The 115,343-nt window shown below is 58.6% G+C and carries 106 protein-coding genes, 2 tRNA genes, 1 other RNA gene and 1 pseudogene; 60 read left to right on the forward strand and 50 right to left on the reverse strand.

Features of this window, described 5'->3' with window-relative positions:
- Positions 1-714: 714 nt before the first annotated feature.
- Positions 715-812, reverse strand: an RNA gene (gene ffs, locus H585_RS22375) — signal recognition particle sRNA small type.
- 942 nt (positions 813-1,754) lie between these two features.
- Here ffs and yedE point away from each other — a divergent pair.
- From yedE to H585_RS0106505, 4 genes are read left to right on the forward strand one after another with little or no spacing between them, the layout of a single operon-like run.
- On the forward strand, positions 1,755-2,864 hold the full coding sequence (gene yedE / locus H585_RS0106490) for a YedE family putative selenium transporter (protein WP_027367227.1): 1,110 nt from the start codon (positions 1,755-1,757) through the stop codon (positions 2,862-2,864).
- Positions 2,865-2,876: 12 nt separating this feature from the next.
- Positions 2,877-3,092, forward strand: coding sequence for a sulfurtransferase TusA family protein (locus H585_RS0106495; RefSeq protein WP_027367228.1), 216 nt, complete (start codon positions 2,877-2,879; stop codon positions 3,090-3,092).
- The gene (locus H585_RS0106500) at positions 3,092-3,655 is read left to right on the forward strand and encodes a putative Se/S carrier protein (RefSeq protein ID WP_027367229.1); all 564 of its coding nucleotides are present in this window, start codon (positions 3,092-3,094) and stop codon (positions 3,653-3,655) included. Before H585_RS0106495 ends, H585_RS0106500 begins: the two co-directional genes overlap by 1 nt.
- Positions 3,643-4,500, forward strand: a complete 858-nt coding sequence (locus H585_RS0106505; protein ID WP_027367230.1) for an NAD(P)H-hydrate dehydratase — start codon at positions 3,643-3,645, stop codon at positions 4,498-4,500. Before H585_RS0106500 ends, H585_RS0106505 begins: the two co-directional genes overlap by 13 nt.
- Before the next feature lie 280 nt (positions 4,501-4,780).
- Here H585_RS0106505 and H585_RS0106515 read toward each other — a convergent pair whose 3' ends face one another.
- The gene (locus tag H585_RS0106515; RefSeq protein WP_027367231.1) at positions 4,781-6,334 is read right to left on the reverse strand and encodes a DUF4139 domain-containing protein; all 1,554 of its coding nucleotides are present in this window, start codon (positions 6,332-6,334) and stop codon (positions 4,781-4,783) included.
- Positions 6,335-6,464: 130 nt separating this feature from the next.
- Between H585_RS0106515 and H585_RS0106520 the strand changes: the two genes are divergently transcribed.
- Positions 6,465-7,010: a methyltransferase domain-containing protein gene (locus tag H585_RS0106520; RefSeq protein WP_027367232.1), complete on the forward strand. Its 546-nt coding sequence runs from the start codon at positions 6,465-6,467 to the stop codon at positions 7,008-7,010.
- Positions 7,007-7,882, forward strand: a complete 876-nt coding sequence (locus H585_RS0106525; protein ID WP_027367233.1) for an NAD(P)-dependent oxidoreductase — start codon at positions 7,007-7,009, stop codon at positions 7,880-7,882. The genes H585_RS0106520 and H585_RS0106525 overlap by 4 nt, the downstream gene beginning before the upstream one ends.
- 32 nt (positions 7,883-7,914) lie before the next feature.
- Here the strand turns inward: H585_RS0106525 and H585_RS0106530 are convergent, their stop codons facing one another.
- From H585_RS0106530 to H585_RS0106555, 6 genes are all read right to left on the reverse strand, one after another.
- Positions 7,915-8,301 carry a rhodanese-like domain-containing protein gene (locus tag H585_RS0106530; RefSeq protein WP_027367234.1) on the reverse strand — a complete coding sequence of 129 codons (387 nt, stop codon included), beginning with the start codon at positions 8,299-8,301 and terminating at the stop codon, positions 7,915-7,917.
- Between the two features lie 122 nt (positions 8,302-8,423).
- Complete coding sequence (locus tag H585_RS0106535) at positions 8,424-8,786, reverse strand: DVU0772 family protein (RefSeq protein ID WP_027367235.1); 363 nt, start codon at positions 8,784-8,786, stop codon at positions 8,424-8,426.
- A 427-nt stretch (positions 8,787-9,213) separates the two neighbouring features.
- Complete coding sequence (locus tag H585_RS0106540) at positions 9,214-10,509, reverse strand: HlyD family type I secretion periplasmic adaptor subunit (RefSeq protein WP_027367236.1); 1,296 nt, start codon at positions 10,507-10,509, stop codon at positions 9,214-9,216.
- Between the two features lie 4 nt (positions 10,510-10,513).
- On the reverse strand, positions 10,514-12,145 hold the full coding sequence (locus H585_RS20885; protein WP_051182973.1) for an ATP-binding cassette domain-containing protein: 1,632 nt from the start codon (positions 12,143-12,145) through the stop codon (positions 10,514-10,516).
- 67 nt (positions 12,146-12,212) lie between these two features.
- Complete coding sequence (locus H585_RS0106550; RefSeq protein WP_027367237.1) at positions 12,213-14,423, reverse strand: FecR domain-containing protein; 2,211 nt, start codon at positions 14,421-14,423, stop codon at positions 12,213-12,215.
- A complete protein-coding gene (locus tag H585_RS0106555; protein WP_027367238.1) occupies positions 14,420-15,784 on the reverse strand; it encodes a TolC family outer membrane protein in 1,365 nt (454 codons plus the stop codon). Before H585_RS0106555 ends, H585_RS0106550 begins: the two co-directional genes overlap by 4 nt.
- Positions 15,785-16,454: 670 nt before the next feature.
- On the opposite strand from H585_RS0106555, the gene H585_RS20890 reads away from it, so the two are divergent.
- From H585_RS20890 to H585_RS0106590, 7 genes are all read left to right on the forward strand, one after another.
- The gene (locus H585_RS20890; RefSeq protein WP_051182975.1) at positions 16,455-18,677 is read left to right on the forward strand and encodes a CHASE2 domain-containing protein; all 2,223 of its coding nucleotides are present in this window, start codon (positions 16,455-16,457) and stop codon (positions 18,675-18,677) included.
- A 15-nt stretch (positions 18,678-18,692) separates the two neighbouring features.
- On the forward strand, positions 18,693-19,973 hold the full coding sequence (locus tag H585_RS0106565; protein ID WP_027367239.1) for a glycosyltransferase: 1,281 nt from the start codon (positions 18,693-18,695) through the stop codon (positions 19,971-19,973).
- A 219-nt stretch (positions 19,974-20,192) separates the two neighbouring features.
- Complete coding sequence (locus H585_RS0106570) at positions 20,193-21,011, forward strand: MBL fold metallo-hydrolase (RefSeq protein ID WP_027367240.1); 819 nt, start codon at positions 20,193-20,195, stop codon at positions 21,009-21,011.
- A gap of 150 nt (positions 21,012-21,161) precedes the next feature.
- Entirely contained in the window at positions 21,162-22,184 is a 1,023-nt protein-coding gene (gene tilS / locus H585_RS0106575) for a tRNA lysidine(34) synthetase TilS (protein ID WP_027367241.1), read from the forward strand.
- A gap of 470 nt (positions 22,185-22,654) precedes the next feature.
- Complete coding sequence (locus tag H585_RS0106580; RefSeq protein WP_027367242.1) at positions 22,655-23,326, forward strand: adenylate kinase; 672 nt, start codon at positions 22,655-22,657, stop codon at positions 23,324-23,326.
- A 140-nt stretch (positions 23,327-23,466) separates the two neighbouring features.
- Positions 23,467-23,976: a DUF2867 domain-containing protein gene (locus tag H585_RS0106585; RefSeq protein ID WP_027367243.1), complete on the forward strand. Its 510-nt coding sequence runs from the start codon at positions 23,467-23,469 to the stop codon at positions 23,974-23,976.
- Positions 23,977-23,990: 14 nt separating this feature from the next.
- Complete coding sequence (locus H585_RS0106590) at positions 23,991-24,809, forward strand: nitroreductase family protein (protein WP_027367244.1); 819 nt, start codon at positions 23,991-23,993, stop codon at positions 24,807-24,809.
- Between the two features lie 330 nt (positions 24,810-25,139).
- Here the strand turns inward: H585_RS0106590 and metG are convergent, their stop codons facing one another.
- From metG to lysS, 11 genes are all read right to left on the reverse strand, one after another.
- Positions 25,140-27,122, reverse strand: a complete 1,983-nt coding sequence (metG, locus tag H585_RS0106595; protein ID WP_027367245.1) for a methionine--tRNA ligase — start codon at positions 27,120-27,122, stop codon at positions 25,140-25,142.
- Positions 27,123-27,348: 226 nt separating this feature from the next.
- Positions 27,349-28,464, reverse strand: coding sequence for a PSP1 domain-containing protein (locus H585_RS0106600; protein ID WP_027367246.1), 1,116 nt, complete (start codon positions 28,462-28,464; stop codon positions 27,349-27,351).
- Positions 28,465-28,602: 138 nt separating this feature from the next.
- A complete protein-coding gene (locus H585_RS0106605) occupies positions 28,603-29,445 on the reverse strand; it encodes an LpxI family protein (protein ID WP_027367247.1) in 843 nt (280 codons plus the stop codon).
- Between the two features lie 6 nt (positions 29,446-29,451).
- Positions 29,452-30,267, reverse strand: coding sequence for an acyl-ACP--UDP-N-acetylglucosamine O-acyltransferase (lpxA, locus tag H585_RS0106610; protein ID WP_014260754.1), 816 nt, complete (start codon positions 30,265-30,267; stop codon positions 29,452-29,454).
- Complete coding sequence (gene fabZ, locus H585_RS0106615; RefSeq protein ID WP_005983338.1) at positions 30,268-30,741, reverse strand: 3-hydroxyacyl-ACP dehydratase FabZ; 474 nt, start codon at positions 30,739-30,741, stop codon at positions 30,268-30,270.
- Positions 30,731-31,777 carry a UDP-3-O-(3-hydroxymyristoyl)glucosamine N-acyltransferase gene (lpxD, locus tag H585_RS0106620; RefSeq protein WP_027367248.1) on the reverse strand — a complete coding sequence of 349 codons (1,047 nt, stop codon included), beginning with the start codon at positions 31,775-31,777 and terminating at the stop codon, positions 30,731-30,733. Before lpxD ends, fabZ begins: the two co-directional genes overlap by 11 nt.
- Positions 31,778-31,786: 9 nt before the next feature.
- A complete protein-coding gene (locus H585_RS0106625) occupies positions 31,787-32,320 on the reverse strand; it encodes an OmpH/Skp family outer membrane protein (RefSeq protein WP_027367249.1) in 534 nt (177 codons plus the stop codon).
- Between the two features lie 45 nt (positions 32,321-32,365).
- A complete protein-coding gene (gene bamA / locus H585_RS0106630; RefSeq protein ID WP_027367250.1) occupies positions 32,366-35,080 on the reverse strand; it encodes an outer membrane protein assembly factor BamA in 2,715 nt (904 codons plus the stop codon).
- Positions 35,067-35,753 (reverse strand): ABC transporter ATP-binding protein, encoded by a 687-nt coding sequence (locus H585_RS0106635; RefSeq protein ID WP_027367251.1) that lies wholly within the window; start codon positions 35,751-35,753, stop codon positions 35,067-35,069. The genes bamA and H585_RS0106635 overlap by 14 nt, the downstream gene beginning before the upstream one ends.
- A gap of 3 nt (positions 35,754-35,756) precedes the next feature.
- On the reverse strand, positions 35,757-36,986 hold the full coding sequence (locus H585_RS0106640; protein ID WP_014260749.1) for a lipoprotein-releasing ABC transporter permease subunit: 1,230 nt from the start codon (positions 36,984-36,986) through the stop codon (positions 35,757-35,759).
- Positions 36,987-36,989: 3 nt separating this feature from the next.
- Positions 36,990-38,561, reverse strand: a complete 1,572-nt coding sequence (gene lysS, locus H585_RS0106645) for a lysine--tRNA ligase (protein WP_027367252.1) — start codon at positions 38,559-38,561, stop codon at positions 36,990-36,992.
- Between the two features lie 322 nt (positions 38,562-38,883).
- Between lysS and H585_RS23635 the strand changes: the two are divergent.
- Positions 38,884-39,226, forward strand: a pseudogene (locus H585_RS23635) (transposase family protein); the annotation flags it as partial.
- Here H585_RS23635 and H585_RS0106650 read toward each other — a convergent pair.
- Entirely contained in the window at positions 39,210-39,974 is a 765-nt protein-coding gene (locus H585_RS0106650) for a purine nucleoside phosphorylase YfiH/LACC1 family protein (RefSeq protein WP_027367253.1), read from the reverse strand. The pseudogene H585_RS23635 and the gene H585_RS0106650 overlap by 17 nt on opposite strands.
- Positions 39,971-40,555: a 5-formyltetrahydrofolate cyclo-ligase gene (locus H585_RS0106655; RefSeq protein ID WP_027367254.1), complete on the reverse strand. Its 585-nt coding sequence runs from the start codon at positions 40,553-40,555 to the stop codon at positions 39,971-39,973. The genes H585_RS0106650 and H585_RS0106655 overlap by 4 nt, the downstream gene beginning before the upstream one ends.
- Before the next feature lie 96 nt (positions 40,556-40,651).
- Between H585_RS0106655 and H585_RS0106660 the strand changes: the two genes are divergently transcribed.
- On the forward strand, positions 40,652-41,317 hold the full coding sequence (locus H585_RS0106660) for a metallophosphoesterase (protein ID WP_027367255.1): 666 nt from the start codon (positions 40,652-40,654) through the stop codon (positions 41,315-41,317).
- A gap of 13 nt (positions 41,318-41,330) precedes the next feature.
- The gene (locus H585_RS0106665; RefSeq protein WP_014260743.1) at positions 41,331-42,095 is read left to right on the forward strand and encodes an exodeoxyribonuclease III; all 765 of its coding nucleotides are present in this window, start codon (positions 41,331-41,333) and stop codon (positions 42,093-42,095) included.
- Between the two features lie 44 nt (positions 42,096-42,139).
- On the opposite strand, the gene H585_RS0106670 is transcribed toward H585_RS0106665, so the two are convergent.
- From H585_RS0106670 to H585_RS0106695, 6 genes are all read right to left on the reverse strand, one after another.
- Positions 42,140-42,358 carry a hypothetical protein gene (locus H585_RS0106670; RefSeq protein WP_027367256.1) on the reverse strand — a complete coding sequence of 73 codons (219 nt, stop codon included), beginning with the start codon at positions 42,356-42,358 and terminating at the stop codon, positions 42,140-42,142.
- A 135-nt stretch (positions 42,359-42,493) separates the two neighbouring features.
- On the reverse strand, positions 42,494-43,873 hold the full coding sequence (locus H585_RS0106675; protein ID WP_014260742.1) for a sigma-54-dependent transcriptional regulator: 1,380 nt from the start codon (positions 43,871-43,873) through the stop codon (positions 42,494-42,496).
- An 88-nt stretch (positions 43,874-43,961) separates the two neighbouring features.
- A complete protein-coding gene (locus H585_RS0106680; RefSeq protein ID WP_014260741.1) occupies positions 43,962-45,332 on the reverse strand; it encodes an HD domain-containing phosphohydrolase in 1,371 nt (456 codons plus the stop codon).
- Positions 45,333-45,445: 113 nt separating this feature from the next.
- Positions 45,446-46,369, reverse strand: coding sequence for a TIGR01777 family oxidoreductase (locus tag H585_RS0106685; RefSeq protein ID WP_027367257.1), 924 nt, complete (start codon positions 46,367-46,369; stop codon positions 45,446-45,448).
- Between the two features lie 153 nt (positions 46,370-46,522).
- Complete coding sequence (locus tag H585_RS0106690) at positions 46,523-48,721, reverse strand: sensor histidine kinase NtrY-like (protein ID WP_014260739.1); 2,199 nt, start codon at positions 48,719-48,721, stop codon at positions 46,523-46,525.
- A 6-nt stretch (positions 48,722-48,727) separates the two neighbouring features.
- Positions 48,728-49,318 (reverse strand): DUF4390 domain-containing protein, encoded by a 591-nt coding sequence (locus H585_RS0106695; protein WP_027367258.1) that lies wholly within the window; start codon positions 49,316-49,318, stop codon positions 48,728-48,730.
- A gap of 162 nt (positions 49,319-49,480) precedes the next feature.
- On the opposite strand from H585_RS0106695, the gene H585_RS0106700 reads away from it, so the two are divergent.
- Entirely contained in the window at positions 49,481-49,951 is a 471-nt protein-coding gene (locus tag H585_RS0106700; protein WP_027367259.1) for a 23S rRNA (pseudouridine(1915)-N(3))-methyltransferase RlmH, read from the forward strand.
- A 105-nt stretch (positions 49,952-50,056) separates the two neighbouring features.
- Complete coding sequence (locus H585_RS0106705) at positions 50,057-50,275, forward strand: hypothetical protein (protein ID WP_014260736.1); 219 nt, start codon at positions 50,057-50,059, stop codon at positions 50,273-50,275.
- Here the strand turns inward: H585_RS0106705 and H585_RS0106710 are convergent.
- Entirely contained in the window at positions 50,236-50,937 is a 702-nt protein-coding gene (locus tag H585_RS0106710) for a 16S rRNA (guanine(527)-N(7))-methyltransferase RsmG (RefSeq protein ID WP_027367260.1), read from the reverse strand. The two genes, H585_RS0106705 and H585_RS0106710, sit on opposite strands and share 40 nt — an antisense overlap.
- A 91-nt stretch (positions 50,938-51,028) precedes the next feature.
- Here H585_RS0106710 and H585_RS0106715 point away from each other — a divergent pair, with 91 nt between their 5' ends.
- The 4 genes from H585_RS0106715 to H585_RS0106730 all read left to right on the forward strand — a co-directional run bounded on the left by H585_RS0106715 (position 51,029) and on the right by H585_RS0106730 (position 55,382).
- Entirely contained in the window at positions 51,029-51,961 is a 933-nt protein-coding gene (locus H585_RS0106715) for an ACP S-malonyltransferase (RefSeq protein WP_014260734.1), read from the forward strand.
- Positions 51,962-52,002: 41 nt separating this feature from the next.
- Positions 52,003-53,664: an arginine--tRNA ligase gene (argS, locus tag H585_RS0106720; RefSeq protein ID WP_027367262.1), complete on the forward strand. Its 1,662-nt coding sequence runs from the start codon at positions 52,003-52,005 to the stop codon at positions 53,662-53,664.
- A 30-nt stretch (positions 53,665-53,694) separates the two neighbouring features.
- Positions 53,695-54,369, forward strand: coding sequence for an SPOR domain-containing protein (locus H585_RS0106725; RefSeq protein WP_027367263.1), 675 nt, complete (start codon positions 53,695-53,697; stop codon positions 54,367-54,369).
- A gap of 473 nt (positions 54,370-54,842) precedes the next feature.
- Positions 54,843-55,382 (forward strand): hypothetical protein, encoded by a 540-nt coding sequence (locus H585_RS0106730; protein ID WP_244432492.1) that lies wholly within the window; start codon positions 54,843-54,845, stop codon positions 55,380-55,382.
- 396 nt (positions 55,383-55,778) lie between these two features.
- Here the strand turns inward: H585_RS0106730 and H585_RS0106735 are convergent, their stop codons facing one another.
- The 10 genes from H585_RS0106735 to H585_RS0106780 all read right to left on the reverse strand — a co-directional run bounded on the left by H585_RS0106735 (position 55,779) and on the right by H585_RS0106780 (position 67,988).
- Positions 55,779-56,162 carry a hypothetical protein gene (locus H585_RS0106735; protein WP_027367264.1) on the reverse strand — a complete coding sequence of 128 codons (384 nt, stop codon included), beginning with the start codon at positions 56,160-56,162 and terminating at the stop codon, positions 55,779-55,781.
- Positions 56,163-56,411: 249 nt separating this feature from the next.
- Positions 56,412-56,681 (reverse strand): 30S ribosomal protein S20, encoded by a 270-nt coding sequence (rpsT, locus tag H585_RS0106740; protein ID WP_005983294.1) that lies wholly within the window; start codon positions 56,679-56,681, stop codon positions 56,412-56,414.
- Between the two features lie 139 nt (positions 56,682-56,820).
- Positions 56,821-58,911: a glycine--tRNA ligase subunit beta gene (gene glyS / locus H585_RS0106745; protein ID WP_027367265.1), complete on the reverse strand. Its 2,091-nt coding sequence runs from the start codon at positions 58,909-58,911 to the stop codon at positions 56,821-56,823.
- Between the two features lie 5 nt (positions 58,912-58,916).
- Complete coding sequence (glyQ, locus tag H585_RS0106750; protein WP_027367266.1) at positions 58,917-59,801, reverse strand: glycine--tRNA ligase subunit alpha; 885 nt, start codon at positions 59,799-59,801, stop codon at positions 58,917-58,919.
- Between the two features lie 40 nt (positions 59,802-59,841).
- The gene (gene recO / locus H585_RS0106755; protein WP_027367267.1) at positions 59,842-60,588 is read right to left on the reverse strand and encodes a DNA repair protein RecO; all 747 of its coding nucleotides are present in this window, start codon (positions 60,586-60,588) and stop codon (positions 59,842-59,844) included.
- A gap of 35 nt (positions 60,589-60,623) precedes the next feature.
- Entirely contained in the window at positions 60,624-61,577 is a 954-nt protein-coding gene (locus H585_RS0106760; RefSeq protein ID WP_027367268.1) for a helix-turn-helix domain-containing protein, read from the reverse strand.
- 42 nt (positions 61,578-61,619) lie between these two features.
- On the reverse strand, positions 61,620-62,633 hold the full coding sequence (locus tag H585_RS0106765) for a SurA N-terminal domain-containing protein (RefSeq protein ID WP_338042132.1): 1,014 nt from the start codon (positions 62,631-62,633) through the stop codon (positions 61,620-61,622).
- Positions 62,581-63,705: a peptidylprolyl isomerase gene (locus H585_RS0106770; RefSeq protein WP_014260725.1), complete on the reverse strand. Its 1,125-nt coding sequence runs from the start codon at positions 63,703-63,705 to the stop codon at positions 62,581-62,583. Before H585_RS0106770 ends, H585_RS0106765 begins: the two co-directional genes overlap by 53 nt.
- Positions 63,706-63,763: 58 nt before the next feature.
- Positions 63,764-67,240, reverse strand: coding sequence for a transcription-repair coupling factor (gene mfd / locus H585_RS0106775; RefSeq protein WP_027367269.1), 3,477 nt, complete (start codon positions 67,238-67,240; stop codon positions 63,764-63,766).
- A gap of 271 nt (positions 67,241-67,511) precedes the next feature.
- Complete coding sequence (locus tag H585_RS0106780; RefSeq protein ID WP_014260723.1) at positions 67,512-67,988, reverse strand: chemotaxis protein CheW; 477 nt, start codon at positions 67,986-67,988, stop codon at positions 67,512-67,514.
- Positions 67,989-68,290: 302 nt separating this feature from the next.
- Here H585_RS0106780 and H585_RS0106785 point away from each other — a divergent pair, with 302 nt between their 5' ends.
- A complete protein-coding gene (locus tag H585_RS0106785) occupies positions 68,291-68,512 on the forward strand; it encodes a hypothetical protein (RefSeq protein WP_005983275.1) in 222 nt (73 codons plus the stop codon).
- Between the two features lie 368 nt (positions 68,513-68,880).
- Here the strand turns inward: H585_RS0106785 and H585_RS0106790 are convergent, their stop codons facing one another.
- Complete coding sequence (locus H585_RS0106790) at positions 68,881-70,224, reverse strand: UDP-glucose dehydrogenase family protein (RefSeq protein ID WP_027367270.1); 1,344 nt, start codon at positions 70,222-70,224, stop codon at positions 68,881-68,883.
- A gap of 256 nt (positions 70,225-70,480) precedes the next feature.
- Between H585_RS0106790 and H585_RS0106795 the strand changes: the two genes are divergently transcribed.
- The 8 genes from H585_RS0106795 (at position 70,481) to H585_RS0106830 (ending at position 77,844) form a co-directional block, all read left to right on the forward strand.
- Positions 70,481-71,203 carry a pyridoxine 5'-phosphate synthase gene (locus tag H585_RS0106795; protein WP_027367271.1) on the forward strand — a complete coding sequence of 241 codons (723 nt, stop codon included), beginning with the start codon at positions 70,481-70,483 and terminating at the stop codon, positions 71,201-71,203.
- A 16-nt stretch (positions 71,204-71,219) separates the two neighbouring features.
- Entirely contained in the window at positions 71,220-71,591 is a 372-nt protein-coding gene (locus H585_RS0106800) for a holo-[acyl-carrier-protein] synthase (RefSeq protein ID WP_014260720.1), read from the forward strand.
- 15 nt (positions 71,592-71,606) lie between these two features.
- Complete coding sequence (locus H585_RS0106805; protein ID WP_027367272.1) at positions 71,607-73,169, forward strand: bifunctional ADP-dependent NAD(P)H-hydrate dehydratase/NAD(P)H-hydrate epimerase; 1,563 nt, start codon at positions 71,607-71,609, stop codon at positions 73,167-73,169.
- Entirely contained in the window at positions 73,156-73,614 is a 459-nt protein-coding gene (locus H585_RS0106810) for a CBS domain-containing protein (RefSeq protein ID WP_027367273.1), read from the forward strand. Before H585_RS0106805 ends, H585_RS0106810 begins: the two co-directional genes overlap by 14 nt.
- Before the next feature lie 11 nt (positions 73,615-73,625).
- Complete coding sequence (gene tsaE / locus H585_RS0106815; RefSeq protein ID WP_027367274.1) at positions 73,626-74,111, forward strand: tRNA (adenosine(37)-N6)-threonylcarbamoyltransferase complex ATPase subunit type 1 TsaE; 486 nt, start codon at positions 73,626-73,628, stop codon at positions 74,109-74,111.
- A 61-nt stretch (positions 74,112-74,172) separates the two neighbouring features.
- On the forward strand, positions 74,173-75,405 hold the full coding sequence (locus H585_RS0106820) for an aspartate kinase (protein WP_027367275.1): 1,233 nt from the start codon (positions 74,173-74,175) through the stop codon (positions 75,403-75,405).
- A gap of 1 nt (position 75,406) precedes the next feature.
- Positions 75,407-77,014, forward strand: coding sequence for a citramalate synthase (gene cimA / locus H585_RS0106825; RefSeq protein WP_027367276.1), 1,608 nt, complete (start codon positions 75,407-75,409; stop codon positions 77,012-77,014).
- A gap of 5 nt (positions 77,015-77,019) precedes the next feature.
- Positions 77,020-77,844, forward strand: coding sequence for an MBL fold metallo-hydrolase (locus H585_RS0106830; RefSeq protein WP_027367277.1), 825 nt, complete (start codon positions 77,020-77,022; stop codon positions 77,842-77,844).
- 5 nt (positions 77,845-77,849) lie between these two features.
- Here the strand turns inward: H585_RS0106830 and H585_RS0106835 are convergent, their stop codons facing one another.
- Genes H585_RS0106835 through H585_RS0106845 form a run of 3 tightly spaced genes read right to left on the reverse strand, consistent with a single transcriptional unit; the run spans position 77,850 to position 80,705 of the window.
- Positions 77,850-78,506, reverse strand: a complete 657-nt coding sequence (locus tag H585_RS0106835) for a potassium channel family protein (protein ID WP_027367278.1) — start codon at positions 78,504-78,506, stop codon at positions 77,850-77,852.
- 21 nt (positions 78,507-78,527) lie between these two features.
- A complete protein-coding gene (locus H585_RS0106840; RefSeq protein ID WP_027367279.1) occupies positions 78,528-79,883 on the reverse strand; it encodes a TrkH family potassium uptake protein in 1,356 nt (451 codons plus the stop codon).
- A gap of 18 nt (positions 79,884-79,901) precedes the next feature.
- Complete coding sequence (locus H585_RS0106845) at positions 79,902-80,705, reverse strand: alpha/beta hydrolase (RefSeq protein ID WP_027367280.1); 804 nt, start codon at positions 80,703-80,705, stop codon at positions 79,902-79,904.
- 104 nt (positions 80,706-80,809) lie between these two features.
- Between H585_RS0106845 and H585_RS0106850 the strand changes: the two genes are divergently transcribed.
- From H585_RS0106850 to dapA, 12 genes are all read left to right on the forward strand, one after another.
- Complete coding sequence (locus tag H585_RS0106850; protein ID WP_027367281.1) at positions 80,810-82,141, forward strand: amidohydrolase family protein; 1,332 nt, start codon at positions 80,810-80,812, stop codon at positions 82,139-82,141.
- A 355-nt stretch (positions 82,142-82,496) separates the two neighbouring features.
- Positions 82,497-82,787 carry a PxxKW family cysteine-rich protein gene (locus H585_RS0106855; protein ID WP_005983248.1) on the forward strand — a complete coding sequence of 97 codons (291 nt, stop codon included), beginning with the start codon at positions 82,497-82,499 and terminating at the stop codon, positions 82,785-82,787.
- Between the two features lie 130 nt (positions 82,788-82,917).
- Positions 82,918-84,147, forward strand: coding sequence for a M20 family metallo-hydrolase (locus H585_RS0106860; protein WP_027367282.1), 1,230 nt, complete (start codon positions 82,918-82,920; stop codon positions 84,145-84,147).
- Between the two features lie 13 nt (positions 84,148-84,160).
- Positions 84,161-86,053, forward strand: a complete 1,893-nt coding sequence (mnmG, locus tag H585_RS0106865) for a tRNA uridine-5-carboxymethylaminomethyl(34) synthesis enzyme MnmG (protein ID WP_027367283.1) — start codon at positions 84,161-84,163, stop codon at positions 86,051-86,053.
- A gap of 313 nt (positions 86,054-86,366) precedes the next feature.
- On the forward strand, positions 86,367-87,218 hold the full coding sequence (locus H585_RS0106870) for a hemolysin family protein (protein ID WP_027367284.1): 852 nt from the start codon (positions 86,367-86,369) through the stop codon (positions 87,216-87,218).
- Entirely contained in the window at positions 87,161-88,756 is a 1,596-nt protein-coding gene (gene lnt, locus H585_RS0106875; protein WP_027367285.1) for an apolipoprotein N-acyltransferase, read from the forward strand. Before H585_RS0106870 ends, lnt begins: the two co-directional genes overlap by 58 nt.
- A 1-nt stretch (position 88,757) precedes the next feature.
- Positions 88,758-89,865 (forward strand): peptide chain release factor 2 gene (gene prfB, locus H585_RS0106880; protein WP_102046945.1). Its coding sequence is split into 2 segments (ribosomal slippage): positions 88,758-88,832 and positions 88,834-89,865, totalling 1,107 coding nucleotides; the frame shifts between segments, so codons are not numbered across the junction.
- Entirely contained in the window at positions 89,855-90,676 is an 822-nt protein-coding gene (locus tag H585_RS0106885) for a GGDEF domain-containing protein (protein ID WP_027367287.1), read from the forward strand. The genes prfB and H585_RS0106885 overlap by 11 nt, the downstream gene beginning before the upstream one ends.
- 13 nt (positions 90,677-90,689) lie before the next feature.
- Positions 90,690-91,511: a MinD/ParA family protein gene (locus H585_RS0106890; RefSeq protein WP_027367288.1), complete on the forward strand. Its 822-nt coding sequence runs from the start codon at positions 90,690-90,692 to the stop codon at positions 91,509-91,511.
- Between the two features lie 127 nt (positions 91,512-91,638).
- Positions 91,639-91,914, forward strand: coding sequence for an HU family DNA-binding protein (locus H585_RS0106895; RefSeq protein ID WP_005983232.1), 276 nt, complete (start codon positions 91,639-91,641; stop codon positions 91,912-91,914).
- 55 nt (positions 91,915-91,969) lie between these two features.
- The gene (locus tag H585_RS0106900; RefSeq protein ID WP_244432494.1) at positions 91,970-92,809 is read left to right on the forward strand and encodes a UshA-like (seleno)protein family 2; all 840 of its coding nucleotides are present in this window, start codon (positions 91,970-91,972) and stop codon (positions 92,807-92,809) included.
- Between the two features lie 39 nt (positions 92,810-92,848).
- Positions 92,849-93,724, forward strand: a complete 876-nt coding sequence (dapA, locus tag H585_RS0106905; RefSeq protein ID WP_005983227.1) for a 4-hydroxy-tetrahydrodipicolinate synthase — start codon at positions 92,849-92,851, stop codon at positions 93,722-93,724.
- Positions 93,725-94,240: 516 nt separating this feature from the next.
- Here the strand turns inward: dapA and H585_RS22870 are convergent.
- Together H585_RS22870 and H585_RS0106915 are read right to left on the reverse strand one after the other, a co-directional pair.
- Positions 94,241-94,495 carry an Arm DNA-binding domain-containing protein gene (locus tag H585_RS22870; protein ID WP_338042133.1) on the reverse strand — a complete coding sequence of 85 codons (255 nt, stop codon included), beginning with the start codon at positions 94,493-94,495 and terminating at the stop codon, positions 94,241-94,243.
- 109 nt (positions 94,496-94,604) lie between these two features.
- Positions 94,605-94,681, reverse strand: a tRNA-Arg gene (locus H585_RS0106915).
- A gap of 198 nt (positions 94,682-94,879) precedes the next feature.
- Between H585_RS0106915 and H585_RS0106920 the strand changes: the two genes are divergently transcribed.
- The 14 genes from H585_RS0106920 to argB all read left to right on the forward strand — a co-directional run bounded on the left by H585_RS0106920 (position 94,880) and on the right by argB (position 108,645).
- The gene (locus H585_RS0106920) at positions 94,880-95,494 is read left to right on the forward strand and encodes a TetR/AcrR family transcriptional regulator (protein WP_005983142.1); all 615 of its coding nucleotides are present in this window, start codon (positions 94,880-94,882) and stop codon (positions 95,492-95,494) included.
- A 292-nt stretch (positions 95,495-95,786) separates the two neighbouring features.
- Positions 95,787-97,196, forward strand: coding sequence for a Do family serine endopeptidase (locus tag H585_RS0106925; RefSeq protein ID WP_027367290.1), 1,410 nt, complete (start codon positions 95,787-95,789; stop codon positions 97,194-97,196).
- 28 nt (positions 97,197-97,224) lie between these two features.
- On the forward strand, positions 97,225-98,151 hold the full coding sequence (gene ispE, locus H585_RS22035) for a 4-(cytidine 5'-diphospho)-2-C-methyl-D-erythritol kinase (protein ID WP_051183001.1): 927 nt from the start codon (positions 97,225-97,227) through the stop codon (positions 98,149-98,151).
- Positions 98,131-98,205: transfer RNA gene (locus H585_RS0106935), tRNA-Gln, on the forward strand. Before ispE ends, H585_RS0106935 begins: the two co-directional genes overlap by 21 nt.
- A 26-nt stretch (positions 98,206-98,231) precedes the next feature.
- Positions 98,232-99,182, forward strand: a complete 951-nt coding sequence (locus H585_RS0106940) for a ribose-phosphate diphosphokinase (RefSeq protein WP_005983138.1) — start codon at positions 98,232-98,234, stop codon at positions 99,180-99,182.
- Positions 99,183-99,247: 65 nt separating this feature from the next.
- A complete protein-coding gene (locus H585_RS0106945; protein WP_027367292.1) occupies positions 99,248-99,871 on the forward strand; it encodes a 50S ribosomal protein L25/general stress protein Ctc in 624 nt (207 codons plus the stop codon).
- Between the two features lie 137 nt (positions 99,872-100,008).
- Positions 100,009-100,632 (forward strand): aminoacyl-tRNA hydrolase, encoded by a 624-nt coding sequence (pth, locus tag H585_RS0106950; RefSeq protein ID WP_027367293.1) that lies wholly within the window; start codon positions 100,009-100,011, stop codon positions 100,630-100,632.
- Positions 100,633-100,783: 151 nt separating this feature from the next.
- The gene (locus H585_RS0106955; protein WP_027367294.1) at positions 100,784-101,296 is read left to right on the forward strand and encodes a CarD family transcriptional regulator; all 513 of its coding nucleotides are present in this window, start codon (positions 100,784-100,786) and stop codon (positions 101,294-101,296) included.
- 311 nt (positions 101,297-101,607) lie between these two features.
- Positions 101,608-102,855, forward strand: coding sequence for a transcription termination factor Rho (gene rho / locus H585_RS0106960; RefSeq protein ID WP_005983131.1), 1,248 nt, complete (start codon positions 101,608-101,610; stop codon positions 102,853-102,855).
- Between the two features lie 108 nt (positions 102,856-102,963).
- Entirely contained in the window at positions 102,964-104,385 is a 1,422-nt protein-coding gene (locus H585_RS0106965) for a beta-barrel assembly-enhancing protease (RefSeq protein WP_027367295.1), read from the forward strand.
- Positions 104,386-104,442: 57 nt separating this feature from the next.
- Positions 104,443-105,717, forward strand: a complete 1,275-nt coding sequence (locus H585_RS0106970; protein ID WP_027367296.1) for a M16 family metallopeptidase — start codon at positions 104,443-104,445, stop codon at positions 105,715-105,717.
- A 35-nt stretch (positions 105,718-105,752) separates the two neighbouring features.
- Positions 105,753-106,289 (forward strand): ATP-dependent protease subunit HslV, encoded by a 537-nt coding sequence (gene hslV / locus H585_RS0106975; RefSeq protein WP_014260694.1) that lies wholly within the window; start codon positions 105,753-105,755, stop codon positions 106,287-106,289.
- A 5-nt stretch (positions 106,290-106,294) separates the two neighbouring features.
- Complete coding sequence (gene hslU / locus H585_RS0106980) at positions 106,295-107,689, forward strand: ATP-dependent protease ATPase subunit HslU (RefSeq protein WP_051182979.1); 1,395 nt, start codon at positions 106,295-106,297, stop codon at positions 107,687-107,689.
- A 74-nt stretch (positions 107,690-107,763) separates the two neighbouring features.
- Positions 107,764-108,645: an acetylglutamate kinase gene (gene argB / locus H585_RS0106985; protein WP_027367298.1), complete on the forward strand. Its 882-nt coding sequence runs from the start codon at positions 107,764-107,766 to the stop codon at positions 108,643-108,645.
- Between the two features lie 22 nt (positions 108,646-108,667).
- Here argB and H585_RS0106990 read toward each other — a convergent pair whose 3' ends face one another.
- Together H585_RS0106990 and pyrR are read right to left on the reverse strand one after the other, a co-directional pair.
- Positions 108,668-109,588 (reverse strand): DMT family transporter, encoded by a 921-nt coding sequence (locus H585_RS0106990; RefSeq protein WP_027367299.1) that lies wholly within the window; start codon positions 109,586-109,588, stop codon positions 108,668-108,670.
- A 3-nt stretch (positions 109,589-109,591) separates the two neighbouring features.
- Entirely contained in the window at positions 109,592-110,143 is a 552-nt protein-coding gene (gene pyrR, locus H585_RS0106995) for a bifunctional pyr operon transcriptional regulator/uracil phosphoribosyltransferase PyrR (protein WP_027367300.1), read from the reverse strand.
- 363 nt (positions 110,144-110,506) lie between these two features.
- Here pyrR and H585_RS23640 point away from each other — a divergent pair, with 363 nt between their 5' ends.
- Entirely contained in the window at positions 110,507-110,812 is a 306-nt protein-coding gene (locus H585_RS23640; RefSeq protein ID WP_081678599.1) for an IscA/HesB family protein, read from the forward strand.
- Between the two features lie 126 nt (positions 110,813-110,938).
- Here H585_RS23640 and moaC read toward each other — a convergent pair whose 3' ends face one another.
- From moaC to H585_RS0107025, 4 genes are all read right to left on the reverse strand, one after another.
- Positions 110,939-111,424: a cyclic pyranopterin monophosphate synthase MoaC gene (gene moaC, locus H585_RS0107010; RefSeq protein WP_027367303.1), complete on the reverse strand. Its 486-nt coding sequence runs from the start codon at positions 111,422-111,424 to the stop codon at positions 110,939-110,941.
- Positions 111,425-111,501: 77 nt separating this feature from the next.
- A complete protein-coding gene (gene dnaJ, locus H585_RS0107015) occupies positions 111,502-112,620 on the reverse strand; it encodes a molecular chaperone DnaJ (RefSeq protein WP_014260687.1) in 1,119 nt (372 codons plus the stop codon).
- Between the two features lie 6 nt (positions 112,621-112,626).
- Positions 112,627-112,848, reverse strand: coding sequence for a DNA-directed RNA polymerase subunit omega (rpoZ, locus tag H585_RS0107020; RefSeq protein ID WP_005983104.1), 222 nt, complete (start codon positions 112,846-112,848; stop codon positions 112,627-112,629).
- Positions 112,849-113,017: 169 nt separating this feature from the next.
- The gene (locus tag H585_RS0107025) at positions 113,018-113,341 is read right to left on the reverse strand and encodes a 4Fe-4S dicluster domain-containing protein (RefSeq protein ID WP_027367304.1); all 324 of its coding nucleotides are present in this window, start codon (positions 113,339-113,341) and stop codon (positions 113,018-113,020) included.
- Between the two features lie 109 nt (positions 113,342-113,450).
- Here H585_RS0107025 and H585_RS0107030 point away from each other — a divergent pair, with 109 nt between their 5' ends.
- Both H585_RS0107030 and H585_RS0107035 read left to right on the forward strand, forming a co-directional pair.
- Positions 113,451-114,200 carry a tRNA lysidine(34) synthetase gene (locus H585_RS0107030; RefSeq protein ID WP_027367305.1) on the forward strand — a complete coding sequence of 250 codons (750 nt, stop codon included), beginning with the start codon at positions 113,451-113,453 and terminating at the stop codon, positions 114,198-114,200.
- A gap of 67 nt (positions 114,201-114,267) precedes the next feature.
- Positions 114,268-115,173, forward strand: a complete 906-nt coding sequence (locus tag H585_RS0107035) for a M23 family metallopeptidase (RefSeq protein ID WP_014260685.1) — start codon at positions 114,268-114,270, stop codon at positions 115,171-115,173.
- The last annotated feature ends 170 nt before the right edge of the window (positions 115,174-115,343 follow it).

Consider the following 115,343-nt stretch of genomic DNA (forward strand, 5'->3'; position numbering starts at 1 on the left):
ACTCGCGACATCTCGCGGGCGGACGGGCTATCTAGGCTGTTTGCCTTGCGCCGTCAACCCCCCATTCAATCTTTTTTTGCGACCACCCCACTGGGTAGCCCCTATTCAAATATGGTCGGGGAATCTTCGTCCAAACGGAAAAATTCAGCTTTCACAGAACCGCCGCCTCTCCTTACGGAGACTTGGCCCACCTCGTGGCGGACGAGCTATCTATGCCCTCTTGCCCTCACCGTCAAGCCCGCATGGAATCTTTTTTCCACCAGACCGACGGGCGTGATCGCCAACCCACCGGAAGCTTTGCTTCCCTGACGCGGGTCGACCGCGGGGTCATTTGAACAAGTCGCCTCCGGTGGCTATCCCCGAAGAGCTATAGCTCATTCGCCTTGCTCGGGTATGCTTCTCGGGAAGCCTTCCCATGCAGCGGATGTGGCTTCTATCCAGACGGGTAGCAAAGGTCAAGCAGATAATCTCAAAGATCCCAACCTCTGTTATCTTGCTATGATTCCATAGCTTCTAGAGCGATTTGCACAAAAACCGGGCAGGACATCGCCCTCCCTAAACCTCAACTGAGGCCACCATCAAGAGTTGAGTGGTCCGAAGAAATCAGGCAGGTCACTTCGCCGCTCCGCTGCCTTCAGATTCCAGAGAGGACTTGCTCTTCTTGGGCAATCAGCATGACGAATCAAGAACAAGAGGGCGCGATCTTTCGATCGCGCCCTCGAGGGAAACCAGGCACCCAGAAACGACTGTTACCGTTGCTTCCTTTCGGACCTGGCGGAGTTGGCAGCGCCCCTGCCGCCTGGCTCCCCTGGCCGGGCTGTAGGCCCGGAAAAATCAAATAGCGGATTTGTAATGACTTGCAACCTCAGGATAATAAGTTCCCGAAAGTCCTGCCAATTCTCAAATCCCCTTTTTATGCCGCGTGAACATGTATGTCCTGTGCAACCGCATGTCAAGGCAGAAAGAGCCCCGGAGTGAGGTAGTCCGCCTGGTTGGACACTTTCGCAGTATATCTAAGCTGGAGCCCATGGATTTCACGCCGCTCTCGTTTCCAAGAACTATGCGTCGATGAGCCGCATCAGCCAGCAAGTTACCCCGTCTTCGCCCCTGGGCTTGTAGTGGCATATCGACCTTGCCAGCCTGAGCACCCGATACTGTACGTCGACCTTGGCCGCCAATCGTTTTCCTCACTTGAGAACTCCAGCTTGCCCAACTGTCCAGAAACAGCACCACCCTACTTACACCTGGTTCAAGCGAATTGTATACTCCACGCCTTTACCCCTTCATGTCTGGTTCGCTATCCTTTTCGCTATTGCCGACGATCTGAATAGACTTCCATCAAGAAATCCGATGAATTACTTGCAGTTCAATGAAGACTATGAATTAGACATCGCCTTCGACTTTGGCGTACTCATCGCCAGCTTACTCCATATCTATCTGGCTTGAACGCAATGCAGCTACACTTTCGCTGTCGCTTTTGCGATGTGCAATTCAAAACGTCTCTTTGGCATTTGAAGGGCTGTACAAACGTTGTCCAGGATGTTGACGGAAATAAGATGCTCGAGGGGATGGTGCTCGTGGTCTGCCCGCAATGTGGTCAGCAAAGCGCCTTTCGACCGGACGAGCTCTCCTGCCCGCTTCGTAATCCTGAAGCACGTGAATAGGAGTAAGGCTTGGCACGTTGAGACACCGCAAGAACGCGCTGCATACTGGCATTTTTGTTCCTGATGCACATACGAGTCGGAGGTTTGCTCATGTCCCCATCTAGTGGCGGTCTCCAGCGAAATTTCTTCGCCAGTCTTCCAGGCATTGTATTCGTGGGCGCAGTCATCGGCGTCCTTGCTTCATTTCTTCAGTATTTCGGCAATCCGGCCAATATGGGTGTTTGCGTTGCTTGCATGGAGCGTGACATAGCCGGCGCCATAGGGCTGCATCGCGCAGCCGTGGTCCAGTACCTGCGCCCAGAGATTATTGCTTTTGTACTTGGCTCGTTCGCGGCGGCACTGTTCTCCCGCGAATTCAAGTCACGCGGTGGAGCGGCGCCCATGACCCGCTTCATCCTGGGCATGGCAGCCATGATCGGTGCGCTCGTCTTCCTGGGTTGCCCCTGGCGCGCCATCCTGCGCCTGGCTGGTGGCGACGGCAACGCCCTGCTCGGTATCGCTGGGCTCGTGGCTGGGGTAGGGGTCGGAACCTTGTTCTTCAAACAGGGCTACTCCCTTGGCCGCAGCACTCGTCAGAGCATTGCTACCGGACTCATGCTGCCTTTGATCATGCTTGGGCTGCTCGGACTTCGCCTGCTCTACCCGCCTGTTGCCGGCGCGGACCAGAGCGGCGTGCTCTTCTACTCTGCCAAGGGCCCTGGCGCGGCATATGCTCCACTCCTCATTTCTTTGGGAGCCGGCCTGCTTATCGGCTACCTGGCCCAGCGCAGCCGCTTCTGCACAATGGGCGCCATCCGCGATACGCTCCTATTCCGGCATACCCATCTGCTGACGGGCGTTTTGGCCCTACTAGTTGTGGCCTTCGGCGCCAATCTGCTGCTGGGCCAATTCAAGCCTGGGTTCGAAGGCCAACCCATCGCCCACACTCAAGGTCTATGGAATTTTGCTGGCATGCTCGTGGCTGGCTTGGCTTTTGCCTTGGCCGGTGGCTGTCCCGGTCGACAGCTGTTCATGGCGGGCGAAGGTGACAGCGATGCAGGCGTTTTCGTACTCGGAATGTTCGCCGGCGCGGCCGTAGCCCATAACTTTGGGTTGGCAAGCGGCCCTGCAGGCATTGGCCCACATGGTATCGCTGCTGTGGCCGTATCCCTGGCCGTGTGCTTGTATATCGGATTTGCCAACCGCCAGCGCATGGCATAAGGAGGTTCGCTCATGGTCACAATAATCGATGCTCGTGGACTGTCTTGCCCGCAACCGGTGCTGCTAACCATGAGCAGGATCAAGGAGTTGAGTTCAGGCGAACTTGACGTCCTGGTGGATAACGAAGCCAGTCGAGAAAACGTGATTCGTGCCGCATCGAGCCAAGGCTGGCGCGTGCTCAAGTCGGAAGCTCAAGGTGAAGATTTCATCGTCTCCATCAAGAAATAATGAAGTTCAGACTCATTGACCGCCTATTGGGACGATCCCGCAAGCATCCCCGCGTGGAAAAAGGTATTTCCGCGCGGGGCATTCTTGTTTTCAATGATACTAGTGAAGTGATCCGCGCCGAAGCCGTGCTCAAGTCCTCGGGGTTGGACGTGCAAGTCAAGGGTCCGCCACCTGCCCTGCGCACCGGCTGCGATCTCGTTATCGAATTTCCTCTCATTATGGAGCCCGCAGCACGGCAGGCGCTTGCTGCTGCACGCCTCAAGCCTATCCAAACCGTGCCGGTGCATGATGTGCTGCTTGAACCCGTATCCCTTTTTCATATCAAGGACTTCGGGGACTGGCTCATGGTTCGGGCGGCAAACATGAAGATCACCGTAGAAAAGAGTTCGCGCATCATCGTTAACGTCTCAGGTGGCGGCTGTCCCGACGTGCCTTATCTGGCCGAGTGTCTTGTGGGACGTAACTTGAGCGAGGCGCCGGAGCCGCTCTCGTTAGGACACACTCTCTGCGGCTATGCCTTGCAACTTGCTTTTGATGAAGTGCGGTCGCGATGTCCTGGCTAATCGTCGGCACTATTCCGCGCGAAGAATTCCCATTGGTGAATGGGCCCTGTGTTTATGACGGGGGAAGCCTCCAGGTGAACGGACATGACATTCCAGTCGCGCGCGGTACACCTGCGCTTTTAGCCACGGCTTGCATCGCATCCAGAATACTGGGCATTGCAGCCCCCTTGGCTTTGCTGGCGGGAGACACCGGACGCGGCCAGGGCAGCCGCCAAGTCTATGCCAAGCTTATGGAACCCATCCCTGAATTGGACTTGCAGGGAGTGACGTTCCATTATCTGCAGCCAGATGTTGAATGGCACAATAAAGTTTTGTGGAAGCTGGAAGAGCGCAATCCTCGCCCCTTGCTCGTCGCCGACGCCGGGTTCATGTACGTAGCTAAAATGAGCGGTTTTGCAGCAAGCTACGATCTGTTTACGCCAGATGCAGGGGAGATGGCCTTTCTTGCTGATGAGAAAGCTCCGCACCCCTTCTATACTCGCGGTTTTCTTCTGCAGGAGGAGGAGCGTGTACCTGAGCTTATCGAGCGGGCCTATGCTGCAGAGAATGCCGCAAAGCATCTATTGGTCAAGGGCTGCATAGACTATGTAGTAGCGGCAGGACAGCTGGTGACGGCTATTTCCGAGCCCAGCATACCTGCCATGGAGCCCATTGGCGGCACGGGCGATACGGTAACAGGCTTGGTTACTGCCCTGCTCTCCGCTGATTACTCGATTCCCCAAGCATGCACCATCGCCGCAAAGACAAACCGGCAACTAGGCCTCCTGGCCGCGCCTACTCCCGCTTTTTCCGTAGCTAATCTGATGCCATTCCTACCTCAAGCTCTTGCCGTCTCTCTTGAATAGCAAGTTGTCTCTGCTCACGGCTCATCTTTGGATGAGTTGGTGTTAGCCCTGCAATGGGGTTGATACGGTTGCGTGGAGAAGATTCCACTTAAGGATGTTGATTCACACCTCATCCCTTACTCCGTTTAGAGCATTTTGCTTTTGAAAATGCTCTGCAAGCCATGCGTCGGCATGGCTTGCCGCCGCGTAGGCGTAGGCGCAATTCACTTGCGCCGTCAACACCGGAGCGGGCGTCTTAAATGCGATCTGCTCTAGGAGGGGCGGGACCACCCCCATCACTCTAGCGCCAGCCCACGTCCAGCTCCAAGTCGGCCGGAGCCTCCAGACGCACACCCCAAGTCACGGACTTCTCGGATTTCGCCGGCACGGCCAAAGGCCAGACGAGCAGCCAAGGATCATCGGGATCAACCACGGGCTTGGGTTCGAACTGTAGGTTCAGTTTGATACGCTCGTCACGCGGCTGCGGCTTGGGTTCCTCCATGCGCACGTCGACCGCGTAGCTTTTGGCGTTCTTCACGACCACCTGCCATCTCCAGACATACGTGCGGCTCTTGCCGATGAAGCCTTTCTCTCCGCCCTGGCGCTCTAGAAGCCGGACCTCGGCCGTGACCAGTGGATCGCCGCCGAAGAAGATGGTCTGCTCGGTGCCGGCGTAGGAAAAACCGGTCTTGGCCAGTATGCCGCCGTCCACCATGAGCAAGGCCTCGCCGGGCGGCAGGTCCAGAGCTTCCTTGGACTGGGCATGCGCGCGCAGATAGGCGTTCTCGCCCTGGGAGGGCCTTACTAGATAGGTAAAAGCCGCTTGCAGAGCGTAATCGCGGATGCGCAGGCGTTGCTCCGGGCCGGTCTGCAGGGACAGTTTGCCCATGTCCCACACGCGGTAGGTGGCGCGTTCGGTCATGACTGGAGCGAACTCGGCCATGTCCGCGGTTTGCATCTCCCGGGTCATGGCCTTGCCCATGAGCGGAGCCGGAATGGGCCGCGCGGGAGGCATGGGTTGAATGACCCACGGCGGCAGGTCGGGAGGGGCGATGGGGCCCTGGGGCCGTGTGGTGGCCAACTGGACCTGCACATTGCGCCAATCCTGGCCCGAACGCTGCCAGATGCGGGCGTCCATGGCTACTTCCACGCGCTTGGAGTCCGGCAGCGCATTGACCCGGTAGACTGGGCTCCAGCCACTTCCGGCCAAGGTGTAAGCGTATTCGATAGGCAGATTGGGGCCGACGGCACCGGCAATCAGCAGCGAGATTTCCCAGATCTCGCGCGAGCCGCCGCGAGCCTGCTCCAGCTGAGCCTTAAGCTGGGCCAGTTGCCTGTCCAGCTCCTCGATCTGCCTGGCCAGGGAAAAGATGTCCTTGTAGAGCCGCTCCGAATTGGCAGCCACGGACGAGGCCATGTCCGTGGCTGCCTTGGGTGTGGGCGACTCGTCCATGCTGAGCCCCCTCCAGAACCCCACGGCGGCATCCAGGCTGAGCCGGCGGGACTCCACACCGTTGCGCTGCGCGGTCGCCGATTCGATACGCTCCTGTAAAGCCTTGACGCGCTCCTTATCCTCACGCAGTACCCGACGCCAGCTCATGTCCCTGATCTGGCCTTTGCCCTGCAGCACCTGCACGGAAACGGTCTGCGGGTCGGCTTGCGGCGGCAGCACGATGGTGATCCGGCTCTGGTTTCCGGCCTCTCCGCTCAGCGACGGTGAAGCGCGCTCCACGACCTGGGCCGCATCGGGGTAGAAGGTGACCGAGACTACCTCGGCCAAGGCTGTCGGGATCCAGGCCAGGTAGAGGGTGGCGAGAACTGCGGCAAAGACAACGGCGCTGAATAGTCTATTCATGGGCTCTCCGGTTGAACTGCGGAAGACTTCACTTCAAATTCTGGCGCAATTTGCGAGGCATGGCAAGACAGTCCCCTTGCCCCTATTCCGGCCTCCTGTATAAGGATCGGTAGCATACAGGGGAAGAAGCATGGGCAAGATCGATCTGGAGCCTGCCGCACTCCTGCGGGAATTCGGCGGGCTATTCTCAAGCCTGAATGGCCCGGTACTCGACATGGCCTGCGGCAGCGGCCGCAACGGACTGTATCTGGCCAGCCTGGGTGCGCAGGTGCTGCTTTGCGACCGTGACGCGCATGCGCTGGAGCGTGCGCAGCGGCAAGCGCGGGATCTTGGCCTGCACATCACTACGTGGCAGGTAGATTTGGAAGCTGTTGGCGACCCCTTGCCCGCAGAGGCCTATGGAGGGATCATTGTCTTCCGCTACCTGCATCGACCCTTGTTTCCCTCCATTCGACGCGCCCTGAAGCCGGGCGGGCTGCTGGCTTACGAAACCTATACGCTGGATCAGCCGCGTTTCGGCAAGCCGACTAACCCCGACTTCCTGCTGCGGCCGGGAGAACTCAGGGAAGCCTTCTCCGGTTTCGAGATCATCCACGCATTCGAGGGCATTCTTGAAAATCCCACACGCGCTACGGCGCAGATTGTCTGCCGCAAGCCGCGAACGGAGGCGTCATGAAAAAACGTATTGGATTTATGGGTCTTGGCATCATGGGCAGAGCCATGGCCGCAAATCTACTCAAGGCCGGCTTTCCGGTCACTGTCTATAACCGCGACAAGCAGAAGACACTGCCTTTGGCGGATATGGGCGCGCTTGCTGCCGATTCGCCCCGGCAGCTTGCCGACAACTGCGACGTGGCGATCCTCATGGTCACCGGACCGGAGGCCATCGACGAGCTGCTCTTCGGAATCGACGGCGCTGCCGAAGGCTTGGCCGGCAAGCTGTGTGTGAACATGAGCAGTGTGTCCCCCGCATACAGCCGGGAGTTGGCGGCTTCATTGGAAGCCGAAGGCGCGGTCCTGATCGATGCGCCCGTTTCGGGCACCAAGAAACCGGCCGAGGATGGTCTGCTCGTCATCCTGGCTTCGGGCCCTGAACAGACAGTGCGCGACCTGGACGACATATTCAGAGCCATGGGCCGCAAGGTGGTCTATTGCGGTCCGGCAGGACAAGGCTCCATGATGAAAATGACCGTGAACCATCTGCTGGGCGTGATGATGCACGCCTTTGCCGAGGCCCTGCTCTTCGGCGAGCGTGGGGGATTATCCATGGACGCCATGGTGGAAACGATCCAGAGCGGAGCAATGGCCTGTCCGATGTATCAAGCCAAGGCTCCCTTGCTCGCCAGCGGGAACTATCCCGCGAGCTTCCCGCTCAAGCACATGGCCAAGGACCTCAAGTACGTGCTTGATACGGCATATGAAACGGGCGCGCATATACCTGCGGCACAGGCGGCGTTGGGCATGTATTTGCTGGCCCGTGAGCGTGATTTGGGGGACATGGATTTCGCCGCCGTGGACAAGGCCATGCGCGATATGCTTAAGGGTTAGGCGTAAAGGGGAGGGACCCCCCTCCCCTTTGTCTATTGTTCGGATGACAAAGGATGACCCGCCTTGGCCCAGGCGTCGATGCCCCCGCGCAGGATCTGTACGTTATTGAATCCACGCGCGCGCATCTGTCCGGCGATGCGCCGGCTGGTATCACAGTTCGGATGCTTGCAGTAGAGCACATACAAGGTGTTCTTGCTGTACCCGTCCAACCAGCTCAGATTGTCGGGATCGACCCGTATCGCTCCCTCGATCATACTGGGCTCTGCTGCATAATCGCCCTTTTCCCGAACATCGAGGATAGTCACTTCACCAACCCTGTTGAACAGGACGCCCGCATCCATTTCCTGGATGTTCCGGGGATCGGTCATGGGCCGATTGATGGTTTCCCCGAATTCGCCTTCGTATTCCGTCTTGACCATGGCATCCTCCTGGCTTTGAGTGACTCGAATCACTCTCATTATATCAGCCAAGGAGGTCCAAAAGTCAAAAAAGAAACGGCCGGACTGCTCCGCCCGGCCGGTCCGCACAGGATGGCAGCAAACTACTTGCAATCGTAGGCGGTCTTAAGCCAATCTTTGATTTCCGCGCTGGGTTCATGAATGCCGCGCAGACCGCCTATGGAGCGCATGAACGGCTCTGCCAGCTCGGGCGGCAGCCGCTTCTCGCACAGGGCCGAGGAACCGTAATTATTCATTTTGGTCAGCACCACCTTGGGCTCCTCCCAAGTGTCCACCACAAAATAGATGGAATACTCGCCACTCATGGTCACCGGCCGGCGCAGGACGTCCATGAAATTGTTGTTGCCCCACTCGAGGTACATGGTCACCGCGTCTTCATGGATGAGGTCCCAGTCCACTTCGTTTATCCACGGCTTGCAATCGCTTGTTATCGGCTCTTTGGACATTTGTAGCTCCTTGCCGCCGGAGGCGGCGCTCCGGCTTGGCTGAGCCGGGGTTGGAGAGTAGTTCGTTGGTCATGTACCACTGATAATACTTCAAGACATGGATGCAATACAAGAGCTTATGCTTTGGAAGTGAGGCCCTGAGCGGACCTGTCTGTCCGCATGCCCCGCACATGACACTCTCGCCTGCGGCCCGGCCTTCGCAAAAAATAATGCTCGCCGTGGAAAAGGCAAAAGCCGCCCCAGGCTGGAGAAAAAAACGATTTTAGCAGTTTAGAGCAATTTGCGTTTGAACTGAGAGAGGGCGCTGCCCTCTCTCAGACTCTCTCCCGGCAGGGAGCGGCGCTCCCTGCACCCCCATTTTTCATTTTATTTGCAAGGTGCTGTAAAGACTTTTGTGATGCAGTAAGGCTAGACACGTCGCCCAAAATCATCGTTCCTGCAACGCGCTGCCCAGAGAGTCGAGAAAAGGGTCGAACAGATATTGCAGCACTGTGCGCTGGCCCGTGTGGATGTAGGCTACCACACGCATGCCCGGATAGAGAGCGTAGCGGCCGCCGCTGCCCTCGAAGCTATCCCGTTCCGTCACGATGTGCACGTTGTAGAAGGCCTGTCCGTCCTGGCTGACGAAGCTGTCCGGGCTGACCGTGGCCACGCGACCCCGTATACTGCCGAAGCGGCGCGCATCCATGGATGCGAGCTTGATGACCGCTGTCTGGCCTTCGTGCACATAGCCGACATCACTCACGGGCAGCTTGGCCTCCACGAGCAGTTGGCCGCCGACCGGAACGATATCCGCAACAGCCATGCCCGGCGTGACCACACCGCCCACGGTGGTCACGTGCAGCGCCTTGACCGTACCGCGCACGGGCGAGCGGAGCGTCGTGCGCTCCAGGCTGTCGGCCACGCGGCGCATGCGCTGGTTCAGTTCGTCGAGTTCGCCACTGGCGTCCTTGAGCTTGCCCTGAGCCTCCTCCTGGAATGCATGCCGCAGGCGGCGGGCATCCTCGCGGGCCTGGCTCAAGGCTGACTCGGCGCGCGACAAGGCCGCTTGCTCTTCCTCGACCGCACTCGCCAGCTTGTTCTGTTCCTTGAGGTAGGACAGGTGTTCGTAGCGGGTGGTGAGATTATCCTTGAGCAGCTCCTCGCTCAGGGATACCTGCTCGTTGGACAGTTCCAGGTTCTGGCGCAGGCTGCGCAACTTGGCCTGGCTCTCGGCCACATCCTGCACACGCTGCTTGATCCGGTCATCCAGGGATGCCGCCTCGCTCGCCAGGCGGGTCATACGTGTCGCGAACATGTCACGGGCCTGGGCTACCAGGTCGGGACACAGCGTGCTGAGTCCTTGGTCGAACTGCGGCGCAGCCAAGCCCTGGACCTCGGCCTCCAGTCGGGCCATGTCCACGCGCAAGGCGTTCATGCGCACCTGGAGCTCTTCGACTCCCGAGTCGCTGGTCGTGGATTCGAGGACCACGATAGGCTGACCTTGTTCCACCGTGGCACCTTCGGCCACCAGGATTTCGCGCACAATGCCGCCTTCAAGGTGCTGCACGGCCTTGACCTTGCCGCGCGGTACGATCTCGCCGCCGGCCGTGCTGACGATGTCGAGCTGGGCCACGGCGGCCCAGACGAGCAGCACCAGGAGCAATACCCCGAGCAGCCGGGACAGCCTCCGCGCGCCCTGGGATTCTGCCAGACGTTCGATGGCGGTTTCGCGCGTATCCATATGTTCAGGCCCCGGCCAAGGCGGTTCTGGCGCTTGTCGCATCGAGGACTTTCATGGAGGGTGTGGGCTTCACGCCCAGGTCCACATGGATATGCGCGCCATGGACCATGGTCGAGTCGTGGGCCAGGATGACCACCGTCACACCGCGCTGGGAAAAGTCCATAAGCGCCCTGGCCACGGCCGTCCTGCCCTCGGCATCCAGGCCGTCGCCCGGCTCGTCGAACACGGCCAGTTTGCCGTCCACGGCCAGTGCCCGGGCCAGGGCGATACGCCGGCGGATGCCCTCGGAGAGCTGCCTGCCGCCAGCCGTTACCCGTGTGTCCAGCCCTTCGGGCTGACTGTCCAGCCAGCGCTTGAGATCGGCCAGCTCCAGGATGGAAGCCAGACGCTCCTCGTCGAGCCCGGGATTGGGCATGAGGATGTTCTGGCGGATGGTCGCGTTGAGGAGTTGCGGGTCCTGCGGGAAGTAGATGATCTGCGAGCGCCACCAGGCCGGCGCGATCTGGCGCATGTCCACGCCGTCAACGAAGACCTGCCCGCGCGACGGCTCCAACAAGCCGCACAGGATGCGGGCGAGCGTGGTCTTGCCCGCGCCGTTGTGACCAGAGACGAGCAGCGCCCTGCCCGCCGGTACGCGCAGGGATAGGGATTCGAAGAGCGGGCCCGGATCGCCCGGGTACATGAAGGCCAAATCCTTGAACTCGATGGCCCCGCGGTACTCCCTGATGGCTGTTCCAGCGTCAGCCTCGCGGGGCAGGCGCGTCAGGTCCGTCAGATCGCGCAGGGCTTCATCCGCCCTGGCGAGCTGCGCCCTAGCCCCAAGGAATCCTGAAACGGACTGGAAGGCGCTCGCGCCAAGCATGGATGCGCCGAACAGCCCGCCAATGCTCAGCTTGCCCATGACCACCAGCTTGGCGCCGACCGCGAAGAGCAGAACCCGCAGCAGGATGGAGATGACCTGCTGGAGGTTCTGGTACTGTCCTCTGCTCCCGCCGAGCTTGAGGCGCAAGGCTAGCATGCGCTCCAGCTGCTCGTGCCAGACCTGGCGCAGGAACGGCAGCGCCCGGAAGGCGCGCACTGTCTCTGCGCTGTCCACTGCCGACAGAGCCAGGCCGCGATGCGCGGCGGATATTTCGGCCAGCTCCCGGCCGGCAGACCCGGCCGACTGCATGGAGGAGAAGCTAATGCCAAATGCCGCAGCCAGAGCCAGCAGCACGATCATGGCCAGGGCCGGATGGAGAAGCCAGGTGGCCAGGATGAACAGGAGACAGAACGGGACATCGAGCACGGCCGCGATGCTCGTGGGCGCCATGGCCGCCTCCACGGTCTGCAGGTTGTTCAGAATTTCCTGCCTCTTGACCGGCGGAATGCGGGAAAGCGGCAGGCTGCGGGCCGTGGCGAGTATGTCGAGGGTGCGGGAGGCCAACCGGTAGTCGGGCACCGCGCTCACGGCAACAGCCAGCTTTTCCCTCGCCTGGCGGAAGAAGAACATGAGCGCCAGGGCCAGAAGCATGCCGGCCGTGAGGGTGTACAGGGTGCCGTCGAAGCCGAAGGTAACGTAACGGTTGAGGATCTGGATGGTGAAAAGGGGGGAGGCGAAGGCAAGAATGTTGATGAACAGCGAGGCTGCTAGCAACTCTGCCGCCAGCTTCGGTCTCGCCGCACAACGATTTAAAAGTTCCTTCACGGCTAATATCGCAACGCTAGGTCATAGGAGTCACGGCGAAATCCTGATCCGTCAAAACCGTATCACTGCCTTCAATGGTTGCCAGAATGTAGTATCCAGGATCATCTCCATTCTCATCGTAGATCAGACGACAACAGTCATTAACATCATCGCGATCAACAATCAGGCAAGCTTCGCCATCGGACCAGGATGAGTATGCGCCTTGGACGTCCGTAGCGTTATTGCCATTGTACAAGCCATCGATGTTAATAAAGTTTGTATTGTATGAAACCACCATCCCAAGCTGAGAGTACTGACTTGAATCAAGGAGAATCTTGTCTTCAATTGGCGTAAAGTCTTTTATGATATCCCCATGCTCTCCAGAAACGGAAACATTTGTTCCAACGCTGAAGCCGTCTTCCATATTGTCGAAATAAAAAGTATCCGCTCCAGCATTGCCATAAAGGGTATCAACACTTTCACCGCCGTTTATAAAGTCGTTTCCTGCCCCTCCCGATATGGTATCAGACCCGCCCAAGCCATACAGGGTGTTGCCTAACGAATCACCACATATTTCGTCGCCATATTCTGAGCCTTCAACGTTCTCAACACCCAAGAACTGGTCTGTATCCTCAGATGAGGTATCGAGTGAGCAAGCTCCATTAACCAAGTCAATGGACATTCCCTGAAAAGAACAACTATAGTACGATTGATAACTAACCCAATCGTTGCCACTGCCTCCGAGAATAACATCACTCCCAAAGCCGCCATCTATAGTATCGTTCCCTTGACCGCCATCGAGTATGTCATCTCCTGCATTCCCGATTATACTGTCATCACCAGCAAGGCCTTTCAAATGATTGTTGTGATCGTTACCATAAATAGCATCAGAGAATATTGAGCCTTCTACATTTGCGATGCTGGCAAGATCATCATATTCGCTATGAGGTTCATTAAGCAGATTTCCATTGCTTTCGTAAACAGGATACTCTCTAACTCCATAGCTGTCATCCCCTTCGTCGTCCAAATATACAACTACACCTTTATTTTGGAATGTATCTCGTACCGAAGCGTAACTTACCCAGTTATTACCAGCGCCACCGTCTATGGAATTGTCTCCACGGCCACCATCAAGAACGTCATCACCCGCACCGCCATAGAGAACATCGTTACCCTCGCCTCCCTGCAGAGTATCGTTACTCCCCAGCCCCCACAGACTATCATCTCCGGCCAGACCCTGGATGAAGTCAGGATATTCGGTGCCCTCAATTGAATTGTTACCGCCGTCGCCTATCAAAATTATCGGAAAAGTGATGCGTGGAATTATCTCTATGACATCTCGTACAGGAGGATCCTCCTGCGGGGGATTCCAACCCCCGCCGTTACCACCTCCACCCTGAATGACCGGCTCCGGGAGAGGGTCGGAGATAATCCGCTGGATGTCCGGCGGAACTTCATCCTGTGCCTGCTGATCCTCGCCGTCACTGTCCTGGGTTCCATCGTCGGTCAGATCAGGGGAAAGATTGTCCCCGGAAGACGACTGATGTTCACTCTGCGGCTCGGGCGGCACCTGTTCCCGGAACTCGTGCAGGAGCGTGTCGACCAGACTCTCGCGCTCTTCAGGGCTGTGGGCCGATAGGTCGATAAAATCCAGCAACTCGTTCAGGCTGAAGGTGCGGATCATGCCTATGCCCGCGGAGGTCAGGTCGACCATCTGGTAGGAGTCCGCGATGACGCGCGTCTCTCCGTTGCTGAAGGTCACGAGCATGGTGTGGTAGCCCGAGGGCATGCCGTGCAGCGGAGAGTCCAGACCGCCGAGCGACGGGTTGGCGATGTTCTGCACGCCGTGCCTCTCGCCATCGGGACCGATCTGGTGGAAGGTCGTGGTGCCGCGGATGCCGATGGTGGCCAGGGGCGAGGAGAGATTGAAGCCTTCGGGGTTCTGCTCGACGATCTTGCCCGTGACGGTCCTGAAGGAACCCTGGACCATGTTGAAGAGCAGCCCGGCCGCGCCTTTGTCGCCCTCGTAGACGTATTCGTCCAGTTCGATGCGGGAATTCTCGCCCTGGGAGAGGACCGTATTGTCCGTGAAGCGGATCTCGACCTTGCTCCCGTCAGCAGTGACCACGGTTTCGTCTTCGCGGACCGTGCTGCCCTCGGCGAGCGGATGGCGGTGTCCGTCTGCTTCGGCAAAGACCTGACCGCTGATCTTGACGACAGTTCCTATGGCGCTCTTGGCATCGCTCATGACATTCCTCCGCTGTGGAGGTTAAGGGCCTCGGGGGTCAGCCGCCCCATGGCGTACAGAAGCTCAAAGGCTGCCTTGACCGTTTCGGCGCGCGCTGCGGCCAAGCTGCTCTGGGCAATGATGTAGTCGACCTCGCCGCTGAGCACGTCCAGCAGAGAGCGTTTGCCCAAGCGACGTTCCTTGCGGGCGAGTTCAAGGAACTCAAAGAGGATGTCCACCTGGGTGGATAAGGATTCCACCCGTTTCTGGGCGGTCTCGAGGTTGCTCCAGGCTGTGCGGGCCTGCTGTTCCACCTGCCGGCGCAGGTCATCGAGCTCCCGTCGGGCTCGCACCCGCTCGGCCTCGGCAGCTTTCAGGGCCGCGCTGTCGGCTCCGCCGGAATAAAGTTCATAGCGCAGCTCGACCAGAGCCCGGGCCTCGGTCCTGACGCCGCTCACACTGTAGTCGTTCTCCTTGCGTGTCCCGTCGGAGACGAAAAAGAACGACGGGTAGTACCTGGAACGGGCCACTTCCACTCCGCCCTCGAAGGCCTGCACATTCTTCAGGGCTGCCAGGAGCCGGGGATTGTGCTCAAAGGCAAGTGCCACGGCATTGTCGACGCCGGTCGGCAGCAGGGCCTGGGGGATATCGGGCATGCTGAACTGCTGGAGCGTCCCGCTATCGGGCTCCTGCTGGAACACGGCCTTGAAGTAGCTCAGGGCATTGCTGAGCTCGCCCTCTCCACCGATGCGCCTGGATATGGCCGCGGCAAGCTGGGACTTGGCTTGCAACACATCCGAGGACAGCCCGGCGCCACGCTGGACCAGAGCCTCCTCAATGCCGGTCTGCTGCTTGATGTTCTGCTCGCTGCGTCGGGCATACCCGAGCACGCTCAATGCGCGCAAGGTATCGACATAGGCTCGCACGCCGGCCAGCAGTACTTCCTGGCGCACCGCATCGAAGGCATGGCCGGCCTGGGAGTACCTGGCGTCGGCTTCATCAATGGCCCCGCCAGTGTAGCCGAAATCATAGATGAGCTGCTGCAGGCGAAGGCTTTCCGTGTTCTTCAGCTCCGAGCTCTCGTTAACGTCGACGTCGCGAGCGCCCTCATCGGGCCTGTCGATGTACTCGTAGCCGCCGTCGGCGAGCAAGGCCAAGTGCGGATACCAGCCGGCCCAAGTCTGTCTGTACAGATGCCTGGAAGCTTCGACGCGCGCGGCTGCGGCAAGAATGCGATCGTGAGATGTGACGAGGGCAGGCAGATAGGACTGCAGGCTATAATCGTTACCAGCCTGGTCTTGTTGAGCCTGGATAGGTGCTGGTGTAGCGAAACCAAGCAGCAGCAAGAGCGGTATTACCCTGGACAAGGCTATGTGAATCATGGCCCTAGACTCCGGCTTTACGTGGTGCGGGGCTCTGCCGCACTGCCGCGACCGGTGGGGCGTCATACACGAGCTGCGTATGAGCGCACCCCTCCCCTCGTCGTCAGATGTGCCAACGTCTTCCTGGCTGCTCCCACACGGGTGCCCCCTATCAGCAGGATGGCGAACTGAAATTATTCACAAAGATATATCCGAGCGTCTCCGCAGTGTAAAGGACTATCGATACTGCAAAAATTTTTTTGCGTTGCGATGTTGAAAGCCAGACATGTCTCAAAAACATATCTATTGCTGCATACGCTGTTCACGTTTCCTTGAAAGATTTTCCAAGGCCCTTGTGCACGACCAAAAACGGTCCACAGCGATCGATATCCAAAGCCGCTCCCAGATCTGCATGCCAGACGCTGCCAAATGCAGCGCATGCACGCGGCCATTCGATGCAACTGCGGGTGGTTGTTGTCCGAGGGGAAAAAATATACATACAAGTCACCCTTAAAGCAGATTGCTTTTAAGACGCCCGCTCCGGCGTTGACGGCGCAAGTGAATTGCGCCTACGCCTACGCGGCGGCAAGCCATGCCGACGCATGGCTTGCAGAGCATTTTCAAAAGCAAAATGCTCTAAACGCGCCCGTGGCGCACCCTATATTACCCACAGGATGCGGGAGTCTTTGTCATGCGCAGCCTATTTTCCTGGTTTCGCTCCGGCTCCCGGCCGATTCATCTGCTGGCGGGCACCCTGCTCGTGCTCAGTTTGGGCGGACTCTACATCGCCCATCCACCATTCCTTCAGTTCCTCGACTTCAAGCTCTATGACCTGCTGCTCCGTGGGCAGCCAGCGAAGCCTACGGCGGAACGCGTGGCCATCGTGGATCTGGATGAGCGCAGCCTGGCCGAGTACGGCCAATGGCCCTGGCCGCGCTACCGCCTGGCTCTGCTCATGGAGCGCATCCGCCAGCAAGGCGCTCTGAGCATCGGCCTGGACATCCTGTTGGCCGAACCCGACAGGACCTCGCCGGCGGTGCTCAGGCGGGAATTCAAGCGCGACCTGGGCTTGGACGTGGTATTCTCGGGCTTGCCCGAAGCCCTGGAGGACAACGATGCGCTGCTGGCCAGGATTCTCGGCTCTGGCCCCTATGTGCTCAGTTTCTATTTCGACTTTTCCGATTATGGCCAAAGCGAGCCAGTTACAGCCTCGTCCCTGGGCCTGCCAACTCTGGGGCTGTCCATCGCCAAGGCTGACGGCGCTTCCGAGCCTGAGGCAACCATGCTCAGGCCTTCGAAGATCATTGCGCCGCTGCCGAAGTTGGCTCAAGCGACAAGACATTGCGGCTTCTACAACACGTTGACCGATCTCGATGGAACGATCCGCCGCACGCCGCTGCTCATCGCTCACCAGGGAAAATACTATCCCAGCCTGGCTCTGGCCGTGATCCTGGAAGCGCTCAACGGAGGCACTCCTCTGCTGAAGGTCGGGCAGCTCGGCCCCGAAGGGCTGCGGGTAGCCAAGGGCCTTAACGTGCCATTGGACCCGCAGGGCAGCTTGCTGGTGAATTACCGGGGACCTGCGCACAGCTTTCCCCATGTCAGCGCCGCGGACGTGCTCGCCGGCACTGCCTCTGCCGAGGCATTTTCCGGCAAGATCGTGCTCGTGGGCACATCGGCCGCCGGATTGCAGGACTTAAGGACCACGCCTTTCGGACCGGGTTATCCGGGCGTGGAAGTCCACGCCAATGTGGTGGACAGCATCCTGCAGCAGGACTTTATCCTGCGGCCGGACTGGGCGCCGGGCGTGGAGCTGGCGATCCTGCTGTTCACTGGCCTGGGCACAGTGCTGCTCATGACCTGCATCGCCTCCAAGTACATGATACTGCCCCTGGGGCTGCTGGGCTGGGCCATCTGGCTCGGCTCCGAGCGGTTGCTGGCAATCAAGGGCATGTACATTTCCCCGCTCTATTCCTACCTGTCATTTGGATCGAGCTTCGTGCTGCTGACCTTCCTCAAATTCATGCACGAGGAGCGACAGCGCCGTTTCCTGCACACGGCCTTCTCACGCTATGTCGCGCCTGCGGTGGTCTCGCGCATCGTCAGCTCGCCGCATTCCTTGTCGCTGCAGGGCGAGGAGAAGGAAGTCACCATCCTCTTCTCGGACATCCGCTCCTTCACGAGCCTCTCGGAAAAGCTCTCACCGACCCAGGTCAGCGAGTTGCTGCGGGCCTATCTAACGCCCATGACGCGCATCATCACCAACGAGCTGGGCACCCTCGACAAGTTTATCGGTGACGCCATCATGGCTTTCTGGAATGCGCCTTTGGACGTGCAGGACCATCCGGCCCGTGCTGTGCGCGCCGCGCAGCGCATGCTCGCGGAGCTCGACACCCTCAACAGGGATTTCGAGCAACGTTTCGGGCTGCGCCTTAGCATCGGCATCGGTGTGCACACGGCCACGGTACGCGTGGGCAACATGGGCTCCGACGATCTCTTCGACTACACGGTCATCGGGGATGGCGTGAACTACGCTTCCAGGCTGGAAGGGCTGACCAAGTTCTACGGCGCGCCCCTGGTCTGCTCCGAAGAGGTCGCCCTGCGTTGCCAGGACAGCTTCGCTTTCCAGGAACTGGACAAAGTCAGGGTCAAGGGCAAGCAGAACGCCACGACTATATTCACGGCCATGTCAGGCGACAACGGCGGCCAGGCCCAGGAGAGAGCGCTGCATGCGCGGGGAATCGGACTGTACCAGGCCCGGGATTTCACTGCGGCGGCGGAGAGCTTCACGACCCTGGCCCTCCTGCAGCCCGAAAAGCGCATCTACCAGATCTACCTGGAACGCTGTTGCAGCCTGGTCCGGCAGGACGTGCCCGAGGATTGGGACTGTGTATTCATTCATACGGAAAAATAGACTGCGAAGTGCGCCATGCGTGTCCTGTTCATACACCCGAACTTTCCGGCCCAATTCAGGTATCTGGCCGCAGCCTTTGGCAGCAATCCGGCCAATCGGGTGGTCTTCGCCACGCGCAACGCACGCCCCGAATGGGTCATTCCGGGCGTGCGGAAACTGCTCATCCCGGCAACCGCAGGCGTGGGCAAGGACTTCCCCCAAGTGCATCCCTTCGCCCGCGGCTTCGAGAATGCCGTGCGCAACGGCGAAGATACGGCGCGCGCCCTAAGCGGACTCAAGGCTGAAGGATTCGTTCCGGATATCATCTACGGCCACTCGGGTTGGGGCATGACCCTGTTCCTCAAGGACATCTTTCCAAGCTCGGCGTTCCTGGCCTATTGCGAGTGGTTCTACCGAGCCCACGGCTCGGACGTGGACTTCGATCCCGCGCAGCCGCCAAACTGGAGCACCACGGCCGCGGTGCGCGCCAAAAACGCCTCCATCCTGCTGGACCTTGAGAGCTGCGACATGGGCTGCTCGCCCACGGCTTGGCAGCGCGCACAGTTCCCGCGCGAATTCCAGCCCAAGCTCGCGTGCATCCACGACGGCATCGACACGGATTATTTCTGCCCGGCGGTTGAAAACGAAGGTCCGCTGGAGCTTCCGGGCCTGGATTTGTCCGCTGCCCGAGAGATCGTGACCTACGCCACCAGGGGCATGGAACCCTATCGTGGATTTCCGCAATTCATGGAGGCTGCCGCCCTGCTGCTCAAGGAGCGGCCAGGCTGCCACATCGTGGTCGCGGGCGAAGACCGGGTCTGTTACAGCAAACCCCTGCCCGCCGGCCAGAGCTACAAGCAGCAGGCCCTGGATCGGCTGGATCTGGACACATCCAGGCTGCACTTTCCCGGAGCATTGCCCTATGGCCGGTACAGGCGTCTCCTGCAGGCCTCGGATGTCCACGTCTACCTGACGCGGCCCTTCGTGCTGTCCTGGTCGCTGCTGGAGGCCATGTCCTGCGGCTGCCTGGTAGTGGCCTCGGACACACAGCCCGTGCGCGAGGTACTGCGCCATGACGTAAACGGTCTGCTGACGCCCTTCTTCTCGCCCGAACAGCTGGCTGCGACCGTGAGCCAGGCCCTGGAGCGCAAGGCAGAGCTGCGGCCGCTACGCGAAAGTGCCAGAGAGACCATTGAACAACGCTTCGCCCTTAAGCGGCTCATGCCCGCGCACCTGGACCTCATGCGGGTCGTGCTCGGAAACCGCAAGCCTGAGGCCAAAGCTAGCGTATCTGTTCGCCCCCCCTCGCCAGCCTGATGGCCTAACCAGAAATATCCGGCTTGTTCTTGTCGCACAGGTACGGTCTTGCTGACGATATGCGGCCGAAAGGTTGACCGTATCAGGCTTTGTGTTTACCTGAGTACAGGTAAGTCCAACAATCTCAACTGGTCCAAGCGGTCGCAGGTTGCATGGCGGGCTACCTCCTCGACGAGGAATGTACTGTCGATAATCGAGGAACTTTGTAGGGGTATCCGCATGCATGTGCGTTTCTGGGGTGTCCGCGGCTCCATACCGGTCTCAGGTAAAGCCTACACCCGTTTCGGAGGAGACAGCGCTTGCCTGGAAGTCCGCGGCAGCCGAGGGAGCGTCATCATCGACGCCGGCACAGGCCTGCGCGGACTGGGTAATGCCCTGTCCGCCGGCGAGCCCCAGCCCATTCATCTACTGCTGACCCACTTCCATTGGGACCACATCCTGGGGCTGCTCTTCTTCAAGCCGCTCTACGATGACCGCTTCCGCATAACCATCCACGGGCCGCTGCCAGCTGAAGAAACGCAAGCGACACTTGCCGCGCTCATGCGCCAGCCGTATTTTCCCGTTCCGTTCGCCTCTGTGCAGGCGAGACTGTCCTTCGCACACTTGCGCGAAGCCGAGACCGTGGCCGGCTTCAATGTCGAAGCCATTCCCTTGAGCCATCCCTCGCCCGGACAGGGATACGCTCTCGAGGACGAAAGCGGCCGGCTGGTATTTCTGACGGACAATGAACTCGATGGGGAGCCCGCTTTGGATCGTTACGCGGCCTTTGCCCAAAACGCGTCGCTGCTGGTGCACGATGCCGAGTACGCCGAGTCCGAATACGCCCTGCGCAAGGGCTGGGGTCATTCAAGCCAGGAGCGCGCCTTGGAGCTGGCACTCAGGGCCGGAGCAAGGCGCTTGGCCCTGTATCACCACAATCAGGATCGAACGGATGCCGAGGTCCTGGCCATGGAACGACAATGCCGCGAAAAGGCCGCACTCGCCGCGCCCGACCTGGATTGCTTTGCTGCGGCCCAGGACATGGAAGTAGAGTTTTAGCTAACTTCGGACAGATGAACGCAGGCTATCCAAAGTTTGAAAGCTGGAGTGGTTTGCGCGTCCCAATCGAGCCCTGCATAATCACAGGCTGACGAGACATTTGGCCAAGCGCAGCCTGTCTTGCCCAGCCTTTTGCTTCGGAGGAACCCGATGCCCCCGCCGTCACGGCTCCAGGACCTACCGCCCAAGGCCGCCCGTTTCTGCCTGCGCGTGGAGCGCTTCATACGCAAGGACCTGGACCTTGACCTGAAAGGCAAGCGCTTGTTGGTTGCTCTGTCTGGAGGCGCGGACTCTACGGCCCTGCTCTATTGCCTGCGGTACCTCGCCCCGCGCATGTGCATAAGCCTTTTGGCCGCGCACGTGGACCACGGTTTGCGGCCCGAGTCGGGCCAGGATGCGGCCTTCTGCCGCGAACTGTGCGCTGCCCAGGATGTGCCGCTGCATGAAGCAAAACTGGACGTGTCCGGGCTCGCCAGGCAAAACGGCACGGGCATCGAGGAAGCCGGCCGCCAGGCGCGCTATGGCTTCTTCCAAAAAGCTTTGGCCGAACAGAACGCCGACCTGCTGCTCACGGCGCACCATCTTAATGATCTGGCCGAAGACGCGCTCATGCGGCTCATCCGCGGCACAGGCTGGCCAGAGTTGGCCGGCATGCCGGCATATGATCCGCAGCGCAATCTGCTGCGTCCCTTGCTGCTCACGCCCGGCACGAATCTGCGCGAATTCTTGAGCAATATCGGCGCGTCCTGGCGCGAAGACCCGAGCAACACCGACCCGGCTTTCCTGCGCAACCGGGTCCGGCTGGATATTCTGCCGCTCTTCCTGCGTGAGAACCCGAATTTTCTGGAGTCCATGGCTCGCCTGTGGCGCATCGCCGAACTCGACCGCCAGTTCTTGCTTGAATTCAAGACAAAACTGGACATCCATTACGAAGCGGGAAGGAACCAATTCAGCGTGCCCTTGGACGCGCTTCTTGCGCTGCACCCGGCCATGCGACTGCGGATCTACAAAGCTCTGCTTGATGGGCTGGCTTCCGGTCAGGTGCTCTGGAAAAATCTGTTGCGGCTGGACGAGGCGGTTCTCGCCCGGCGGTCAGGTTCACGCGTACAGTTTCCCGGCGGCAAGCAAGCATGCCTGGAGCGAAGTGTCCTGCGCTTCTGCGCCGCGCCTTGATGGAATCAGTTCGAGAGAATTTCTGCTAAACAACATGCTCTGTCCGTATCCTTGGCCTAGCATCGAAGCATCTCGCTACTGCGGAACATCACAGCACTTCGCGGCAAACCGCACGAGCAGAACTCATGAATTATCTGGCCTCTGCCAGTGTGAAGCAACCTGGCTTGAAAGTTATGGAACTCTAACTTGTCTCGACTTCGACGCATACTCCATTCAATGCTGCACCGGACAATATGGAATTGCCCGCCAACCTCACGAACGACCGTGCCAGCGCGACGGTCGCCGCCCTTTCTTATGCAGACCACTGACCTTCGTAACGCTTCTCTGCCCCTGCCGCTTTCGCTCTGCCGAGGCTAAGGGCCTTATTATGATTGATACTGTCGAATCATGCTAACAACAAGTTCCTACATTGACAGGTCTGGACCGAGAGGATAAAAGCTTGTGAAATTTGAAACAATAGGAGGCCTTTCGTGAATATCCTTATTTTTGGACCTAATGGAAGCGGTAAGGGCACTCAGGGCTCTCTTGTGAAGCAAAAGTACGATCTCGATCACATTGAGTCCGGCGCCATTTTCCGCAAGCACATCGGAGGCGGAACCGAGCTTGGCAAGAAGGCCAAGGCCTTCATCGACCGCGGCGAGCTGGTTCCCGACGACATCACGATCCCCATGGTTCTCGATGTGCTCAAGAGCTCCAGCAAGAACGGCTGGCTGCTCGACGGCTTCCCCCGCTCTATCGTCCAGGCCGAAAAGCTTTTTGAAGCCCTCAAGAAGGACAACGTCAAGCTCGACTACGTCATTGAGATCCTTCTGCCGCGCGAAGTGGCCAAGAACCGCATCATGGGCCGCCGTCTGTGCGAGAACGATCCCAACCACCCGAACAACATCTTTATCGACGCCATCAAGCCCAACGGCGACAAGTGCCGTGTCTGCGGCGGCGCCCTCAAGTCCCGTTCCGACGACCAGGACGAGGAAGCCATCGGCAAGCGCCACGACATCTACTACGACACCAAGACCGGCACCCTGGCTGCAGCATATTTCTTCAAGGACAAGTGCGCCACGAGCGGCTGCAAGTACATTGAACTCCAGGGCGAAGGCAGCATCGACTCCATTAAAAAGACGCTGCTTTCCCAGTTGGATTAAGCACACCATCCTCCATATACGAAGGGAGAGCCGCAAGGCTCTCCCTTCTCGCTTTTCCACAACACCTCCTTAACACTTCCTTTTTTCTCCCGGCAAGGATATGTCCCGCCTTGCATCGAACCCACGCAAGGAGTAAGAGCATGGCTGCGTATCCCCACTGGCCTATCCTGGTTCGTTATCCGCAGATCCTGGAACTCATCCATCCAGTGGACCACGCCGACATCAAGATCGTCGAGTCGACCAAGCCTCTCAGACCTTTCGTGGCTGCCATGTTCTCCTACTCGCCGGCTTGGGTACGCATGCTCTTTGCGGTAAGAATTGTGCTGGCCTGGCTAATGAGGCTTGAAAATCCGTCGGGTGACCGCCGTGCGTTGACTGCCGAGGACGTGCCCATGCAGGTTAATGGCCGGCTGCGGTTCTTCAGCGTAGTCCTGGCCAAGGCGAACGAGTACTGGCTGGCCGAAGCCGCCGACGGACATCTGCGCGGCATTCTGGGGGTCGCTTCGGAGCCGCTGCCCCAAGGGCGCTGGCGCCATCACGTTATGACCTTGGTCAGCTACCGGGACCAGCGCGGGCCCATCTACTTTAACCTCATCCGCCCCTTCCACCATCTTCTCGTGTGGGCCATGGCCAGGGCTGGGGCGCGCTGAATACGGATAAAAACATGCCAAGCATCCACATCGACTACAGCCGCTGCGTGGGCGACGGCATTTGCGCCGAAATCTGTCCACTTAAGCTGTACAGAATGGAAGACAACAAGCCCCAGCTTCTTAAGGGCGCAGGCGCATTCTGCATCGCCTGCGGTCACTGCGTGGCCGCCTGCCCCAAGGGCGCCATTGCCCTGGAAGGCATGACCCCCGACGACTGCACTCCTGTTGAGCCGGGTCTACGCATCAGTGCGGATGCTGCCGAACACTTTCTCATGCGTCGGCGATCGACCCGCGCCTACAAGCCCGCGCCCGTTGCGCGCCATGTGCTGGAAGAAGTTCTGGACCTCTCCCGCTGGGCCCCATCGGCCAGCAATCGGCAGCCCGTGAAATGGATCATGTTCGAGAAGCCGGAGGAGGTCAGGAAGGTCGCCGAGCTGGTCATCCACTGGATGAAGGACATGATGGCCCAGGATATGGAAGCTGCCAAGAAACAGCGCCTGCCGGGCCTGGTGTCCTTATTCATGGCTGGACAAGATATGATCTGCCGCGGAGCGCCGCACCTGCTCCTGGCTCATGCCCCGGCCGACGTGCCCTTCATGGCTCAGGACTGTACCGCTGCCATCACATATGTCGAGCTGGCAGCTTTGGCGCACGATCTGGGCACCTGTTGGGCCGGTTATGTCACCTGGGCTGCCAACAACTCTGCCGAGTTGCGCACGCTCCTGGAGTTGCCTGAAGAGGATCAGGTCTACGGCGCCATCCTGCTGGGTTACCCCAAATATCGTTATAGCCGCATACCGGAACGCTTTGCGCCCAGTGTGCGCTGGCGCTAAAGTACTCTGCCAAGACAATGAATTGCAGTGAACGGTGCGTTGCTCTCTGCATAAAGCCCTCATAGTTTTAAAGCAGATTGCATTTGAAATGGGGGTCCAGGGGAATCATTTCCCTGGTGGGAGGGTCTGGGAGGGCAAAGCCCTGCCCAGTTTCTGCCAGCTCTTGTGCAAAATGCTCTAAGCAAACGGCCATAGACTGTTCAAAATGAAGCGGCTGCGGGTTTGATAACCCGCAGCCGCTTCCTGCTTCTCGTATTTCTGCAGGAGTGTCGCACTTCAGCCTGAAAGGCCAGGCTTGATCAAGTTCGGTTTTGGTTTGACTCTACGTGCTCAGGAAACCTTGCTGCCTGTCTTGACCTCGCCGGAGGGCGTAAGCAGCTCCATACCGCTATCCGTACGCACCGCCAGCACCATGCCCTGGGATTCCAGGCCGCGGAGCTTGCGCGGCTTGAGGTTGGCAAGTACGGTCACCAGGCGCCCCTTGATCTGCTCCGGAGTGAAGAACTCAGCCAGGCCGGCGACAATCTGGCGCGGAGCAGGCTCGCCAATATCCACCGTGAGCTTGAGCAGACGGTCGGCATCAGGATGCGGCATGGCATCCAGGACCATGCCGACGCGCAGGTCGAGTTTCTGGAAATCCTGGAACTCGACCTCTGCCAACTCCTCGGAAGCCGGAACGGCCTTGGCGGCCTGCTCCTTCTTGGCTTCACCCTTGACTTGGGGCTTGGCTTTGGGCTTGGGCGCAGCCTCGGACTTGGCCGGAGTGGCAGCCATCTCGGCTGCAAGGTCCACGCGAGGGAAGATATTGGATTTGGCGGCAATCTCCGTGCCCGGCTCAATCCTGGTCCAGGAGCACAGCTCGTCCTTGAGAGTTCCCCGCCCTGCGTTGGCCTGTCCAAGCTGAACGAGCATCTCATCGGCAGCATCGGGCATGACCGGCACAAGATGCAAGGCTATTTTACGTAGAAGCATGAGCAGCGTGGCCATGACTGTGGCCAGTTCTTCGGTCCGCCCCTCCTTAGCCAGAGTCCATGGCGCGCGGGAGTCCACGTACTTGTTCAGGCCGCGCACAAGCTCCCATAAGGATTCCAAGGCTCGCGAGAAAACGCATTCCGCGAACTGAGCCTGGTAATTCTCCATGGCCGTGCGGGCCAGCTCCAGGATTTCGGAGTTATCCCGCGTTTCCACCTGGCCATCCGGGGCTTGGCCTTGGAAGTACTTGCTGGTCATGGTCAAAGTGCGGCTGAACAGATTGCCCAGGTCATTTGCCAAGTCGGCGTTGAGCCGGCCCACCAGGGCCTCCTCGGAGAAGCTCGCATCACTGCCGAACTGCATCTCGCGCAACAGGAAATAACGGAAGGCGGACAGGCCGTATTTGTCCGCCATGGTCAGGGGGTCGACCACGTTGCCCAGGGACTTGGACATCTTGGTATCGCGCACGAGCCAATATCCATGCACATTGAGATGCCTATAGGGCGTGAGTCCGGCGGACTTTAGCATCGTGGGCCAGAACACGGCGTGCGGCTTGAGGATATCCTTGGCCACCAGGTGTTCGACCGCGGGCCAGAAGGCGCGATAATCCTCACCTTCGGGCCAGCCCAGGGCCGAGACATAGTTGAGCAGCGCGTCGAACCAGACGTAACACACATAATCCGTATCAAAAGGCAGCTCGATGCCCCAGGTCAGCCGCGATTTAGGACGCGAGATGCACAGGTCCTCCAAGACTCCGCCCTCAAGCATGCTGAGCACTTCGGCCTCGTAGCGTTGCGGCCGGATGAAGCCGGGATTGGCCTTGATGTGCTCAGCCAGCCAGCCTTGATACTTAGACATACGGAAGAAGTAATTCTTCTCGCTGATAAGTTCGGGAGCGATCTGGTGATCCGGGCACTTGCCGTCCACCAACTCCTTGTCGGTCAGGAAGCGCTCGCAGCCGAAGCAGTAGTGGCCGCTGTACTCACCATGGTAGATGTCGCCGGCATCGAAAACCTTCTGCAAGATGGCCTGCACGCAACGCTTGTGCCGCTCTTCCGTGGTGCGCACGAAGCCGGTGTTGGTGATGCCGAAGCGCTTCCACAGCTCGCGGAACGCGGCGCTGTTAGCGTCCACCAGAGCTTGTGGAGTGGTCCCAGCCTTGTCCGCAGCCTGCACGATCTTGTCGCCATGTTCGTCCGTGCCGGTAAGAAAAAAAGTTTCCTGACCCATGGCCCGATGAAACCTGGCCAAGGAATCAGCGACCAGCGTTGTGTAGGCATGACCCAGGTGAGGACTGCCGTTCACGTAGTAGATTGGCGTGGTGATGTAAAAACGGTCCAACGTGCTCCTCCGTACGACTTGCAGGGCTTCGTATCAAACTGCTGAAAAGGTCATCCTGTATCTGTTCAATTTCACAGCAGGCAAGCAGATTTCAGCATGGCTCCTGGCTGCTTCGCGGCTTTCATACCTGACAGGCGTCCTGGCCCACGCAGCTCGTTTACTGAAGGCGTCCATGCCTTTGGCAACAAACACGGAAAGCGCCCGCTTTTGCGGGCGCCGGTGGATGCTACTCAGCTTGATCCGAGCCCTTGCCTTTGGGCTTGCGCCTGCGCCGCCGTCGCGACTTGCCTTTGCGCTCCTGCCCCTGGGCTTGGGTCTGCTGCGGCTGGCCTTGAGCCTTACCCTGGCGAGATACACCTGGCTTGGCCTCAGCTGTCTGCTCTCCGTCGGCATCCGAGGCGTCCTCGGGAATATCCAAGAGCGCTTCTGCATCATCTCCCGCCAAATCCTCTTGCGCTACGCTCTCGGTATCGACCTGTGCGCCCTGGGATGGGCTAATGGCTTGGCTTGTGGCCTGTTCCAGCTCCTTATCTTGTGCCTTGACGATGATGCGTGTCCATTCTTCCACGCTCAATTCCTGTTCATCTCCGCTTTCAGGCAGGATGGACACGGTTTGACGGAAAAAGTTGGTACGCAGCACCTTGACAGTACCAAAAGTCGTCTGGAACTTCTTACCAGTTTTGGGGCACTGCTTCTGGAAGTGTTCGTAGTTCTGTTGCTCGTAGGCAAGGCAACACAGCAGTCTGCCGCAGATGCCGGATATCTTCGCCGGATTTAGGAAAAGATTCTGCTCCTTGGCCATTTTGATAGTCACGGGTTCGAACTTGCGCAGAAACCGCCGGCAGCAACAAACTTGACCACAGTTGCCCACGGCGCCGATCATTTGCGTCTCGTGTCGCACGCCGATCTGACGCAATTCGATACGCGTGCGGTACTCCCGCACAAGATCCTTGACCAGCTCGCGAAAATCGATACGTCCTGGCGCGGTGAAGTAGAAGATCAACTTGCTTCGGTCGAAGAAGACTTCCACATCCACGAGCTTCATTTCCAGCGCGCGCTCGCGAATGCGCCCTCGGCAATAACGAAAGCTATCCTTCGCCAGGGCCTCGTTCTCCATCGCGGTCTTTACGTCTTCTTCCCCCGCAACCTTGAAGATGGTCTTGACGCTCTCGGAGTCCAAGCCTTCAGGCAAAGCTTCCGATACATCCACGACCGTGCCCAATCCCAGGCCCTGCTCGGTTTCCACGAGCACCGCATCGCCCGGTGAAACAACGAATGCCCCTGAAAAGAAATGATATGTCTGACCGTAGTCCTTGAACTTCACGCCAAGTATGTGGCTCATTGCTGCCTCTGTGTAGCGGAGCCCGTGGCCTCCGCGTTCTCTCGTAAAAAGAAAAACAACTTAGATGAAAGTGGTGTGAAGTTCAAATGCGCCCCGCAAAGGGTATTGGCAAGGGCAAGGAGGGAAAAAACAGGAATCTCAGTCGCCGGCCAGCAGGCTGTCGCTGACGCCGACAACAGCGATGCCGGCCCGGTTGGCGGCCGAAAGGGCCTGTTCGCGGTCGAAGAACAAACTCCGGCCGGCTTCCACGGCCAGACAGGCTGCGCCTGCATCGCGCATGGTTTCAATGGTGGTCAGCCCCACCGAGGGGAGGTCCAGGCGCTCATCCTGCCCTGGTTTGAAAACCTTTACTACCACCGCCCCTTGTCCAGCGAGGGAACAGCCCCGACGGATAGCATTGTCCGTGCCTTCCAGAGCCTCCACCGCAGCCACGACTTGGCGGCGCACTACAACGGTTTGCCCGATATCTAGGCGGCCGAGTTCCTTGGCCACAGACCAGCCGAAACGAATATCCGCCATGATTTCGGTGCTTGGCCGACGACCTGCGAGGAAGCCTTCGGGCATGAGCAGTTCCGGGATAAGTTCATGGGCGCGTCGCACGGGCATACCCTCGGAGGCCAACTCGTCGCTGATGACACGCAAAAGCGCGTCGTCTCCCTTGCCCCCGAGTTTGAGTAGCAACCTGGCGCCACGGAAGTCCGGGATGATGTCCATGGCTCTGGCTTTGTTGATGGTCCCGCCCATGAGCACCCTGTCCACGCCACGTGACTTGAAGAAGTCGATGAGCTTGCCGAGCTGCCCAAGACGCAACTCCTGGTACTCATCTACGCAGGCAGGCAGCCCAGGGTCGGTATTGCTCCGAAAACCAACGGCAACCACGCGCAGACCGCTCTTGCGCGCCCCGTCGGCGATGAGGAATGGAAAACGGCCGCCACCGGCGATGAGGCCGAGGGTGCCTTTGCCGCTGTAGGCGTCGGCCATGGTCATTTACTCATCATTATTATTAGCGGATTTGCCTATAGCGTGCGGAGTCACACCGCGTTGGCTTGCCTTGATGAAATCCACCAGGCGCATGACTTCAGGATAGTCTCCCATAACGCTGACCACCTCTTCTAGCGCCTCCTGTCGGATCATGTCCGAACGCCAGATCATCTTATAGGCGCTCTTGAGCGCCACGACGGTCTGACTGCTGAATCCATTGCGCTTGAGGCCGATGAGGTTGAGGCCGTGCAGCTTGGCTCTTACACCTGTGGCCAGAGTATACGGAGGCACATCCAGGTTGAAGCCGCCCATGGCGCCAAGGAAGGCAAATTCACCGATGCGCACGAACTGATGCACGCCGCTCATACCGCTTATGATAGCCTTGCGTCCAACGGTCACGTGGCCAGCCAGACTGGCGGCATTGGCCATGAGCACGCCGTCCGCGATTTCGCAATCGTGGGCGATATGTACATAGGCCATAAGCATGCAGTTGGAACCCACTTTGCTGTAGCCCAGCCCGTGCACAGTGCCGCGGTGAATGGTCACGTACTCGCGGATGACGTTATTGTCCCCAACCTCGACGTATGTGTCCTCGCCCTTCCAACCCAGATGCTGGGGCTCGCCGCCCAAGCAGGCAAAGGAGTGAATTCGGTTGTTCTTGCCGATGCGAGTGTGAGCCTTGACATGAGCGTATGCGTCCAGGCGAGTGCCCGCGCCGATGACGACATGATCTTCGATCACACAATAGGGACCGACGACCACGTCATCGGCCAATTCCGCGCCGGAGTGAACGAGCGCTGTGGAATGAATAGTGGCAGACACTTATAGATCCTCCCGAGCAATCAGCGCCGCGGTCATTTCACCCTCGACAGTAATCTTGCCGTCGACGGTGCCATTGCCGCTCATCTTGAATAGGTTGAGTTTCTGACGGAAGTTCTCGCACCGAAGGATAAGCTGATCCCCAGGCACCACCGGCTTACGAAACTTGATCTTCTCCATCCCGGTAAAGACAAAGACTTTCCCCTCGAACTTTCCTTCGAAGGTGTTCATGATATACATGCCGGCTGATTGCGCCAGGGCTTCCAATTGCAGGACGCCCGGCATGACCGGCAATCCGGGGAAATGCCCCTGAAAATAAGGTTCATTGATAGTCACGTTCTTGAGCGCCGTCACGTAATTGCCCTTGACCAGCTCCAGCACACGATCAATGAGCAGGAAAGGATACCTGTGCGGCAAAAATTCCATGATCTTGCGGACATCCAGGAAGGGGACGCCGCCGGCAACCTCATTCACCATGGCTTGCTCCTTGCTCCAACATGCGTCTGAGCTGCTCTATCTCACTCTCGAGTGCCTTGAGCCGCTTGCTCATATCGGACAGCTTTGTCTGCTGCACAGCGATACGAAAGAACTTCTTGGCTTCCACGGCGGGACTGCCAAGCACCTCGCTGCCAGCCTCTATGTTCTGCATGACACCGGACTGGGCGCCGATACGCGCGCCATCACCCACGGTAAGATGCCCGGCCAAGCCAGCCTGACCGCCGATTTGCACGCAGCTACCTATCTTGGTGCTGCCGGATATGCCCACTTGGCCCACGAGGATGGAATGCTCACCAATGCGCACATTGTGGGCAATCTGCACAAGGTTGTCGATCTTGGTGCCATGTCCCACGCTCGTCTGCCCCAGTGATCCCCGGTCAATAGCTGTATTACAGCCGATCTCCACATCATTCCCGATACTGACAGTGCCGATCTGCGGAACCTTCATCAGGCCCGTGGGTCCGGGAAGAAAACCGAACCCGTCACTGCCAAGCGCCGCGCCAGGATGGATCAGGCATCCGTCGCCCACTTGCGTCCGGGCCATGAGTGTCACGCCCGGATACAGTGTCACGCACTTGCCCAGCGTCACATCCTCACCCACATAGCAAAAGGGATAGACCTTGGACTCAGGTCCGATCTTGGCTCCCCTGGCTACATACGCGAAGGGGTAAATCGTGGCCGTGGCGTCCACCTCGGATTGGGGATGCACGAAGGCCAACTCGCTATGCCCCAGAAATTCACCTTGGGGCTTGTCGAAAAGCTTGGCCACCTGGGCTACGGACAAGTAGGGGTTTGTACTGATGAGCGCACTCTGTACCCGATCCGCATGCGCCTCTTCGAGAATGACTGCGGCGGCCTTGGTATTCTCCAAAGCGTCAAGATACTTGTTGCTGGCTAGGAAGCTCAACTCCGTGGACCCAGCGGCTTCCAGCGTGTTGATACCCGAGATTTCCCGGTCGGCGCCCTTCAGGCGCAAGCCGAACTGCTCGGCCATCTGCGACAGCTTCACCTTCATAACTGGCCCTTACTTCTTTTTATGCTCTCGCCAGGCCTTATTCAGCTCGAGAATGACCTGCTTGGTGACATCATTAGCTTCGTCCGTGTAGACGACGCCGGGCGTCTTCACGTCGACGATCATGGTGAACTTGTTCTTTTTGCCAAAGTCCTTGAGCACCTCTCCAAGCGTTTCCATGATAGGCTTGCTCAGCTTATCGTTTTCAACTTGCAGATTGCGCTGAGTGACCTGCACGTAGTCCTGGTAGTCGCGAACTTTGCGCTTAAACTCAAGCTCCTTGTCCTGCTTCGCATCTTGAGACAAGACTAGGCTCTGCTTCTCCATTTCACCCCGAAGCTTCTCGAGTTCGTTCTTGCGTTTTTCCAGTTCCTTCTTGACCTCGTCGGCCTTGCCCTTGAACTCGGCCATGACTGATTGGCCTGGCTCGGACTTCTCCAAGACATCCTGGATATTAACGATACCTATCTTGACCTCGGCCTGGGCTGGGGCAACGCCCGATCCCAGGAGACAGGCGCACATGGTCAACGCGATGATCCATTTCATCAAACATCTCCTTGCCTGTTGCTGATCCCTGCGCCGGGACAACGCTTAAAAGGTAGTACCTAGGGCGAATTCGAAACGACCATTTTCGGAACTGTCCTTGAGCTTGTCCAACGGGTAACCGTATTCAAGGCGCAACGGTCCGATTGGTGACAGCCAGCGGATGCCGAGACCCACACTTTTGTACAGCCCCAGCGTCAAATGCTCTTCACTGGAGTCCGCCTGCTCGAAAAAGAACTCATCGTCATTCCAGGCGTTGCCTGCATCGAAGAAGAGCACGCCGAGCAAGCCGAAATCTTCCTTGACAGGGAAGACATACTCCAGGTTGGCAATGAACTCTTTATCACCACCGATGAAGTCGTCAGTTTCGGTATCCCGGGGCGAAACATGCCGCCCCTCATAGCCTCGCAATGAATTGATGCCGCCCAAATAGAAGCGCTCGAAGGCCGGCACTCTCTCATCATTCAGGTTCTGGTAAACCATGCCGACGGCGGTGCGAAGATGAAAAACCGTATCCCACCAAAGACCATAGTAATAATTGTAGTCTGCGACCCACTTGATAAAATGGTCATCTCCTCCTATCAAGCCGCCGCCGTACTCCAGATAGAGTGCCGAATCCGTGCCCCTGTTCGGATTGAACGGCCGGTTAGTCGTGTCCCGGCGCAGTGTGAGCCCGGCCACGCTCGACCAGTTCTCGCCCTCGAGTTCCTTGATCTGGTTGGCGGCATCGTCCTCAATCTCATCAATGATATACTTGTCCAGGCGATACGAAACCGTGGAACGGGTGTATTCCCCCAGCGGCCAACCGAACCTCAACCGCCCGCCCGTGGTTTCCTTATCATAACTCAGGTATTCCACGTCCGTCTTGTACAAGTCAAAGCCGGCGCTCAGGGTGGTATCGTATACGTGGGGATTTGTAAAAGACAAGGTATAGGACGTATCCTTCGAGCTGAAGCTGCTCGTCAGACCGAGATTGTACCCCTTGCCGAACAGGTTGCGCTCTTGGATGGAGGCAGACACGAAGACTTTCGAATAAGTCGAGTAGCCGGTGCCGGCGGAAAGCATCCCCGTAGGCTTTTCCTTTACCTTGACCTTCAGGTCAAGCTCGCTGTCGCGGCCCGTGGGTACGGTTTCTACGTCGGCCAACTCGAAAAAGTCCAGCTTTACCAGACGCTCATTGGATCGAGCGATTTGACTGCCACTGAAGAGGTCGCCGTCACCCAAGCGCATCTCACGCAGAATTACGTTAGTGCGAGTCTTGGTGTTGCCTTCCACGAGCACACGACGGATGTACACCTTCTGATTCTTGTCCAGGATATACGTCACTGCCACGGTCTTCGCCGCCGGATCCGGTATAACGTCCACGTTCGTATCCGCGAAGGCATACCCGTAGTCCATGTAGAACTCGTTGAGCCGCTGCATGTCCTCACGCATGACCGAGCGGTCGAGATAGCCGCCCTTCTCGGCAATATCATCCAAATTGGTGCGCGCGCGCAATACATCCTCCGGCACCAACATATCGCCACTGAAGCTCACGTGGGAGACGGTGTAGCGAGGACCTTCGGAAACTTGATAGATAATGTAGATGCCATCATCGCGGAATTCGACTTGAGGCTTGCCCACCGTAGCTTGCAAAAAGCCTCGGTTGGCATAGTAAGCCTCGATAACTGCGGTATCCCGCTCCAAAAGCTCTTCCTTGAGCACGCCCGACCCGGTGATCCAGGAAAACAGGCCACGCTCCGTGAGCGCAAGATCGCTTTTAATATCGTCGGGGTCCAGTTCCTTGGCTCCCTCAATGGCGATTTGGCGGATGTACAGCTTGCGGCCTTCATTAACGGAAATCACGAGCCGAGCCTGTTGGCCAGCAGGAGCCTCCACCTCGTAACGCACGTCGGCCTTATAATAGCCATCTTTGCGATAGAGTTCGCGAATCTTGTTCAGGTCCTCGGCTAAGATGGATGGATTAAGCACCGAGCCGGTCTTGGTGGTCATGACCTCCGTGATATCGTCGTCATCGAGTTCATCGTTGCCTTCCACGTCGATTGTCCCGATGCGCGGCTTTTCGGTAACGATGTAGACGATGCGCTTGCCGCCCGGCACATCCTCGAGGGCTACCTGCACGTCCTCATAATAACCCAGGTCGAATATCCGCCGCAGATCCTTATCCGCCTTGGCAGGATCATAGATATCGCCCTTCTGCACCGTCAGGCGCATGAGGACGACTTCTTTGTCGATGAACTTGTCCCCTCGGACCGCGACTTCCGCGATGACATCCTTGCTGAGCAGCTCCAGCCTGATCTTCTCGGCCAATTCATCCACCGCCGGGAGCACGTTGATGAGTCCCTGCTTGGCCACATAGATGGGCTTAACCGGCTTGAGGCCGAAAGCGTCCACCAGGCGAGCGTCCACGCTGATGGCTTCGCCTGCCTGACTGAAACTGCCATAGACCGCGAACTCGGCTCCGGTCTGCAGGGCCAGGTCCTGAGCGGTCTGAATATCCAGATACTCCGAGCTTAGGGTCCGGATAGCCTCATCCATCTTCGCAAAGGAGATCAACTCAAATCCCATGGCCTGCAGGCGATCCCGCAAAAGCTGAGGGAGCCCGGCCTTGAGATACCCAAGCTCGCTGCTCGCGTTGATCTCGAAAGGCAGCACGAGGATCTTGGCCCCGCGCGGCGCCTGAGCCCAGAACGGACGCGGAGCCAGCACCAGAAGCAAAAAGGCCGCCAAGGCGCACAGGATACGAATGCTACGCTTGGGCATGCAACTCCCCTGCGTGCAATTCCAGGCGCCTATCCATACGTTGCGCAAGGCCTTGGTTATGTGTGACCACAACCAGCGTCATGCCGAGTTCCCGATTGAGACGCAGCAGCAATTCGGCAATCTTCTCGCCATTGGCTTCATCCAGGCTGCCGCTAGGTTCGTCGCCCAGCAGGACTTGAGGCTTCATGAGAATGGCGCGGGCAATGGCTGCCCGCTGTCGTTCGCCGCCCGAGAGGGTCGTCACCAGATGGTTCGTGCGCTCGGACAGGCCGACATGCACCAAAGCTTCCCTGGCCAAGTCAAAGGCCTTGGGCCTGGGCATGCCGCCGATAATGCCGGGCATGGCCACGTTCTCCAGAGTATTGAACTCCGGGAGCAGATGATGAAATTGAAAGATGAGCCCGATCTCGCGGTTGCGGAGCCGAGCCCTGGCCTCGCCACTTAGAGCCGCCAGGTTGCGACCACGCATGGTGATCTCTCCCCAGGATGGAGTATCAAGGGTGGACAGGAGGTGCAGGAGCGTGGTCTTCCCCGACCCCGAAGCGCCGAGGATGGCCACGGATTCGCCTTCCTTCACGCTCAGGTCGATGCGGCGCAGGATGACCAACCGTTCGGCCGGACCCGCGACCTCCTTGCCCACCTCACGAAGCTGGTAGAGCGGAGTATCAGGCATGTCTTATTCGTAGCGCAGGGCATCCGCGGGATTGAGCCGCGAGGCCTTTCGCGCCGGGTAAAGCGTTGCGACGAAACAAAGCCCCATGGCCGCCAACCCGATGAGTGTCATATCCAACAGCTCAAGCCGCACAGGCAGGTAGTCCACAGGGTATACGTCCCGGGGAAGTTCGATGAATTGATACTTCTTGAGCAGCAGGCTTACGGGCACACCCAGAAGATAGCCCAGGAGCGTACCTAGAACGCCAATAGTCGTGCCTTGGAGCATAAAAATATGCTGTATCTCCCGGGGTTTTGCGCCCATGGACATGAGCACCGCGATATCCCGCGTCTTCTGAATTACAAGCATCACCAGCGTCGTGATGATGGAAAACGAGCCCACGAGCACAATGAGCACCAGGAAGATGAACATAGCCGTCTTCTCCAGCTTGAGTGCTGCGAAAAGATTCGCGTTCATCTCCATCCAGTTGCGCACCAGAAACGGGTATCCTCCAAGTGAGCTCTCGACCTGCCGTGAAACGTGCTCCGCGGCGTATACATCGGCCAGGCGCAACTCAATGCCCGAGACGACATCCCCACTGAAACCCAGCAAGTCGCGTGCCGCAGTCAGGCTTACATAAGCCATGCTCGAATCATATTCGAACATGCCGGTCTTAAAAATGCCCGTCACGGTGAAGAACTTGACCTTGGGCATGAAGCCCGCAGCCGACTTGCTGCCCGTGGGCGAGAGGAGGTTGACCATGCTGCCCACACTCAAGCCCAGACGCGCGGCCAGCTCCTGGCCTACGATTATGCCGGGATGTGTATCCTCCCGATCCAGATCCTCAACTTTGCCGGCGAGCATGTCCTTGGAAAGGGAGAGCACTTTACTCGAACTCTCGGGCTCGATGCCGCGCAGGACAACGCCCTTAACGCCGCGGGGAGTGGAAACCATGACTTCGGAATAGATAAAAGGAGTGGCCCCGGTCACGCCCGTAACGTCCGCAGCCTGCCGCGCGATTTCGTCGGCTCCGGTCATGGCACCATGGGCATTCATGACGATGACGTGCGCGTTGACTCCGAGGATCTTGTCCCGCAAGTCCGTGGAAAAGCCGTTCATGACTCCCATGACCACAATGAGCGAAGCCACTCCCAGGCACACGCCAAACACCGCGAACAAGGAAATCACGGAAATAAAGGCTTGCTTGCGCAGAGCCAGCAGGTAACGCAGGGCGATAAATAGCTCGAAATTCATGAATTATGCTTCCGGGCGCAGGAGCGGGAACAGGATGACCTCGCGAATGGATGGCGAATCGGTAAGCAGCATAACCAGGCGGTCAATGCCGATGCCCTGCCCTGCAGCCGGCGGCATGCCGTACTCCAAGGCTCGAACGTAATCTTCGTCCATGTAGTGGGCCTCCTCGTCGCCGGCTTCCTTTTCCTGTACCTGCTCCATGAAGCGCAGGCGCTGATCCACGGGGTCATTGAGTTCCGAGAAGGCGTTGGCCATCTCCCGTCCGGACATGAACAGCTCGAAACGGTCGGTGATGGTCGGGTCCTGGTCGTTGCGCCGCGACAGGGGCGAAATATCCGTGGGATAATGGTATATGAAATGCGGCTGCACGAGCTTCGGCTCCACGAACATGTCGAAAAGCATGGCCTGCACCTTGCCAAGCTTGTCGCTCTCCAAGACCTTCTCCCCGCGCTCGCGTACCAGGGCCTTGGCCTTGGCCATATCCATGTACACTTCGGGCGACAACCCGCCTATGGTGCGCAAGGACTCCAGAAAGGGTACTCGGGCCCACTTGCCGGGCGTCAGGTCGATCTGCTGCCCCTGGTACTCCACTACGGTGTTTCCGGTCACCTGCCGGGCGATGTGGGCAAACATGCGCTCCGTGAGATCCATGAGATCCTCGAAGGTCGCGTATGCCCAGTAGAACTCGCACATGGTGAATTCAGGATTGTGCTGGGTGGAGATGCCTTCGTTGCGAAAATTGCGATTGACCTCGTAAACCTTCTCGAAGCCGCCCACCAGCAAGCGCTTGAGATAAAGCTCGGGCGCGATGCGCATGTAGAGCTTCATGTCCAGCGCATTATGATGCGTTTCAAAGGGCTTGGCCGTCGCTCCGCCGGGGATGGGCTGCATCATGGGTGTTTCCACCTCCATGAAGCCCTCCCGGTCCAGGAAATTGCGCATCTCACGCACGACCTGGGTACGCTTGAGGAATATCTCCCGCGTTCTGGGCGTGACAATGAGATCAACATAGCGCTGGCGGTAGCGCATCTCCACGTCCTTGAGTCCGTGCCACTTATCGGGCAGCGGGCGCAGGGACTTGGTCAGAAGGGTGATCTGCGAGGACTTAAGGGTTAGCTCGCCAGTCTTGGTGTGGAAAAGCGTTCCACGGACACCGACGAGATCGCCCATGTCCAGCTTCTTGAATACGCGATAGGCATCCTCCCCCAGGTCATCGCGCGAGGCAAAAACCTGCAAGCGGCCCGTGGGATCCTGGAGGTGAAAAAAGGCGGCTTTGCCGAAGGAGCGCATGGCCACGATGCGACCGGCCACGGTGAACTCGCGCTCCAGACTCTCCATGGCCTCGGGCGGCGTGTCTGCAAATTCCGTGGAGATAGCCTCAAGGTCGTCGGTCTTGATAAAGCCGTTGGGATAGAGTTGCGTGCCTTCATCCATGAGCAGCACGGCTTTCTCGACACGGCTCTTGAGAACCTCGTTGAGTTCACCCTTGGCGGCCATGGCCTGCAGGAACGGCTGAAACTTGTCAACGTTCCCCGACTTGATCTTCAACTTAATTGGTTGGTTCTTATTGCTCAACGCAACGACTCCGTGCGAGTGGCTTTATCGATGTATGACTTGCCGCTCGGCGAGCGGGCAAGTTGCGAAAAATTTCTGACGAAAGGAAGCCTTCATTTTGTCCATGTGCACGGCGCGAAGGCCTGAGCTGCCGCGCTTTCAGGAACCCGATGTGGTTAAGCCAATTATTTTGGAGCGTCAAGAAACAGAAATTGCGCACCGCTTTGTCACTTTTCATTTTTTGGTCCCCCGACGCGGACAGAAAAAGGGGTCTCACCACTCCCGTGCAGATAAAGCGTGTTAACACTGTTCTAGAACCTCTCGCTCGGCAACGCGGTGACGCCCTGAGGGCAGACATCTGTTGATGAAGTTGGGCGGTTCACCTTCTGATTCATGTCGCTTGATCATGGATAGAGCATATGAAGGCAATGAAAGAAGGCAGTTGAGCCGAAATTTGGGCTGTATTCCCTGGTTGCTCCACATCCCAACCGACTGAAACCATGGGAATATGACAGAGAGAGCTGTACAAGAAGCGCAATGAAGTAGCGCGTCTATTCAGGAGACTTAAAGGATACCGGCGAGTTTGCATCCGGCGCGATAAGCTGGATGTGATGTGCCTCGGCTTTCTCGTGTTTGCGCTAATTGAGGACTTGGATAGCGTTAACAATCCTAGGGCTTCCACTTGATCCAGATGAGGCTCGCCTGGCGGCCCGTGGGTCGCTCGCGACGGTAGGAAAAGAAAAAGTCCGTTAAGGCGCAGGTGCACATATCCAGGGAAAAGATATTTCGGGCCGAAATTCCGGCGGCCACAAGTTGGTCGCGCGTGAGCTGCCAGAGATTCATCTTTTGAGATTGCGGATTGTAATAGTCCCTGAACTCCTCACCAAACTCCTGCTCGAAGTTCACGAACTGGCTGGAGCCAGGCCCGAGACTGGGGCCGCGCACGGCTAACACATCGGCCGGATCCAGGCCGTAGTGTGCGCAGAAGCGCCGCACGCCAGTAGTAGGAAAGCCCGCGACATTGCCCCGCCAGCCTACGTGCAGAGCGGCCACAAACGCGCCGCTACGATGTGCCAGGAGCACCGGCTGGCAATCCGCAGTTTTGATGACCAGTGCCTGACCGGGGATGGAAGTGGCCAGGCCGTCGCCCTCCAAGGCCGGCATATCGCGAATATCCGCTGGGTCCGGGTCGAAGATCATCTCGTCGCCATGCACTTGCCTGAGTTCCTGCCAATGGACGAACCCAAGGCCGAGCTGCATGGATTTGCGATTAGCCAATACACGTTCGGGCCTGTCGCCCACCTCCAGGGAGATGTTGGCGCGGTCGAAGGGCGCGGCGCTGCCGCCCCCCATGCGCGTGCCGAAGACGCAGCCAATCTGCGGCAGATCGGGAAACGCGAAGGAAAGATGCCGGACCGAGGGGAAGGTCCTCATGACACCACCTCGATGACGTCGTTTTCAGTGACCAAGCAGTGCACGGCACGATCCCATGGGTCGACCGGCAGTTCATCCACGACCTGAAATGAGTAGGCCGGAGCCACAAGCAGACACTGCGCCAGGGCCGGGCTGGCCAGCAGACGGTCGTAATAGCCGCCGCCATAACCGAGTCTGCGCCCGCGACGGTCGAAAGCCAAGCCGGGAATGATAGCTAAATCCGGCGCGAAATCATCGACTGTGGCGCACACGCCCGGGTCCGGTTCCGGAATGCCGTAGGCTCCAGGAAGCAGCTCCTCACGACAGCCCAGGCAGGCCAAATGCATGACTCCCGGTTTATCCGACTCGCAGCGTGGCAGGAGCACTCTGATCTTGCGCCGCAGGAGATCGTCCAGCAATTGCCCGGTGCCAACCTCGTTGCGCACGGCCATGTACAAAAGCACCTCTCGCGCCCGGCCAAAGGCCGGCATGGCGGTGATAGCCGTCTGGATGGCCGCCGAAGCCCGATCAACCCAGTCAAGCGCCAAGGCGCTTCGCCTTGCGAGCATGTCCCTGCGCAAGTACGCTTTGCTTGTGGTCATGGCTGAGTGACCCTAGCATGGTGTGCGAGCGTAACGCAATATGGCTAATCCAATGGCTTTTTGCTAAAATGGGATCAGTAGAACAAGGAGGCGAGTGTGAAAGGGCTGTATTGGATCGTCTTTGGCGACATGCATGGGCAGACCGGCAACGTGGCCCGCATTCCAGGCATCCGGGAAGCCGAAGGCATCATCATCAGCGGCGACCTGACCAACCATGGCGGCCCGAACGAGGTCATGGCGGTGGTCGAAGCCGTAAGGAGAGTGAATTCGCGAGTGCTTGCCCAGATTGGCAACATGGACAAGCCGGCTGCGGACAAGGCGCTGTTCGATGCCGGGTTGAATCTGCACCGCGCAGGCCTGGAACTGGCTCCCGGGCTCGGCATCATGGGCGTTGGCTACTCCACGCCCACGCCCTTCAACACTCCGAGCGAGGCCAAGGAAGACGTCATCGCTGAGTGGCTGCGCGAAACGCACAAACTCATCAACGACTGCGAGCGGCTCGTTCTCGTGTCGCATACGCCGCCGCACGGCACGGCCACCGACGTCATCGGCACCGGCGCCCACGTGGGCAGCACCTCCGTGCGTCAGTTCATCGAACGGGTTCAGCCGGAGTTGTGCATCACCGGACACATCCATGAATCCAGGGCCGAAGACGTCATCGGCAGGACACGGATTCTCAATCCCGGCGCCCTGGCGGAAGGCGGATATGTACGTCTTATCTGGGACGGCGGCGACGTCTCGGCAACGCTGGAAAGCATGTGAGGGCGTGCGGGACATGAAGCTTCTGAGTTGGAATGTTAACGGTTTCCGGGCCGTGGCCGGCAAAAACTTTTTGGATTGGCTGCGCGCGTCCGCTGCGGATGTGGTCTGCTTGCAGGAAACCAAGCTGTGGCCCGAGCAGATCACCGAGCAGGAGCTGCACCCGGACGGCTATACCGGAGTCTGGAACTCGCACGCCACGCGCAAGGGCTATTCCGGCGTGGCATCGCTCTTCACGCGCAAGCCTCTGTCCACTTCCTTCGGCCTGCCGGATGCGCGCTTCCGCGGCGAAGGGCGGCTGATTTGTCTTGAGTATGAACGTTTCTACTTGTGCAACGTCTATTTCCCAAACGGCCAGAAAGGCGGCGAGCGGCTGCGCTTCAAGCTTGGCTATTACGACGCTTTTCTGGATTATGCCTTGGAACTGCGCAAGCACAAGCCCGTTGTGGTCTGCGGCGACTTCAACACCGCGCACAAGGAAATCGACTTGGCCCATCCGGCAGCCAACGCGCACACCTCTGGCTTCCTGCCCGAGGAACGCCAGTGGCTGGACCGTTTTGTCGCCGCTGGCTTTGTGGATACCTTTCGCCTGTTCGAGCCGGGCGGCGGCCATTACACTTGGTGGAGCTACTTCACCAAAGCGCGCGAGCGCAACGTGGGTTGGCGCATCGACTATTTCTTCGTATCAGAGGAGTTGCGAGGAGCGGTGAAACGGGCTTGGATCGAACCCGGTGTGCCCGGATCGGACCACTGCCCCGTGGGGCTGGAGTTGGACGGTTAAGAATGCAGCGAATACGGGCGGGGTAATAGTTTCACGAGTGCCGGTCAGCCCTGCCCGCCCCTTAGGGACAGAAGCAGATCGCAGGTCTTTGTCAGCAGTTCATCATCCTCTCCGAAGCGGGCCTGTAAAAGGGTCAGAGCGTCCTTAAAGTCGGCCTTGTCCGGCATTGCCACGCAGGCCGTTTCCGCAATCCGGCGCAATATGTCCTGATCCTGCGCCTCGCTCATACTTGAAAGCCCGGAAGCCGATTCCGACCTGTGCATATCCCCTGCTCCATTGCGGCAAACCATCAATATGCGCGGAATGCCCTTGTCTGTGATGGCCTCGACCCGTTTTTCAACGAGCTGTCATGCTTCAGCCAGTTCAGCGGAAATGGATGATGCCGGACAATGGCGCGGTTATTCCTGGACCTGGATGTTGTACGCCTTGAGCTTGCGGTAGAGCGAGGAGCGCTCCATGCCCACGGCGTCGGCCAGCTTGCTCACGCTGCCGCTGCACTCCCGGAGCTTGGCCTCCAGGAAACGGGTTTCGAACACCATACGCGCAGTCTTGAGGTCCAGGTCGGGCTGGCATGCCAAATCCGAGCCCAGGACATGGTCTTCATCAATGCCGCCGGTTATTTCGGGAGGCAGCTCCCGCGGGCCGACCATCTGGCCGGCGTACATGATGAGCATGCGCTCCACGAAATTCTTGAGTTCACGCACATTGCCCGGCCAAGGATAACGTTGAAGGATTTCCAGGGCCTCCGGTGTGAAGGTCAGAGGCTTGAAATTGTGCGCCCGGACGAGCAGGTCAAGGAATTCCTCGATGAGCAAGGGGATATCCTCCGCTCGCTTGCGCAAGGGAGGAACTTCCAGCGGGAAAACCTTGAGCCGGTAGTATAGGTCCTCGCGGAAGTTGCCGGCCTTAATCTCGGTCGGCAGATCCTTGTTGGTGGCCGCGATGACCCGCACGTCCACGGTAATGGTCTTGCGCCCTCCGATGCGCTCGAAGGATTGCTCCTGAAGGATGCGCAAGATTTTCGCCTGGGTCTTGAGGCTCATATCGCCGATTTCGTCCAGGAACAGTGTACCGTGGTTAGCCAACTCGAACTTTCCAGCCTGGGCCTTGTCCGCGCCAGTGAAGGAGCCTTTCTCGTGACCGAAAAGCTCGCTCTCGATAAGTTCTTCGGGAATGGCCGCGCAATTGACGGCGATCATGGGCCGCTTGGCACGCCGGCTGCCGGCGTGGACCTGCCGGGCAACGATCTCCTTACCCGTGCCGTTCTCGCCGGTGATGAGTACCCACGCGTCAGTTGGAGCTACACGCGCGACCTGCTCACGCAGCCGCACAATGGATGGCGCGTTGCCAGTAAGACTCTCCGCTCTGTCGGTATTCACCTGGGCCCGCAGTTCCAGGTTCTCGCGCAGCAGTTTGCCGAATTCCAAGGCCTTATTGACGGTGATGACGACCTTTTCCAGGGACAAGGGCTTTTCGATGAAGTCGAAAGCGCCTTTCTTGATGGCTGAAACGGCTGTTTCGACGTTGCCATGGCCCGAGATCATTATCACCGGAACATCGACCTGACCCTCGCGTACCTTTTCCAATACGTGCAGGCCGTCCATGCCAGGCAACCAAATGTCCAGGAAGACCAGGTCCGGCCCCTGGTTTTCCACCATTTCCAGCCCCTGCTCGCCGCTGCCTGCCTCGATGACCTCGTGGCCTTCGTCTTCAAGCACGCCGCGCAAGGAAAAACGGATGCTTTCTTCGTCGTCGATGATAAGTATGCGCGCGCTCATGCCTTTCTCCTGAAGGAGTGGTCATTTGCAGCCGTGACATGCCGTGCAGGCAGGGAGGCAGCCAAATCTTCTGGCTGTCCTTACGGCATCAAAGCAGGTCAGACGTGAATTGAAAGCCTTTGTCCCGGAAAAGGCTCAGGCAGATATCCACACATTCTGCATCGTACAATCGCTCTCTGTTCCTGGCAATCTCCTCCAAGGCCCTTTCGATGCCCAAGGCGGCCCGGTAAGGCCTGTGGGAGGACATGGCTTCCACCACGTCGGCCACGGAAATGATGCGCGCCTCACAGCAGATGTCCTTGTCGGACAAACCATTGGGATAACCAGAGCCATCCATGCGTTCGTGGTGCTGCAGAACCGCAGCGGCCACCGGCCAGGGAAATGGAATATTCTTGAGGATGTCGAAACCGACTTCGGCATGGGTCTTCATTATGCCCATTTCCATCTGGGTCAGCCGAGTAGGCTTGGCCAGGATTTCGGCTGGAACGTAAATCTTGCCCAGATCGTGCAGGATGGCCGCCACGCGAATGCCCTCGATACGCTCCTTGGGCAGGCCCTGTTCCCGGGCCATGGCGCAAGCCAATTGTGAAACACGCTGCTGGTGTCCGGCAGTATAGGGGTCGCGCTTCTCCGAGGTCACGGCCAAGGCGTTGACCGTTTCTTCCAGGCTCGTTTTAAGCTGGCTGACGCTCTTTTGCAGGGCATATTCGGCTTCGCGCCGCTCGGTGATGTCATGGAGCACGAGCACAGTGCCCCGCACAGACCTGCCTTCGGAAATGATGGGCGAATGCGACATATTCACAGGGACTTCGCGCTGCGGCCCTGTAACCAAGGTGTGCATATCCGTTGATGCCACGGTATGGGCCTGATCCAGGACGTTGCTCACCAGATCTGGCGCGATATTCACACCTTTTGGATCGTATAGCGCAAAAATCGTGGACAGGTCCTTGCCCAGGGCCAGAGATTCCTCGCAGCCAAGAATCCTGAGCGCAGCCGGATTCAGATACTTGACCCTGCCCCGTTCATCGGTGGTGAGTACCGCATCGCCGATGCTGTTAAGCGTGGTGGCCAGCCAACGTTCGCTTTCCACGAGCTTACGCTCGATGGTATGCTTATAAAGGGCCATCTCGATGGTGATGCCCAGTTCTCGATCTTCGAAGGGCTTGATTATATAGCCAAAGGGCTCGGTAATTTTCGCCCGCTGAAGAGTCTTTTCATCAGCATAGGCGGTCAGGTAGACTAAAGGAATGCGATGCCGTTCGCGAATGATCGCCGCGGCCTCGATGCCGTCGATGTCTCCATCGAGCATGATGTCCATCAAGATGAGTTCGGGGGAATACCGGGCCGCTGCTTCCAGCGCCTCCTCACCAGAGGAGACCACGGTGACAATCTCATAGCCTAAAAGGCGTAGGCGGTTCTGAATATCGAGAGCGACAATGGCCTCGTCTTCAACGATCATAAGGCGGGCTCGTGGCACTACTTCACCCCCCAAAGCGAGATTGCATACGGCCCCGCTCGATCCCGGGCCTGGAACAGTTTTATGCAGGGACCGAGGATGGGCATGGCTCTCGCCTACCGCTGGCCAAGTATTTCGGTCAGGGCCGCAGTAACATCCGGGAAATGGAAATTGAAGCCGAGTTCGGTCAGCTTGCGGGGTACCACGTTCTGGCTGACAAGAACCAACTCGTCAGCCATTTCCCCAAGAGCAGCACGAAGCAGGCCTTTGGGCACATTCAGCCATGAGGGCTTGCCCAGCATGCGGCCCAACTCCGCATAAAAGGTCTTCATCTTTACGGCATTGGGAGCGGTGAGGTTGAAGGCGCCAACAGCCTGCTCGTTCTCCAACAGGAACAATATGGCCCGTATCTCGTCCTCCAGATGCACCCAGGAAACCATCTGCTCTCCCCCGCCGGGCGCTCCCCCGAGGTAGTAGAGGAAAGGCTTGGCCATCTTGGGCAGAATGCCACCCTGTCCCAATACCAAGCCCGAGCGGATGATGATCCTGCGTACTCCGAGATCTTCCACCGATTGAGATGAATGCTCCCATTGACGGCATACCTTGGCCAGGAAACCCTCGCCCGATGGTTCTGACTCATCCACGGGGCGCGCTCCGGTATTACCGTAATAGCCCACGGCCGAAGCCTGTATGACCACCTTGGGCTTGCGCGCAACCTTGGCCACGGCTTCAGCCACCGTTTGACCGGCTAAGACGCGGCTGTCCAGGATGCGCTGCTTGCGAGTGGAGGTCCAGCGCCCTCCTCCGATATTTTCTCCGGCCAAGTTGATCACCGCCAGGGCACCGTCAATGAAGTGCTCCCAGTTGGTGAAACCCATGCCGTTCCAGGAAGCGGCCGAAACTTTGCCTTCGAACATGTCGATGACTTTGGCCGCATTGCGGGCCACAACGACGACGTCGTACCCAGCAGCATACAGGTGCCGAGTCAACGCTGAGCCGACAAAACCCGTTCCGCCGGTTATAATGATGCGTTCACGCATTGCGCATCTCTCGAATGTATCTCTTATAAAAGGATATTACATGCATACTCAATGCCCTGCAATTAAGAATTATGGCGTAGATTATCGTGCGTGTCATGTCTTTTTTCTGCCATTCAGATCAACAGACGGGTTATGAATACCTTGGAAAGCGGTTCATTGGGTCAGAAGCTCAATGACCATAACCGTGCCTTCAGGCTTATTGGGGCGCACGCGCACGAAGCCTTTGTGATCCGTGATGATGGAACGCACAATGGTCAGGCCTAGGCCGGTGCCGCCTTTCTTGCGTGAGAAATACGGCTCGAAGAGCCTGGACCGTTCCTCCTCGGTCAGTCCTGGGCCATTATCGCCGATCTCGATGATGGCCAACTTAAGGATCTTGTCATGCGAAACCCGAATCTCGACTTTAGGCTCAGGCCGACCTTCGAGCACCTCGGCGCAATTGCTTAGAATGTTCATGAGCACGCGACGCATGCCCTCGGGATCGTAGCGCAGTTCGGGAAGCTCATCATCGACATGCACCTCCCAGGTGATCCCCCGGTGGCTGTTGCGGAACATGGCGGCCAATTCGTTCACCAACGGCTGCAAACGCCCTTTCTTCAATGCCACTTCCGGCAGCTTGGCAAAAGAAGAGAACTCAGTGACCATTTGTTGCAAATGCTCGACCTGACGAACGATCATTCCAGTGGACTCACGGAAGACCGGATCCTCTATCTGAGCTGCGTACTTGCGCTCCAGGCGCTGCGCTGAAAGTTTGATCGGTGTAAGTGGATTCTTGATTTCATGGGCGATGCGCCTGGCTACCTCGCGCCAAGCCGCCATGCGCTGCATCTTCTCCATTTCGGCCACATCCTCGAACACCGCAACAAGGCCGGCTTCCCCACCTTCGTCCGTGCGCAGCAGCACCACATTGACAAGATATTTCAGATCACGTCCGGCAAGGCGGATGCTAATCTGACGCTGCCACTGTGCAGTGGGCCCGCCGGTCTGCAACTGAGTGAGAACCTCGCGCACGAGTTCGGCGTACTCGCCTTTGAGCAGCTCCAGGGGACTCTTGCCCGCGACCTCGCCTCGATCCAGGCCGAGCATGGCCTGGGCAGCCTTGTTCACAGTGCTGATATGGCCTTCGCGGTCCAGCGAGATGACCCCGGCCGTAATGTTGTTGAGCACGGCTTCCATGTACCGTCCACGGTCCTCCAACTCGCGGTTTTGTTGGCCCAGACGGATGTTGGCTTTTTTTAGCCTGTCCTGGCTCTGCTCCAGGTCCATGGCCATGCGGTTGAAAGACTGCACGAGAAAACCCAGCTCGTCGTCGGATTGATCCTCCAGTCGCACGCCCAGATCGCCGCGGGCGATGCGCTGGGTGCCCACGGCCAGAGCCTGCACCGGAGCCGACAGTTCCTTGGCCATACGAAAACCGAAATAAATGGACGCAAGGATAATAAGCGCGGTCATGACGCCCAGGCTCATGTACAGGGCAACCTTGAGCGGGTATTTGAGGGTGCGCAACTTTTTGAACTCGTCCACACCGCGCACGATCTGATCCAGCTTGAACATGAGCCCCTGGCCGATGGTCTCGCCAAGCACCAGCCAGCCGGTTTTGCCGCCGTCCACCGGCATGATGCCCACGACCATGTCGGCACCGCGACTGGTGAGCATTGAGGACCAGTATACAGGGTCCTCGGAGAGGCGCTTGAGATTGAAGGTGGCACGGGCATCAGGCCAAGCGTCCTTCCAGACCTTATCGAAAATCCAGTTTTGCTCCTTGCCCTCCGGCGTGAGTACACCCACCAGGCTCAGATTGTACTCCTTGGCCTTCTCGCGCATGAAAGTTTCCATGGCCTTGCCGCCCCAGGCGTACTCCCTCGACCTGATCTCGCTCAGCACGTGTCCGGCCCGACTGGCCAAGCGTTCCCGACTCGATGAATAGAAGGCCTGCCCTACTTCCAGGGCCTGCTCCATGGAGTTCTCCACTTGGGCCTTGAACCAGAAGTCCACCGAGGTCTGCACGAATTTGACCGAAACCAGGAACATAAGCAGCGTCGGCACCAGGGACAGGGAGACAAAAGACAAAACCATGCGCGTGCGTAGTCTGGAGCCGAGTACCTTGCGTCGGCGCTCCAGGACCAGCTTGACCACATTCCTGAGCACAATACCCAGAATTATGAGCAGAAGAATGAAATTGAAATTGAAGAGGACGAGAAAGAGATAAGAGTTAACCCCGATGAACCGAAGCTCGACCCAACTCAGAACCGCGATGAACAGCACGGCACCCATTGCCAGCCACAGCTCGCGTTGTCGCTTTCTGCGCTCCCGCATGTCAACGTTGCTGACGAGAATTGGGTCGGTGGCCATCAGCGATCAGTATGTGAATTCAAGCTGGTAGTGTGTGGTCGGCGCGGCTTCCCAATCCCAAAAGAACAGCGGCTTCTTGAGCCAGATAGGCACGTCCAGCCTGTTCAGACTGATCTCGAGCATGAGCCTGTAGTCCTTGCCGCGTGACAGGTCTTTCCATGGCCCGAGATCAAGAGTGATTTCCGACCAGGCTTTGGACAGGAGCACGGCCAGATCTGCATGGGCCATCGGCGACTCGCTGCCCGGCAGTTCCGCCGTGAATTGCTTGCTTAGAGGATCATAACGCAGAAAAAGGTCCAGGTCGGCCGAATATACGGTTTGATCAATCCAGAGTGAACGTTCGCGCAGAAGCGACACCGAACAGGAGAGCCCAAGGGACTCGCCTTCCTTAAGGATGCCGGCGACACGATCCGAGCCCTCGACTTCCACGCCGAAACGGACCAGAATCTCGCCGGCTTGATTATCGACCACAAGGTTGCTCAGCACTAGTTCCTGGGCAAGACTGCGATCGGGACAAGCGAGCGTCAGCGCAAAGGCCAAGCCTAAAACCAAGGTTTGCCAGAATACTGCACGCGCGTGTCCCCTGGGCGGGAACATTAATGTCATCCTCACCTTGTTTTTGCCTGCCCTGCTCCGGTTGCCAAGCGGCGGATGATCATGCCGAGCGGAATTAATAAACTCTCCCCGCTGGAGAGACTAAATCATGGGGTGTGCTTTGACAATACATGGAAAATCGCCACGGCTCGATGGAGCTGACTGGTGAGACGCGTTCGTTGCATCGTCGTGGGCAAGCTGAAAGCCCCTCACTTCAGGGAAGCCGTTGAATTTTATAATACGCGCGTTTCGCGCTATTATCCATTGGAAATAGTTGTGCTCAAGGATGCTCCGAAAGCGTTGGCCCCCATGGCAAAGGCCAGTCACGAGGGCCAGGCCATCTTGGGCAAGCTGACTTCCCAGGACAGGCCCATTTGCCTGGACGAACGCGGCAAGGCCCTGACCTCACGCCAATTTGCCGCGACCGTGGGCCATTGGATCGAGGACCCCGGTAGTCAGCCTTGTTTCATCATTGGCGGAGCTTTCGGCCTGTCCGACGCGGTCCGCGGCAGCTGCGCCGCGAGCCTGGCTCTTGGACCCATGACCATGTCCCACGAACTGGCGCGCGTCGTACTTCTGGAGCAGCTATACCGGGCCGCGGCGATACTGCACGGTCACCCCTATCACCATGATTAGGCGCGTCGCCCCGCACTCATCGGTCGCCGTCCCCTGGACCATGCTCCGCGACTAAGGTAATCTCCCCAAGCTTCTCGCCGCATGCAACCAATGGAGATATCCGGCATGTACGAACTGCAGCGCCTCCTGGAGATTGAGGAGCATATCAAGTCTGGCCGGCTGGCCGAAGACTTTGAGGACGGCTCCAAGTCTCGCAAGGAAGAAATCCTCGAATTCCTTGAAAAGCTCATGGAACTGGGCGAACTAGCCGATGAGACGGCAACCAAACTAATTTTCAAGGACAGCTACCTGGAAGCACTATCCGGCGTGAAGGTCCAGAAGTAACGCTGTCCGCCACCTGTCGTGTACGGCGTCACTCTGTCCAACCTGAAGCCCTGGTCCTTGCCCGCGCCTTCGGGTGGAGCCTCGTTGGCGAAGACCACGACAAAGCCGCCCGGCGCTAGCATGGGCCGCACCAGCTCCAGGTATTCCGGCCAGGGCTTGAAAGCCCGCCCCAGGACCAGATCCGCTGGCAGAGCGTCCGCGCCAAGATTCTCGACCCTGGAACGCAGGACAAACGTTCGCGGCAAGTCCAGCTTGGCTACGGCCACACGCAAAAAGATGGTGCGCTTTTCACGAATCTCCACCAGGCGGTACTCGCCCGAATTCCAGAAAATGCGTAGCGGGATGCCAGGCAGCCCGGCCCCTGCCCCCAAGTCCAGACTGCGAGGCTCGGCGGGCAAAGGCAACTCCGCGAGATGGTCGGCCAGATGCCAACTGTCCATCACCAGGCGGGAAAGCACTTCCCGCCAACTTGAAGCGCCCACGAGATTCATGCGCTTGTTCCATTCAACCAGCAGGCCCAGATAGAGCGCAAGCTTCCCGGCCTGGTCAGCATCGAGCGAGCGACCCAAGGCCGCAGCCGCTTCGGTCAGTTGCCGCGAGTCCGGCTCTGAATGTGAGGCTGATTGCGGCGGATTACCCGCCTGATGATGCGAACGTTGCATATGCAAGCCCTTGCAAGTATTTCTCTGGTGGAATAATTCCGGCTATTCACAGCGGCGCCGAGATGCGGCGCAGGACAAGGAGATTACTACAGTGCAATTCATTGGCAAACAAGCCGTGCTCTTTCCGGGTCAAGGATCACAGGAAAAAGGCATGGGCCGCGCCCTGGCCGAATCCGGCAAGGAATTCATGGACGTCTGGAAGATCGCCGAGCGGATCTCCGGCCACGCCCTGCGCGAGATATTTTGGGATGGCGAAGAAAAGGACATGGCCGATACGCGAATACTCCAGCCAGGTCTGACAGCCGTGAACCTGACCTTCTGGCTCAAGGCCCGACCAAAGCTGGACCCGCTTTGCGTTGCCGGCCACAGTCTGGGCGAATTCGCGGCACTTTTCGCGGCCCAGGCGCTCTCGCTGGAAGACACCCTGGAGCTTGTGTCCATCCGTGGACGGCTTATGAGCGAAGCAGGTGACGGCAAAGGAGCCATGGCAGCCATTCTCAAGCTGGACGAGCAGGCCGTGGAAACCGTCGTGGCCCAGGCAGCGCAACAAACTGGCAAGGAACTGCGTATCGCCAACTACAATACGCCCCTGCAGTTTGTCATCAGCGGCAACAAGGACGCCGTGGCCGTGGCGAATGAACTGGTCAAGGAGGCCAAGGGCCGGGCCGTCCCCCTGGCCGTGAGCGGCGCCTTCCATAGCCCGCTCATGGCTCCCGCTGCGGCCGAACTGGCCAAGGCCTTGCGCAAGGCGGACATCCGCAGCCCCAAGATCCCCGTGATCTTCAACGTCACTGCAGGCGACGAGACCGATCCCGAAGCTGTCCGCGGCCTCATGGGCCAGCAGATGACCTCCAGCGTCCTGTGGATCAAAACCATCCGGCACCAGTATGATATGGGTGCGCGGACCTTCGTGGAGTTGGGTCCCAAGGGCGTGCTCACACGCATGCTCAAGCCGATCCTGGATGACCGCGACGGGTTCGAGGGCCTAAGCGTGGCCAACCTGGAGCAAGTCGAGGCCCTCTAGGAGCCCCTTCCACCCGTTCGACGCACACACGAGGAAAGCCAATGCAATCCATGCTGCACCTGAAGAAGTTGCTCGAAGAAGCCGTTACGGCCATGGGGCTCAGCCTGCCCCAAGGCGTCAGCCTTGAACCACCCAAGGACATCAAGTTCGGAGATCTGGCCACTAACGCGGCCATGATACTCGCCAAGCAAGCCGGCAAGCCTCCCCGGGAGGTGGCCGCCGAGTTGCGTGAGCGCCTTCTCGGCAGCCATCCCGAAATCGAGCGAATCGAGGTGGCCGGGCCCGGCTTCCTCAACTTTTCGTTTGCACCCTCCTTTTGGCAGTCGATCCTGCAGGATGTCCTGGGACAAGGCGACCGTTTCGGGGCACTGGACGTGGGCCAGAAAAAGAAAGTTCTAGTGGAGTATGTCTCGGCAAATCCGACAGGTCCCTTGCATCTCGGCCATGGCCGAGGAGCGGCCCTGGGCGACAGCCTGGTCCGGGTGCTGCGCTTTGCCGGCTTTGATGTGACCACCGAGTTCTACATCAACGACGCAGGCCGCCAAATGCGCCTGCTGGGCATGTCCATCTGGGTGCGCTATCAGCAGGCCTTTAACCGGGACGTCGAACTCCCGGAAGACAGCTATCGGGGCGAGTACATCAAGGACATCGCCGCCGAGATCGCGGCGAGCCACGGCAGCGAGCTCCTGCAGGTGCCCGAAGCCCAGGCCATGGATGTCTGCCGCGAGCACGGCATGCTGTCCATCCTCAAATGGATCAAGCGGGATCTCAATGAATTCCGGGTCAGCCATGACATCTGGTTCTCCGAAAGACGACTTGTGGACACCGGACAGGTGGAGTCCACGATCAAATGGCTCCAGGACAAGGGGTTGGCCTACGAGCAGGAAGGCGCCCTGTGGTTCAACTCCACGCGCTTCGGTGACGACAAGGACCGTGTACTGCGCCGGTCTTCTGGCGAGCTGACCTATTTCGCCTCGGATATCGCCTACCACGCCGATAAGTATTCTCGCGGCTACGACCTGTTGGTGGATATCTGGGGCGCGGACCATCATGGCTACGTGCCGCGCATGAAGGCCGCGGCGCAGGCCTTGGGCAAGGATGCCGATCAGTTGCAGGTAGTGCTCGTGCAGATGGTCAATATCCTGCGCGGCGGCGAGCAGATCTCCATGTCCAAGCGCGCCGGCACCTTCGAGACCCTGGCCGACGTGGTCAAGGAAGTCGGCGTGGACAGTGCGCGTTTCATGTTCATGACGCGCAAGAGCGACAGCCATCTGGACTTCGACCTGGAGCTGGTCAAGCAGCAGTCAATGGACAACCCGGTCTACTACGTACAATACGCCCATGCACGCATACGCTCGGTGTTCCGAAAGGCTCGCGAACAGGGTCTCGCTCTTCAGCCGACCGTCGATCGGAGCAAGCTGATGGCACTGCTCGACACTCCTGAAGACATCCAGCTCCTCAAGCTGATGGATCACTTCCCCGACGCAGTGGACGCCGCAGCCAAGTCGCTCAGCCCGCACCACATCAGCTTCTTCCTGCGAGAGTTGGCCGCGCTCTTGCACAGGTATTATTCAGTGCATAAGGTTCTCGGTGCGGAATCGTCGCAACTCACCCTGGCGAGATTACTGCTGCTCGACGCAGTGGCGCAAGTACTCAGAAACGGGTTGCAGCTGCTTGGCGTGAACGCTCCGGAACAGATGTAGATCGCGCGGGTTGCGCACAGGAGTATAGTCATGGCCACACAAGAAGAAGGTAGATTCACACTCAAGGCCTTGCGACGCGATGGACCACCCAAAAAGTTCACCCTCGAGTTATCGCTTGGTGGGCTCGTCACATTGGGCGTGGCCGTAATCATCGGGCTAGTCTGGGTCTTCATCTTCGGCATCATTGTAGGCCGCGGCTACAGGCCGGAACAAGCCGTGCCCGAGATCGCCAAAATCATGCCCGACTCTGGACGCGCCCCTATCGCCGCCGAACCGCCCAAGGTGCTCCAGCCGGAGGAGCTTAATTTTCATGAGGCCCTGCGCCGAGACCCGCCTGTCCTTCCAAGCGAGATTGCGCCCATGGAGCGCGCGCCCGAACGGCAGGCAACCCGGGAGGCTCCGATAGCAATAGCCCCCGTGCCTCAAACGCCGGCCCAGGATGCTTCGGCCGTCAAAGCCCCACAAAGCCAATGGGTCTACCAGGCCGCATCCTTCAAGGATAAAGGCCAAGCCGAAAGCCTGCTGCGCAAAATCATGGCGCAGGGCGTTGCCACGAGTCTGGAGAAGGCTCCTGTCAACGGGGTTACCTGGTACCGTGTGCTCGTCACCATCAAGGGAACAGAGCGGGACAACGAAGCAGCCCTGGCCGAGCTGTCCAAGATCGGCTTGCCTAAGCCGCTGCTGCGCAAACGTAACGCTCTCTAACAATCTATCGCAAAGGCCGCTCTGGACCTTTCAAGCCTGTAATGGTTGAGGCAACCTCAACCATTACAGGGCTTTATTTATATTTTTCTCATCCGGAGAATCGTCTCTGCCCGCTAGCCCATTTTTGCATGGGCGAGATGGGCGTTACCTTCCCAAGCTTCAAGGAATGAGTAACGACGCCCCAGGCCTCGTCTGCCCTATAGGGGATTGTTCTAGAGCAGATTGCTTTTAAGACGCCCGCTCCGGCGTTGACGGCGCAAGTGAATTGCGCCTACGCCTGCGCGGCGGCAAGCCATGCCGACGCATGGCTTGCAGAGCATTTTCAAAAGCAAAATGCTCTAATATATCGAGAATGAAGAGCTTTTCAGGCAGAGAATTATACTATGCGCACCCCTCGCCTGCCATCTGTCAGTTTTTTTTCAACAGCCCGCCTACTTTTTTTGCGCCTGAATTCCCCAAGCAATGGACGGAATGTGGACACCAATCAAAGTGCGCACAGGTCCGCAGAGCAGGCCTTCCGGGTCCTGCGCTTCAAATTGCAAAAGCCTCGGCAGGTTATCAGCATAGGCCGTTCGGGCCAGTTCCTTGGCATGGATTATGTAAAGCTGCGGCCAATTCCATCATTGGCGGACGTTTCACAGCCTGGAGGGGCCATGGCAAGCCTAATGCTGCTCGACGACTTATTAAAACTTCTCGGCTTTTTTGATCTTCGACCTGTTCTGCAAGACACAGGTAATTCCGGCGGTGAGGAGCGTTGCTTGCTCGTGTGCTGTCCGGCCTGCGGTCGCCAGTTCAACGTGGAGATTCTCCAATTTCCTAATGAAATCGTTTTCAACCACGAGGATTTGCTCTGCCCTAGCGAATGCAATGCTTCCAAGGTCAGGATAGCGGACTACCACGAGCAAAAAGAGTTTGAGAGACTGGAAGAATTCTTCGCTTCCGAGGCTCGGGCTGCAGGCGCGGCGCGCTGTGACGATCTTCTGCCCTTACGTAAGCGACTCATGGAAAACTGATCTGCCAGTTATCCACTGCTGCCGGTGATACTGGGCTTGGTACAGCCCGGCATCCGGCCTTGAAACAGGCGCCTGTTGTGAGCCCATGCCGCGTGTAGATGCATGACTTGCATGCTGCCGCCCATGGGCTTGCGGGCTTCAGTCAGTCAGCCGCTTTATCTAGAGCAGATTGCTTTTAAGACGCCCGCTCCGGCGTTGACGGCGCAAGTGAATTGCGCCTACGCCTACGCGGCGGCAAGCCATGCCGACGCATGGCTTGCAGAGCATTTTCAAAAGCAAAATGCTCTAATTAGGCTTCCCAAGCTTTGCAGCCGAATCCACCAGCATTGACAACAGGAAGGCGCGTCTTGAGATCACCATCTGCGGGTGTGGGTAACCGCTTGTTTGGTCTCCACACTATCTGCTTGAAAGATCCTGATCAAACTGCTCGCTCATGATGAGCTCTCTGAACTCGGGAACAAGCTGGCTCGATTCGAGAAACTCATACATGCGGTTGAACAGCTTGCGATTGACGAATAGTTTGCCCTGATCGTCGTAAGAGAAAAATATGAAAGAGGCGACCTTGGGCCGCAAAAAAGTGAATGTCGCGAACTTGGGGACGCCGTTTACCTCCTTGAACATGATCTCAACTTCGAGGTCTTTTCTGCTCAGGCGCTTGCGCAGACTGGAAATGATATGCTTGTGGTCCTTGGTCGCAAGCATGGCCTTGGCCATGCCCCGCCGCTCGAACTCCTTGACCGTCGCGAGCAACTCATTCTTTGCGTTCGCTGGCTTCTCCATGATCCCCCTCCCTGCGCTGACCCGGCGCGAGTCGCTGGCATCTGCTGCTGTTCCACTTGACGGCTCCAAGGCGGGCCGGTGCAACTGTTAGCCTGAAAAGCCTGCCGTGGGCGGCACACGCGGAGATATGCCGGTTGGACATCTGCATACATGAAAAAACCCAGCTGGGCCAGCCGGGTTTGGTAAGCAAGCGCAAAAAGCCCGCCACGGTAAAGCGGCGGGCTTGGCGGCTATTGAAAGAGTAGAGGCCTACGCGGAGCGGAGCTGGTTGACGGCCTGGGACAGGCGGGAAACCTTCCGGCCGGCATTGCGCCAGTGGATGACTTTCTTCTGGGCTGCCGTGTCCAGAATGGATGTCGCCTGGGTCAGGGCCACGGAAGCCTGGTCGGCGTTGCCCTCGGAAACGGCCGTGCGTACGGCCTTGACGGCGTTCCTGACGCGGGTCTTCATAGCCTTGTTCCGGGCATTGGCCTTGAGGCTCTGGCGATGCCTCTTCTCGGCGGACTTGTGGTTTGCCATGTGCTTTTCTCCTCGGTTGTTCCGCGCTGCTCAAATATGGCTACCGCTATCGGTTTTATTCGCGGCAATTAGCGAAAAAGGGCTCTTACACATTATAGTTTGTCCTGTCAAGCGCACACGCGCTGGACAGAGTGCACCATTACACTTGAAGCGCGTTGAAGTCGGCCAACCTGCCTAGCATGGACACTAGACGCTGGAGCAGATTAAGGCGGTTTAGGCGCAAAGCGGGATCCTCGGCCATGACCATGACGTTATCGAAGAAACGATCCACATAAGGTCGTAGCTCGGCCAGCAGGCTCATGAGAGAAGCGTAGTCGTCCTGAGCCCATAAGGCATCGAAGCGAGGGCTCACGGCCTCGATAGCCTGAGCCAACTCCCGTTCGTGCTCGCTCTCCAGCAGCCTCTTTTCGTAGGCTCCGTCCAAGGCCACACCAGCCTCGGAACCCTGCTTTCGGATGATGTTCGCTGCGCGCTTGAAGGTCAGCACAGCCTGCTCGAAACCTTCTCCACGGCTGAACTCGCTTAATGCTTCCAGGCGGCGGCTAAAGGCCCAGATGTCGTCTATGCCGGCCCCCAGACAGGCCTCCACGACCAGAGTTTCGTGCCCTTTGGCCGTAAAGTACGCCTTAATGCGCTGGGCGAAGAAATCTAACAGCTTGCGCAAGGACTCGTCAGGCGCAAGCTTCCATTGCACATCGCCGTAAACGCCGTGGGCCGTGCGCAGAAGGTCCGTAAGGCTCAAGCGCAGCCCATGATCGATTACGATACGACAGATGCCCAGGGCCTGACGCCGCAGGGCATAGGGATCGGCCGCGCCCGTGGGAACCATGTCTAAGCCGAAGGTGCCGGCCAGGGTATCGGCCTTGTCGGCCATAGCCAGCAGCGCGCCGGCCAAACTCTGCGGCGTCGGGCTGTCCGGCCCGGTGGGCAGATACTGCTCGGCTATGGCTTGGGCCACGGTTTCGCCTTTGCCCTTCTTGCGCGCGTAAATGCCGCCCATGATGCCCTGGAGCGTATCGAACTCGCCCACCATGTCCGTGACCAGATCGCACTTGGCAAGCAGGCCTGCCGCGGACAAATCCAGCAGCAACTCGGGGCTGGTCTGCTGGGCAAGGTATCCACACAACCGTTCCAGGCGGCGCGACTTGTCACCCATGCTGCCCAGGGGGCCAAGGAAGGTCACGCTGTCGAGCTTACGGCACCAGTAATCAAAATCCCTGGACAGGTCACCCTTCCAGAAGAAGCGGGCATCCTCCAGACGAGCCTTGAGCACGCGCTCCCAGCCCTTGCGCACCAAGTCTTCATCCTTGGGCTCCAGGTTGATGACCGTAAGGAAGAACGGCAACAACTTGCCATCTTTGCCCTGCACGCCAAAGCTCTTCTGGTGGCTCTCCATGCTCGTCAGCAGCACCTCGCGCGGCAACTCCAGATAGGCCTTGTCAAAGGAGGCCAGCACAGGAATGGGGTGCTCCACGAGGTTGACCACCTCCTCCAGCAGACTCTGCTTCCAGACCACGCTGCCGCCCTCGGCCTCGGCCGAGGCATTACCAAGCTTGCGAATGATATCCAGGCGTCTGGTCGGATCCAGGACCACCTTGCCCTGTTCCCTGATGACCAACTGATAGTCTTCAGCGCGGGCGATGGCGAAGGGACCCGCGCCCATGACACGATGGCCCCAGGTCAAATTGCTTGATTCAACACCTGCCAGGGAGAAACGGATGATCTCCGAGCCGAGCATGGCCACGATCCAGCGGATGGGCCTACCGAACGTGAAATCGCCGCTACCCCAATGCATTTTCTTGGGGAAGTTCAGAGCGGAGACTGCCGCCTGGCATAATGCGGGCAGGATGTCGATGCTGCGAGCACCGCCAGTGGCCTTCTTAGTCGCCAGATATGCGCCTTTGGCCGTCTCCACTGTATATAGGGATTCGGGCGGCACACCTTGGCTGCCGGCAAAACCAAGGCCGGCCTTGGTCAGCTTGCCTTCGGCATCGAAGGCGATGCGCGCCGGAGGTCCGGTGACCTCCTCCACCTCGCTGCGCTGGCTCTCGGCCAAATCGGCCACCATAGCCACCAGGCGACGGGGCGTGCCATATGTGTGGATTTCGCCGCAATCGATCTTGGCCTCGGCCAAGCGGGAGAACAAGCTGGCGGCAAGCTCGCTGGACAGCGCGGGAACGAAACGCGCCGGCATTTCCTCGGTCCCGATCTCGAAAACGAACTGGGGCATGGCGATCAATCCTTGGTCGGCATCGTGTTCAACAGCGGATAGCCCATTTCCTTGCGCTGGGTGGCGTACAAGCGCGCGACCCGGGACGCCAGATTGCGCACCCGGCCGATGTAGCCCGTGCGCTCGGTGATGGATATGGCTCCACGGGCGTCAAGCAGGTTGAAGGCGTGTGAGCACTTGAGGCAGTAGTCGTAAGCCGGCCAAGGCAGGCCCACTTCACACAGGCGCAGACACTCGCCCTCATAAGAACTGAATAATCCGAACAGCATGCCGGCATCCGAGAACTCGAAATTGTACTTGGACTGCTCCACCTCGTTCTGGTGGTGGACTTGGCCGTACTTTACGGTCTTGTTCCAATCCAGGTCGTAGACCGACTCCTTGCCCTGGAGATACATGCTGAGGCGCTCCAGGCCGTAGGTGATCTCTACGCTCACAGGGTGCAGATCAATTCCGCCGGTCTGTTGGAAATAGGTGAACTGCGTCACCTCCATGCCGTTGAGCCAGACTTCCCAGCCAAGACCCCAGGCTCCCAATGTCGGTGACTCCCAGTTGTCTTCGACGAAGCGGATGTCGTGCGCGGCCGTGTCGATGCCCAGGGCGGCCAGACTCGCCAGGTAGATATCCTGCACATCATCGGGCGAGGGCTTCAGGATGACCTGAAATTGATAGTAATGCTGCAGCCGGTTGGGATTCTCGCCGTAACGACCGTCAGTGGGCCGCCTGGAGGGCTCGACATAGGCCACTTTCCATGGCTCGGGACCGATGACCCGGAAGAACGTGTGCGGGTTGAATGTTCCAGCCCCCACCTCGACATCGAACGGCTGCCCGATGACACAGCCGTAATCCGACCAAAACTGCTGCAGACGCAGGATTACTTCCTGAAAGGTCATGCTTCTACCCCGATACTGCCGTGCTTAGGGCCGCGGAGCGTCACTCCCGATGGAATCCACGCTCGTTCTGACGCAGGCCCAAATGGTACTGCACATACTTGTCCACTATCTCGTAGCACTCTGAGCGGATTTCGGAAACCACCCGCAGGCTTCTCCACTCCCGCGGACCCGTGGCTTGGAGATGAGAGAGAAGGCGCATGGTGCCCCTACTCGCCGGCAAGGCAAGCCCCGTGGACGGCCTGCACACTTGGCAGGATACACTACCCCTCTCCACGCAGAAGACGGGCGAAGGGATTTGCTCTATATTCTTGCCGCAAAGATGGCAAGACTTGAAATCAGGAGCAAATCCGCTCTCAAAGGCCACGGCGGCGCGGAAGAAAAGCGGCCAAAAATCTTGATCCTCCCCGCCATCATCCAGTGCCTCGAGCGTCGCCAAGGTGAGATCGTAGACGGCCCTGCTGGTGTCGACTCCAAGCTGGAAGGCCTGCAGGAACTTGATGCAGTTGGCAGCCATGCCCAGCGTTGGCAAATTCGCCTTGAGCCGAGGATAACCGCTCAAAAGCGTGCTTTCCTCAAGCTGGAGATATGCCATGTTGCGGCTTGAGCGGGCCTTGAAAAGCACGAGGTTGAGCGCATCAAGGCAACCGCAAAAACGCCGCCGACTGCGGCTTCCGCCAAAGGCAAAGGCCGTCAGAATGCCTCTGGTGGGTGTCAGCAGGCGCACCCACTGGTCGTATTCCCGGAAGCGACCGACTTTGAGAATAAGTCCATGCTCGGTGAATTCCATCTCTGCCTGGCGCCACCCCTGGCGCAATGCTGCAGCTAAGGCAGCGTCAGCCGCCGCACCTGGCCTGGTTGAGCATTCAGAGCGTAGGGCTGGCCATTGAGAACAAGATCCACGCCACCGGCGTTTCCAAGCATGAGGCTAAGCGACCCGTTAAAGTTCAGACGTGCACGTCCGCCGGGCTGCAGCATATACTCGCGCACGGTTCCGTCAGCGTGCGTCGCCTGCAGCCAGCACGTTTCGCGGGCCTGCACCACGAGGATGCTGCTTGCGGCAGGCTGATCCTCGGCCGCCCGAGCCTGGGGAGCTGGGCTGGCAAGCGGGGCCTGAGCCGGTTGGGACGGAGTCGCCGGCTTCGGCGTCTCGACCGGAGCAGGTTGAACCGGCTCCGGTTGGACGATAGCTGCAACGCTTGGCTCAACGGCTGCGGCCGGAGCGGCTTCAACAAGTTGGGCTGCCGTGGATTCGGACCCGACGCTTACCACGGCTTCCGGTTCGAATGCGGATTCGTCGGGTGCATCCACTGGTGCAGTCGGAACCAGCTGCGTTTCCAGCTCCTGAGACTCGGCCGGCCGTGTCGCCGGTGCGCTTCCCGCTGTGTGGGAAAAGTACCAATAGGTAGCGCCAGCGGCGACCACAAGCAGGGCGAATGCGGCCACACTCATGCGATTGCCCGTACGCAGGGAGCGCACCTCGGGATGGTCCTCCTCCCTATCAGGCACAGCCTGGCGATACACTGGTCGATACTGGCCGCTGGTTGTGCCGGTTGCAAAATCACTCAAGGCTTCGCTCAGGTCCATTCCCAAATATTGGCCGTAAACTTTTATAAATCCCTTGGCATAGACCGGATGCGGAAGCAGCTCGCTCAAGCCGCTCTCAATTCCTTGCAGGCTGGAGAGGCTGATCCTCGTCTGCTGAGCGATATCTTCCAGCACCAAGCCGCGTCTCTCGCGTTCCTCGCGCAACATGGTTCCAATCTCGCGCAGCTCCATTGAAAACTCCCCCAACTTGAAGACTCGGTTAACAGTGGTTAATCAAAAACGTATATCGACGATTGCTTTTGTCTTGAGATCCTGCATGTACTCAGCATATTGGACGGCATACTTGGGATCGTAAAGCTTCTGGCGAATCTCTTCCCTGACCTCATCCAAGGAGCGTTCCTTGCCCGGAATGATAGCCTTGAGCTTAAGAATGGCCTTATTGCCGTCAATGCTGAAAGGCTCGCTTATTTCGCCCGGGTGGATCTGGGCCAGCGCCTCGCGCCATTGGGAAGCCAACTCCGACCACTTGAGTCTGCCGATACTTCCGCCGCTCTGGGCACCAGGACCCTTTGAATATTTCCTGGCTGCCTCCTCGAAGCTGATTTCAGCCTTACCGAGCCGCTGCACTAGTCCATCCGAGTCCTCGTTTGGCGGAAGCAGAATCAGACCGAGCTCGACTTCCTTAGCCTGGGTGTAATCGCTTTTATGCTCATCATAATAGCGCAGAATCTCCTCGTCCGTCACAAGAACTTTCCGGCGAACCATAAACGAGAGAACCCTGTGGCGCAGCATGCTCTCCCTGATGTTACGTTTGTACTCTTCGCGCGTCATGTTCTCGCGCTGCAGCTGCCGGCCCAAATCCTCTTCCGTCATGCTGTTGGACTGCCTGAACTGGCGGATGTGATTCTCCACTTCCGTGTCGTTCACCTCTAAGTTCAGTCGTTTCGCTTCCATGAGCAGGAGGATGTCGTCCACGAGCCTGTCCAAAAGCTTCTTGCGTACTACGGTAAGCTGTTGCTCGTCCTGTGCGTTGAGCTTTCGGCCACTTAGCTGCATGAGGTAGGGTGCGAGTTCCCGGTCGAGATCATATGAAGTGATGACTTGGCCATTGACCACGGCGACGATCCTGTCCACGATCTCGGTCGCGCGCGCGGGAAGGCAAGCCAGCATAAGGGCACAGGTGACAAGCAACACCTGGGCGGGAATCCCTCTCCAATAAAATGATGAGTTCAAGTCAACTGCCGTTTTTTGCAGGTACAGGTATGGATTCAAGATCATCGTCCTCATCCGCTGGTATCTGGTCCGGCACCATCTGATCTGGATACTCCTGCTCCTCGCCTACTATGGGCGCCTCCGCAGGCATCTCGGCATCAGCCTCGAGGGGCTCACCCATGAATTCTCCCTCATCCTGGGAAGGCTGGTCGTCCTGCTCGTCCTCGACCTGCTCCAGCAAGTGCTTGCTGATTGTGATGGTCGCGACCTCAAGCTTGCGCGCCAACCAAGCATTGAAGGCATCGCGCATCTTCTGGTCCAGCAGGACCTGCTCCACTAAGGGATAGGCCTGCGTGGGATCCAGAACCTTGGCAGGGCTGCGCTCCACAAGAATGAGACGATGGAATTTGGATTCTTCGGTAAGCACGCTGGAAGCTTCGCCCGGCTCCAGGTTGGCCAGGGCGTTAAGCCAGCTGGCAGGCAGCCTGTCTTCGCGCATCCGTAGTTGGCGGACCTCAACTTCCTTGAGCTTGGCGGCAATGTCGGCCGCAGCCTCGCCCTTAGAGAAGAGTTGCGTGGCCTTGAGCACGAGTTCCCTGCTCGGCCCGGTGATGATCAGGAACTTGAGCCGCGAAGGCAGATAGAAGTCCGACAAGTGACTCCTGTAATAGGAGTCCGCCTCGGTATAATCAATTTTGATGGAGGGCCGGAGCACCTGCTGCAAGAATTTCTCGATGGAGATTCGTGCCTTGAATTCCTTACGCCAGAAGGAAATATCAATGTACTCCTCCACCAGGATCTCCTCGAAAGCACCCTCGGGATAATCCTTGCGCACCGAATCTTCGGCCTTGTTCAGCTCTTCATCGGTCACTTCCAGGCCCCGGTCGGCCAACTCCTGAATGATCAGCTCCTGAATAATCAGATCACTCAGGATGGTACCGTAATCAGTACGCAGCTGGTTGACCGTCGGATTCAGGTCATCGGTGGAGTCCAAGTACATGATGTCATACTTGTACTCCAACTGATTGAGATGGATAGGACGCCCGTTGACCATGGCGATGACGCCTGGCTCGCTACGGTCCGAAGAACAGGCCGTGACGATGATCGAAGCCAGAAGGGCCATCAAGAGGCGCGTGGCTCTGAGCATGGCGGTTATTTACCTGCTTGACTGCTTGTCTGCTTAATTGCCGGCTGATGTGGCCTGTTCATGAACTCGCGGCGGCCGGTGCGCGGAGCCGCAGTTGCTCCAACTCCATTTTCAGGTACTCCAAGCCCCTGGCAATGGAATCCTTCTCTCCAAAACGCGCCTCAAGCTTATTGGGCGGCATGAGTTTCGCCCAGGATTGCCGGCTTTGCAACCAAAACAAGAGCTGTTCCGGGGCTACGACCTGGTTGTCTTGGAGGAAGGTCAGCACGGCACGTCCCGGATAGAGGTCAGCGCGCACGACCTGCATCTGGGTGAGAGCGCGCTTGAGGGACAGCACAGCCAGAAAGCTTTCCAACTCCTGAGGAATATGGCCGAAGCGATCGCGCATCTCGCCCGCGATCTCGGCCATGGCATCATCCGAGCGTGCCGAGGACAGCGCCCGGTAATAACGCAGCCGCTCGCCGGGGTCGAGGATGAACTTCTCGGGAATATGCGCCGGGAAGACGAAATTGATCTCTGGCTCCACCAATTCGTGGCGGACCTCACCTTTGAGCCGCTGTACCTCTTCTTCCAGCATCTCCAGATAAAGGTCCAGGCCCACTCTGGCGATCTGCCCAGACTGCGCTTCGCCCAGGATGTTGCCGGCGCCGCGCAAGCGCAGATCCTCCATGGCGATGTGGAAACCGGCACCCAGAAAGTCCATGTCCAGGATGACCTGCAATCTTTTCTTGGCCAGGTCGCTCAATGAGTCCAGGGACGGCACGACGAAGTAGGCGTAGGCTTGACGGTCCGATCGGCCCACCCTGCCCCTAAGCTGATAGAGCTGGCCCAAGCCGAACATATGCGCCTGATCCACGACCATGGTATTGGCGTTAGGAAAATCAAGACCGGATTCAATGATGGCCGTGCAGACCAGAATGTCCAACTCGCCGTGCCAAAATTTGTGAATGGTTTCCTCAAGCTGGCGTTCAGGCATTTGACCGTGGGCATGGCCGATGCGGGCGTCGGGCGCAAGCTTACGCACGTAGTCCTCGGCCTCGGCCAAGGAATGCACCCGGTTATGCACCCAAAAGATCTGTCCGCCGCGCTCCATCTCGCGGGCCAGGATGGTCTTGAGCATTTCCGCGTCGCGCTCCACCAGGGCCGTCTCAACCGGCTTGCGGTCCACGGGCGGAGTCTCGATGACGCTCAAGCCGCGGATGCCGGACAGAGAGAGCTGCAAGGTGCGCGGGATGGGCGTGGCCGTGAGCGTCAGACTATCAACGTTCTTCTTGAGTTCCTTGAGCTTCTCCTTGTGCTTGACCCCGAAGCGCTGCTCTTCATCCAGAATAAGCAAACCGATATTCGGCAAGGACACGTCGCTGGAGAGCATGCGGTGGGTGCCGATGAGGATGTCCACCTGCCCCCGTTCAGCGGCCTGAAGCACGGCCTTCTGCTTGGGTTTGGGCACGAAGCGGCTGAGCATGGCCACGGAGATGGGGAAACCCTGCATGCGGTTCTTGAAATTCAGGTAGTGCTGCTCGGCGAGTACCGTGGTCGGGCACAAGAGCGCCACCTGCTTGCCGTCCAGGACGGCGCGGAAGGCGGCGCGCATGGCCACTTCGGTCTTGCCGAAACCTACGTCGCCGCACACGAGCCGGTCCATGGGCTCCGCTCGCTCCATATCCTCGATGACGTCGCGGATAGCCCTGGCCTGATCAGGCGTTTCCTCGAAGCCAAAGGTGGCCTCGAACTCCGGATAGAGTTCGTTGATCGGGCCGTATGCGTATCCTTTGGCCACCTTGCGGTAGGCGTACATCTCAACCAGCTCTTGAGCGATCTTCTCGATAGCCTTTTTCGCTCGCTCCGTGGTGTGCTTCCAACGAGTTCCGCGCAAGCTGTCGAGAGACGGGTCCTGGCCCTCGGGCCCTTGGTAGCGCTGCACCAGCCGAAGCCGGTCCACGGGCAGGAAGAGTTTATCCTCGCCGTCAAAGTGGATGAGCAGGTAGTCGTTGGCTACATCGCCGATGGTCAAGCGTTCCAGCCCCCCAAATCTGCCCAGGCCGTAATCGCGGTGCACGAGCAAATCGCCAGGCCGCAGCTCCGCATAGGTAGCCATGCCCTTGAAGGATTTGTCCGTGGCCACCACGGCCTTGTCCTTGGACGGCTGGAGAATATCCTCGGATAGAATGCGCACGCCGGCCCAGGGCAGTTCCATGCCTTTCTTGAGCGGCGAGACCAGGGCGAAAAGGCCGGTGGAATCCAGGGAATGCTCGCAGGAAAAGAACAGGCCTTCCTGCTCGGCCAAGGTCAAAAACTTCTTGCGGGTACGCTCGGTATGAAAGCTGAGGATCGTCTGCCGTGAGGACGTGCGCCAGTCCTGCAGGGCTTTGACCAAGGCGCTCCAGGGCCGGTTTCGCTGCTCGGGTTGCCAAAAGAGGTCCGTGAACTGCTCCAGGGACTTCTCCGGCAGATCCAGCCCGTCCTTTTTCTGGCCCAGCACCAAGTCTTCAAACAAAACTTGGCGACTCTCGGTCCAGACCTTGCGCGCCTCGGCCTCGGGCCAAATCAAGGTCGAGCCGGCGACGACCTGGCGCTTGTCGCGCTTGCGGCCATCCAGGAACTCCTGCCAGGCCCAGTGCGCCTCCTCGACGCGCGAACGAAGTTCCGTAGCTCCAGACAGCAGATAGATGCTATCCTCGGCGAAATAGGACTTCAGGTTCACGGCCTTGGGGTAATAGAGGCCGGGAAAAATAAAGCCGCTGTGGCCCTCAAGCTTGCGGCGTAGCTCATCGCGGACCAGCTCGTTAATCTGCCCTGTGGTCTTGAGATGGTCCCAGTAGCTCATGGCCTCGGCGGGATGAGCCCCAGCCAGAACAGCCGGCGCTACGGGCAGGACCGTGGCCTCCTTGAGGTCGGCTCGCGAACGCTGGGAGGACGGGTCGAAGAGCCTGATCTGCTCCAGGGTGTCGCCAAAAAACTCCAGGCGCAACGGCTGATCGTAGCCAGGGGCGAAGATGTCCAGGATGTCGCCGCGCATGGCCATCTCGCCTGGCGCGGTAACCATGCCTTCCCTGCGGTAGCCCCAGGCCGCGGCCTGTTCCAGGATCATCTCCGGAGAGATATCCTCTCCTTGACGCAGGGCCATGGTGGCCAGGTCGGCCACTTTGGGCGCCGGCCATTTGGCGAGAAGGTTGTCCACCGTAAGGATGACGCCCCTGCCCTTGCCGCCCAGAGCCAAGGCGTAAAGCGCCGGCCATATTGCCGCCCAAGCCGCAGCTTCGGGCTCCTTGGGCTCCATGGGCGGCAACCAGCACCAAGAGCGCTCCCAGACGGGTCCAGTGGTCTGACCGGAGCGTTGTCCGGCCTGGGAAAGCAGGTGCAGCAGAGCGCGAACTTCGTGCAGCTCTCGCGGACCGGGCACGAGCAAGACCACGTTCTCGCCTTTGGACACGAGGCTCTGCGCCAAGAGGGCCTGCGTTCCATGGCCGCTCTTGAACACGCGCAAATGGTCAGTCTTGCGTGCTAGGAAGTGATTTATTTCTTTGGGCAGCAATCTCGCAGGGCTCCTGGCAGATACATGATCGGCACCGGATTAAGTATGTCCCGCGCCCGAAGTGGCAAGGCGTTGGAACACAAAAAGCCGCCCGCGGCAAGCGCCACGGGCGGCCAGAAAGCATTCTCCACGAACTCGCTACGGATAGAGCATTTTGCTTTTGAAAATGCTCTGCAAGCCATGCGTCGGCATGGCTTGCCGCTAGCTTCGGCGTAGGCGCAATTCACTTGCGCCGTCAACGCCGGAGCGGGCGTCTTAAAAGCAATCTGCTCTAGACCTGCGACAGGACGCTACGTTCCTCACGGCTCAGCAGTCGGTTCAAGTCAAGGAGGATAAGCAGCCTGTCCTCAAGCTTGCCCACACCGCTGATATACTCGGATTCGAGCCCCGCGACCATGGGCGGAGGCGGTTCCACCGTGCTTGCGGGTATGCGCAGGACCTCGGAGACTGAATCGACGACAAAACCCACGATCATGTTGCTGATTTCGATAACGATGATGCGGGTGTTCTTGTCGTGGCCCCTGGCCTGCAACCCGAAACGCTTGCGCAAATCAATGATCGGAATGACCTTGCCGCGCAGGTTGATGACCCCTTCTACAAAGGCTGGAGCGCGGGGAACCCTGGTAATCTCCATGGTGCGGATGATCTCCTGCACCTTAAGGATATCCACCCCGAATTCCTCATCTCCAATACTGAAGGTCACGAGCTGCATCAGCTCGACATCTTGCCTTTTCTGCGTTGCTTCCATGACGGGCCTCACAAAAATTGTCTGGCATGTCCCTGCGGTATGCCTAAATTATATGCAGTCGGTTAAGAAGCACCATAGCGGGTTGCAATTGTGAATGCAACTCCATTGAGCCTGGTTTCGCCTGCTGATATTTTGATCATATAGCGATGCGCAACTTGCGCAATATCAATCTTGACCGGACGCGCGAGTCATGTCCGCTCGCGTGCAAGGCAGTTGAGACAGTTGCCATTCGCCATGTCTTTCAGCATAATCGGACGACCGTATCAGGAAAGCCGCCTGACTACCCAAGGAGGACGCCGAGCATGGGGCAATTCATGGCGGAACATGATAGCTACCCGTTGGAAGAGCAAATCAAGACCCTCGGAGACGAGGAATTGCTCGATTTCTGGGAAGAAACGCAGCATCTGGACAGGTTCCTGGAGGAGGAAGCCGGTATCCAGGACGACTCGAATTTTGAATACGAACGCCTCATCCTCCAAGAACTCCAGCTTCGATCCTGCCTCAGATCCCTGACTCGGAGCTGAACGCCGGGCTTCCACTCATACTTATCCTTGCCTTCCAGCCAGCAGGTTACCGCCACGAATGCTCCTGAACGACCTTAGGGCCTGTCAATTGCGCGCCTTTGCAATGCTCCGGCAGACCGGAAAAATACCGATCAAAGCACATGTCGGCGGCGCTTATGCTGTTGAGAGCGCAGCCTTGCAGCCGACCTTGAGATGGTCCGTCATGGTTTTACGCACAGACGGACCATCGCCGGTCGCTATTCTAGAGCAGATTGCTTTTAAGACGTCCGCTCCGGCGCTGACGGCGCAAGTGAATTGCGCCTGCGCCGAAGCAAACGGCAAGCCATGCCGACGCATGGCTTGCCGAGCATTTTCAAAAGCAAAATGCTCTATGACGCCACGGGTTTCCGGCCGATGCCGAAATATGCGAAGCCATTGGCAGCCATGGTCTCGGGTTGATAGAGATTGCGGCCATCGAAAACAATGGGAGCCTTGAGCAGCTTCTTCATGCGCCCGAAGTCCGGATTGCGGAACTGGTTCCATTCCGTGACCACGGCCAGGGCGTCAGCCCCTTCCAAGATCGCGTATTGATCCTTGCCATTGATCTCCAGGAGATCGTTCTCTCCCAACGCCTGACGCGCAGTGGCCCCAGCTACGGGGTCGAAAGCGCGCACGCGCATGCCCGCAGCGGTCAGAGCGCGGATCATGGCCAAGGCGGGAGCCTCGCGTACATCGTCGGTGCTGGCTTTGAAGGCCAGTCCCCACAAAGCCAGCGTCTTGCCTTCCACCCCGCCCTGCTCGGCGAAGTAGGCCCTGATCTTGCCAGGCAGCACGAGCTTTTGGCGGTCGTTGACCTCGTCGACGCTTTCCAGGAGTTGCGGCGTGAAATCGTGCTCCCTGGCCGTGCGGATGAGCGCCTTGACGTCCTTGGGGAAGCACGATCCGCCGTAACCCACGCCGGGATAGATGAAGTGGTAGCCGATGCGGCTGTCCGAACCGATACCCATGCGCACGTCGCGCACGTCCGCCCCGACGCGCTCGCAGATGTTGGCGATCTCGTTGATGAAGGAAATCTTGGTGGCCAGCATGCAGTTGGCCGCATACTTGGTCATCTCGGCGCTACGCACGCCCATGACGACGAGCTTGTCGCGGCTCCTGGCAAAGGGCGCGTAGAGGGCCTCAAGAAGCTTGGCCGTGCGCACATTTTCGGTGCCCACCACGACCCGGTCGGGCTTCATGAAGTCGCTGACCGCATCGCCTTCCTTGAGGAACTCGGGGTTGGACACCACGTCGAACTCCAAATCCAGGCCTCGCCGTGCAAGCTCTTCGCCGATCAGAGCCTTGACTTGGTCAGCCGTACCCACGGGCACCGTGGATTTGTCCACCACGATCTTGTAGTCCTTCATGGCCTGGCCGACCTGCCTGGCGACCTGATGCACGTAGCTCAGGTCGCAGGAGCCGTCCGCCCTGGAAGGAGTTCCTACACAAACGAACACGAACAAAGCGTTTTCCAGACCCTCGGCGAGATCGGTGGTGAAGGTCAGCCGTCCTTCGGACGTATTGCGCTGCACGAGTTGCTCGAGTCCCGGCTCATAGATATGCACCTTACCCTGGCGCAACATGTCCACGACCTTGGGGTTCACATCCACGCAGCAGACGGTATTGCCCATCTCGGCGAAGCAAGCGGCCGAAACCAGGCCGACATAGCCGGTTCCCACTATACATAAGTTCATGTGTATTCTGTCTCCTCAATGTTTTGGGCACCGCAAAGAACTGGCCCAAAAGAGGACAAATACGTTGCAGCGCTTATTCACGTCAACTGTTCGGATTGGGAGCGCGGGATCTCGATGAGGGCAAACCCAAGCCCATCGGTTTACTTACGCAGGGATAGGGATTATAAAACATAGTTTACCGAACGGGGGCTTATATCCCATGGCGGCCGCCTTCACGCCCCCGGGGAACGCGAGCCCAAAGCGTCAAGGAGCACCAATGCCCGTCCTCGCCGTCAATATCGATCATGTGGCCACCCTGCGTCAGGCGCGCAAAGGCATCGAGCCCGAGCCGGTCACGGCTGCGGCCTTGGCCGAACTGGCTGGAGCCCAGGGCATCATCGTCCACCTGCGCGAGGACCGGCGGCACATACAGGACCGGGACGTACAATTGCTGCGGCAAACGGTACAAACAAAATTCAATCTTGAGATGGCTGCGACTCGGGAGATGCAAGGCATCGCCCTCGCCACTCGACCTGATACGGTCTGCCTCGTGCCCGAGAAGCGCGAAGAGCTGACCACCGAGGGCGGGCTGAACCTCCTGGGCCGCGAGAAAGAGCTTGCGGAGTACATCGCCCCTTTGCGTGATGCCGGCATCCTCATCAGCTTGTTCATCGATGCGGATCAGGCCCAGATCGACGCAGCCGGAGCCATTGCGCCAGAATTCATCGAGATTCATACCGGACACTATGCCGACGCAAAAGGCCGCAAACGCGCGCTTGAGCTTGAGCGCATCATCTCCGGCATAGTTCGGGCCCAGGGGCTGGGGATCAAGGTCAATTTGGGCCACGGACTGAACTATAACAATGTGCAGGCCTTCCGCAGCGTATCCGGCATCAGTGAGTACTCCATCGGCCACAGCATCATGTCCAGGGCTGTGCTCGTGGGCCTGGAGCGAGCCGTGCGCGAAATGGCCGCCATAGTGGAGGGGTTCGCCGAATAGGCGAGCCGAAGCGCGCATGATTCTTGGCCTGGGCCTGGACGTGGTGGAACTGGATCGCATCCAGCGGGGCATGGAACGCCATGGCGAGCGTTTCCTGCGGCGTATCCTGACTGCGGCCGAAATCCAGACCATGCCGCAGAATGCAGTACCCTATGTGGCAGCCCGCTTCGCGGCCAAGGAAGCCGCCTCGAAGGCTTTGGGAACAGGTTTCCGGCAGGGCGTGACCCTGCATTGCTTCGAAATTTCAGCGTTGCCAAGCGGCAAGCCCGAGATTCGCTTCACGGGGCCGGCCCTGGAGCTTGCCGCCGCCCGCGGCGTAAGCACGTATCATATAAGTTTGACGCACGGACGGGATATAGCTTCGGCCGTGGTCATCCTTGAAGGCTAGCCAAGCGGGGAAACCATGTTCGCACCCCTGCCCACACCGCACGAGATGGCCGGCTGGGACCGACTGAGCGCACGCGACTTCGGCATCATGCCCGAGATGCTCATGGAAAACGCCAGTCGCGCGGCCCTGCAGGCCCTTTTCGACGCGCTCGGCGTAAAAGCCCATAGCCCGGCAAACAAGCGTGTGCTGCTCTTGGCAGGCCCCGGCAACAACGGCGGCGATGCCACCGCCCTATCCAGACATCTGCATGATCTTGGCCACGAGGTACTGCTGCTGCACACCAGACCTCGTCAGGACTACAAAAACGAAGCAGCCTACCATTTAGAGCTGGCCCTGAAGGCCGGTGTGCCGACCCGGCTGGCGACCGATCTCGACGCCCGCGACCTGGGCGGCTATGATGTGGTGGTGGACGGCTTGCTGGGTACGGGCCTGAGCGGCGAGTTGCGGCCGGACATGCTCAACCTCGTGCGTCTGACCAACGATCTTGGCCGCAAGGCCTTTGTGCTGGCCCTGGACATACCATCGGGACTGTCGGGATTCACGGGCCGACCTTTGCCTGAAGCGGTCCGCGCCAATCTGACCGTGACCTTCGAAGCCGCCAAGATCGGGATTGCCCAGCCCGAGGCAGCTCCGTACATCGGCCAGCTGGACGTGCGGCCCATAGGCATACCCCGAGCGCTGCGCAAGGCACATGCCCCCGCCCACGTGCTCATGACCGCCGGGCTGACGGATCTCATTGAGAAACCAGGGCCGGGCCTGCACAAGGGAACCGCCGGGCACGTGCTCATCATCGGCGGTTCCGCCGGCCTGACCGGCGCGCCCATGCTCGCGGCAGTGGCGGCCATGCGCGCAGGTGCCGGACTGGCCACCATCGCCTGCCCGGCAGGCATTGCCGATGCGGTAAAGGCCTCCCGTCCCGAAGTCATGATTCTGCCTTTGGGCAGCGGCACGGAGTGGACGCCGAACATGATGGCTGCGCTGGAGCCGGAGTTGGCGCGCTTTGATGCCGCCGTGGTCGGCCCTGGATTGGGACGGGCCGGCGACACGGCGAACTTTTTACGCGCCTGGTTGTCCGCCGCGGCTCTGCCCACTGTCTACGACGCCGACGCACTGAATCTTTTGGCATCCCAAAAGGAACTCTTGAAAAAAATTGGAGAGTCGGCAATTGTCACTCCCCATCCCGGCGAGATGGCGCGCCTGCTCGATCTGGATATCGCTGAAGTCCAGGCTCGGCGCAGTGAATGCTGCCGGCGACTCGCGGAGAACACCGGCGCAGTGAGCGTGCTCAAGGGCGCGGCCAGCCTGGTGGCCGGCGCCAACGGTCCACAGGCCGTATCGCCATATTGCGAACCGAACCTGGCCGTGGCCGGCTCCGGCGACGTGCTCTCCGGGATTTTGGGCCGCCTGCTGGCCGGGGGGCTCGACGCGTATCATGCCGCCTGCCTTGGCATACTATGGCACGGGCAGGCCGGCAGCATCCTGGCCAGAGATTTCCCCTACCGGGGCAACATGCCGCTGGAAATCGCGCATGTCTTACCGCAAGCCATCAAGGAGCTGAAAGGTCATGTTCAGCGCTAAAGACATCATGAGCACCCAGGTCATCACCTTCACGCCCGACACGGAAATCGTCGCCGCGGCCAGGGTACTCCTGGAAAAAAGGATCAACGGCGCACCCGTGGTCGAGGGTGACCGACTGGTGGGCATCCTGAGCCAGACGGACTTGGTGGCGCAGCAGAAAACCTTGACCATGCCGACCCTGTTCACTCTCTTGGACGGCTTCATCCCCTTGCGTTCCTACGAAAAGCTGGACGAAGACATGCGCAAGATCTCGGCCATGACCGTGGGCGAGGCCATGACAGTCAAGCCAGTCACCGTGCGGCCCGACACGACCATAACCGATATCGCGCAGATCATGGTGGAAAAGAAGATCCACACCCTGCCCGTGGTCGAGGGCGACAGGCTCGTGGGCGTCATCGGCAAGGAAGACGTCCTGCGCACTCTGCTCGACAGCGGAGGACGCTAGGACTCATGTCGATGCTGCTGCGACTGGCCGATGCCGAGGAGACCCTGGAATTCGGGAGCATCCTGGCCAAAGGCCTGCCCGCGGAGCCCGGCTTCGCCATATTGCTGGAAGGGGATCTTGGCGCCGGCAAGACAACGCTGGTGCGCGGCTTGGTTTCCGCCCTGCCGGGCAGTGAACAGGCCGAAGTTTCCAGCCCGAGCTTCACCATCTGCAACCTGTACCCGACCCGGCCTCAGGTGGCTCACTTCGATCTGTACAGGCAGCAGGGCTCGGCGCCCGACGACCAGTATTGCGAGAGCCTGGAATCGCCCTTTACTCTCGTTGTAGTGGAATGGGCACAGTATCTGGCTCCTGCTGACTTGCCAGAAGACGTGCTGCGACTGACTTGGCAACCGGCCGAGGCTGGTCGACTGGTCAAGCTGGAGGCACGGGGGCAGGCCACCGAAAGATACTTGCACGGGATTTACGGGAAGCTGCGTCGGTTCGCGGCATCCTGATCAGCCGATAAATAGATCATAGCATATATTCTCGCACACATGTGGGAGGCGTGACAGCTTCATGAACATTGTCGTACAAAAATTCGGCGGCACCTCAGTGGCCAGCCTGGAACGCATGCAGCAGGTCATGAAAAAGGTCCTGGCTGCGCGCGCTCATGGCAACAAGCTCGTGGTGGTGCTCTCGGCCATGTCCGGAGAGACCAACAAGCTCATCGCCCTGGCCAACCAGTTCTCCGAGGAACCCGATCCTGCGGAGCTGGACGTGCTTGTCACCACCGGCGAGCAGGTTTCGGTGGCTCTTTTCACCATGCTGCTCAAGGACGCCGGGGTCAAGGCCCGTTCGCTGCTCGGTTATCAAGTGCCCATCGAGACGGACAGCGATTTCTGCCGGGCACGTATCGTGAACATCGACACGGATCGCATCCGCGCCATGCTTGAGGAGTACGACGTGCTCGTCATGGCCGGCTTTCAGGGCTGCGACTGCCACGGCCGCATAACCACTCTGGGCCGCGGCGGATCGGACACCTCGGGCGTGGCTATCGCCGCGGCGCTCAAGGCCGACACGTGCGAGATATATACCGACGTGGACGGCGTCTACACCACGGACCCGAACATCTGTTCCCAGGCGCGCAAGCTGTCCAGAGTGACCTATGACGAGATGCTGGAAATGGCCAGCATGGGCGCCAAGGTGCTCCAGATACGCTCCGTGGAGTTCGCCAAGAAGTACAATGTGCCGGTGCACGTGCGCTCGACCTTCTCCGACGAGCCGGGCACCATGGTCATCCAGGAGGACAAGAGTATGGAAGCCGTTCTCGTTTCCGGTATCGCATACGACAAGGATCAGGCTCGCGTCACGGTCTATGACGTCATCGATCAGCCCGGCGTGGCCGCGGCCATCTTCGGCCCTCTTGCCGAGGATGGCATCCTGGTGGACATGATCATCCAGAATACGAGCCGCGAGGGCCGCACGGACATGACCTTCACCATCCCGCGCGCGGACCTCAAAAAGACCATGCGCATCCTGGAAGGCACCAAGGCCCAAATCGGCGCCAAGGATATCCAGTATGACACGGGCGTATGCAAGGTCTCGGTCATCGGCGTGGGCATGCGCAACCACTCTGGCGTAGCCGCCAAGGCCTTCGCGGCCCTGAGCAAGGAGAACGTCAATATACTCATGATCTCCACCTCCGAGATCAAGATCACCTGTCTCATCGAGGAAAAATACATGGCCCTGGCCGTGCACACCCTCCATGAGGCCTTCGAGCTGGGCAAGAATGGAACAAATGCGTGCTGACATGAAACGTGTCGCCATCTACGACACCACCTTGCGGGACGGGACCCAGGCCGAGGAGATCAACCTCACCCTGGACGACAAGATTCGTATTGCGGTCAAGCTCGATGAGCTGGGCATCGATTATATCGAGGGCGGCTGGCCGGGATCCAACCCCGTGGACAAGCAGTTCTTCCAGGAGATCAGCAACTACTCCTTGAAGCACGCGCGCATCGCCGCCTTCGGCAGCACCCACAACCCCAAGAGTACGGCGGACGGCGACTCGAATCTTCAGGCTCTGGTTGAAGCCGCGCCCCAGGTCATGACCGTATTCGGCAAGACTTGGGACCTGCACGCCAAGGAAGCCTTGCGCATTCCCCTTGAGCGCAACCTGGAAATCATCAGCGCCAGTTTGGCCTTTCTGCGGCCGCATGCACCCGAGCTTTTCTTTGACGCCGAGCACTTCTTCGACGGCTACAAAGCCAACCCGGAATACGCCCTGCGCTGCCTGGATGCGGCTCTACAGGGCGGTGCCGAGGTGCTTGTGCTGTGCGACACCAACGGCGGCACCATGCCCACGGAGTTGCGGGAGATCATGACCGCCGTAAAGGCGCGGTTTCCGCAAGCCAGACTCGGCATCCACGCGCACAACGACTCGGAGCTGGCCGTGGCCAACTCCCTGGAAGCCGTGGCCCAGGGAGCGGAACACATTCAGGGCACCATGAACGGCTACGGCGAGCGCTGCGGCAATGCCAACCTCTGCTCCATCATTCCCAACCTGATGCTGAAGATGGGCTGCGCCTGCCTGCCCGAGGACAATCTGGCCCTGCTCACGCCGATTTCGCACTTCGTCTCCGAGGTGGCCAACCTGAGACCCTTCCTGCGCCAGCCTTTCGTGGGCCGCTCGGCATTCGCCCACAAGGGCGGCATCCATGTCAGCGCCGTGATCCGCAATCCCGAAACGTATGAGCACATCAGGCCTGAACTGGTTGGCAACAAGCAGCGCGTGCTGCTCTCTGACCTGGCCGGACGCAGCAACATCCTGGTCAAGGCCAAGAACTACGGCTACGAACTGGACAAGAACGATCCGTGCGTGCAGGACCTGCTCCACGAAATCAAGGACCGCGAGGCTCTGGGCTACGAATACTCCGCTGCCGAGGCCTCCTTCGAGCTGCTGTTCTTCCGCACCATGGGCTGGTCCAAGCGTTACTTCCAGCTCATGAACTTCCGGGTCCTGGACTCGCACGAGCAGAACGGAGAGCCGTTCTCCGAAGCCACGGTGCTGCTCAAGGTCCGCGGCCAAGACCATCACACGGCCGCCACAGGGCATGGTCCTGTCAACGCCTTGGACAACGCACTGCGCAAGGCCCTGTGCGAGGCCTATCCCGCCCTGAACGAAATGCGCCTGCTGGATTTCAAGGTGCGCGTCATGACCGGCTATGTTCGCGACGACGGCGGCACGGCCTCCAATGTCCGGGTGCTCATCGAGTCCGGGGACAAACTCGCGCGCTGGATCACCGTGGGCGTGTCGCACAACATCATCGAGGCGAGCTGGCAGGCGCTGGTGGATTCCTTTACTTACAAGCTGTTCAAGGACGATCCGCAGAAATGGCCCACCACGCTGGAAAAATAGTCACCTTGCAAGAACCAGGGTTTGTAGTTCTGGTGGACAACCGCTCCGGCGGGCAAGGCCTGGGCAGCGAATGGGGCCTTAGCCTGCTGGTGGCGGCCGGTGGGCAAAAATGGTTATGGGACACCGGAAAGTCTGGCCTTTTCCTGGACAATTCCAGGCGCCTGGGCCTGGACCTGTCGCATATCGACGGCTTGGCCCTTAGCCACGGCCATTACGACCATGTGGGCGGATTGGCCGCGCTCGTGAATGCCGGGTTCACCGGCCCCATTGCGGCCCATCCCGCCCTGACGCGGCAGCGCTTCAGTATTAAGGCCTCGGAGCATAAGGAAATCGGCATGGAGGCAGGCCTCCGCGCCCTGCTCCCCGGCCGCCTGCAGCCTGTATCGAACAACTGCTCCCTGGCTCCCGGCTTGCGTTTCGTCACGGACATTCCCCGCCGACCCGGCCGCTTCACGGCCACCGCGCACTTTTACCTCGACCAAGAGGCGAGCAAACCCGACAGCGTGCCGGACGATGCTTTCCTGCTCATGGACACGCTTCGCGGAGCCGTGGTCGTGCTCGGCTGCTGTCACAGCGGCTTGGCCAACAGCCTGCTGCACGCGGCCGAACTGGCGAATGTGAATAAGCTCCACGCCGTCGTCGGTGGGATGCATCTGTACTCGGCTGGTCAGGATGCGCAAGAAGAGGCTGCGGAGGTATTAGAGACTCTGGAATGCGAGATCATCTTCCCAGGGCACTGCGCGGGCGACGCTTCCATTTCCTTTCTGGAACAACGCCTTCCAGGCCGTGTGCGCCCTCTGCATACGGGCCTGTTTTTCGCCTTTTCCTGATCTATTTACGACTTTAGGTCAGTAAACGAACTGCGCTGGCCGATGACGACGAGCGCATCACCTTTGCGCAACGGCTCGTCAGCCTTGGGAATGAACCCGAAGCGCTCTTCACCCGCCTTGCGCACGGCAATGATCTGCACGCCGTATTTACTGGTCAGCGCCAGTTCCCGCAAAGTCTTGCCGTCCCAGCGGCTCACCGTCAACTCTATCAGCGCCACGTCCTGGCCGAAAGGCAGATACTCTATGAGGCCGGGCACAGCCAGCTTGTTGGCCAGTTGATTGGCGGCATATCGCTCGGGGAAAATGACCTCGGTGACGCCGATCTTGCGCAGCAGCTTCTCATGATCAGCACTAATAGCCTTGACCCAGACGTTGGCCACGTCCAGCTCCTTGAGATATAGACTGATCATGGCGCTGGCCTCGATGGACCCCCCCACGCTGACCATGACGTGAGTCATGTCGCTGAAGCCGAGCTGTTCCAGGGCCTTCTTCTCCGCGCCATCGGCCTGGTAGACCTGCGTAAGGATGTCTTGAGCCCGACGCACGTTGTCCATGTCCGAATCTATGCCCATGACCTCCTGCCCGAGATCGACCAGGGCCTTGCCGAAAGCCAATCCAAACTTGCCGAGCCCTATGATGCCGACCTGAATTCTTGCCGCCATGCCGGGTTTTCCTCCTTGGCGTCAGCCGATGAGCATGTTTCGCTCGGGCCATGCGTAATACGGTTCCTCACGCAGGCTTTGCAGCGCACTCAGAAAAACTATGGGGCCGATGCGGCCAATGAACATGAGCAGCGAGATGACTATCTTGCCCTGCGTGGACAGCTTGGGTGTAATGCCCGTACTCAAGCCTACTGTGGCGAAAGCCGAGATGGTCTCGAAAAGAATGTCCATGAAGATGTTGCCCGAGGCCTGAGCATGGGACGTGTCCCCGCCCTCGGTGATGGTCAGGATGAGCATGGACGTGCCGATGATGGTCACTGCAAAAATGACCAGAGTGAGGGCCTTGTTCACCGTGACCAAGTCCACGGCGTGCTTGCCGATGACCGTCTGCCGGCGATCCTTGATCTGCGAGATGGCGAAGGCCAGCAGCGTCCTGAAAGTCGTGGTTTTGATGCCGCCCGCGGTGGAGCCTGGCGAGCCGCCGATGATCATGAGCATCATCATGAACAGCAGCGATGCATTGGTCATCTGGCCGATGTCCAAAGTATTGAAGCCGGCGGTGCGGCAGGTCACAGACTGGAACAAGGATGACAGGATCTTGCTCAGGGGATCGAGCAGGCTGCGCTCGCCCAGGAACTCGGTGATATAGATGAAGATCCAGCCTATGACGATAAGCCACAGGCTGGTCTGAAGCACTATGCGCGTATACCAGCTCAGCCTGCGTTTTCCGCCTCTGGCCAGCCGTTGATGGACAACCCCTTCCAGCTCCACGAGCACCGAGAAGCCCAAGCCGCCCAAAATGATGAGGGACATGATCACCATGTTGACGCCAACATTATCCTGAAAGCGCACGAGGCTATCGGCGTGCAGGGCGAACCCGGCGTTGCAAAAGGCCGAGATGGAATGGAACAGGGCCGAGTAGAGAGTGAATCCCTCGGGATCAGAAAAATGCAGGAGCAGCGCGCCCGAGACCTCGATCATTAGAGTCCACAGGACCATATGAGTCAGGAAGCGTCCCAGGTGAAACGCCGGGTTGTGCAGCAGGTTCTGACCCACGGCTATACGGTCGGCCAGGGAGACGCGGCGGCGCCAAAGATAGAAAAAAAGGCTGGCGAAGGTCATAATGCCCAGGCCGCCGACCTGGATGAGCGCGAGGATGATGCTCTGGCCCACACGGGAAAATGCCGTGCCCGTGTCCACCACCGCCAGCCCTGTGACGCAGGTGGCTGAAGTGGCGGTGAACAACGCGTCTATCCAGGAGATGTTCCCGGCAGCCAAACTGAACGGCTGGTTCAGCAGGATTGCCCCGATGGCGATGGCCAGCCCGAAGAAGTAGATGGGCAGCGTGAATGGGGAAAAAAGGTTCTTGAAGAACATGAGCCGCTTAATACCGGCTTAGACCTGTTGACCACAAGCGCAAAATCCGGCGGGTGAATTACATTCCAGGCTCATGACGAACTCCTCCACCAGTTCACAGACCTGCGCGCGAGTCTCCCGGTGTGTAGTCAGCACGTGGCGGCTGGTGATGCGCTCCTGGATGGGCAGAAACTCCAGTCTACGCCGTGACGAACCAACGCGGCGCAATATCTCCCAGGCGTTTCCCACCGGCACGATCCTGTCGCCGGGCGCATGCAGCACGAGCAGGGGGGCGCGCACCGCTCCCAAATCGTGGCGGATAGGCTTGAGCCCTTGCATGAGGCTGTGCAAAGGCTCCAGGCACATGACCTCGCCGATGCCCTGCCAGGGCGCGATGGCCCTGGATTCGGGACTAGGCGGCCGCGTCTTGACCATAGGCGTGACGCGGCGCAGCATGCCGACCAAGGGCAGACGCCAGTCGCAAACCTCGGGGGGAAACCAGCGGTAAATGTAGACGGGCGCCGCCATGGTCACGATGCCGGCGGGCTGATGGCGCTGTCCGATGCGCAGGGCCAAACTGCCGCCCATGGACAGGCCGACCACAGCCACGGCCGCAAAACGTGCGCGCAACTCCAGATAGGCTTGTTCCGAGGCTTCGGCCCACTCGGAGAAGGAGCTTGTGGCGAATGCCGCCACCCCCTTCCCATGGCCCGGCAGCAATGGCGCTTCGGCGTGGATGCCCCTGGCAAGCAGGTGCTCCAGCAGGGGCTCCATCTCGAACGGCTCGCCGGTAAACCCGTGCAGCAGAAGACAAGCGATGTCCTCGCGCGTCCCAATATCCATAAAGGGCTCCTTGCCCTGGCTTTCGGTTTCGTCTATTTCCCGAGTGGCAACGCAGCCATCAGCCGCTCTCTACGATACTTCGCCGCAAAGACCAAGGATGGGCCATGAGCATTTCCCGTTGCGACCTGCTGCTTCGAGCGGACATCATCGTTACCCAGGACGCCCAAAGACGTATCGTCGAGGGCGGAGCCGTGGCTATCGACGGCGGCACGATCATCGAGGTCGGCCCCCAAGCCGAACTGGATGCCCGCTGGCAGGCCGAGCGCAGCCTGGATCTCGGCCGGAAGCTGGTCATGCCGGGACTCGTCAACGCCCACACGCATGCGAGCATGACCGTGTTCCGCGGCGTGGCCGACGACCTGCCGCTCATGACCTGGCTTACCGAGAACATCTGGCCGGTGGAGAAAGCGCTCAGCAAGGAGATCATCCACTTTGGCGCTTTGCTGGCCTGCGCCGAGATGATCCGCACCGGCACGACCTGCTTCTGCGACATGTACCTGATGGAGGCCGAGACCGCCCGAGCCGTGGACGAAGCCGGCATCAGAGCCGTCCTCGGAGAGGGCATTTTCGCCTTTCCCTCGCCCGCCTACGCCAAGACCGAAGACGCTTGGCCGATCATTGAGGATCTGCACGCCCGCTACAAGGGTCACGGACACATCCGCACGGCCATCATGCCCCACGCTGTTTACACCACCACTCCCGAAATCCTGAAGCGGAGCTGGGAGTTGGCTCAGGCCCACGGCTGCATCTGGAAGACGCACCTCTCGGAATCCGAAACCGAAACCAGGACATCCCTGGAGCAGTTTGGCCGCCGCCCGCTGGACTACCTGGAAAGCCTGGGCATATCCGGCTCCAAGTGCGTGTTCGCCCATTGCGTGGACCTTACGCCCGAAGAGATGGCCCGCATGGCCGAAACCGGGGCGCACGTGGTGCACTGCCCGCAAAGCAATATGAAGCTCACCAGCGGCATGGCCCGCATCGAGGACCTGCGCAGAGCCGGCGTCAACGTCTGCCTGGGTACCGACGGCGCGGCGAGCAACAACGACCTGAACATGTTCCTGGAAATGAACAGCGCGGCCCTGCTGCAGAAGGTGCGCACCATGGATCCCACGGCTCTGAACGCCCAGGCCGCGCTGGACATGGCCACGGTGAACGGAGCCAAGGCACTGGGATGGGAAGAGTTGGGCTGTCTGGAGGCGGGCAAGGCCGCGGACCTGATTGCCCTGGATCTGAACCAGCCCAACATGCTGCCCCTGTACAACCCGGTTTCGCACCTGGCCTATGCCGCCAGCGGTATGGAGGTCTGCCTGACCATGGTCAACGGCAAAGTGCTTTATGAACACGGCCGCTACGCAACCATGGATATGGACGGGCTGGCACGCGAGGCTGTCAAGGTTGCCCGTTGGGTCAAGGCCAGGGCGCACAAGACCAATTAAAGCAGATTGCCTTTAAGACGCCCGCTCCGGCGTTGACGGCGCAAGTGAATTGCGCCTACGCCTACGCGGCTGCAAGCCATGCCGACGCACGGCTTGCAGAGCATTTTCAAAAGCAAAATGCCCTGCAACTTGTTGGAAAGCAGGCTGCGGGCCGGGCTGGCACGCCGGTTGTGAAGCATTCGTCCGCAGCAAATCGCAATTTGCGCAACTGGCGCGGGAAAGCCCCAGCTTGTTTTTCAGAATCCGCCAAGGATTAATGGCCTTGACAAAGGCCCGGTTGTGATCCATTTACTCCTGTTTTCGAGACTCTGAAGTCAATTCATACGCCGCCTAGGCGGCGAGGAAGGAGGATACGATGGCCAAGGCGAAGAAGACTCAGGCCCATATTGACGGTGCCGTGATGACTGACGAGGGCCTCAGCTACAAGGGCTTCATCATGGATCCCATTGTGGAGAAGTGTGAAGGCTGTGAACGTGCCGTCGCGCACGATGACAAAAAGTACTGCCCAACCTATGCCAAGCCGGCCCAGAAGTGGAACCAAGGCGTGTGCAATTTCGCCACCCACGTTCGCGCCGAGGTGACCAAGGAAGGCAAGGTCAAGGTCAACCCCCTCAAGGCCTCCAAGCGCGCGGCCCGCGGCAGGTAGACAACCAGTCTTTCAAGGCGGGTCCGCCAGGGCCCGCCTTTTTCATTGTCCTCGGGGATCTCACCCCTTATCTTGAAGCTAGTTTTTCCTTATCCATTGCCCATGAACTTATCCCCCAAGGGAGAAACGCATGCTCGATTCGCTCCTTCGCAGGCTTGAGGGCAAGCGCCAGACAGTAATCGAACTGCAGCGCCGCCTGGTGGCCGTTCCCGCACTGGGCCCGGATAACGAAGGCCAAGGGGAATGGGCCAAGGCCCAGCTGACCAAGGCCATGCTCGCGGAAATGGGCCTAGGCGTGGACAAGGACATGCACGCTCCCGATTCGCGGGTGCCGGACGGCCTGCGCCCGAATTTCACCTGTGTCATTCCCGGCAAGGACAGGAGCAAAACCCTTTGGGTCATCTCGCACCTGGACATCGTGCCGCCAGGCGATCTCTCCCTGTGGGAGGGAGATCCCTATGTGTTGCGCGTTGAGGGCGACCAGCTCTACGGACGCGGCACCGAGGACAACAATCAGGCCGCGGTTTCCTCACTTATTTTGGCCCAGAGCATCCTGGAGGAGCGGCTCACGCCGCCTATCAACCTGGGTATGCTCTTCGTTGCCGACGAGGAGACAGCCAGCAAGTTCGGTCTGGAATACGTCATCAAGCAATATGCGGACTATTTCCACCCCGGCGACCTGTTCCTGGTGCCAGACTTCGGCGGCCCGGATTCTAGCATGATGGAAGTGGCCGAGAAGAGCATCTTCTGGCTCAAGATTACGGTGTTCGGCAAGCAGTGCCATGCCTCCACGCCCGAGCAGGGCAACAACACCCTGGTGGCGGCATCCGACCTCGTGCTGCGCATCCGTGAACTGTACAATATTTTCGATGCGCGCGACGAGATGTTCAATCCGCCTTTCTCCACCTTCGAGCCCACCAAGAAGGAGGCCAATGTGGAGAACGTGAACACCGTGCCGGGCAAGGATGTTTTCTACGTGGATTGCCGCGTGCTGCCCTGCTATCCCCTGGCGCAGGTCATGGACAAAATCCGCGAGCTTGGCCGGCAGGTGGAGGCCAAGTACGGCGTGCGCATCGAATACCAGGATGTGCAGCGCGAAGATGCCGCGCCGCCCACTTCGCCAGAAAGCGAAGTAGTCACGCGCCTGGCCGCGGCCATCCGCAGGATCTACGACGTGGAGCCCAAGCCCACGGGAATCGGAGGAGGCACAGTGGCCGCCGTGCTGCGTCGCGCCGGCCATCCGGCCGTGGTCTGGTCCACCCTGAACCACAATGCCCATCAGCCCAATGAACACAGTTCCATCACCTTCACCATCGGTGACGCCAAAGTCATGGCCGCCATGCTCTGGCCCGAGGGATAGCCGCAAGCACGATATGCCCGCACACCCCCAAAAGGCGCCCCTGCCCGAGCGCTTCGCGCTCATCGTGGTCGGGGCCGGCCACGCAGGATGCGAGGCGGCCATGGCTTCCGCCAGGCTCGGCCTGCCTACCCTGCTCCTGACCATCAATGTCGATCGCATCGGGCATCTGTCCTGCAACCCGGCCATCGGTGGACTGGCCAAGGGCCATATAGTCAAGGAGATCGATGCCCTAGGCGGCCGCATGGGCCTGTGGGCCGACCAGGCCGGCATACAGTTCCGCATCCTCAATACGCGCAAGGGTCCGGCCGTGCGCGCCACGCGGGCTCAGATCGACCGACGCGAGTACATGCGCGTGGTGCAGCGCGACCTGTTCGCTCAGGACAATCTGTGGATCCTGCAGGATATGGCCGAGGCAGTTTTGGTGGAGAACGGCCGCGCCGCTGGCGTGGCCACGTCCCTGGGACAGCGTTTCGCCTCGCGCGCCGTGCTGCTGACCACGGGAACCTTTCTGCAGGGACTCATCCATGTCGGCCTGATGAATTATTCCGGTGGCCGCATGGGCGATCCGGCCTCCATGGGTCTATCCAAGAATTTGGCTGACCTGGGCCTGGAGCTTGGTCGACTCAAGACCGGAACCACCCCACGCCTGCTCAAGGACAGTATCGATTTCTCAGAGCTGGAGCCCCAACCGGGTGACAATCCGCCCCTGCCCTTCAGCTTTCACTCTCCAGGCGTGGTCCTGCCACAGGTGGACTGCCATATCACCTACACCAACGAGCGCACCCATGCGGCCATCCGCGAGGGTTTCGAGCGTTCGCCCATGTTCACGGGAATCATCAAGGGCACAGGGGCGCGCTACTGCCCGTCCATCGAAGACAAGGTGGCCCGCTTCCCGGACAAGGAACGCCACCAGGTGTTCATCGAGCCGGAAGGGCTGGACAGCCCCGAGGTCTACCCAAGCGGCATTCCAACGAGTCTGCCTCTGGACATCCAGAAGCGCATGATCGCCTCCATTCCCGGACTGGAGCAGGCCCAGATCGTGCGGCCCGGCTACGCCATCGAGTATGATTTCGTGCCGCCCATGCAGCTACAGCCGACCCTGGAGACCAAGGCTTTGCCCGGCCTATACCTTGCCGGGCAGATCAACGGCACCTCGGGCTACGAAGAGGCAGCTGGACAGGGTCTGTGGGCCGCGCTTAACGCCTGCTGCGCTCTGCGCGGCCAAGAACCGTTCCTGCCCGGCCGCGATCAGGCCTATCTCGCGGTCATGGTCGATGACCTGGTCACCAAGGGTACGAGCGAGCCCTACCGCATGTTCACTTCGCGTGCCGAGCACAGGCTGCTGCTGCGCGAGGGCAATGCAGATGCCCGCCTGACGCAGGCGGGCCGCGAGATGGGCCTAGTGGACGATGCACAATGGGCGACCTTTAGCGCCAAGCAGACCGACATATCGGAGCTCATGCTCATCCTGGAGTCGCACATCATCCGACCTGATGCCGCCACCCGCGACATTCTGGCTTCCATGGCCGCCACGGCTCCTGGCAAAGCCGTGCCCCTGACGGCCATCTTGCGCCAACCCGAAGTTGAAATCGAGGCCTTGGCGCCTTTCTGCCCCGATCTGCCAAAATATGCCGAAGGCGTGCTGCGCGAGGCGGAGACCAGGATCAAATACGAGGGCTACCTTAAGCGCCAGGAAGAACTTGTGCTCCGCTCACGGCGGCAGGAAGAGACCGCCCTGCCATACGACACAGAATATGCCGCAATTCCTGGCCTTTCCCGGGAGGCCGTAGAGAAACTCAGCCGCGTCAGACCATTGACATTGGGGCAAGCCAGCCGTATTTCAGGCATCACTCCCGCAGCCATATCCTGTCTTGAGATCCACCTCAAAAAAATGCATCTCCTGTAATCGGCCGGCATGGATATACCGCGACGAGACGAACAGGAGCTTGTCACGCAAGATGGGACGGCCCTGCGGGGAAGCAGGCAAGGCATGCATGGGCAACCTTGATCTTCTCTGTCTTAAGGCTATATTGCCGACAAACATGACTAGTAGAAATAAATACATAGAGGACTGCGGAACAGAACCGATACGGTCAGGCGGCGGATACAGCCAATCCACAGTACCTTCTCCACGGGTCCTTTCGGGCATCCGCCACCCGAAAGCCACGCGAATACAATCGCATGGACCTGCCCGACCACCCACAACAAGGAGTACTGGGTTGGACGACAACCAATCAGACAGTATTTGGGTTCATATTAAAAACCTCTTCCGCGGCAAGGATGATGAGATGCCGTTGGAAAAGGCGATCCTCGAAGCCAAGGAGGAAGGCGACCTGGCAGCCGAGGACACGACCATGCTCCTCAACGTTCTGCGCTTGAGCCGCCTGTCCGTGCACGAAATCATGATCCCGCGCACGGACATGGTTTGCGCCGAAGTGACCGATTCCATCCAGCAGCTGGGACAGCTTATTGTCGAGCATGGCCATTCCCGCATTCCCATTTATGAGGACGACAAGGACAATATAGTTGGTCTGATCTACACCAAGGACCTTCTGCCAGCCATGCTGGGCAACAGCAAAGCCGAGTTGACCATCCGTGATATCCTGCGACCGGCCATGTTTGTTCCGGAGAACAAGAACGCGCGCGACATGCTGCGCGAGTTCCTGGCTCGGCGCATGCACATGGCCATTGCCCTGGATGAATACGGCGGCACCTCCGGCCTGGTAACCCTCGAAGACGTTATCGAGCAGATCGTGGGTGACATAGAGGACGAGCACGATATCCAGGAGCCGGAGGAAATCCTGTTTCTGGACAACGGCCAGCTACGCGTATCCGGCCGCATGGCTCTCGAGGACCTCAACGAGGAAAGCGGCATGCGCTTGTCCTCGGATCAGGTTGAAACCATCGGCGGGTACCTGTGCGAACTCACGGGTCGCGTGCCCCGCAGCGGCGATTCCTTCGTCGTGCAAGGACGTAAGATCACCGTGGCGGAAGCAGACAAGAAGCAGGTCAAATGGATCACCATCTCCGCTCCCGAGGCCCTGCCGGCGGGAGGAACAGACTCACGATGATAACCTGGGCCATGGCTATAGTGGCGGCGTTCGGCGCCTGGGTCGGTTGGGCCAACCCCGTATACCAGGAACCCTTCTTCGCGCTGCTCTTTCCGGCTGGTCTGGCATGGCTGGCCATCACGGCCGCAAGTCCCCGGCAGGCCCTCAAGCGCGGTTTTCTGACGGCGCTCCTGGCATATAGCGGATGCCTGTATTGGGTGTTCGTTCCCGTGCATCGCTACGGCAATATCCCGATGGTGTTGGCACTACCCTGCCCGGTGCTCCTGGCCATGTATCTGGCCGTCTATCCGGCCGTTTTTTGCGGGATGCTGCATTGGGCGAAGTCCAAGCTGTCGCCCCTGGCCCTGGGTCTGTTCGCGGGTCTGCTCTGGGCCAGTCTGGAATTGGCCGTGGGCGTCGTCTTCACCGGCTTCCCCTGGCTGCCGCTTGCCGCAGCCATGACCGCACGTCCCTTCGCCATTCAAGCCGCAGCCCTTATCGGCGGAACAGGTTTGGCGGCTTTACTGGTCACGGCCACGACTTGGTTCGTGCTGCCCGGACGGCGTTTGCCCATCACCTTACCCCGAATTCTGGCCATTCTGTTGGTGGCAGGGTGGGCAGTCATAGGCATGACACGGCTTGACGATCCGTTGCCCCAAGGCCGCTGGGCCAGAGTTGGCATTGTCCAGGGCAACATCGACCAGTCCTTGAAATGGGATCCAGGCTATCAGACAGATACGGTCAGCCGGTACATTGATTTGAGTGAGAAACTGGTCAGGCAAAATCCCGTAGATCTGTTGGTATGGCCCGAAACGGCCTTGCCATTCTTCCTTCAGGAACTGACTCACGAAGGTGCCCGTGTGCGCAACTTGGCGAGGACGCAGGAGATTCTACTGTTGACCGGTTCGCCAGCCTACGAATTCGACCTGGCTAACAATCGGTACATCATGTATAATCGTACGTTCTTGCTCGGCCCTCAGGGCGGCACAATGGGCCAGTACGACAAGATGCACCTGGTGCCTTTCGGCGAATACGTCCCTTTGGGAGAAATTCTGCCATTGACTAAGCTCGTGCAGGCTGTCGGTGACTTCCGTGAAGGCACGGACGGACAGCCTCTTGCGGGTGGCAATCTTGCCTTGGGTGTACTCATTTGTTATGAAACGATTTTTCCGGCCCTGGCGCAGGAGCGCGTGACCAAAGGCGCCAGCGTTCTGGTAAACATGAGCAATGATGCCTGGTTCGGCCAGACCTCGGCGCCACGCCAGCACCTGCAACTGGCCGCTTTGCGGGCGGTGGAGCAAGGTCGCTACATGATCCGCTCCACAAATACCGGCATCTCCGCCATCATCGACCCACGCGGTCGTATCGTGCAGGAGACCGAGTTGTTCAAGACTGCTAGTTTGTCTGGAAATATTTCAGCCATATACGAAACCACGGTGTACCATGACCTAGCGTGGCTTTTGCAAAGTGTGATCATCGGCCTGACGCTGCTTCTGGTCGTATGGGCCATTTTGCGCGCCAGGCAGGCACAGACGCCCACCGTGACGAGAAATACCTAACATGTTGCATTATAACGATTTGAAGGCGCGCGGCGCGCAACTGCTGGACAGCTACGAATCCCTCTGGGGGCGCCTTTGACCATGACCGCGACAATGAGCGCCTGCGCCAGATAGAGGACGCGCTGTCCAAGCCTGGCGCCTGGGACAAGCCGGATCGTCTGACGCCCATGCTCCAGGAGAAACGGCAGATCTCCGAAAAGCTGGAGCGTCTGACCGTACTGCACAAGACCAGGCAGGAGGTTGAGGAGTGGCTTGATCTGGCCCGCGAGGACCAAGCCCAGGAAGTGCTCGCGATCCTGTCCGAACAACTGGATGTCCTCCAGGAGCGGCTCAAGGATGTCGAGTTGCGAGAGATGCTCGCTGGTCCAGAAGACCAGAACTCGGCCATCATGGAAATCCATTCCGGCGCTGGCGGAACCGAGGCTCAGGACTGGGCCGAAATGCTCCTGCGCATGTACCGGCGCTGGTCCGAGAGACAGGGCTACAAGGTCAGCATCCTGGACTTTCTGGAAGGCGAAGAGGCTGGGTTCAAAAGCGTGACGGTGCAGGTCGAAGGCCTATACGCCTACGGAATGCTCAAGGGGGAAAGCGGTATCCACCGGCTCATCCGCATATCGCCTTTCGACACCTCGGGACGCAGGCATACGTCCTTTGCCTCCGTGGCCGTATATCCGGACGTGGGCACGGACATCGATATCGATGTTCGTGAAGAGGACTTACGCATCGATGTCTTCCGCGCTTCCGGAGCTGGCGGCCAGCACGTGAACAAGACCGAATCTGCGGTGCGTATCACCCATCTGCCGACGGGCGTTGTGGCGCAGTGCCAAAACGAGAAATCCCAGCTTCGCAACAAGGAAACGGCGCTCAAGATCCTCAAGGCCAGGCTGTATGAGCTTGAGCTCAAGAAGATCGCGGCTGCGCGCCAAGCCGAATACGAATCAAAGGATACTATCGCCTGGGGCAGCCAGATACGCACGTACACGCTGCAACCTTACAGACTGGTAAAGGATCACAGGACCGGCATGGAGATCGGCGACGTCGAAGCCGTTCTTAATGGCGAGATAGACCCACTGATACGCAACTTTCTGTTAGAGTTCCATGTCCGCTAGCGCATACAGGGAAAAACTGCTCCAGGAACTCGCGGTGCTTCGCGATGTCGCCGCTACTGCCCTGGGAGAGAGACATGGCCGGGACAGTACGGCCGTGTTCAAGGTGTTCAGCGGTCTATCTCTTGATGTCTGGACCCGGTTGGCTTCGGAAGTTGACTCTGGCCCTCTCCTTGCACTTCCGCTTGAGGGCGATATCTACCCGTTCGTTATGCACCTGGTCAGAACCATGGAGGATCTCGCCGCTCAGGCGGATTTTGACTCGACGACCGGACTGCCGGGCCGCATAAGTTTCGCCTGGGCGCTGGAAAACGAAGTTGAGCGGGCAGTGCGCAATCAGACTTCATTAAGTGTGGCTCTCCTCGACATAGATTGGACAGACCGGACAACCGGCATATCCATTCCTGCCGGCGAAGGTCTGGAAGAACTCGTGGCCCAAGTTGCCGCGATCATAACCGCCGGCCGGCGGAGGTACGATTTTATCGCACGCATGTCCGACAACAGATTCGCACTTTCCTTTCCGGGCATCGGTCTTCAGCGCACCACGAGCACTCTGGAGAGGCTACAGAACGATGTTTGCACCATGAACGCCCAGGCAGAGCATGTCGCCTGCAACGTGGGCATCGCCAGTATAAAGGGACGCATCCCCATGACGGGCAAGGAATTTATCGCCCTGGCGGAGAACGCCTTGGCCGAGGCCAAGACAAAGGGAGACAACGCCCTCGTTGCGGCAGCCATTCCCGATATCGCCGTGACGCCCAAGTCCACTCTGGTGCATTCGCGGGAAAAGCAGTTCCTCTTTACCGGTTGTTAAGGAAGCTCTGACCATGGACAACGTGAACTGCACCTTGAGCATGTCCGTCATGAGCGGCAAGGGAGGCGTCGGGAAGACCAACCTGGCCCTCAACTTGGGGTATGCGCTCTTCAAATCCGGCCATCCCCTTATGCTCATGGACTGCGACTTGGGACTGGCCAATCTGGACGTGCTGCTCGGCCTCTCTCCTGACATGAACCTGCAGGATCTGCTCATGCCAGGCGTGAACATCGCGGATGTGCTCGTGCGCGTGGAGTCAGGCGGTTTCGACTTCTTGCCGGCCACTTCGGGCGTACCTGAACTGGTGGAAATGGACGAAGATCTCCAGGCCTTGCTCTTCGACAAACTCAAGGCCCTGGCCAAGGGCTACGAGTACATTATCCTTGATCTTGGAGCCGGCATCAGCAAGACGGTCCTGTCCTTCGCGGCCATGACCCACATGCAAATCGTGGTTATCACGCCCGAGCCCACGTCGCTCACCGACAGCTACGCCATGATGAAAGTGCTCCAGAAGCAGCATGGCATCACGGACTTCTATGTGGTCGTTAACCAGATGGCCTCCCCCGAAGAAGGCAAGCTTACCTTCGACCGGCTCAAGGCCGCCTGCAAGCGTTTCCTGTCCATCGATATCAAGTATCTTGGCGGCGTCCACCACGACAATGCCATAGTCGAGGCAGTCCGGCGCCAAACGCCCCTGCTCAAACTTACCACCAAGGCGCAGGCCAGCCAGGACATCAGCGCCCTGGCCAAGCGGATACAAACTCTGCGGGGCGAGAACCTCGTCACGATCTCAAAGACTCCGGCCCTGAGAGACGTCTCCATTGCTGGGAAATAATAAATACTTGACGAAATTAGCTTCTTTTCGGCATGTACGCATATGATATGGGGCTACGCCCAATAATTCGCCTCAGGCTGACCCTAGGCGGCACACCTCAAGCAAGCCATAAGCGAGGGCAAGAGCCATGAACAAAAGCGAACTGATCAAGACGCTTGCCGAAGACAAGGATATTCATGTCGATGAGGCCTCCAAAATCGTCAATGCCTTCGTGGACTCCATCAAGGACTCCTTGCTCCAAGGCGAGCGGGTGGAGATTCGCGGTTTCGGCAGTTTCAAGATTAAGGAATATAAAGGCTATACAGGACGCAACCCCAAGACCGGCGACATCGTCGATGTTGAGCCCAAGCGGCTGCCCTTCTTTCGACCTGGTAAGGAATTGAAGGAGTTCCTGAATAGCTGATATGCCACGCTTCATTGCGACGATTGTCCTGGCTTTCCTTCTTTTACCGATCCTGATGAACAATGCCTGGGCCGCTCCCGTCCTGGGCATTGTTTTCTCTGGCAATGAGTATGGCGAGTATCGCCCATGTCCCACCTGAGGCGACAAAACCATTGGCGGCTTGGCCCGGAGGGCTACCGCACTTCAGGATTATCGCGCGGCAGCCTCAGGCTACCCGCTTTTTCTTCTCGCAAGCGGCCACTCTTTTCTGCCTCTGGATGGGCCGGCGCCGGATGCGCGCCAGACAGCCGCCTTGTCCAAGGTCTATTCCCTTTTGGCTTACGATATCGGGCTGCTGACGCCGGCAGAGGCCGCGCACCTTCGAACGCTGAATGTTCCACCGCCCACCAACTGGGTCGTGCAGAGTTCCCAGATCGAAACAGTCCTGCGCAGCAAAGGCTCCATTACTCTGGGCATTGTCATCCTGCCCGCGCTTGCCAAGGAAGCGCAGGTGAATCCGCCGGAGGCGCTACGCGAAGAGATTGCCGCAGCAGCCAACCGCCTGCGCGAGAAGGCCGATCTTGTCGTGGCGTTGAGCCCATGGGGAATACGAGCGGAGCAAAACTTGCTGGAGACGTCTCCGCCGAGTTTCGATTTGCTCTTGGGGACAGGCCAGGGCATCGGTAATACAGGTCGGCTCATGAACAAGGATGCCCTTTTGTGGATGCGGGCTTATGATAAGGGCAAGGCCTTGCAGCGCGTCGATATTTTCACTTTACCCGAAAAGGGCGCGAGCAGCTTCGCCTGGCAGCAGGGTAAAAGCATTTCCTGGACCACTATTCCATTAAGTGAAAAGATATATTCTGATCCTGGCATACTTGAGATTTTCAATTCACTAGACAAGACCAAGAAATAATTTTTAGCTTTCCCGGCCCACGCTAGCGAGGAGGATACTATGTTTCGTGGCGCGTTCACGGCTTTGGTCACTCCGTTCAAGAACGATTCAATCGACGAAGATGCCTACCGGGCTCTCGTGGAATGGCAACTTGAGCAGGGCATTCACGGCCTCGTACCCTGCGGCACCACAGGCGAATCCGCCACGCTGTCCCATGCCGAGCATAAACGGGTCATCTCCATCTGCGTGGATCAGGTCAAGGGCCGTGTGCCCGTCCTGGCTGGAGCTGGCTCGAACAATACGAGCGAGGCCATTGAGCTGACTCGCTTCGCGAAGGAATCCAAAGCAGACGGGGCCCTGCTCATCACGCCCTACTACAATAAGCCTACCCAGGAAGGCCTTATCGCGCATTTCAAGGCTATTGCGGCTGAGGTCTCCATGCCTTTCATCGTCTACAACGTCCCAGGCCGGACCGCGACGAACCTGCTCCCTGAGACCCTGGCGGAGATGCGCCGAACAATATCCGAAGTCATCGGCGTCAAAGAAGCAACCGCCGACTTGACTCAGATATCCAAAGTCCTCGAATTGTGCGGCAGGGACTTCCTGGTCCTCTCGGGCGACGACTTCACTGTGCTGCCGACGCTGGCCATTGGCGGCGTGGGCGCTATCTCGGTTGTGTCGAACATCAAGCCAGCCGCCATGTCCGGCCTCGTCAACGCCTTCAATCAAGGTGATCTGGACAAGGCCAGGGATCTGCACTTTCAGCTAGCTCCCCTGTGCAGGGCCATGTTCATGCGCACCAACCCAATTCCGGTCAAAGCCGCCCTATACCTTATGGGCCGTCTCAGTCCGGAGCTGCGTTTGCCGCTCCTGCGCATGGATGCCAAGCTGGAATCGGAACTCAAGTCAGTGCTCGCTACGGATGGCCTAGTCTAGAGCAGATCGCTTTTAAGACGCCCGCTCCGGCGTTGACTGCGCAAGTGAATTGCGCCTACGCCCACGCGGCGGCAAGCCATCCCGACGCATGGCTTGCAGAGCATTTTCAAAAGCAAAGTGCTCTAAATAGGATGTTGGCCTCCTTGGACGGGGTGGTTGTGCCTGACTAGCCCTACTCCTTTGAGGCCAACATGTTTTTTAGACTTGCAGGCTCCATATGGCTCCTCCTGGAGGCCCAGAGCACGGTTTGTCTGCCAGTCATAGTCCTGGCCCTTCTCAGGAGCTGACACGGGCTTAGCGATTGTCCTCAGTAAGTACCACGATGGTATCGCCGCAAATGACTGTGATGATCTTACCGGACCAGCCCCACGCAACTATCAACATGGCTCAGCATCCTTACAGCAATAAGCCTCGAAGGTGTCCGGTTGCTCTACCTTCTTGCCCTTCTTGGCCTGGCTCGAGTTTTCAGCATTGGCGAGCAGCTTTCTGGCTTTGTCCCGACACTTGCGGGCTTTCTTAAGCTAACGTCAGCGTACGCGCCAAGGGCGAGCAGCTTTTCCTTACCCCGAAGCGATACTTCAAACGCCACAACTTACCCCCTTCGTGGGTAACAAGCAGGTACATACCCCAACTGTCAGACAGCTTGCGGGGCTTGGCTTCGGGCTTTGCGTTGCGAATGGACGTATCGGATAGTGGCATGGCGGGGGGCTTCAGCGCGTGGGGTACTTTCGGCGCGTTTTCGCGTTCCGCAGTTCGCCCATTCCCAGCCATACCCTCGGATGCCAACGGAGGATGCAGGACATACTCGGACTATTTCTAGCCGGTTTGCCCTTGAATTTCTGTCTGTTTAGACCTTTTCGGTTTTAGCTGGATTCAATTGTGGTGGCCCCGACAGGATTCGAACCTGTGGCCTTCCGCTTAGGAGGCGGACGCTCTATCCACCTGAGCTACGGGGCCGATAATTGAAAAACATTCCAAAACCGAGGCGAGTATATATAGTAAAAGCGCTCCGTTTGGCAACACGGATATGCGCTTCCAATTGGAGCCCGGTTGCTTCCACAGTGGCAAGGCCTGCATTGACGCGGACTGGTTCTTGCCTTAGCAAGACTTCGGACATAAATTGAGCATTCAAACAGTCTTTTACGGGCAGAGATTATGACCAAGAAAGAGATGCTCATCGAGGCCGCCAAGGAGGTCTTCGGTGAGTATGGGTATGCCGATACGACTTTCAAGAAGATTTCCGAACGCGCTGGAGTCGCGTTCGGTCTGCTCACACACCATTTCGGCACCAAGGAAAATCTGTTCCTGCTCACTGGCCTGGAGGTGCTGACCGACCTGAGTTCGCGGGTCAACAAGGCCATGGCCGACGGAGATACAGGGCTAGCCTCGATTTTGAATTTTTGTCGCGAGTATCTGGCCTTCTCCATGGATACAAAATCACACTTCATGGTTCTCGTGCGCTGTTCGCCATATAGCGATCTGAAAACCCGCGAGAGCAAGGAATCAATCCAAAGCGGCTTTCGAGCCCTGCTACACGACCTGGAAGCCAGCCTGTGGCGCGGCATTGAGGATGGAACCGTACGCGAGGTTCCGGTTGCTGAGACAGCCGCGGCCTTGCTCGGCATTCTCGTGGGCACCGTACGCACGCAGCTGCTCACAGGCTATGCCCCGCCCAATCTTTATCCCGAAGTCCTGACCTTTATCGAGCGCAGCCTCAAACGCACCAGGGATTGCCAAGGGCCGGACCTCTGTGCGCATGCAATTTATTGATGCGCGCCTCGCTTAACGACGTCAATCCATGTGCCTATATGCACTAACATGGCTCATGCGGCATGCAGAGTGCGCTTTATGACGACACGTTAAATGCAATACCTCATACTTTCCGACCAATAAATAAAAATTTGATTTCCCAATGCCTCACGCATTGCCTGTAGTCCGCCCTTGCGGAGGCTCTTCCGCTAATGATCTTTATTCTAGGGTTTACAATGCCCTACAAGCCGTTTAGGAGTTTGTTTTGAGGTGTCATCTCCAGGCTTGATTTGCTGTTTTCCAGGAGCTTTCCATGATCCTCCGGACCATTCAGCTGCTCTTTGTCTGCATGTGCATGCTCTATCCGGTATGGTCAGAGGGAAAATCAATTCAAGCCAATCTTACGTCATTGGCCGAGGAGTCCGGCAAGGCTGTTGTCAATATCAGCGCAGTGCGCAAAGTAGATTCCAGAGAACGCTTGAGAGAACTCTTCAGACTTGAGCGTCAAGCCCCCCCTTTTGAAGAATTCCTGGATCGTTTTCAAAGCCATCTCAATCCAGAGATGGGGGCGCTCCAGCGCTCCATGGGATCTGGCTTCCTGATCTCCACCGATGGGTATATTGTCACCAACAACCACCTCGTCGCCGGGGCGGAAGAAATCACTGTGCTTCTGCATAATGATGATAATCCCCGTCAGGCGGCCATCGTCGGATATGACACCGAAACCGATCTGGCCCTCCTCAAGATTGATGCGCCAAGTATGCTTTCCACCCTGGCTTTCGCCAATTCCGACCAGGCGAGGGTCGGCGAATGGGTTTTAGCCATTGGCAATCCCTTCGGTCTCGATCACTCCGTGACACTGGGCATCATCAGCGCCAAAGGTCGGGCGTTGGGCGCAGGCCTCTTCGACGACTTCATCCAAACCGACACCTCCATCAACCCCGGCAATTCCGGGGGACCGCTTATTAATCTTTCGGGGGGCGTCGTGGGGATCAACACGGCCATTATGGCCCATGGCCAAGGCATCAGCTTTGCTGTTTCCAGCAACTTAGCCAAACAAATCATCCACGAACTAAGAACACGTGGCAGAGTTATGCGCGGCTGGTTGGGTGTTTCGGTACAGGATGTCGATTCTCTTATGGCCAAAGCCCTCGCCCTGCCCTCCCCTGGCGGCGCTCTCATCTCTGGCCTTACCCCGAATGCTGCGGCAGACAAGGCTGGCATGCACGTTGGTGACGTCATCCTGCGCTTAGGCTATCGGGTTATCGAGGACTCCACGGATCTGTTGCGTACAGTGGCCGCGAAGCAGCCTGGGCAAGAAGCCATTATTGTCGTGTGGCGCAAGGGTCTGGAGCAACATTTGACTGTCACCGTGGGCAACAAGGATGATATGTTCCTTGAACAGGCTACACGTAGTGAGCAGGCAGAAACAGCTTCCACCTTGGAAGGTCTCATCATAAGGCCGATCACGGAGACCGAGGGCAAGCGGCTGGGCCTTAACTCCCCGCAGGGCCTTCTGGTGCTGGACGTAAGGCCGGGTTCCGCCGCCGAACACGCTGGAGTCCAGCCAGGCGACCTTATCATGCAGGCAACTCGCCGGGCCGTACGCTCCTTAAAAGAATTCAGGAGCATCGTGGACCATGCGCGTAAGGAAACAGGTACGGTCATGTTGCTCATCAGACGTGGCAGCAAGGACTTTTTCGTAACCCTGGCCCTTCGTTGAGCGCCAAGAAGGAAGAATCGAGATATTCATGGCAGCACCTACGGAAACTTCTGTCACGCTAAACGCTTGCTGCAAGGTTAATCTCTTCCTGCGCATCATCTGTCGAAGGCCTGATGGATATCACGACATTAAGACTCTCTTCTATCCATTGCCAGAACCGCACGATTCCCTGCTGGTCACCCCATTGACCGCAGGCTCAGGGCTCCATCTAACGTGCTCTCGCAAGGAGCTGGAGACGGGTTCCAATCTTGTGGCTAAGACGTACGCCGCCTTTGCCAGCCGCACGGGCTTTTCGCCCGGGCTGTCGATTCATCTGGAGAAACGTATCCCCACAGGCGCAGGGCTGGGCGGTGGCAGTTCCGATGCTGCGGTACTGCTGGCATATCTTAACGATCTGGCTGGCGAACAAGCTCTGTCTACCACGGATATGACAGCTCTGGCTGCAAGCCTTGGAGCGGATGTGCCATATTTTCTGCTGCACGGCCGGCATGGCAAGCCTGCACTGGCCACAGGTATTGGCGAATCGCTCTCTCCCATCCAAGTTGACCTGGATGGGTACTGGCTGGTCTTGGTTTGCCCGCCAGAACATGTTTCCACCCCCTGGGCCTATGGAGCTTGGGATCGGCTGTACCCGGAAAAAACATGTTCCGAAGAAGATCTGGCCATATTGACAGCAACGAATCAAGAGGCTAGTAACCTTTTTTGCCCTGAGACTACTGCGCTAGGGAATGATTTTGAGGCAGCGGTTTTCCCTGCTTTCCCTGAGTTGGCAAAAGTCAAGGACGAGTTGCTCGATAGGAGTGCGGCCCACGCTGTCATGAGCGGCAGCGGAGCCGCAATTTTTGCCTTATATCGAGACGCGGACATAGCTAAAAGTGCTCAGTTAGCCTTTTCAGGCCGCTCAGTACCCGCGTATGCATTTCCTCTTCCGTGCTGGGGTGTCGCCAAGTGGTAAGGCATCGGGTTTTGGTCCCGACATCCGAGGGTTCGAATCCTTCCGCCCCAGCCAACCTATTTCTCGAGGATGTTGATGCGATGGCTGTGCATAGAGAACTCCGAATCCTGAGCGGATCGGCCAATCCTGAATTAGCGGAGGCCATCTGCGACCATCTGGGCTGCAAGTTGCTTCCCACCATCGCCGAGACCTTCAGTGATGGCGAAATTCGCGTTGAGATCAACGCCAATGTTCGTGGTGCCGACGTATTTGTCGTGCAGCCGACCTGCGCGCCGGTCAATTTTAATCTCATGCAGCTGGGGCTCATCCTTGATGCGCTCAAGCGCGCCAGCGCCGGCAGGGTCACTGCGGTGGTGCCGTATTACGGCTATGCCCGCCAGGACCGCAAGGTTTTCCCCCGGGCGCCAATCAGCGCCAAGCTCGTTGCCGATTTTCTCTCCGTCGCGGGCATGGACCGTCTGCTCACCGTGGACTTGCATGCCGGGCAGATCCAGGGATTCTTCAACCTGCCTGTGGACAACCTTTATGCCGCGCCCGTTCTGCTGCAGTATCTCAAGGAGTACAAGCAGGAAAGGGAAGTGGTCATCGTTTCGCCCGATGCAGGCGGCGTGGAGCGCGCCCGCGCCTATGCCAAGCGCATGGAAGCCAGCCTGGCCATCATCGATAAGCGCCGCGACGCGCCTAACCAAGCCAAAGCCATGAATGTTATCGGCAACGTTGAAGGCAAGGTTGCCGTGGTGCTGGACGATATGATCGACACGGCCGGAACCATCTGCTCCGCAGCCGAAGTACTTTTGGACAATGGCGCCCAGGACGTTTTGGCCTGCGCTACGCATCCCATCTTGTCTGGGCCTGCTATTGAGCGCCTGGAGCAGTCTGCATTTACCAAGATCATCGTCACCGACACCATTCCGCTCAGCCCCAGAGCCAGGGAGTGTGGAAAGATCGTGGTCAAATCGGTGGCTGGCCTGCTGGCCAAGGCTATTCACAACATCCATACGGAATCCTCTGTCAGCGTTCTGTTCGTCTAGCGCTTAACCGCCAGGTCTCAGGGCTAGCCAGATCGTTCAGGATCCGGGAACAAGGAGAAGGATCAATGTCCAACGAAAATCAGCTCAGCGTTGAAAAGCGTGTCAGAGTCGGCAAGGGTCCTGTGCGCGACGTGCGCGCCGAAGGCTTTGTGCCCGGTATCTATTATGATGCCAAGGGCGAGAACATCCCGGTCAAGGTTCGGGAAGTTCCTCTGACCAAGCTTTATGAAAAGGTCGGCAAGGCGCACGTGTTTACCCTCAAGATCGAGTCCGAGGGCCAAATCGCGGAGAAGCCCGTATTCATTTGGCAGATTTCCCGCCATGCCTACAAGAAGCAGATCATGCACGTTGACTTCTATGGCGTGGACCTGAATAAGCCCATCCGGGTCATGGTTCCCGTCAATGTCACGGGCAAAGCCCCTGGCTTGATACTTGGCGGCGTGGTGCAGATCTTCCGTGACAAGATCGAACTCGAATGCCTGCCGCTCGAGATTCCGGAAACCGTCACCGTCGACGTTTCCAGCATGAACATCAACGATACGGTGCACATCTCCAGCCTGCCCTTGCCCCAGGGTGTCAAGGCCGTATACGGCGATGACAACTTCGCCGTGGTCGGTGTCGTGCCTCCCGCAAGCGAAACCGAAGCAGAAGCCGCCACTGGCGAAGCCGCTTCTGCGGCTGGCGCCTAGCGTTACTTTTGCTATTCTTCCTCGTGAGGCTCCGGCAACGGAGCCTCACATTCTCAAGGCCAATCGGACGACAAGGCCTTTACATGCCGCTCCACCGTCCTATCTTGTGCCTTGGCTAACTTCCGGACTATCAAGCCATGGACCTCAAAGGCCTCATTGTCGGCCTTGGCAACCCAGGCCCGGAATACGAGCAGACCAGACACAATATCGGCTTCATGCTCGTGGATGCCGTCCTGGAAGAAATCGCTGCCAAGCCCTACCGGCGAATGGAACAACTGCCCGCCACGGATCTTTACCGTCTCTGGCGAATCTCACTGCCCCGAGTAAAAGGCGATTTTCTCCTTGCCAAGCCGCTGACGTACATGAATCTAAGCGGCATAGCTGTGGCGCGTATTTGCCGGGAGAATGGCATTCAACCCCGTAATACCCTCATCGCCCATGACGAAATCGATCTGCCTCTAGGCAGAATGAAATTCAAGGTCGGAGGCGGAGCGGCAGGTCATAACGGGGTGACGTCCATTGTCAACGAATTAGGCACCGGCGATTTTCCCAGGTTGCGCCTGGGCATCGGCAGGCCAGCTGGCGCTTTAGTGCGGGAGCATGTGCTTACCGACTTCACCCCTGCGGAACTGCTGCTGGTCAACTTGGTTCTCGCCGCAGCGCGAGACGCCCTGCCGGTCTACTTCGGTAAGGGCTTGACCGCGGCCATGCAGACCGTGAATTCCTTCAATGCGGTGCAGCAGTCTCCAAGTCAGGGCTAGACGGTACAGCCGAACGCCTATTGATGAGGAACTCTCCTGATCGCGATGCCCTATAGCGCATGGAGGAAATAGGGCCAGGATGGACTTGCTTGGGTATTTAGGTTATTTAACTCCAATTGAGTCTGCCAGCCTGCGGGAGGGAACTAGGCCCGTGTTTTCCCCAAACGATTTGGTGGTGTATCCTGCCCAGGGCGTGGGCCGGGTCGAACGAATCCAACGCCAGGAAATCGGCGGCGCCAGCACCGAGTTCTACATCGTGCGCATCCTGAGCAATAATGTCACGCTCATGGTGCCCGTTCCTAATGCGCGTAACGTGGGATTGCGACCCGTTTGTTCTGCCACGAGTGGCGAGGCCATCCTGGAATCCCTCAAGGATCGTTCCGATTTTACCGGCTATACTGGACAAAACTGGAATAGACGTTATCGGGAGTATTCCGAGAAACTCAAAAGCGGTGCCCTGGAAGATGTGGCCTATGTGCTCAAGGAGCTTCTGCTCATAGGCAACGACAAGGAACTGTCATTTGGCGAGCGCCGCCTCCTTGAACAAGCTATGAATTTGATTACCCTTGAGTTGTCTTTTTGTCTGGAAAAGCCTCAGAAAGAGATCCAGGAGCGCATTAATTCCCTCTTCGAGGATGTTTTAAATAAAGATCGGGATGAGTAGAAATCACTTGTCATCTTTCCCGGTGCTTTGTATAAACTAGCTTACATAATTTTGGCTTGTTGATGGCCATGCGTTCACTGCAACGATGGCCCGTACCTGTTACGAGTCATTGCACCATTAATCCCCTCTTTCTCAACTAGTTAGACAGCAAGAGAAATCCTGAATAAATACCTCGGGCGCAGTCGAGCCAAATTGCTTCTCTACAGCTTGCTGTCAGTGCTCTTTATCCGGATTCGTCCGTTTCATGCTCATGTTTAGGTGCAAACCTAATAGCGGAATAATTGCCAGTCTGAACCAGTCATGGAGAGTGTATGAACCTGTCCGAACTAAAACGTAAAAGCATGCCCGAGTTGATGGAACTCGCGAGCGAGTACAAAACTGAAAACCCAGGTAACATGCGCAAGCAGGAGCTCATATTTGCGCTTCTGCAGAGCTGCGCATCCCAGAACGGATCCATATACGGCGAGGGCGTTCTTGAGATTCTCCCTGATGGTTTCGGCTTCTTGCGCTCGCCAATGTACAGCTACATGCCCGGCCCCGACGATATATATGTCTCCCCCTCTCAAATCAGACGCTTCGGTCTGCGCACAGGTGATGTAGTATCGGGCCAGATTCGTCCTCCCAAGGAGGGCGAGCGCTATTTCGCCTTGCTGCGTGTGGAAGAGATTGACTTCGCCAAGCCCGAGGAAACCAAGCAAGTCGTACTTTTCGACAACCTCACCCCACTCTATCCCAACAAGCGTTACGGCATGGAAAATGGGGACAAGAACTACTCGTCCAGGATCATTGACATCCTGGCGCCCATCGGCCGCGGGCAGCGCGGCTTGATCGTCGCCCCGCCGCGCACCGGCAAGACCATGCTGCTGCAGACCATCGCCAATTCCCTCAATGCCAACCATCCGGACGTTTACCTCATCGTGTTGCTGATCGACGAGCGGCCCGAAGAAGTCACGGACATGGAACGTTCGGTCAGGGCCGAAGTGGTCAGCTCCACTTTCGACGAACCACCCCACAGGCACGTACAGGTGGCCGAGATGGTCCTGGAAAAGGCCAAGCGCCTGGTTGAACGCAAACGCGACGTGGTTATCCTGTTGGATTCCATCACTCGCCTCGGCCGGGCCTACAACGCCGTGACCCCTTCTTCGGGACGCGTGCTTTCGGGCGGTCTGGACGCCAATGCCCTGCAAAGGCCCAAGAGATTCTTCGGCGCCGCACGCAATATCGAAGAAGGCGGCAGCCTGACCATCATCGCCACAGCTCTTATAGATACCGGCTCGCGCATGGATGAAGTCATCTTCGAGGAATTCAAGGGCACCGGCAATATGGAGATCTACTTGGACCGCCACCTGTCCGAGAAGCGCGTTTATCCCGCCATCGACATCAACCGTTCCGGTACGCGCAAAGAGGAACTGCTCTTGCCCGAAGAGGTGCTTAACCGCGTCTGGATTCTGCGCAAGGTGCTCGCGCCCATGAACCAGATCGACAGCATGGAATTCCTGCTCGATAAGATGCGGGGGACAAAGAATAATAACGAATTCATGAACATCATGAACAAATAGAACCCGGATCTAGCCTTCCGGATCTGCCTTGGATCCGGAAGGCGCCTGACCTGCCGCCTTATTGCGCCTCATGCTGTTTCTGGTATCCTGCCGTTGAGGAATGTCACCATGATCCCGCAAGCCAGTTCATCGAGCGGGGTAATCGCTCGCCAAATCACCGTTATCGTCCTGACGGCAATTCTCATCGCTGGAACGGCCTTGCCCGGAATGGCACAGTTGTTCGGCGGTTTTGATGTCAAAAAAGAGCGCGAACTTGGAGATCAATTCGACCACCTCGTGCGCTCCAGGATGGCCGTTGTCGAGGACCCTGAAATAGTAGGCTATATCACCACCCTGGTGAGTGACATAGCTCGGCAGATGCCGCCTCAGCCTTGGCCCATCAAGGTCGGCGTACTTCGGCAGAACGCCCTCAACGCCTTTGCCGGCCCCGCGGGCCACATGTTCGTATTCACGGGCCTTATCGCCAACATGGAAAACGAGGACGAGTTGGCCGCTGTCATCGCCCATGAACTTGCGCACGTATCCCAACGTCACATCGCCCAAAAAATTGAAAAAGCTCAGCTGGTCGGTTTGGCCGCAATGCTGGGTACGCTGGCCGGCGTCTTTCTAGGTAGTGAAGGCGGCCAGGCCTTGGCTTATGGGTCCCAAGCCGCCAGCCAGGCGGCCATGCTCAATTACAGCCGCGAGGACGAACGCGAGGCGGATGACGTTGGTTTTCAATACCTCAGTGCTGCCGGTTACAGCCCACAGGGCATGGTCAGATCCTTCGAGATCCTCAAGCGCAAGCAGTGGATCATGGGCTCGAGCTTCCCTGGTTACCTGAGCACCCACCCCGCGCTTACCGAACGCATCGGCTATCTGGAAGACCGTATCGCCACGCTCAAGGGTAAGCCTCTCCCCAAAACGGATAACAGCCGTTTTCTGCGCATAAGAACCCTGGTGCGGGCGGGGCTTATGGACGAGCAGATATCCCTGGCCTTTTATGACGGCGAACAGGCGGGCAAATCCTGTCTGGACAAGTTGGGACGCGGAATTGCCCTGGGCCGGCTCAACCGCGTTGCCGAGGCGCGCCAATCCTTCGAGCAGGCCCTTGCATGCGGCGGCGATGATTCGCTCATCCTGCGCGAGGCTGGCCGCTTCCTGTTCGGCGTGGGCGATTTCGACGCCTCGGCCAAGTACCTCCAGAAAGTCATCCTGCTCCATCCAAGCGACATGGTCGCCACGTTCTTTTATGCGCGCATCCTGGCCGAAAAGGGCGATTTGCGCCATGGTATCGAATACCTGGAGCGAGTCTCCACCTCTCTGCCCGAGGACAGTGAAGTCCGTCTGACTCTGGGACGCATGTACGGTCAGGCTGGGGACTACTTCAAGGCCCACCTGAACCTGGCCTACGGCGCCCTATACTCCAATAACGCCGACCAGGCCAAATTCCACCAGGATAAAGCCCGCGCTCTTGCTTCCAGCGAGAGCGACCGCCGCGAATTGGACCTGTTCGAGGCCAGCCTCAAGCAACGCTCGCGTTTCTGGTAAGCGACTTGGGCAGCATTGCCGGCACCGGCCTGATTCCGGCTTCACATCCACCCCACTATAAGCATGAACACAGACAGCATCGTTTGCGCCTCTCAATTGGACAACGGCATCCGCGTGGTGACCGAGCGCATTCCAGCTACGCGCTCGGCAAGCCTGGGAATCTGGATCGAAGCCGGCTCCCTGGATGAACAACCGAATCAAGAAGGCATAGCCCACTTCTGGGAGCACATGGCTTTCAAAGGCACGCTCACCCGAACGGCCTTGGATATAGCCAAAGATCTCGATCGCCTGGGTGGTTTTTCCAACGCCTTTACCGGTCGCGAGCATACCTGCTTCCATGCCCGCATGGTGGATACCGGCTTGGCGGACGCCATGGATATCCTCTCGGACATCGTGTTGCGCCCGCGGCTGGATCCAAGCGATATTCTTCTGGAGCAGGACGTCGTGCTCCAGGAGATAGCCATGGTCAACGACACGCCCGAGGATTATCTTTTCGAGCACTTCTGGTCCGTGTACTGGACCGAGCCGGCCATGGCTCACTCGATTCTGGGCAATGACAACACGGTTCAAGGCTTTGTTCCCACCATGCTGGACGCTTGGCGACAGGAACATTACAAGCCGGGCAGGATGCTTGTGGCAGCCGCGGGTGCCGTGGATCACGAGAAGTTGGTGAATCTTGCCTCGCGCACATTCGGCTCGTTGCCTCCAGCGAGCGATGCGCGGCAACAAAGCTTATCCGGCGTGCAGTCGCGCCGCCAAGCCATCGACCGGGACATGGAGCAGACGCACGTCCTGTTCGGCTTCCCCGGCGTAGCCCTGACAGACGAGCGCCGCTTCGCCCTCGCCTATCTTAACAGCCTTCTGGGCGGTCAGATGTCCTCGCGGCTGTTCCAGGAAGTGCGCGAGCGGCGAGGTTTGGCCTACTCCGTGTACTCCTCGCACCAGGCGCTGGCGAACCAGGGCGTACTGCAGGTCTATGCCGCGACCCAGCCTGGAAAATGCCGCGAGATGCTCTCAGTCATCCTGCAGGAGTTGCACGAACTGGCTCAGGGAAAGGTGGATGAAGCCGAAATAGCCCATTGCCGAGACCACTTGCTCGGAATGCTCTACCTGGGTACCGAATCCTCCGAGGACCGCATGTTGCGTTTGGCTAAAAACCATTTCCTGTTCGGCAGACATGTGCCCGTGGAAGAAACCGCGGCTGAACTGAACGCAGTGAACCTGGACGACATACGCGCCGTGGCCCGGGATTTCCTTGCCCCGGACCAGGCCTGCCTGTGCATCTTGGGGCCGGATGTGGACGAATCCCTCTGGAAGGGCTTATGGGACTGATTTGCGGTGTTTCTCCACAAGCAAAGGAAGATCACATGCACGCAACGACCATTCTCGCCGTCCTGGATGACCGCGGGGTAGCCATGGCCGGCGACGGCCAGGTCACCCTGGGCCAGCAGACGGTTATGAAGCATACGGCCCGCAAAGTACGCCGCATCTACAAAGAAAGCATTCTCGTGGGCTTCGCCGGTTCCACGGCCGACGCCTTCACCTTGCTGGAGCGTTTCGAAGCCAAGCTAGAGCAATTCAAGGGCAACCTTCCACGAGCCAGCGTCGAGTTGGCCAAGGAATGGCGCACGGATAAGTATCTGCGACGCTTGGAAGCCATGCTGCTAGCCAGCGACGGCACGCAGATCCTGCTCCTGTCGGGCAACGGCGATGTCATTGAGCCCGACGACGGCATGGCGGCCATTGGCTCGGGCGGCTCCTACGCCCTGGCCGCAGCCCGCGCGCTCAAGCGCCACACCGGCATGGCAGCCCGCGAGATCTGCGAGAGATCCATGGCCATTGCCGCGGAGATCTGCGTGTTTACCAACGACAAACTGGTCGTGGAGACCATCGATAAGGGGTAATTGACATGCCGCTCCCAGCCGTTGCCCCCAAGTCCCTAACTTCCGCAAGCAATCTCACGCCACGCGAGATTGTTTCCGAGCTGGACCGCTACATAGTAAGCCAGAAGGACGCCAAGCGCATGGTGGCGATTGCCATGCGCAACCGTTGGCGTCGGCAACAGCTCGACCCGGCCCTGCGCGACGAGATAGCTCCCAAGAACATCATCATGATGGGCCCCACCGGCGTGGGTAAAACTGAAATCGCCCGCAGGCTGGCCAAACTGGCCGGCTCGCCATTCCATAAAGTCGAAGCCACGAAATTCACGGAGGTCGGCTACGTGGGACGCGACGTCGAATCCATGATCCGCGAGCTCATGGACATCGGCGTGAGCCTGGTCAAGGAAGAGGAGCTTGCCAGGGTGCGTGTGCAGGCCGAAAAGCGTGCCGAGGAAGCCCTCCTGGACCTGCTGCTTCCCGGACCGAGCCAACCCAACGTGTTCGCCGCCGCACCAGGCGGGGAAACCGCAGGGCCGGACAAGGATTCAACAAGGGAGAAGCTGCGCACGCTTTGGCGTCAGGGCCAGCTCGACGAACGCGAAGTTGAGATGCAGGTCACGGCCAAGACCGGGCCGCAGATCGAGGTCATGTCCATCCCCGGCATGGAGGAGATGGGCTCCCAGTTTCGTGACATGTTCAGCAAGGTTTTTCCTTCCAAGAAGAAAACGCGCAAAATCAAGATCAAGGACGCCCACGGCCTGCTTGTGCAGGAAGAGAGCGACAAGCTCGTGGACATGGACAAGGTCGTGGAGCAGGCCAAGGAGCGCGTGGAGCAGACCGGCATCCTGTTTATCGACGAGATCGACAAAATTTGCGGTTCCGATGCTCGCCGAGGCGGGCCCGACGTGTCTCGCGAGGGCGTGCAGCGGGATCTGCTGCCTGTTGTGGAAGGCAGTACCGTGAATACCAAGTACGGCATGGTCAAGACCGACCACATTCTGTTCATTGCCGCCGGTGCCTTCCACATCTCCAAGCCCTCGGACCTCATTCCCGAGCTGCAGGGCCGCTTTCCTTTACGCGTGGAACTCAAGGATCTGGGACAGGAAGAATTCTATCGCATCCTGACCGAGCCTGCCAACGCCCTGACCAAGCAATACAGTGCCCTACTGAGCACCGAAGATATCGAATTGAGCTTTGGAGATGATGCGCTGCGCGAGATCGCTGCCTTTGCCGAACAGATCAACCAGGAAACCGAGAATATCGGCGCGCGCAGGCTATACACCATCATGGAGCGCATCCTGTCGGATCTTTCCTTCGAAGCGCCCGACCGACCGGGCCAGAAGGTCGCCGTGGACCGTGTATACGTGCGCGAACACCTCAAGGACGTGCAACAGGATCACGACCTGTCGCGCTACATCCTCTAACCCGTGCTGCAACCCGAACGCGAGAACACCCCATGTCCGAACTGACAAGCAAGACCTGCGCAAGCGCAGACTCCATGCACGAGGCAGCTCTTAAGGCCAAGGTCGTCCTGGAGGCCCTACCCTACATTCGCCAGTTTCACGGCCAGACCATCGTCATCAAGTACGGCGGTCACGCCATGGTGGACGAAACGCTCAAGCGCCAATTCGCCCTGAACGTCATCCTGCTCAAATACATCGGGCTAAACCCGGTCATAGTGCACGGCGGTGGGCCGCAAATCGGCGACATGCTCAAGAAGCTGAACATCGTCAGCCAGTTTCGCGACGGGCTGCGCATAACCGACGAAGCCACCATGGACGTGGTGGAGATGGTCCTGGTGGGCAAGGTCAACAAGCAGATCGTCAACCAGCTCAATCTGCAAGGGGCCAAGGCTGTTGGTCTGTCGGGCAAGGATGGACAGCTTATCAAGGCTCGCAAGCTGGAGATGGTCCTGGAACGCAAGGACATGCCGCCGGAGATCATCGACCTGGGCAAGGTGGGCGAGGTGCTGGAAATCAACACCAAACTCATCGCGTCCCTGGAGCGCGAAGGCTTCATCCCGGTCATCGCACCCGTAGGCGTGGATGACGAAGGCGAGACCTACAATATCAACGCCGACTCCGTGGCCGGCGCCGTGGCCGGCGCTCTCAAGGCCAAGAGGCTCATCCTGCTCACGGATGTGGCCGGCATCCTGGACAAGGACAAGCGGCTCATTTCTTCCATGAACGAGCGCCAGGCCATGCAGGCCATCGAAAACGGCACGGTCACCGGCGGCATGATCCCCAAGATCAAATGCTGCCTGGAGGCCATCCACTCCGGCGTGGAGAAAGCCCACATCCTGGACGGCAGGTTGGAGAATTCGCTTGTGCTGGAGCTGTTCACCATGGGCGGCATCGGCTCGGAGATCGTTGCCGGCTAGGGGCTCATAAGAATCTACGAGTTCAACTTTTTTGAAATCCCGGTTCGGCGTGTTCGGACCGGGATTTCTTGCGCGTGTGGCCAAGCACCATGGTTGCGGCCACGATGAGCAGAGTGCCCAGCATGCTCCAGACATCGGGCAAATCGCCGAAGATCAGACCACTCCAGACAGCGGCAAGCGGAATCTGAAAATACGTGGCGGCTGAAGCCCGCCCTGCGGGTTCAAGGGAATAGCCTTTGGTCATGAATACCTGCGCCGCCTGGGTCGCCAGGCCAATACCGAGCAGAAGCAACCACTCCCGGCTGCTTGGCCATATCCATGTCGCGGCAGCAGGTACACCGGAGCAGCAGAAGGCCACTCCCGACAGATAGAGTACTTGAGTCAAGGGTTGCTCGGTGGCTCCGAGCTTGCGTACCAGAATATACGTGCAGCCGGCCATGAATGCTCCACCAAGGGCTGCCAGCGTACCCAGGACATCCAAGGCCTGGCCGTGGCCGAAGAGAAAAGGCGGCTTGGCGATGAGCAGCGCGCCGCCCAAACCAGCCAGAACGCACAACACGCTGTCTCGATTCAGGCGTTCTCCGAGAAACACTGCCGCCAGAACAGCCACGAACACGGGATTGAGAAAGAAGAGCACCGTGGCCTCGCCCAAAGGCAAGCGCATGTAGCCATAAAAAGACATGGCCATGGCCGAGAACCCGAACAGGCCTCGGGCCAGCAGCAGTCCTCGCCTGTTTCCCGGCGACCTGATCCCGGCCCGGTGCAGCAGCCAGAGGGTGAACACCAAGCCAAAGGCCGCGCGCACCCAGACGACCTCCATAAACGGCAATCTTGCGCCGGCAAGCTTGGTGAATGCGCTGCCGATGCTGAACCAAAAGGCCGCGATGATCATGCAGCGTATGCCGGGCGAGAGAGATCCAAATGCCACAAGAGCGATCTGCATGCATCAACAAGCGGTCTGCGCTGTACGAGTCACGCAGACTTTGTCCTCATCATCCCTCTCCCGGACCAGCACGTTGACATGATCCGTAAGCTCCGTATCGATCTTCATGCCTATGTAATCTGGTTGGATAGGCAGTTCGCGATGGCCGCGATCCACCAGGCACATGAGTTCCACGCGCTTGGGGCGACCGTAGTCCAGAATGGCTTCAAGGGCGGCGCGCACTGTGCGCCCGGTGAACAGCACGTCGTCCACCAGGATGATCTTGTGCCTGGTGATTTCGAAAGGAATCTCGGTGCAGTTGATGAGTGGCTGGACCGTCAGGTCGCTCCAGTCGTCGCGATAGAGATTGATATCCAGCTTGCCAAGGGGGATGCGCCGGCCAAGCCGTTCATCAAGAATGGCCTTGAGTCGCTCGGCCAAATCCGCCCCGCGGCGCTGAATGCCGATGATAGCCAAATCCTCGCACTCGCCATGCCTGGTCAGAACCTGTGCGGCCAGAGCTTCCATAAGCCGGGATATCTCTTCCGCTGAAATGATCATGCTCGCCTTGTCCATGAGAACTCCTGTGCGCTGGCTGTAGCAGTCACTATAGCGGATCACGCCGTGATATGGCAAACCCCGGCCGTGATCGGAAACACGGGGTGAGTTTGCGAGTCGTCGGCACAATCCAACATTCAAGTGCTTTCGTTTCATTTCAATCAGTTAAACTTTGCCTTGTCTGCATTATTTATCAATTAATATAATTCACAATGTGCTGACGCACCCTATTTTACAATAATTTATCCTTTACAGATAATCTTGAATGCAATCAATGCGGCTCAGGCTTATATCAAGCTCTCACATAGGACTTGAGCGCAATTTGACAGGCATTAAATGGCAGAGTATTTGATTTGAATTCAATGGAGCAGGAGGATGTGCATGGTCGAACTGACCGAGTCCGCCAGGGCTCAGCTACAGAAATACTTTGAAGATAGACGGATCTCGGCTATTCGGATCTATCTTGCCTCGGGAGGCTGAGCGGGGCCACGATTGTCAATGGCTCTGGATGAGCCAAACGATACCGACGAGACTATCGATGCCCAAGGGTTCACCTTTGTCGTGGAGCGGGAGTTGTACACCCGAGCCAAACCCATCAAGGTGGATATGACTTATTTGGGCTTTCATATTACCTCGGCCATGCCCTTGAGCGACAAAGGCGGATGCGGCGGAACTTGCAGTTGTTGAAACTGCCCATCGACTTGCTTCCAGGCTAATCGACACTTTCCCTTAATAATGGCAAACCCCGCCTGGCATCGCCTAGCGGGGTTTGTTTTATTCGCTACTGCGAGGGCTAGCTGCACAGGTCAGCTCCTACTCGTCGGCAGCCTCGTAGATGCCGCTCTTGCCGCCGCTTTTGTACAGGAGCTTCACGCCCTCGATAATCATGTCCTTCTGCACAGCCTTACACATGTCGTAGATCGTCAGTGCGGCGATATTGGCGGCAGTCAGCGCCTCCATCTCCACTCCGGTCTGCGAGGTAGTGCGCGCCTCGGCGCGGATGACAATGCGCGAGCTCGCCTCGTCAACTTCGAAAACAACATCTACAAAGGACAAAGGAAGCGGATGACAGAGGGGGATGAGCTGATGAGTGGATTTGGCGGCCAATATGCCGGCGATCTTGGCCGTTGACAGGGCATCGCCCTTGGGCAGGGCCTTGTCGCGCAGGAGTGCCAGGGTTTCGGGCGCCATGCGCACAACGGCCTGGGCCACGGCCACGCGCCGGGTCGCATCCTTGTGGCCCACGTCCACCATACGGGAATTGCCATGCTCGTCGATATGGGAGAGCGTGCGACTCATAGCCCAGCCTCCTGGCTGTAAGGGTGAAACAAAAAAGGGGAAGCTTCGCCCCCCCTTGGATTCTGTGTTGGCAGTACCTACTCGCCTGTAGCTACCTTCTTGGCCTTATCGAAAAAGCGCTTGACTTTCTTGAGGGGCTTCTCTTCCTCCAGGCGGGCGAACTCGCGCAGGAGGTCCTCCTGCTTCTTGGACAAGTTGGTGGGAGTCTTGACGATGACCTCCACCAGCAGGTCGCCCCTGCGGGTGCCGCCAGGTTGCGGCAGGCCCAAACCGGCGAGCTGAAAAACCCGGCCGCTCTGCGTGCCTTTGGGAATCTCCATGCTGACCGGCTCATCCAGGGTCTCCACCTCGATCTTGTCGCCAAGGGTGGCCTGAACCATGCCGATCTCCTTGGTCACGACGAGTTCCTGGCCCTGACGACGGAAGATCTTGTCCGGCTGCACGGAGATGACCACATACAGGTCGCCCGGAGGGCCGCCGTAACCACCCGCCTCGCCTTCTCCGCGCAGGCGCAGGCGGCTGCCGTCATCCACGCCTGCCGGCACGCGCACCTTGATCTCCCGCTCACGCACCACCCGTCCGCGGCCCCGACATTCGGAGCAAGGCGAGCGAATGATCCTGCCTTCGCCGCGGCAGACCGGGCACGTAATGGCCACCCGGAAAAATCCTTGGGCTTGGTAGACCTGGCCCGCGCCCTGGCACTGCTGGCAAGTTTCCGCCGAAGTGCCGGGTGATGCTCCGCTTCCGTCGCACTCGGGGCAAACTTCCTGTTTGGGCAGGCGCAGGGTAACTTCTGTACCCTTGGCCGCTTCACGGAAATTGATGGTCAGGTTGTAACGCAGGTCCGCGCCGGCGTGTGGCCGGGGACCACGGCGGCCAGCGCCGCCGAAGCCGAAAAATTCGCTGAAGATGTCGCCGAACGCTCCGAAGATGTCCTCGGGGCTGGAGAAACCTTGCGAACCAAACTCCCCCATGCCTTCGTGGCCGAAGCGGTCATAGCGTGTCCGCTTATCCTGATCACGCAAGACCTCGTAAGCTTCCGCTGCTTCCTTGAATTTGCTTTCGGCTTCGGGATCATCCGGATTTTGATCCGGATGGTACTTGAAGGCCAGCTTGCGATAAGCCCGCTTGATCTCATCCTCGCCGGCGCTACGCTCCACGCCGAGGATTTCGTAGTAATCTCGCTTTGGTGCCATGTCTAACTATTGCTGTTCAATGAAAACGCCGGCCTCTTCGATGGACTCGGCAGGCTTGACCTTGCCTGCGGCGATTTCGCGCAGGGAAGTGACGACTTCCTTGTTGTCGGACTGCACGAGGGGCCTGTAGCCCTCGCGGTACTGCTTGATGCGCTTGATGGACATCTGCACGATGAGAAACCGGTTGTCCACTTGCTCAAGGCAATCTTCAACGGTAATGCGAGCCATATAGCACTCCTACGAGCGTATGCTGATGTGTCATGGTTGGCGCCAGCCGAGGCTTGGCCTTTGATGAAAGGCTGCCGACTCCTTGCAGGCGCTTGTCAATAATCATGCCCGGAGTACGCAGCTCCGCCGTCATGAAAAGAATGATTGCTACTGCATGCGTAAGCTCAGGTCAAGGGTTGGCATCCAGGCTGCCACGCGCCCGGCTAGCTGTCGGAATGGCCAAGGCCGCATCAATGTATTTTCTCAGTTCTTCCGGGCTTAGGCCGGGGATGAGAATGGCCTCCTTGGGGCATGTGGCTTGGCACACACCGCAGCCTCGGCAGGCCTCGCCATCGAGAAGGGCTATACGCCGGCCGGGACGTTTGGGACTGGCACCCAAGGCAAGTGCCCCCACAGGGCAGACATCCACACAGAAGGCGCAGCCATCGCACCTGTCATCGCGCACAAGCGCTTTGGCCTGCTCGCCAGGAAAAGCCTTGTTGATGAAGGCCATGTTCGGTACTCCTTGCGGCTCGTTGCTGTTGGCTCCCATTGTAAGACCAAATGAAAAAAAGAAAAGCACCGGGCGATCCAGGACATCCAGCGCCCGGCGGAGGCGCCAGATGAAACGCTGGGGCAAGCTGAATTACGCCCAAAAGACTTGCGTCGCCAGGGCTGGAATGCTCATGCAGCAGACGCACATGCTATCGCCGGGAGCTCGCATAGGAGTGGCAGTATCCGGCGGAGTGGATTCATTTGTCATGATCCAGACTCTACTCATCCGTAAAAGCATCGTGCCCTTCCCCATTGAGCTCATGGTATTCCATATCAATCCTGGTTTCGATAGCACAAATCATGTGCCGGTAGCCGATTGGTGCCAGGACAATGGCCTGGCGGCCCACTTCGAGGTTACGAACTTCGGACCACGGGCCTTCAGTGAAGAAAACAGGGAAAAGTCTGCATGCTTCTTTTGCAGCATGCACCGCAGAAGACGTCTGTTTGAGCTTTGCCGAAACTATAATGTCACGCATCTTGCATTAGGACATACCAAAGACGATTTGGTCACGACCTTCTTCATGAACATGATGCAAGGGGGAAAGGTCGATGGCTTGCACAGCCGTGATGAATACTTCGGGGGTGAGCTGATGCTAATCCGACCGATGCTGCTCATCGAAAAGGACATGATCCGCCGGGCGGCCAAGGCTTGGAGACTGCCGATCGTAACCAACCCGTGTCCGGCAAGCGAGAACAGCAGAAGATCTCAGATCGGTGGATGGCTCTCGGAATTGTGGAGTCATTCACCTGAAATCAAGAGGAATGTGCATAATGCCATCGGCAAGTGGCAGCTTGACTTGGATAAATCCCTATCTTAAACGACTTGGGCTAAATCCTTAAATCAAGTCGTCAGCTCTGAACCGGCAAGCCAAGGACGCAAGAGCCATGCTACTGCGGAAATTCCATATCGTTGTATTCAAAGACAGCAGCGGCCAATGCTATAAGCTCCGCTTGCATGGCTGGATGGTCTTTTCTCTTCTCCTGCTGCTTGCCGGCCTTATAGGCGGTAACGTCTATTTATGGCGTTATTTCCATGAGTATGGCGTCGTGGAAGGACGGCTGGGTATAGCTGAAAAGACGGTTCAAGAGCAGAAGACGCAGATGCTCAGTTTGGCCAGCAAGATGAAGAACCTGGAGAAGGACCTTTATCGCGTGCGGGACTTCGATTCCAAACTGCGCATCATGATCAACTTGGATCACCAGCAGGCCCAATTGCCTACGCCCGTGGGCGGTCCAGAGACCCGCGATTTCTCCAAGAACTACCTGACCATGTACCGGCAGGAGCTTCTCGCGCGCAAGATGCACAATTTCCTGTACCAGCTCTCCACCGACGCCAGGCTGGAGGAGGCCCGCCAGCAGGAACTTATCCAGACCTTGCGTGAGCGCGAGGATATGCTTGCCGCAACGCCGTCAATATGGCCCGTCGAAGGCTGGATATCCTCATCCTTCGGCTACCGGACCTCGCCCTTCACAGGCAAGCGCGAGTTCCACAAAGGCTTGGATATCAGCTGCCCGCTCGGCACCCCCATCTACTCCCCGGCAAAGGGCGTTGTAGTCAACGCAGGCCGTCGCGGAGCCTACGGCTTGCGAGTGTCCATCGACCATGGCGCAGGCACCATCACCCGTTACGGCCACATGCACCGCATTTCGGTCAAACCCGGTCAGACCGTGACTCGCGGTGAGCTTGTCGGCTACGTGGGCACCACAGGCCGCAGCACGGGCCCGCACCTGCACTATGAAGTGCGCCTGAACGGCTTACCCGTGGATCCCATGCGCTACATCTTGAATTAAAACAGTCCGTTCATAAAATGCATGAGATCCGGGAAGGGCAAAGCCCTTCCCGGATCTCATGCATTTTGCTCGAGCTAGTCCCAACCGATTCATTGTCCTCCCATCCGCGCTCTTAGCTGGCCGTTGACGGCCAGTGCCTCTTGATATCTTTAACCTGCCCAACTTACTTG

It is taken from the genome of Desulfocurvibacter africanus subsp. africanus DSM 2603 (assembly GCF_000422545.1).
GTDB classification, from domain to species: Bacteria; Desulfobacterota; Desulfovibrionia; order Desulfovibrionales; family Desulfovibrionaceae; genus Desulfocurvibacter; species Desulfocurvibacter africanus.

Coding starts and splice junctions, on each gene's coding strand:
- yedE (WP_027367227.1), top strand. CDS start 1,755: ATGTCCCCATCTAGTGGCGGTCTCCAGCGAAATTTCTTCGCCAGTCTT.
- H585_RS0106495 (WP_027367228.1), top strand. CDS start 2,877: ATGGTCACAATAATCGATGCTCGTGGACTGTCTTGCCCGCAACCGGTG.
- H585_RS0106500 (WP_027367229.1), top strand. CDS start 3,092: ATGAAGTTCAGACTCATTGACCGCCTATTGGGACGATCCCGCAAGCAT.
- H585_RS0106505 (WP_027367230.1), top strand. CDS start 3,643: ATGTCCTGGCTAATCGTCGGCACTATTCCGCGCGAAGAATTCCCATTG.
- H585_RS0106515 (WP_027367231.1), bottom strand. CDS start 6,334: ATGAATAGACTATTCAGCGCCGTTGTCTTTGCCGCAGTTCTCGCCACC.
- H585_RS0106520 (WP_027367232.1), top strand. CDS start 6,465: ATGGGCAAGATCGATCTGGAGCCTGCCGCACTCCTGCGGGAATTCGGC.
- H585_RS0106525 (WP_027367233.1), top strand. CDS start 7,007: ATGAAAAAACGTATTGGATTTATGGGTCTTGGCATCATGGGCAGAGCC.
- H585_RS0106530 (WP_027367234.1), bottom strand. CDS start 8,301: ATGGTCAAGACGGAATACGAAGGCGAATTCGGGGAAACCATCAATCGG.
- H585_RS0106535 (WP_027367235.1), bottom strand. CDS start 8,786: ATGTCCAAAGAGCCGATAACAAGCGATTGCAAGCCGTGGATAAACGAA.
- H585_RS0106540 (WP_027367236.1), bottom strand. CDS start 10,509: ATGGATACGCGCGAAACCGCCATCGAACGTCTGGCAGAATCCCAGGGC.
- H585_RS0106550 (WP_027367237.1), bottom strand. CDS start 14,423: ATGAGCGATGCCAAGAGCGCCATAGGAACTGTCGTCAAGATCAGCGGT.
- H585_RS0106555 (WP_027367238.1), bottom strand. CDS start 15,784: ATGATTCACATAGCCTTGTCCAGGGTAATACCGCTCTTGCTGCTGCTT.
- H585_RS20890 (WP_051182975.1), top strand. CDS start 16,455: ATGCGCAGCCTATTTTCCTGGTTTCGCTCCGGCTCCCGGCCGATTCAT.
- H585_RS0106565 (WP_027367239.1), top strand. CDS start 18,693: ATGCGTGTCCTGTTCATACACCCGAACTTTCCGGCCCAATTCAGGTAT.
- H585_RS0106570 (WP_027367240.1), top strand. CDS start 20,193: ATGCATGTGCGTTTCTGGGGTGTCCGCGGCTCCATACCGGTCTCAGGT.
- tilS (WP_027367241.1), top strand. CDS start 21,162: ATGCCCCCGCCGTCACGGCTCCAGGACCTACCGCCCAAGGCCGCCCGT.
- H585_RS0106585 (WP_027367243.1), top strand. CDS start 23,467: ATGGCTGCGTATCCCCACTGGCCTATCCTGGTTCGTTATCCGCAGATC.
- H585_RS0106590 (WP_027367244.1), top strand. CDS start 23,991: ATGCCAAGCATCCACATCGACTACAGCCGCTGCGTGGGCGACGGCATT.
- H585_RS0106600 (WP_027367246.1), bottom strand. CDS start 28,464: ATGAGCCACATACTTGGCGTGAAGTTCAAGGACTACGGTCAGACATAT.
- H585_RS0106605 (WP_027367247.1), bottom strand. CDS start 29,445: ATGGCCGACGCCTACAGCGGCAAAGGCACCCTCGGCCTCATCGCCGGT.
- fabZ (WP_005983338.1), bottom strand. CDS start 30,741: ATGGTGAATGAGGTTGCCGGCGGCGTCCCCTTCCTGGATGTCCGCAAG.
- lpxD (WP_027367248.1), bottom strand. CDS start 31,777: ATGAAGGTGAAGCTGTCGCAGATGGCCGAGCAGTTCGGCTTGCGCCTG.
- H585_RS0106625 (WP_027367249.1), bottom strand. CDS start 32,320: ATGAAATGGATCATCGCGTTGACCATGTGCGCCTGTCTCCTGGGATCG.
- bamA (WP_027367250.1), bottom strand. CDS start 35,080: ATGCCCAAGCGTAGCATTCGTATCCTGTGCGCCTTGGCGGCCTTTTTG.
- H585_RS0106635 (WP_027367251.1), bottom strand. CDS start 35,753: ATGCCTGATACTCCGCTCTACCAGCTTCGTGAGGTGGGCAAGGAGGTC.
- H585_RS0106640 (WP_014260749.1), bottom strand. CDS start 36,986: ATGAATTTCGAGCTATTTATCGCCCTGCGTTACCTGCTGGCTCTGCGC.
- H585_RS0106650 (WP_027367253.1), bottom strand. CDS start 39,974: ATGAGGACCTTCCCCTCGGTCCGGCATCTTTCCTTCGCGTTTCCCGAT.
- H585_RS0106655 (WP_027367254.1), bottom strand. CDS start 40,555: ATGACCACAAGCAAAGCGTACTTGCGCAGGGACATGCTCGCAAGGCGA.
- H585_RS0106665 (WP_014260743.1), top strand. CDS start 41,331: ATGAAGCTTCTGAGTTGGAATGTTAACGGTTTCCGGGCCGTGGCCGGC.
- H585_RS0106670 (WP_027367256.1), bottom strand. CDS start 42,358: ATGCACAGGTCGGAATCGGCTTCCGGGCTTTCAAGTATGAGCGAGGCG.
- H585_RS0106675 (WP_014260742.1), bottom strand. CDS start 43,873: ATGAGCGCGCGCATACTTATCATCGACGACGAAGAAAGCATCCGTTTT.
- H585_RS0106680 (WP_014260741.1), bottom strand. CDS start 45,332: ATGATCGTTGAAGACGAGGCCATTGTCGCTCTCGATATTCAGAACCGC.
- H585_RS0106685 (WP_027367257.1), bottom strand. CDS start 46,369: ATGCGTGAACGCATCATTATAACCGGCGGAACGGGTTTTGTCGGCTCA.
- H585_RS0106690 (WP_014260739.1), bottom strand. CDS start 48,721: ATGGCCACCGACCCAATTCTCGTCAGCAACGTTGACATGCGGGAGCGC.
- H585_RS0106695 (WP_027367258.1), bottom strand. CDS start 49,318: ATGTTCCCGCCCAGGGGACACGCGCGTGCAGTATTCTGGCAAACCTTG.
- H585_RS0106705 (WP_014260736.1), top strand. CDS start 50,057: ATGTACGAACTGCAGCGCCTCCTGGAGATTGAGGAGCATATCAAGTCT.
- H585_RS0106710 (WP_027367260.1), bottom strand. CDS start 50,937: ATGCAACGTTCGCATCATCAGGCGGGTAATCCGCCGCAATCAGCCTCA.
- argS (WP_027367262.1), top strand. CDS start 52,003: ATGCAATCCATGCTGCACCTGAAGAAGTTGCTCGAAGAAGCCGTTACG.
- H585_RS0106725 (WP_027367263.1), top strand. CDS start 53,695: ATGGCCACACAAGAAGAAGGTAGATTCACACTCAAGGCCTTGCGACGC.
- H585_RS0106735 (WP_027367264.1), bottom strand. CDS start 56,162: ATGGAGAAGCCAGCGAACGCAAAGAATGAGTTGCTCGCGACGGTCAAG.
- rpsT (WP_005983294.1), bottom strand. CDS start 56,681: ATGGCAAACCACAAGTCCGCCGAGAAGAGGCATCGCCAGAGCCTCAAG.
- glyS (WP_027367265.1), bottom strand. CDS start 58,911: ATGCCCCAGTTCGTTTTCGAGATCGGGACCGAGGAAATGCCGGCGCGT.
- glyQ (WP_027367266.1), bottom strand. CDS start 59,801: ATGACCTTTCAGGAAGTAATCCTGCGTCTGCAGCAGTTTTGGTCGGAT.
- recO (WP_027367267.1), bottom strand. CDS start 60,588: ATGGAATTCACCGAGCATGGACTTATTCTCAAAGTCGGTCGCTTCCGG.
- H585_RS0106760 (WP_027367268.1), bottom strand. CDS start 61,577: ATGGAGCTGCGCGAGATTGGAACCATGTTGCGCGAGGAACGCGAGAGA.
- H585_RS0106765 (WP_338042132.1), bottom strand. CDS start 62,633: ATGAGGACGATGATCTTGAATCCATACCTGTACCTGCAAAAAACGGCA.
- H585_RS0106770 (WP_014260725.1), bottom strand. CDS start 63,705: ATGCTCAGAGCCACGCGCCTCTTGATGGCCCTTCTGGCTTCGATCATC.
- H585_RS0106780 (WP_014260723.1), bottom strand. CDS start 67,988: ATGGAAGCAACGCAGAAAAGGCAAGATGTCGAGCTGATGCAGCTCGTG.
- H585_RS0106785 (WP_005983275.1), top strand. CDS start 68,291: ATGGGGCAATTCATGGCGGAACATGATAGCTACCCGTTGGAAGAGCAA.
- H585_RS0106790 (WP_027367270.1), bottom strand. CDS start 70,224: ATGAACTTATGTATAGTGGGAACCGGCTATGTCGGCCTGGTTTCGGCC.
- H585_RS0106795 (WP_027367271.1), top strand. CDS start 70,481: ATGCCCGTCCTCGCCGTCAATATCGATCATGTGGCCACCCTGCGTCAG.
- H585_RS0106800 (WP_014260720.1), top strand. CDS start 71,220: ATGATTCTTGGCCTGGGCCTGGACGTGGTGGAACTGGATCGCATCCAG.
- H585_RS0106805 (WP_027367272.1), top strand. CDS start 71,607: ATGTTCGCACCCCTGCCCACACCGCACGAGATGGCCGGCTGGGACCGA.
- H585_RS0106810 (WP_027367273.1), top strand. CDS start 73,156: ATGTTCAGCGCTAAAGACATCATGAGCACCCAGGTCATCACCTTCACG.
- tsaE (WP_027367274.1), top strand. CDS start 73,626: ATGCTGCTGCGACTGGCCGATGCCGAGGAGACCCTGGAATTCGGGAGC.
- H585_RS0106820 (WP_027367275.1), top strand. CDS start 74,173: ATGAACATTGTCGTACAAAAATTCGGCGGCACCTCAGTGGCCAGCCTG.
- cimA (WP_027367276.1), top strand. CDS start 75,407: ATGAAACGTGTCGCCATCTACGACACCACCTTGCGGGACGGGACCCAG.
- H585_RS0106835 (WP_027367278.1), bottom strand. CDS start 78,506: ATGGCGGCAAGAATTCAGGTCGGCATCATAGGGCTCGGCAAGTTTGGA.
- H585_RS0106840 (WP_027367279.1), bottom strand. CDS start 79,883: ATGTTCTTCAAGAACCTTTTTTCCCCATTCACGCTGCCCATCTACTTC.
- H585_RS0106845 (WP_027367280.1), bottom strand. CDS start 80,705: ATGGATATTGGGACGCGCGAGGACATCGCTTGTCTTCTGCTGCACGGG.
- H585_RS0106850 (WP_027367281.1), top strand. CDS start 80,810: ATGAGCATTTCCCGTTGCGACCTGCTGCTTCGAGCGGACATCATCGTT.
- H585_RS0106855 (WP_005983248.1), top strand. CDS start 82,497: ATGGCCAAGGCGAAGAAGACTCAGGCCCATATTGACGGTGCCGTGATG.
- H585_RS0106860 (WP_027367282.1), top strand. CDS start 82,918: ATGCTCGATTCGCTCCTTCGCAGGCTTGAGGGCAAGCGCCAGACAGTA.
- mnmG (WP_027367283.1), top strand. CDS start 84,161: ATGCCCGCACACCCCCAAAAGGCGCCCCTGCCCGAGCGCTTCGCGCTC.
- lnt (WP_027367285.1), top strand. CDS start 87,161: ATGGATCACCATCTCCGCTCCCGAGGCCCTGCCGGCGGGAGGAACAGA.
- H585_RS0106885 (WP_027367287.1), top strand. CDS start 89,855: ATGTCCGCTAGCGCATACAGGGAAAAACTGCTCCAGGAACTCGCGGTG.
- H585_RS0106890 (WP_027367288.1), top strand. CDS start 90,690: ATGGACAACGTGAACTGCACCTTGAGCATGTCCGTCATGAGCGGCAAG.
- H585_RS0106895 (WP_005983232.1), top strand. CDS start 91,639: ATGAACAAAAGCGAACTGATCAAGACGCTTGCCGAAGACAAGGATATT.
- dapA (WP_005983227.1), top strand. CDS start 92,849: ATGTTTCGTGGCGCGTTCACGGCTTTGGTCACTCCGTTCAAGAACGAT.
- H585_RS22870 (WP_338042133.1), bottom strand. CDS start 94,495: ATGGCTGGGAATGGGCGAACTGCGGAACGCGAAAACGCGCCGAAAGTA.
- H585_RS0106920 (WP_005983142.1), top strand. CDS start 94,880: ATGACCAAGAAAGAGATGCTCATCGAGGCCGCCAAGGAGGTCTTCGGT.
- H585_RS0106925 (WP_027367290.1), top strand. CDS start 95,787: ATGATCCTCCGGACCATTCAGCTGCTCTTTGTCTGCATGTGCATGCTC.
- ispE (WP_051183001.1), top strand. CDS start 97,225: ATGGCAGCACCTACGGAAACTTCTGTCACGCTAAACGCTTGCTGCAAG.
- H585_RS0106940 (WP_005983138.1), top strand. CDS start 98,232: ATGGCTGTGCATAGAGAACTCCGAATCCTGAGCGGATCGGCCAATCCT.
- H585_RS0106945 (WP_027367292.1), top strand. CDS start 99,248: ATGTCCAACGAAAATCAGCTCAGCGTTGAAAAGCGTGTCAGAGTCGGC.
- pth (WP_027367293.1), top strand. CDS start 100,009: ATGGACCTCAAAGGCCTCATTGTCGGCCTTGGCAACCCAGGCCCGGAA.
- rho (WP_005983131.1), top strand. CDS start 101,608: ATGAACCTGTCCGAACTAAAACGTAAAAGCATGCCCGAGTTGATGGAA.
- H585_RS0106965 (WP_027367295.1), top strand. CDS start 102,964: ATGATCCCGCAAGCCAGTTCATCGAGCGGGGTAATCGCTCGCCAAATC.
- hslV (WP_014260694.1), top strand. CDS start 105,753: ATGCACGCAACGACCATTCTCGCCGTCCTGGATGACCGCGGGGTAGCC.
- hslU (WP_051182979.1), top strand. CDS start 106,295: ATGCCGCTCCCAGCCGTTGCCCCCAAGTCCCTAACTTCCGCAAGCAAT.
- argB (WP_027367298.1), top strand. CDS start 107,764: ATGCACGAGGCAGCTCTTAAGGCCAAGGTCGTCCTGGAGGCCCTACCC.
- H585_RS0106990 (WP_027367299.1), bottom strand. CDS start 109,588: ATGCAGATCGCTCTTGTGGCATTTGGATCTCTCTCGCCCGGCATACGC.
- pyrR (WP_027367300.1), bottom strand. CDS start 110,143: ATGGACAAGGCGAGCATGATCATTTCAGCGGAAGAGATATCCCGGCTT.
- moaC (WP_027367303.1), bottom strand. CDS start 111,424: ATGAGTCGCACGCTCTCCCATATCGACGAGCATGGCAATTCCCGTATG.
- dnaJ (WP_014260687.1), bottom strand. CDS start 112,620: ATGGCACCAAAGCGAGATTACTACGAAATCCTCGGCGTGGAGCGTAGC.
- rpoZ (WP_005983104.1), bottom strand. CDS start 112,848: ATGGCTCGCATTACCGTTGAAGATTGCCTTGAGCAAGTGGACAACCGG.
- H585_RS0107025 (WP_027367304.1), bottom strand. CDS start 113,341: ATGGCCTTCATCAACAAGGCTTTTCCTGGCGAGCAGGCCAAAGCGCTT.
- H585_RS0107030 (WP_027367305.1), top strand. CDS start 113,451: ATGAAACGCTGGGGCAAGCTGAATTACGCCCAAAAGACTTGCGTCGCC.
- H585_RS0107035 (WP_014260685.1), top strand. CDS start 114,268: ATGCTACTGCGGAAATTCCATATCGTTGTATTCAAAGACAGCAGCGGC.